Source organism: Pseudomonas sp. Pse79, assembly GCF_024519615.1.
Classification (GTDB): domain Bacteria; phylum Pseudomonadota; class Gammaproteobacteria; order Pseudomonadales; family Pseudomonadaceae; genus Aquipseudomonas; species Aquipseudomonas veronii.
The window spans coordinates 1-111719 of sequence record NZ_JALJRR010000008.1 but is presented as its reverse complement, the minus strand read 5'-3'; the positions used below and the strand labels follow the sequence as shown (position 1 = coordinate 111719).

Annotated in this window: 111 protein-coding genes, 1 tRNA gene and 2 pseudogenes (1 of these 114 running past the window's edge); 52 read left to right on the top strand and 62 right to left on the bottom strand. The window is 61.0% G+C overall.

What is annotated here, in order from left to right; all coding sequences use genetic code 11:
• The 23 genes from nuoN to NR164_RS12560 all read right to left on the bottom strand — a co-directional run.
• Positions 1-332: the beginning of an NADH-quinone oxidoreductase subunit NuoN gene (gene nuoN, locus NR164_RS12670; protein WP_017848066.1), read on the bottom strand. The gene continues 1132 nt to the left of window position 1, outside the view; the window shows 332 of its 1464 coding nt (coding positions 1-332); the start codon lies at positions 330-332; the stop codon falls past the left edge of the window.
• Positions 333-339: 7 nt separating this feature from the next.
• The gene (nuoM, locus tag NR164_RS12665) at positions 340-1872 is read right to left on the bottom strand and encodes an NADH-quinone oxidoreductase subunit M (protein ID WP_010566880.1); all 1533 of its coding nucleotides are present in this window, start codon (positions 1870-1872) and stop codon (positions 340-342) included.
• A 55-nt stretch (positions 1873-1927) separates the two neighbouring features.
• Positions 1928-3781, bottom strand: coding sequence for an NADH-quinone oxidoreductase subunit L (gene nuoL / locus NR164_RS12660; RefSeq protein WP_017848065.1), 1854 nt, complete (start codon positions 3779-3781; stop codon positions 1928-1930).
• Positions 3778-4086 carry an NADH-quinone oxidoreductase subunit NuoK gene (nuoK, locus tag NR164_RS12655; protein WP_026140165.1) on the bottom strand — a complete coding sequence of 103 codons (309 nt, stop codon included), beginning with the start codon at positions 4084-4086 and terminating at the stop codon, positions 3778-3780. The genes nuoL and nuoK overlap by 4 nt, the downstream gene beginning before the upstream one ends.
• Positions 4087-4088: 2 nt before the next feature.
• On the bottom strand, positions 4089-4592 hold the full coding sequence (nuoJ, locus tag NR164_RS12650; protein WP_017848063.1) for an NADH-quinone oxidoreductase subunit J: 504 nt from the start codon (positions 4590-4592) through the stop codon (positions 4089-4091).
• Between the two features lie 9 nt (positions 4593-4601).
• Positions 4602-5150 (bottom strand): NADH-quinone oxidoreductase subunit NuoI, encoded by a 549-nt coding sequence (gene nuoI / locus NR164_RS12645; protein ID WP_003174725.1) that lies wholly within the window; start codon positions 5148-5150, stop codon positions 4602-4604.
• 11 nt (positions 5151-5161) lie between these two features.
• Positions 5162-6169 (bottom strand): NADH-quinone oxidoreductase subunit NuoH, encoded by a 1008-nt coding sequence (nuoH, locus tag NR164_RS12640; protein WP_017848062.1) that lies wholly within the window; start codon positions 6167-6169, stop codon positions 5162-5164.
• On the bottom strand, positions 6166-8880 hold the full coding sequence (gene nuoG / locus NR164_RS12635; protein WP_017848061.1) for an NADH-quinone oxidoreductase subunit NuoG: 2715 nt from the start codon (positions 8878-8880) through the stop codon (positions 6166-6168). Before nuoG ends, nuoH begins: the two co-directional genes overlap by 4 nt.
• Before the next feature lie 135 nt (positions 8881-9015).
• Positions 9016-10371, bottom strand: coding sequence for an NADH-quinone oxidoreductase subunit NuoF (gene nuoF / locus NR164_RS12630; protein ID WP_017848060.1), 1356 nt, complete (start codon positions 10369-10371; stop codon positions 9016-9018).
• The gene (gene nuoE / locus NR164_RS12625) at positions 10368-10865 is read right to left on the bottom strand and encodes an NADH-quinone oxidoreductase subunit NuoE (RefSeq protein WP_017848059.1); all 498 of its coding nucleotides are present in this window, start codon (positions 10863-10865) and stop codon (positions 10368-10370) included. The genes nuoF and nuoE overlap by 4 nt, the downstream gene beginning before the upstream one ends.
• A 2-nt stretch (positions 10866-10867) precedes the next feature.
• The gene (gene nuoC, locus NR164_RS12620) at positions 10868-12652 is read right to left on the bottom strand and encodes an NADH-quinone oxidoreductase subunit C/D (RefSeq protein WP_017848058.1); all 1785 of its coding nucleotides are present in this window, start codon (positions 12650-12652) and stop codon (positions 10868-10870) included.
• A gap of 72 nt (positions 12653-12724) precedes the next feature.
• Complete coding sequence (locus tag NR164_RS12615; protein WP_003219572.1) at positions 12725-13399, bottom strand: NADH-quinone oxidoreductase subunit B family protein; 675 nt, start codon at positions 13397-13399, stop codon at positions 12725-12727.
• Positions 13400-13409: 10 nt separating this feature from the next.
• Complete coding sequence (locus NR164_RS12610) at positions 13410-13823, bottom strand: NADH-quinone oxidoreductase subunit A (RefSeq protein WP_003219575.1); 414 nt, start codon at positions 13821-13823, stop codon at positions 13410-13412.
• A gap of 657 nt (positions 13824-14480) precedes the next feature.
• Positions 14481-15806 (bottom strand): isocitrate lyase, encoded by a 1326-nt coding sequence (aceA, locus tag NR164_RS12605; RefSeq protein WP_024076175.1) that lies wholly within the window; start codon positions 15804-15806, stop codon positions 14481-14483.
• A 492-nt stretch (positions 15807-16298) separates the two neighbouring features.
• Positions 16299-17036, bottom strand: coding sequence for a secretin N-terminal domain-containing protein (locus NR164_RS12600; RefSeq protein ID WP_017848056.1), 738 nt, complete (start codon positions 17034-17036; stop codon positions 16299-16301).
• A gap of 301 nt (positions 17037-17337) precedes the next feature.
• Positions 17338-17760 (bottom strand): GNAT family N-acetyltransferase, encoded by a 423-nt coding sequence (locus NR164_RS12595; protein WP_017848055.1) that lies wholly within the window; start codon positions 17758-17760, stop codon positions 17338-17340.
• Positions 17753-18922 (bottom strand): cupin domain-containing protein, encoded by a 1170-nt coding sequence (locus NR164_RS12590; RefSeq protein WP_017848054.1) that lies wholly within the window; start codon positions 18920-18922, stop codon positions 17753-17755. The genes NR164_RS12595 and NR164_RS12590 overlap by 8 nt, the downstream gene beginning before the upstream one ends.
• An 84-nt stretch (positions 18923-19006) precedes the next feature.
• Positions 19007-20377: an adenylosuccinate lyase gene (purB, locus tag NR164_RS12585; protein WP_046382910.1), complete on the bottom strand. Its 1371-nt coding sequence runs from the start codon at positions 20375-20377 to the stop codon at positions 19007-19009.
• A 125-nt stretch (positions 20378-20502) separates the two neighbouring features.
• Positions 20503-21126 carry a high frequency lysogenization protein HflD gene (hflD, locus tag NR164_RS12580; protein ID WP_017848052.1) on the bottom strand — a complete coding sequence of 208 codons (624 nt, stop codon included), beginning with the start codon at positions 21124-21126 and terminating at the stop codon, positions 20503-20505.
• Complete coding sequence (mnmA, locus tag NR164_RS12575; protein ID WP_079444191.1) at positions 21123-22247, bottom strand: tRNA 2-thiouridine(34) synthase MnmA; 1125 nt, start codon at positions 22245-22247, stop codon at positions 21123-21125. The genes hflD and mnmA overlap by 4 nt, the downstream gene beginning before the upstream one ends.
• A gap of 59 nt (positions 22248-22306) precedes the next feature.
• On the bottom strand, positions 22307-22753 hold the full coding sequence (locus NR164_RS12570) for an NUDIX hydrolase (RefSeq protein ID WP_046382912.1): 447 nt from the start codon (positions 22751-22753) through the stop codon (positions 22307-22309).
• 67 nt (positions 22754-22820) lie between these two features.
• Complete coding sequence (locus NR164_RS12565; RefSeq protein WP_079444190.1) at positions 22821-23222, bottom strand: carbohydrate-binding module family 20 domain-containing protein; 402 nt, start codon at positions 23220-23222, stop codon at positions 22821-22823.
• Between the two features lie 385 nt (positions 23223-23607).
• Entirely contained in the window at positions 23608-25833 is a 2226-nt protein-coding gene (locus tag NR164_RS12560; RefSeq protein WP_017848049.1) for an NADP-dependent isocitrate dehydrogenase, read from the bottom strand.
• A gap of 505 nt (positions 25834-26338) precedes the next feature.
• On the opposite strand from NR164_RS12560, the gene icd reads away from it, so the two are divergent.
• Entirely contained in the window at positions 26339-27595 is a 1257-nt protein-coding gene (gene icd / locus NR164_RS12555) for an NADP-dependent isocitrate dehydrogenase (protein ID WP_026140163.1), read from the top strand.
• 78 nt (positions 27596-27673) lie between these two features.
• Here icd and cspD read toward each other — a convergent pair whose 3' ends face one another.
• Complete coding sequence (cspD, locus tag NR164_RS12550) at positions 27674-27952, bottom strand: cold shock domain-containing protein CspD (protein WP_201021178.1); 279 nt, start codon at positions 27950-27952, stop codon at positions 27674-27676.
• Between the two features lie 224 nt (positions 27953-28176).
• On the opposite strand from cspD, the gene clpS reads away from it, so the two are divergent.
• Together clpS and clpA are read left to right on the top strand one after the other, a co-directional pair.
• Entirely contained in the window at positions 28177-28545 is a 369-nt protein-coding gene (gene clpS / locus NR164_RS12545) for an ATP-dependent Clp protease adapter ClpS (protein WP_010567912.1), read from the top strand.
• 29 nt (positions 28546-28574) lie between these two features.
• A complete protein-coding gene (gene clpA / locus NR164_RS12540) occupies positions 28575-30845 on the top strand; it encodes an ATP-dependent Clp protease ATP-binding subunit ClpA (RefSeq protein ID WP_017848046.1) in 2271 nt (756 codons plus the stop codon).
• A 185-nt stretch (positions 30846-31030) separates the two neighbouring features.
• Here the strand turns inward: clpA and infA are convergent, their stop codons facing one another.
• The 3 genes from infA to aat form a co-directional block, all read right to left on the bottom strand.
• Positions 31031-31249, bottom strand: coding sequence for a translation initiation factor IF-1 (infA, locus tag NR164_RS12535; protein WP_002553999.1), 219 nt, complete (start codon positions 31247-31249; stop codon positions 31031-31033).
• 100 nt (positions 31250-31349) lie between these two features.
• On the bottom strand, positions 31350-32057 hold the full coding sequence (locus tag NR164_RS12530) for an arginyltransferase (protein WP_017848045.1): 708 nt from the start codon (positions 32055-32057) through the stop codon (positions 31350-31352).
• Between the two features lie 55 nt (positions 32058-32112).
• Positions 32113-32793 (bottom strand): leucyl/phenylalanyl-tRNA--protein transferase, encoded by a 681-nt coding sequence (aat, locus tag NR164_RS12525; protein ID WP_079444188.1) that lies wholly within the window; start codon positions 32791-32793, stop codon positions 32113-32115.
• A gap of 496 nt (positions 32794-33289) precedes the next feature.
• Here aat and ftsK point away from each other — a divergent pair, with 496 nt between their 5' ends.
• Genes ftsK through cysG form a run of 6 tightly spaced genes read left to right on the top strand, consistent with a single transcriptional unit; the run spans position 33290 to position 40789 of the window.
• Positions 33290-35695, top strand: a complete 2406-nt coding sequence (gene ftsK, locus NR164_RS12520) for a DNA translocase FtsK (RefSeq protein ID WP_017848043.1) — start codon at positions 33290-33292, stop codon at positions 35693-35695.
• Between the two features lie 54 nt (positions 35696-35749).
• The gene (gene lolA, locus NR164_RS12515; RefSeq protein ID WP_017848042.1) at positions 35750-36373 is read left to right on the top strand and encodes an outer membrane lipoprotein chaperone LolA; all 624 of its coding nucleotides are present in this window, start codon (positions 35750-35752) and stop codon (positions 36371-36373) included.
• A 27-nt stretch (positions 36374-36400) separates the two neighbouring features.
• The gene (locus tag NR164_RS12510) at positions 36401-37723 is read left to right on the top strand and encodes a replication-associated recombination protein A (protein ID WP_017848041.1); all 1323 of its coding nucleotides are present in this window, start codon (positions 36401-36403) and stop codon (positions 37721-37723) included.
• Positions 37723-38097 (top strand): fluoride efflux transporter CrcB, encoded by a 375-nt coding sequence (gene crcB / locus NR164_RS12505; protein ID WP_057004421.1) that lies wholly within the window; start codon positions 37723-37725, stop codon positions 38095-38097. Before NR164_RS12510 ends, crcB begins: the two co-directional genes overlap by 1 nt.
• Positions 38098-38113: 16 nt before the next feature.
• Positions 38114-39394 (top strand): serine--tRNA ligase, encoded by a 1281-nt coding sequence (gene serS, locus NR164_RS12500; protein ID WP_017848039.1) that lies wholly within the window; start codon positions 38114-38116, stop codon positions 39392-39394.
• Positions 39395-40789, top strand: a complete 1395-nt coding sequence (cysG, locus tag NR164_RS12495) for a siroheme synthase CysG (RefSeq protein WP_177031582.1) — start codon at positions 39395-39397, stop codon at positions 40787-40789. It abuts the gene before it with no gap.
• A gap of 106 nt (positions 40790-40895) precedes the next feature.
• Here the strand turns inward: cysG and NR164_RS12490 are convergent, their stop codons facing one another.
• From NR164_RS12490 to tusD, 6 genes are all read right to left on the bottom strand, one after another.
• A complete protein-coding gene (locus tag NR164_RS12490; protein ID WP_256822806.1) occupies positions 40896-41891 on the bottom strand; it encodes a glutathione S-transferase family protein in 996 nt (331 codons plus the stop codon).
• 88 nt (positions 41892-41979) lie between these two features.
• Positions 41980-42981: a glycosyl transferase family protein gene (locus tag NR164_RS12485; RefSeq protein WP_256822805.1), complete on the bottom strand. Its 1002-nt coding sequence runs from the start codon at positions 42979-42981 to the stop codon at positions 41980-41982.
• Positions 42978-43313 carry a TusE/DsrC/DsvC family sulfur relay protein gene (locus tag NR164_RS12480; RefSeq protein ID WP_017848035.1) on the bottom strand — a complete coding sequence of 112 codons (336 nt, stop codon included), beginning with the start codon at positions 43311-43313 and terminating at the stop codon, positions 42978-42980. The genes NR164_RS12485 and NR164_RS12480 overlap by 4 nt, the downstream gene beginning before the upstream one ends.
• The gene (tusB, locus tag NR164_RS12475) at positions 43310-43588 is read right to left on the bottom strand and encodes a sulfurtransferase complex subunit TusB (protein WP_017848034.1); all 279 of its coding nucleotides are present in this window, start codon (positions 43586-43588) and stop codon (positions 43310-43312) included. The genes NR164_RS12480 and tusB overlap by 4 nt, the downstream gene beginning before the upstream one ends.
• Entirely contained in the window at positions 43588-43938 is a 351-nt protein-coding gene (gene tusC, locus NR164_RS12470) for a sulfurtransferase complex subunit TusC (RefSeq protein WP_079444186.1), read from the bottom strand. Before tusC ends, tusB begins: the two co-directional genes overlap by 1 nt.
• A 1-nt stretch (position 43939) precedes the next feature.
• The gene (gene tusD / locus NR164_RS12465; protein WP_079444185.1) at positions 43940-44332 is read right to left on the bottom strand and encodes a sulfurtransferase complex subunit TusD; all 393 of its coding nucleotides are present in this window, start codon (positions 44330-44332) and stop codon (positions 43940-43942) included.
• Positions 44333-44490: 158 nt separating this feature from the next.
• On the opposite strand from tusD, the gene NR164_RS12460 reads away from it, so the two are divergent.
• A complete protein-coding gene (locus NR164_RS12460; protein ID WP_256822804.1) occupies positions 44491-45672 on the top strand; it encodes a CaiB/BaiF CoA-transferase family protein in 1182 nt (393 codons plus the stop codon).
• Between the two features lie 114 nt (positions 45673-45786).
• Here NR164_RS12460 and NR164_RS12455 read toward each other — a convergent pair whose 3' ends face one another.
• The gene (locus NR164_RS12455; protein ID WP_046385234.1) at positions 45787-46281 is read right to left on the bottom strand and encodes a SprT family zinc-dependent metalloprotease; all 495 of its coding nucleotides are present in this window, start codon (positions 46279-46281) and stop codon (positions 45787-45789) included.
• Positions 46282-46410: 129 nt separating this feature from the next.
• Complete coding sequence (locus NR164_RS12450; protein ID WP_256822803.1) at positions 46411-47013, bottom strand: Yip1 family protein; 603 nt, start codon at positions 47011-47013, stop codon at positions 46411-46413.
• Positions 47014-47316: 303 nt separating this feature from the next.
• Between NR164_RS12450 and ttcA the strand changes: the two genes are divergently transcribed.
• Positions 47317-48141, top strand: coding sequence for a tRNA 2-thiocytidine(32) synthetase TtcA (gene ttcA, locus NR164_RS12445; RefSeq protein ID WP_017848028.1), 825 nt, complete (start codon positions 47317-47319; stop codon positions 48139-48141).
• A 67-nt stretch (positions 48142-48208) separates the two neighbouring features.
• A complete protein-coding gene (locus NR164_RS12440; protein WP_017848027.1) occupies positions 48209-48880 on the top strand; it encodes a DNA-3-methyladenine glycosylase I in 672 nt (223 codons plus the stop codon).
• An 83-nt stretch (positions 48881-48963) separates the two neighbouring features.
• Here the strand turns inward: NR164_RS12440 and NR164_RS12435 are convergent, their stop codons facing one another.
• Genes NR164_RS12435 through arsC form a run of 3 tightly spaced genes read right to left on the bottom strand, consistent with a single transcriptional unit; the run spans position 48964 to position 50331 of the window.
• Complete coding sequence (locus NR164_RS12435) at positions 48964-49383, bottom strand: DUF2069 domain-containing protein (RefSeq protein WP_017848026.1); 420 nt, start codon at positions 49381-49383, stop codon at positions 48964-48966.
• Positions 49367-49981, bottom strand: coding sequence for an NAD(P)H:quinone oxidoreductase (gene wrbA / locus NR164_RS12430; protein ID WP_256822802.1), 615 nt, complete (start codon positions 49979-49981; stop codon positions 49367-49369). Before wrbA ends, NR164_RS12435 begins: the two co-directional genes overlap by 17 nt.
• Positions 49978-50331, bottom strand: coding sequence for an arsenate reductase (glutaredoxin) (gene arsC, locus NR164_RS12425; protein ID WP_256822801.1), 354 nt, complete (start codon positions 50329-50331; stop codon positions 49978-49980). Before arsC ends, wrbA begins: the two co-directional genes overlap by 4 nt.
• A gap of 115 nt (positions 50332-50446) precedes the next feature.
• On the opposite strand from arsC, the gene NR164_RS12420 reads away from it, so the two are divergent.
• Positions 50447-50908 carry a TlpA disulfide reductase family protein gene (locus NR164_RS12420; RefSeq protein ID WP_017848023.1) on the top strand — a complete coding sequence of 154 codons (462 nt, stop codon included), beginning with the start codon at positions 50447-50449 and terminating at the stop codon, positions 50906-50908.
• 115 nt (positions 50909-51023) lie between these two features.
• Here the strand turns inward: NR164_RS12420 and NR164_RS12415 are convergent, their stop codons facing one another.
• From NR164_RS12415 to NR164_RS12400, 4 genes are all read right to left on the bottom strand, one after another.
• Positions 51024-51428 (bottom strand): META domain-containing protein, encoded by a 405-nt coding sequence (locus tag NR164_RS12415; protein ID WP_017848022.1) that lies wholly within the window; start codon positions 51426-51428, stop codon positions 51024-51026.
• The gene (locus tag NR164_RS12410; RefSeq protein WP_169881558.1) at positions 51425-51865 is read right to left on the bottom strand and encodes a hypothetical protein; all 441 of its coding nucleotides are present in this window, start codon (positions 51863-51865) and stop codon (positions 51425-51427) included. The genes NR164_RS12415 and NR164_RS12410 overlap by 4 nt, the downstream gene beginning before the upstream one ends.
• Before the next feature lie 71 nt (positions 51866-51936).
• A complete protein-coding gene (locus NR164_RS12405) occupies positions 51937-52926 on the bottom strand; it encodes a 2-hydroxyacid dehydrogenase (protein WP_256822800.1) in 990 nt (329 codons plus the stop codon).
• A gap of 73 nt (positions 52927-52999) precedes the next feature.
• On the bottom strand, positions 53000-55753 hold the full coding sequence (locus NR164_RS12400; protein WP_046382920.1) for a response regulator: 2754 nt from the start codon (positions 55751-55753) through the stop codon (positions 53000-53002).
• Between the two features lie 204 nt (positions 55754-55957).
• Between NR164_RS12400 and NR164_RS12395 the strand changes: the two genes are divergently transcribed.
• Together NR164_RS12395 and NR164_RS12390 are read left to right on the top strand one after the other, a co-directional pair.
• Positions 55958-56686, top strand: coding sequence for a response regulator transcription factor (locus NR164_RS12395; RefSeq protein ID WP_256822799.1), 729 nt, complete (start codon positions 55958-55960; stop codon positions 56684-56686).
• A complete protein-coding gene (locus NR164_RS12390) occupies positions 56673-58043 on the top strand; it encodes a sensor histidine kinase (RefSeq protein ID WP_046382922.1) in 1371 nt (456 codons plus the stop codon). The genes NR164_RS12395 and NR164_RS12390 overlap by 14 nt, the downstream gene beginning before the upstream one ends.
• A 3-nt stretch (positions 58044-58046) precedes the next feature.
• Here the strand turns inward: NR164_RS12390 and NR164_RS12385 are convergent, their stop codons facing one another.
• Positions 58047-58562, bottom strand: coding sequence for a DUF2062 domain-containing protein (locus NR164_RS12385; RefSeq protein ID WP_017848016.1), 516 nt, complete (start codon positions 58560-58562; stop codon positions 58047-58049).
• 147 nt (positions 58563-58709) lie between these two features.
• Here NR164_RS12385 and NR164_RS12380 point away from each other — a divergent pair, with 147 nt between their 5' ends.
• From NR164_RS12380 to murB, 8 genes are all read left to right on the top strand, one after another.
• Complete coding sequence (locus NR164_RS12380) at positions 58710-60923, top strand: DNA internalization-related competence protein ComEC/Rec2 (protein WP_256822798.1); 2214 nt, start codon at positions 58710-58712, stop codon at positions 60921-60923.
• Positions 60924-61032: 109 nt separating this feature from the next.
• The gene (locus NR164_RS12375) at positions 61033-61668 is read left to right on the top strand and encodes a MotA/TolQ/ExbB proton channel family protein (protein ID WP_046382924.1); all 636 of its coding nucleotides are present in this window, start codon (positions 61033-61035) and stop codon (positions 61666-61668) included.
• Complete coding sequence (locus tag NR164_RS12370) at positions 61665-62093, top strand: biopolymer transporter ExbD (protein WP_046382925.1); 429 nt, start codon at positions 61665-61667, stop codon at positions 62091-62093. The genes NR164_RS12375 and NR164_RS12370 overlap by 4 nt, the downstream gene beginning before the upstream one ends.
• Positions 62093-63103 (top strand): tetraacyldisaccharide 4'-kinase, encoded by a 1011-nt coding sequence (lpxK, locus tag NR164_RS12365; RefSeq protein ID WP_256822797.1) that lies wholly within the window; start codon positions 62093-62095, stop codon positions 63101-63103. The genes NR164_RS12370 and lpxK overlap by 1 nt, the downstream gene beginning before the upstream one ends.
• A 23-nt stretch (positions 63104-63126) precedes the next feature.
• Positions 63127-63312 (top strand): Trm112 family protein, encoded by a 186-nt coding sequence (locus NR164_RS12360; protein ID WP_003174668.1) that lies wholly within the window; start codon positions 63127-63129, stop codon positions 63310-63312.
• Positions 63309-64073, top strand: coding sequence for a 3-deoxy-manno-octulosonate cytidylyltransferase (gene kdsB, locus NR164_RS12355; protein WP_017848011.1), 765 nt, complete (start codon positions 63309-63311; stop codon positions 64071-64073). Before NR164_RS12360 ends, kdsB begins: the two co-directional genes overlap by 4 nt.
• Positions 64073-64537: a low molecular weight protein-tyrosine-phosphatase gene (locus NR164_RS12350; RefSeq protein ID WP_017848010.1), complete on the top strand. Its 465-nt coding sequence runs from the start codon at positions 64073-64075 to the stop codon at positions 64535-64537. The genes kdsB and NR164_RS12350 overlap by 1 nt, the downstream gene beginning before the upstream one ends.
• A complete protein-coding gene (murB, locus tag NR164_RS12345; RefSeq protein WP_017848009.1) occupies positions 64534-65553 on the top strand; it encodes a UDP-N-acetylmuramate dehydrogenase in 1020 nt (339 codons plus the stop codon). The genes NR164_RS12350 and murB overlap by 4 nt, the downstream gene beginning before the upstream one ends.
• 74 nt (positions 65554-65627) lie before the next feature.
• On the opposite strand, the gene NR164_RS12340 is transcribed toward murB, so the two are convergent.
• Positions 65628-66299: a Bax inhibitor-1/YccA family protein gene (locus NR164_RS12340; RefSeq protein WP_057004407.1), complete on the bottom strand. Its 672-nt coding sequence runs from the start codon at positions 66297-66299 to the stop codon at positions 65628-65630.
• Positions 66300-66451: 152 nt separating this feature from the next.
• On the opposite strand from NR164_RS12340, the gene NR164_RS12335 reads away from it, so the two are divergent.
• A tRNA-Ser gene (locus NR164_RS12335) sits at positions 66452-66542 on the top strand.
• Between the two features lie 115 nt (positions 66543-66657).
• Here NR164_RS12335 and NR164_RS12330 read toward each other — a convergent pair.
• Positions 66658-66852: pseudogene (locus NR164_RS12330) on the bottom strand (integrase); the annotation flags it as partial.
• 103 nt (positions 66853-66955) lie between these two features.
• On the opposite strand from NR164_RS12330, the gene NR164_RS12325 reads away from it, so the two are divergent.
• The 4 genes from NR164_RS12325 to NR164_RS12310 all read left to right on the top strand — a co-directional run bounded on the left by NR164_RS12325 (position 66956) and on the right by NR164_RS12310 (position 68719).
• On the top strand, positions 66956-67453 hold the full coding sequence (locus tag NR164_RS12325; RefSeq protein WP_046485310.1) for a hypothetical protein: 498 nt from the start codon (positions 66956-66958) through the stop codon (positions 67451-67453).
• Between the two features lie 98 nt (positions 67454-67551).
• Entirely contained in the window at positions 67552-67860 is a 309-nt protein-coding gene (locus NR164_RS12320; RefSeq protein WP_256822796.1) for a putative quinol monooxygenase, read from the top strand.
• Positions 67861-67965: 105 nt separating this feature from the next.
• Complete coding sequence (locus NR164_RS12315) at positions 67966-68280, top strand: hypothetical protein (protein WP_256822795.1); 315 nt, start codon at positions 67966-67968, stop codon at positions 68278-68280.
• Positions 68281-68428: 148 nt separating this feature from the next.
• Positions 68429-68719 carry a hypothetical protein gene (locus NR164_RS12310; protein ID WP_152032032.1) on the top strand — a complete coding sequence of 97 codons (291 nt, stop codon included), beginning with the start codon at positions 68429-68431 and terminating at the stop codon, positions 68717-68719.
• 77 nt (positions 68720-68796) lie between these two features.
• Here the strand turns inward: NR164_RS12310 and NR164_RS12305 are convergent, their stop codons facing one another.
• Positions 68797-69201, bottom strand: a complete 405-nt coding sequence (locus NR164_RS12305) for a hypothetical protein (RefSeq protein WP_152032031.1) — start codon at positions 69199-69201, stop codon at positions 68797-68799.
• A 424-nt stretch (positions 69202-69625) separates the two neighbouring features.
• Here NR164_RS12305 and NR164_RS12300 point away from each other — a divergent pair.
• Positions 69626-69894, top strand: a pseudogene (locus NR164_RS12300) (IS5/IS1182 family transposase); the annotation flags it as partial.
• A gap of 207 nt (positions 69895-70101) precedes the next feature.
• Here the strand turns inward: NR164_RS12300 and NR164_RS12295 are convergent.
• Positions 70102-70392, bottom strand: a complete 291-nt coding sequence (locus NR164_RS12295; RefSeq protein WP_227778673.1) for a hypothetical protein — start codon at positions 70390-70392, stop codon at positions 70102-70104.
• 577 nt (positions 70393-70969) lie between these two features.
• Here NR164_RS12295 and NR164_RS12290 point away from each other — a divergent pair.
• On the top strand, positions 70970-71428 hold the full coding sequence (locus NR164_RS12290) for an anti-virulence regulator CigR family protein (protein WP_232565764.1): 459 nt from the start codon (positions 70970-70972) through the stop codon (positions 71426-71428).
• Positions 71429-72327: 899 nt separating this feature from the next.
• On the opposite strand, the gene NR164_RS12285 is transcribed toward NR164_RS12290, so the two are convergent.
• Entirely contained in the window at positions 72328-74931 is a 2604-nt protein-coding gene (locus NR164_RS12285; protein WP_256822794.1) for a cation-translocating P-type ATPase, read from the bottom strand.
• 684 nt (positions 74932-75615) lie between these two features.
• Between NR164_RS12285 and NR164_RS12280 the strand changes: the two genes are divergently transcribed.
• From NR164_RS12280 to NR164_RS12265, 4 genes are all read left to right on the top strand, one after another.
• Positions 75616-76941 carry an OprD family porin gene (locus NR164_RS12280; RefSeq protein WP_256822793.1) on the top strand — a complete coding sequence of 442 codons (1326 nt, stop codon included), beginning with the start codon at positions 75616-75618 and terminating at the stop codon, positions 76939-76941.
• A gap of 408 nt (positions 76942-77349) precedes the next feature.
• Positions 77350-78063, top strand: a complete 714-nt coding sequence (locus tag NR164_RS12275) for a hypothetical protein (RefSeq protein WP_017846714.1) — start codon at positions 77350-77352, stop codon at positions 78061-78063.
• A 127-nt stretch (positions 78064-78190) separates the two neighbouring features.
• The gene (locus tag NR164_RS12270) at positions 78191-78460 is read left to right on the top strand and encodes a hypothetical protein (protein WP_017846713.1); all 270 of its coding nucleotides are present in this window, start codon (positions 78191-78193) and stop codon (positions 78458-78460) included.
• Between the two features lie 138 nt (positions 78461-78598).
• Positions 78599-80716 carry a TonB-dependent receptor domain-containing protein gene (locus NR164_RS12265; RefSeq protein WP_256822792.1) on the top strand — a complete coding sequence of 706 codons (2118 nt, stop codon included), beginning with the start codon at positions 78599-78601 and terminating at the stop codon, positions 80714-80716.
• On the opposite strand, the gene NR164_RS12260 is transcribed toward NR164_RS12265, so the two are convergent.
• On the bottom strand, positions 80686-81015 hold the full coding sequence (locus NR164_RS12260) for a hypothetical protein (RefSeq protein WP_046383018.1): 330 nt from the start codon (positions 81013-81015) through the stop codon (positions 80686-80688). The genes NR164_RS12265 and NR164_RS12260 overlap by 31 nt on opposite strands.
• Positions 81016-81104: 89 nt before the next feature.
• On the bottom strand, positions 81105-82922 hold the full coding sequence (locus NR164_RS12255; RefSeq protein ID WP_256822791.1) for a sigma-54-dependent Fis family transcriptional regulator: 1818 nt from the start codon (positions 82920-82922) through the stop codon (positions 81105-81107).
• Between the two features lie 328 nt (positions 82923-83250).
• Between NR164_RS12255 and NR164_RS12250 the strand changes: the two genes are divergently transcribed.
• The 6 genes from NR164_RS12250 to NR164_RS12225 all read left to right on the top strand — a co-directional run bounded on the left by NR164_RS12250 (position 83251) and on the right by NR164_RS12225 (position 89311).
• Positions 83251-84345, top strand: coding sequence for an ABC transporter ATP-binding protein (locus NR164_RS12250; RefSeq protein WP_017846710.1), 1095 nt, complete (start codon positions 83251-83253; stop codon positions 84343-84345).
• Entirely contained in the window at positions 84345-85442 is a 1098-nt protein-coding gene (locus NR164_RS12245; RefSeq protein ID WP_046383020.1) for an ABC transporter ATP-binding protein, read from the top strand. The genes NR164_RS12250 and NR164_RS12245 overlap by 1 nt, the downstream gene beginning before the upstream one ends.
• Positions 85439-86305: a carbohydrate ABC transporter permease gene (locus tag NR164_RS12240; protein WP_005789024.1), complete on the top strand. Its 867-nt coding sequence runs from the start codon at positions 85439-85441 to the stop codon at positions 86303-86305. The genes NR164_RS12245 and NR164_RS12240 overlap by 4 nt, the downstream gene beginning before the upstream one ends.
• 10 nt (positions 86306-86315) lie before the next feature.
• Positions 86316-87116: a carbohydrate ABC transporter permease gene (locus NR164_RS12235; protein ID WP_017846707.1), complete on the top strand. Its 801-nt coding sequence runs from the start codon at positions 86316-86318 to the stop codon at positions 87114-87116.
• 10 nt (positions 87117-87126) lie between these two features.
• On the top strand, positions 87127-87399 hold the full coding sequence (locus tag NR164_RS12230) for a DUF2160 domain-containing protein (protein WP_010567825.1): 273 nt from the start codon (positions 87127-87129) through the stop codon (positions 87397-87399).
• A 169-nt stretch (positions 87400-87568) separates the two neighbouring features.
• Positions 87569-89311, top strand: a complete 1743-nt coding sequence (locus NR164_RS12225) for an ABC transporter substrate-binding protein (protein ID WP_256822790.1) — start codon at positions 87569-87571, stop codon at positions 89309-89311.
• Between the two features lie 120 nt (positions 89312-89431).
• Here NR164_RS12225 and potE read toward each other — a convergent pair whose 3' ends face one another.
• From potE to NR164_RS12210, 3 genes are all read right to left on the bottom strand, one after another.
• A complete protein-coding gene (potE, locus tag NR164_RS12220; RefSeq protein WP_256822789.1) occupies positions 89432-90760 on the bottom strand; it encodes a putrescine-ornithine antiporter in 1329 nt (442 codons plus the stop codon).
• A gap of 342 nt (positions 90761-91102) precedes the next feature.
• Positions 91103-91534 carry a hypothetical protein gene (locus NR164_RS12215; RefSeq protein WP_046383024.1) on the bottom strand — a complete coding sequence of 144 codons (432 nt, stop codon included), beginning with the start codon at positions 91532-91534 and terminating at the stop codon, positions 91103-91105.
• 147 nt (positions 91535-91681) lie between these two features.
• A complete protein-coding gene (locus NR164_RS12210; protein ID WP_046383025.1) occupies positions 91682-92830 on the bottom strand; it encodes an aldose epimerase family protein in 1149 nt (382 codons plus the stop codon).
• A 138-nt stretch (positions 92831-92968) separates the two neighbouring features.
• Between NR164_RS12210 and NR164_RS12205 the strand changes: the two genes are divergently transcribed.
• A complete protein-coding gene (locus NR164_RS12205; protein ID WP_017846701.1) occupies positions 92969-93736 on the top strand; it encodes an SDR family NAD(P)-dependent oxidoreductase in 768 nt (255 codons plus the stop codon).
• A gap of 6 nt (positions 93737-93742) precedes the next feature.
• Here NR164_RS12205 and NR164_RS12200 read toward each other — a convergent pair whose 3' ends face one another.
• Positions 93743-94345, bottom strand: coding sequence for a glutathione S-transferase family protein (locus NR164_RS12200; RefSeq protein ID WP_256822788.1), 603 nt, complete (start codon positions 94343-94345; stop codon positions 93743-93745).
• A gap of 114 nt (positions 94346-94459) precedes the next feature.
• Here NR164_RS12200 and NR164_RS12195 point away from each other — a divergent pair, with 114 nt between their 5' ends.
• Both NR164_RS12195 and yghU read left to right on the top strand, forming a co-directional pair.
• Positions 94460-95386 carry a LysR substrate-binding domain-containing protein gene (locus NR164_RS12195; RefSeq protein ID WP_256822787.1) on the top strand — a complete coding sequence of 309 codons (927 nt, stop codon included), beginning with the start codon at positions 94460-94462 and terminating at the stop codon, positions 95384-95386.
• A gap of 81 nt (positions 95387-95467) precedes the next feature.
• On the top strand, positions 95468-96304 hold the full coding sequence (gene yghU / locus NR164_RS12190; RefSeq protein ID WP_046383028.1) for a glutathione-dependent disulfide-bond oxidoreductase: 837 nt from the start codon (positions 95468-95470) through the stop codon (positions 96302-96304).
• A gap of 12 nt (positions 96305-96316) precedes the next feature.
• Here the strand turns inward: yghU and NR164_RS12185 are convergent, their stop codons facing one another.
• Positions 96317-97189 carry an undecaprenyl-diphosphate phosphatase gene (locus NR164_RS12185; RefSeq protein WP_017846697.1) on the bottom strand — a complete coding sequence of 291 codons (873 nt, stop codon included), beginning with the start codon at positions 97187-97189 and terminating at the stop codon, positions 96317-96319.
• 179 nt (positions 97190-97368) lie between these two features.
• On the opposite strand from NR164_RS12185, the gene NR164_RS12180 reads away from it, so the two are divergent.
• A complete protein-coding gene (locus NR164_RS12180; protein ID WP_026139989.1) occupies positions 97369-97875 on the top strand; it encodes a GNAT family N-acetyltransferase in 507 nt (168 codons plus the stop codon).
• Here NR164_RS12180 and NR164_RS12175 read toward each other — a convergent pair.
• Entirely contained in the window at positions 97872-98816 is a 945-nt protein-coding gene (locus tag NR164_RS12175) for a GlxA family transcriptional regulator (RefSeq protein ID WP_046383029.1), read from the bottom strand. The genes NR164_RS12180 and NR164_RS12175 overlap by 4 nt on opposite strands.
• A gap of 173 nt (positions 98817-98989) precedes the next feature.
• Between NR164_RS12175 and NR164_RS12170 the strand changes: the two genes are divergently transcribed.
• The 3 genes from NR164_RS12170 to NR164_RS12160 all read left to right on the top strand — a co-directional run bounded on the left by NR164_RS12170 (position 98990) and on the right by NR164_RS12160 (position 101505).
• Entirely contained in the window at positions 98990-99589 is a 600-nt protein-coding gene (locus NR164_RS12170; RefSeq protein ID WP_256822786.1) for a TetR/AcrR family transcriptional regulator, read from the top strand.
• Positions 99590-99615: 26 nt separating this feature from the next.
• Entirely contained in the window at positions 99616-100293 is a 678-nt protein-coding gene (locus tag NR164_RS12165) for a type 1 glutamine amidotransferase domain-containing protein (protein WP_177033859.1), read from the top strand.
• Positions 100294-100380: 87 nt separating this feature from the next.
• A complete protein-coding gene (locus NR164_RS12160; protein WP_017846692.1) occupies positions 100381-101505 on the top strand; it encodes an alkene reductase in 1125 nt (374 codons plus the stop codon).
• Between the two features lie 59 nt (positions 101506-101564).
• Here the strand turns inward: NR164_RS12160 and NR164_RS12155 are convergent, their stop codons facing one another.
• Together NR164_RS12155 and NR164_RS12150 are read right to left on the bottom strand one after the other, a co-directional pair.
• On the bottom strand, positions 101565-102563 hold the full coding sequence (locus NR164_RS12155) for an NAD(P)H-quinone oxidoreductase (protein ID WP_079444154.1): 999 nt from the start codon (positions 102561-102563) through the stop codon (positions 101565-101567).
• Positions 102560-103792 carry a YbfB/YjiJ family MFS transporter gene (locus NR164_RS12150; RefSeq protein WP_079444153.1) on the bottom strand — a complete coding sequence of 411 codons (1233 nt, stop codon included), beginning with the start codon at positions 103790-103792 and terminating at the stop codon, positions 102560-102562. Before NR164_RS12150 ends, NR164_RS12155 begins: the two co-directional genes overlap by 4 nt.
• 111 nt (positions 103793-103903) lie before the next feature.
• Here NR164_RS12150 and NR164_RS12145 point away from each other — a divergent pair, with 111 nt between their 5' ends.
• Together NR164_RS12145 and NR164_RS12140 are read left to right on the top strand one after the other, a co-directional pair.
• Positions 103904-104779, top strand: a complete 876-nt coding sequence (locus NR164_RS12145) for a LysR family transcriptional regulator (protein WP_017846689.1) — start codon at positions 103904-103906, stop codon at positions 104777-104779.
• 77 nt (positions 104780-104856) lie between these two features.
• Positions 104857-105243 (top strand): DoxX family protein, encoded by a 387-nt coding sequence (locus NR164_RS12140; protein ID WP_026139987.1) that lies wholly within the window; start codon positions 104857-104859, stop codon positions 105241-105243.
• 54 nt (positions 105244-105297) lie between these two features.
• On the opposite strand, the gene NR164_RS12135 is transcribed toward NR164_RS12140, so the two are convergent.
• From NR164_RS12135 to NR164_RS12120, 4 genes are all read right to left on the bottom strand, one after another.
• On the bottom strand, positions 105298-106116 hold the full coding sequence (locus NR164_RS12135; protein WP_046383035.1) for an alpha/beta fold hydrolase: 819 nt from the start codon (positions 106114-106116) through the stop codon (positions 105298-105300).
• A gap of 90 nt (positions 106117-106206) precedes the next feature.
• Entirely contained in the window at positions 106207-107598 is a 1392-nt protein-coding gene (locus tag NR164_RS12130; RefSeq protein ID WP_026139986.1) for an alginate export family protein, read from the bottom strand.
• 10 nt (positions 107599-107608) lie between these two features.
• Complete coding sequence (locus tag NR164_RS12125) at positions 107609-108505, bottom strand: glyoxalase (protein ID WP_079444150.1); 897 nt, start codon at positions 108503-108505, stop codon at positions 107609-107611.
• Between the two features lie 111 nt (positions 108506-108616).
• Positions 108617-108928 (bottom strand): hypothetical protein, encoded by a 312-nt coding sequence (locus tag NR164_RS12120; protein ID WP_046383038.1) that lies wholly within the window; start codon positions 108926-108928, stop codon positions 108617-108619.
• Between the two features lie 216 nt (positions 108929-109144).
• On the opposite strand from NR164_RS12120, the gene NR164_RS12115 reads away from it, so the two are divergent.
• From NR164_RS12115 to NR164_RS12105, 3 genes are read left to right on the top strand one after another with little or no spacing between them, the layout of a single operon-like run.
• Positions 109145-109789: a secretin and TonB N-terminal domain-containing protein gene (locus tag NR164_RS12115; RefSeq protein ID WP_046385246.1), complete on the top strand. Its 645-nt coding sequence runs from the start codon at positions 109145-109147 to the stop codon at positions 109787-109789.
• A complete protein-coding gene (locus NR164_RS12110; RefSeq protein WP_017846682.1) occupies positions 109786-110331 on the top strand; it encodes an RNA polymerase sigma factor in 546 nt (181 codons plus the stop codon). Before NR164_RS12115 ends, NR164_RS12110 begins: the two co-directional genes overlap by 4 nt.
• A 37-nt stretch (positions 110332-110368) precedes the next feature.
• The gene (locus tag NR164_RS12105; RefSeq protein WP_256822785.1) at positions 110369-111295 is read left to right on the top strand and encodes a FecR domain-containing protein; all 927 of its coding nucleotides are present in this window, start codon (positions 110369-110371) and stop codon (positions 111293-111295) included.
• Positions 111296-111719 lie beyond the last annotated feature (424 nt).

Genomic DNA, 111719 nt, shown 5'->3' with positions numbered 1-111719 from the left:
AGGTACAGCTCTTCGCGGTTGCCCGGGTAGCCGGTGCCGCCTTCGCCGAGGTAGGCGTGGGCGAGGGTGACGCAGGCCAGGGTGGCGACGAGGATCAACGCGATATACAGCAGCGCGAAGTCATCGATCATCATCAGCGGGGTCACCGCCAGGGGCGCGACCTTGAGTGCCGGGATGATCGACAGCAAGGCCAGGTTCAAACCCGCACAGGACAGCAGGAAGGTTTGCGCATGATTGCGACGCCAGGCGATCGACAGCATCACCACCACAATGGTGAGGCTGGTGATCAGCAGCGGCGCAAGCGCGATAAAGTGTTGGATCGTGAATTCCATAGCGCTCTTACCGGGCCGAAGCGAGTTGAGAGAAGGCGGTGCCGAACCACTGCTGCACGCCATGCATCGTTGCGGCAGAAGTGTCCAGGAACGGTTGTGGGTACACGCCGATGTAGATCAGCAGGACCGCCATACCGAGCACCATGATCAGTTCGCGAGCATCCATCCCGCGCAGGACGGTGTCGGACTTGGCCGGACCGAAGTATGCACGGTGGATCATGATCAGCGAGTAGACCGAACCGAATACCAGGCCGGAAGTAGCGATGGCGCTGATCCACGGTGTCTGCACGAAGGTCCCCATCAGGATCAGGAACTCGCCGATGAAGTTACCGGTGCCCGGCAAGCCCAGGGACGCGGCGGCAAAGAACAGGCTGATCGCCGGCAGGTAGGCGATGCGCGACCACACGCCACCCATCTCACGCATGTCACGGGTGTGCAGGCGCTCGTACAACTGACCACTGAGGATAAACAGTGCGGCGGCTGAAACACCGTGCGCCAACATCTGGATCACGGCGCCTTGCAACGCCACCTGGCTGCCGGAGTAGATACCGATCAGTACGAAACCCATGTGGGAAACGGACGAGAAGGCAACCAGACGCTTGATGTCGGTTTGCGCGAAGGCCAGGAACGCACCGTAGAAGATCCCGATCAGACCCAGGGTCATGGCGATCGGCGCGAACTCGGCCGAGGCATTCGGGAACAGCGGCAGGGCGAAACGCAGCAGGCCGTAGGCCGCCGTCTTCAGCAGGATACCGGCCAGGTCCACGGAACCGGCGGTCGGCGCCTGGGCGTGGGCATCCGGCAGCCAGGAGTGGAACGGCACCACCGGCAGCTTCACCGCGAAGGCGATGAAGAAGCCCAGCATCAGGATGTACTCGGTGGTCAGGGACATCTTGGTTTTCAACAGATCGGCGTAGTTGAAGGTAATCACGCCCGTGCTGTTGAAGTTGACCAAGACCAGACCGAGGATCGCCACCAACATGATCAGGCCGGAAGCCTGGGTGAAGATGAAGAACTTGGTCGCCGCGTAGATCCGGGTTTTCTTGCCGTCCGAAGAACTATGACCCCAGAGCGCGATGAGGAAGTACATCGGCACCAGCATCATTTCCCAGAAGAAGAAGAACATGAACAGGTCGAGGGCGAGGAACACGCCGACCACGCCGCCCAGGATCCACATCAGGTTCAGGTGGAAGAAGCCCACGTGACGCTGGATCTCTTTCCAGGAGCAGAGTACCGAGAGAACACCCAGCAGGCCGGTCAGCAGGATCATCAGCAACGACAGGCCGTCGAGGGCCAGGTGTACGTTGATGCCGAAGCGCTGGATCCAGACGTGCTTGAACTCAAGCGCCCAGGTCGGATCGGCGCCAGGCGCCGGAGCAAATGAATAGTCGCCATGGGCCCACAGCCAGAGGCCGAGCGCGAGTTCCAGGGACATGGTCAGCAACGCAATCCAGCGGGGGAGGGTGGCGCCGAAGCGTTCACCCATCCAGCAGAGCAGGCCGCCGATAAAGGGGATCAGGATTAGCCAGGGCAGAATCATGACGGGCTCGTTTCCTTTCGCAAGTTCGCAAAGTTCGCAATGTACTTAGACATGGTCAGACCGCTACCACAACGATGGCGCCGATCACCAGAACGGCACCGGCCGCCATGGAAGCTGCATACCAACGTAATTGGCCAGTCTCGCTGCGGCTCAGGGCGGTGTGGCTAGCCTTGGCGGCACGCGGGATCAAACCGATGGTCTGGTCGAGCGGGTCTTTGCGCAGTACGTGGCTGATCGCAAGGTAAGGCTTGACGAACAGTTTGTCGTAGATCCAGTCGAAGCCCCAGGCGGCGAACCACCAGGCCGAAAGGAAACGGCCGATGCCACTGTTGGCGACGGCAGTGACGAAGCGACGCTTGCCGAGGAACAGCAGGGCCGCCAGCAGGATACCCGCGATGGCAATGGCGCCCGAGGCGATTTCCAGGCTGTGCTGGGCCTCGCCGCCGGCATGGCCGACGCTTTCCGGCAGTACGCCGGCCAGTGGCGGGGTGATCATGGCGCCGATGAAGGTCGACAGGATGATCAGCACCGACAGTGGCAGCCAATGCGAGATGCCGTGGCCTGCGTGTGCTTCGGTCTTGGCTTCACCGTGGAAGGTGATGAAGATCAGGCGGAAGGTGTACAGCGAGGTCATGAACGCACCCACCAGGCCTGCGTAGAGTAGGTTCTGGTTACCGCTGGCAAAGGCTTCCCAGAGGATTTCGTCTTTCGAGTAGAAACCGGCGGTCACCAATGGCAGGGCTGCGAGTGCGGCACCACCGACGATGAAGCTGGCGTAGGCCAGTGGCAGTTTCTTCCACAGGCCGCCCATCTTGAAGATGTTCTGCTCGTGGTGGCAGGCGACGATCACCGCACCGGAGGCGAGGAACAGCAGGGCCTTGAAGAACGCGTGGGTCATCAGGTGGAAGATCGCCGCGTCCCAGGCGCCGACGCCCAGGGCCAGGAACATGTAGCCGATCTGGCTCATGGTCGAGTAGGCGAGGATACGCTTGATGTCGGTCTGCACCAGCGCGGCGAAGCCGGCCAGTACCAGGGTCACGCCGCCGACCACGCCCACCAGGTGCAGGACGTCCGGCGCCAGGGTGAACAGGCCGTGGGTACGGGCGATCAGGTAGACACCCGCGGTCACCATCGTTGCGGCGTGGATCAGTGCCGAAACAGGTGTCGGGCCGGCCATCGCATCCGCCAGCCAGGTTTGCAGTGGCAATTGCGCGGATTTACCGACAGCGCCGCCCAGCAGCATCAGGGTCGCCAGGGTGATCCAGAAGTCGCCGACCTGGAATTTCTGCGGTGCCAGCACCAGCAGTTCCTGGATGTTCAGCGTGCCTACCTGTTGGAACAGGATGAACAGGCCGATGGCCATGAACACGTCGCCGATCCGGGTCACGATAAAGGCCTTGAGTGCCGCGTTACCGTTGTTGCGGTTGCTGTAGTAGAAACCGATCAACAGGTACGAGCACAGGCCCACGCCTTCCCAGCCGAAGTACAGGAACAACAGGTTATCGCCCAGCACCAGGAACAGCATGCTGGCGATAAACAGGTTGGTGTACGCGAAGAAACGCGAGTAACCGGCTTCACCGCGCATGTACCAGGACGCGAACAGGTGGATCAGGAAACCTACACCCACCACCACGCCGAGCATGGTGATCGACAGGCCGTCGACGTAGAGGGCGAAGTTGGGCTTGAAGCCCTCCACCGACATCCACTGCCACAACACCAGGGTGTAGTGGCCGCCTTCCGGCGGCGCGACGTTGAATTGCCAGATGACGTAGGCGGCGACAATCGCCGACAGGCCGATGGAGCCTACGCCGACCAGGGCCGAGAGGTTTTCCGACCAGCGTCCGCGAGAGAACGACAGCAGCAGGAAACCGATCAGGGGAAATACGAAAGTCAGAAAGATCATGTTCATCCGCGCATCTCACTGGCAGCGTCGATATCAAGCGTGTGGAAGCGACGATACAGTTGCAGCAGGATCGCCAGGCCAATACTGGCCTCGGCGGCTGCCAGGCTGATCACCAGGATGAACATGACTTGTCCATCCGGCTGGCCCCAACGGCTACCTGCCACGATGAACGCCAGTGCCGCAGCGTTCATCATGACTTCCAGGCTCATCAACACGAACAAAATGTTACGGCGAACCATCAGGCCGACCAGGCCAAGGCAGAACAGGATGCCGGCGACCGCCAGACCATGCTCCAAAGGGATAGCAGGCATCATCATTGCTCCTTGGCTTCGTTACGGCCCAAGTGGAAGGCGGTGATGACTGCGGCGAGCAGCAGCATCGAAGCCAGTTCGACCACCAGCAGATACGGGCCGAACAGGCTGACGCCCACGGCCTTCGCGCCAACGGTGGTGTGGCCGATGGCCTGGCCGCTCTGGTGAGCGAACAGGACATACAGCAGTTCAGCCAGCAGCAGCGCGGCGAGGACCACCGGGCCGAGCCAGATGCCCGGCTTGAGCCAGACGCGTTCCTGGGCGACCGAGGCCGGCCCGAGGTTGAGCATCATCACCACAAACACGAACAGCACCATGATGGCGCCAGCGTAGGCGATCACTTCCAGTACACCGGCGAACGGTGCGCCGAGGCTGAAAAAGGTCATGGCCACGGCGATCAGCGAAATGATCAGGTAGAGCAGGGCGTGCACGGGGTTGGTGTTGGTGACCACGCGAAGCGTGGACACCACTGCAATACCCGATGCGAAATAGAAAGCGAATTCCATCTTTCTTCCTTAAGGCAGCAAGCTCTTCACGTTGATCGGCTCGGCTTCGTTTTGTGCGGCGCCTTTCGGCTTACCGGCAACGGCCATACCTGCAACACGATAGAAGTTGTAATCAGGGTTTTTACCGGGACCAGAGATCAGCAGATCTTCTTTCTCGTACACCAGGTCCTGACGTTTGAACTCGGCCATCTCGAAATCCGGTGTGAGCTGGATCGCGGTGGTCGGGCAAGCTTCCTCGCAGAGGCCGCAAAAAATGCAGCGCGAGAAGTTGATGCGGAAGAAGTCCGGGTACCAGCGACCGTCTTCGGTTTCAGCTTTCTGCAGGGAGATGCAACCCACCGGGCACGCCACGGCGCACAGGTTGCAGGCTACGCAACGCTCTTCGCCATCGGGGTCGCGGGTCAGTACGATGCGGCCGCGATAGCGCGGCGGCAGGTACACCGCTTCTTCCGGGTATTGCAGGGTGTCGCGTTTGCGAAAGCCGTGACCGAACACCATCACCAGGCTTCGCAACTGGGTACCGGTACCCTTAACGATGTCGCCAATATATTTGAACATGGGTCAAATCCTCACTGAACCGCGCCCGCGGGCGTGTTCAACAACACAACGGCAGCCGTCACCAGCAAATTGATCAGGGTCAGCGGCAGGCAGAAGCGCCAGCTGAAATCCATCACCTGGTCATACCGTGGACGCGGAATGGAAGCGCGCAGCAGGATAAACAGCATGATGAAGAACGCGGTCTTCAGTAAGAACCAGAAGATCGCCAGCTGCGGCAGGATGCCGAACGGACCGTGCCAGCCGCCGAAGAACAGCGTGACCAGCAGGGCCGAGATCAAGATGATGCCGATGTACTCACCGACGAAGAACATGCCCCATTTCATGCCGGCATATTCAATGTGGTAACCGTCGGCCAGTTCCTGTTCCGCTTCCGGTTGGTCGAACGGGTGACGGTGAGTCACGGCGACGCCAGCGATGAAGAACGTACAGAAGCCAAAGAACTGCGGAATGATGAACCACAGGTTCTGCGCCTGGTACTCGACGATGTCGCGCATGTTGAACGAGCCGACCTGCACCACGATGCCCATCAGCGCGAGGCCCATGAACACTTCGTAGGACACGGTCTGGGCCGAGGCCCGCAAGCTGCCCAGCAGGGCGAACTTGTTGTTACTGGCCCAGCCGGCGAACAGCACCGCGTAGACCGACAAGCCGGCCATGGCGAAGAAGAACAGCAAGCCGATGTTCAGGTCCGCCACGCCCCAGGTCGGGGTGATCGGGATGATCGAGAAGGCGATCAGCAAGGCGCTCATGGCCACGACCGGTGCCAGGGTGAAGATCACCTTGTCGGCAAACGGCGGGGTCCAGTCTTCCTTGAAGAACATTTTCAGCATGTCGGCAGCGATCTGGAACATGCCGAACGGGCCAACGCGGTTCGGACCGTAACGGTCCTGCCACCAGCCCAGCAGGCGACGTTCGACGAAGCTGAGCAGGGCGCCCGCCACGACCACGGCCAACAGGATCACGATGGCCTTGACGACCGCAATGATCACATCGATGACTTCAGGGGTGAACCAGGTCATTGCGCTGCCTCCTGCAGACCGTCAACGGTTTGGCCAAAGATCGACGGTGGAATACCGGCGATGCCTTTTGGCAGTGCAACCAGGCCGGCACCCAACTCGTCGTTGATGCGCAGCGGCAGACGCAGGGTCTTGCCAGCGACGTTCAGACTGAGCAGGGCACCATCGTTGACGCCGAGACGGTCGGCTTCGGACTTGGCCAGGGACACGTAGGCAGCCGGGATGCGTTCTTGAACCGGTGCGGCTTTGGACGAGGTCTCGTCGCTGCCGAACAGGTGGAAGAACGGCACAACCTGCCAGGTGCCCTGGGCCGGGTTGAACGGACGCGGTACGGCGGCGAACCAGTTCAACGCATCGCCCTGGGGTTCGATCAGGCGGGTGCCCGGGTCGCCAGCGCGGATGTGACCACCGACTTCGTCCTGGAACTTGTTCCAGGCCTGCGGCGAGTTCCAGCCCGGCGACCAGGCAAATGGCACCTGCTGACGCGGCTCGACCGAACCCGAGTAACCTTCCATGGAGAAGGCGAACGCGGTGTCGTTGTCTTGCGGAGTACGCGGTTCATGCACGCTGATGTCGGCCCGCATGGCGGTACGACCGGAGTAGCGCAGCGGCTCACGGGCGAGTTTCATGCCCTTGATGCGGAACGCGGCGGACGGTGCAGCGTCGACGATACGCGCCAGTTGCGGGGCGCTCGCCGCGACGGCTGCGGTGACGTGGTCGAGTTGGGTCCAGTCGATCGGCTGATTAAGCAGAGTCGAGCGCAGGGCATGCAGCCAGCGCCAGCCTTCGTGAACCAGGATGCTGGCGTCCATGTACTTCGGATCGAACACCTGGAAGAAGCGCTGGGCGCGGCCTTCCTGGCTGACCAGGGTGCCATCGCCTTCGGCGAAGGTCGCGGCCGGCAATACCAGGTCGGCACGCTCGCTGGTAGCGGTCTTCTGGTGGTCGGCGACGATCAGCACTTTGGCAGCGTTCAGCGCGGCGTCGACCTTGGCCGAATCCGTGCGGGTGTACAGGTCGTTTTCCAGCACTACCAGGGCGTCGGCTTTGCCGTCGATCACGGCTTGCAGGGCGCTGTCGACGGACTCGCCACCGAGCATGGCCAGGCCGAGGCTGTTGGCTTCCGGCACGATCAGGCTGATGGAACCGTTCTTCTCGCGCAGCTTCAAGGCCTTGGCGATGTTGGCTGCCGCTTCGATCAGCGCCTTGGAACCCAGCGAGGTGCCGGCGATGATCAGTGGGCGCTTGGCCGCCAGCAGGGCGTCGGCGATGCGTTGGGCAAGTGCCACGGCTTCAGCGTCCAGACCTTCGACGGCCGGCGCGCTGGCGTCAAGGGCGTGGGCCACGGCGAAACCGAGGCGGGCCAGGTCATCTGGCGCTGCGTGTACGCATTCTTCGGCGATGTCGTCGAGCTTGGTTTCGGCCAGGCTGGCGATAAACAGCGGGTTCAGCGCGTGCTGGCCGATGTTTTTCACCGCGGCGTCGAGCCAAGGCTGTACGCGCATGGCGTCGGCCATGGCTTCGGCCTTGCCTTTGACCGACTGGCGCAGCGACAGGGCCATACGTGCGGCGGTCTGGGTGAGGTCTTCACCGAGCACGAAGATCGCATCGTGGTCTTCGATGTCGCGCATGTTCGGCACTGGCAGCGGGCTGTCGTTCAGCACTTGCAGGACCAGGCGGATGCGCTCCAGTTCAGCGGCTTCGATACCGCAGTAGAAGTGTTCGGCGCCGACCAGTTCGCGCAACGCGTAGTTGCTTTCGAGGCTGGCACGCGGCGAACCGATGCCGACGATGTTGCGACCGCGCAGCAGGTCGGCGGCTTTATCCAGGGCTTCGTCGGTGTTCAGCTTCGCGCCGCCGGCCAGCAGTGGCTGGCGTGGGCGGTCTTCGCGGTTGACGTAGCCATAGCCGAAACGGCCACGGTCGCACAGGAAGTACTGGTTGACCGAACCGTTGAAGCGGTTTTCGATGCGACGCAGTTCGCCGTAGCGCTCGCCCGGGGAGATGTTGCAACCGCTGGAGCAGCCATGGCAGATGCTCGGGGCGAACTGCATGTCCCACTTGCGGTTGTAGCGCTCGGAGTGCGTCTTGTCGGTGAACACACCGGTCGGGCAGACCTCGGTGAGGTTGCCGGAGAATTCGCTTTCCAGTACGCCGTCTTCAACGCGACCGAAGTACACGTTGTCGTGGGCGCCGAAGACGCCGAGGTCGGTGCCGCCAGCGTAGTCTTTATAGAAGCGCACGCAGCGGTAGCAGGCGATGCAGCGGTTCATTTCGTGGGAAATGAACGGGCCCAGTTCCTGGTTCTGGTGGGTGCGCTTGGTGAAGCGATAGCGGCGCTCGTTGTGGCCGGTCATCACCGTCATGTCTTGCAGGTGGCAGTGGCCGCCTTCCTCACAGACCGGGCAGTCGTGAGGGTGGTTGGTCATCAGCCATTCGACGACACTGGCGCGGAACGCCTTGGATTCTTCATCGTCGATGGAGATCCAGGTGTTGTCGGTGGCTGGGGTCATGCAGGACATGACGATGCGACCACGGGTGTCGTTCTCGTCGGTGTACTGCTTGACCGCACACTGGCGACAGGCACCGACGCTACCAAGAGCGGGATGCCAGCAGAAATAAGGGATGTCGAGGCCTAGTGACAGACACGCCTGTAACAGGTTGTCTGCCCCATCGACTTCGAGCGCTTTGCCGTCTACGTGGATAGTGGCCATGGTTCAAAGATCTTCGTTGGCCCGTTGTCAGCGGGCGTGGCTAATGGAATCTTGTTATTCATGTGCATCAACACAGCCTTGACGGCGTCAGCACATGACGAGGCGAAGGGCACGGACCCTTCGCCTGTTTAAGCGTTACGCGCCGACTACGATCGGCCTCGCCAGAGGCGGGACGGCGGCGCTGGTAGGCGCGATGCCGGCTTCGAACTCCGAGCGGAAATATTTGATTGCGCTGCCCAATGGCTCCACGGCGCCCGGTGCGTGAGCACAGAAGGTCTTGCCTGGGCCGAGGAAACCGACCAGCCCCAGCAGGGTTTCGATGTCACCCTCGCGGCCTTCGCCTTTTTCCAGCGCCATCAGCAGCTTGACGCTCCACGGCAGACCGTCGCGGCACGGGGTGCAGAAACCGCAGGATTCGCGGGCGAAGAACTGCTCCATATTGCGCAGCAGCGAGACCATGTTCACGGTGTTGTCCACCGCCATCGCCAGGCCAGTACCCATCCGGGTGCCCACCTTGCCGATGCCGCCGGCATACATCTGTGCGTCGAGGTGCTCGGGGAGCAGGAAGCCGGTACCGGCGCCGCCTGGCTGCCAGGCCTTGAGGGTGTAGCCGTCGCGCATGCCGCCGGCGTAGTCCTCGAACAGCTCGCGCGCGGTCACGCCGAATGGCAGTTCCCACAGGCCAGGGTTCTTGACCTTGCCGGAGAAGCCCATGAGCTTGGTGCCCATGTCTTCACTGCCTTCGCGGGCCAACGATTTGTACCAGTCCACGCCGTCGGCAATGATCGCCGGCACGTTGCACAGGGTTTCGACGTTGTTCACGCAAGTCGGCTTGCCCCACACGCCGACGGCGGCAGGGAAGGGCGGCTTGGAGCGCGGGTTGGCGCGGCGGCCTTCGAGGGAGTTGATCAGTGCGGTTTCTTCACCGCAGATATAACGCCCGGCGCCGGTGTGTACGAACAGTTCGAAGTCGAAACCCGAACCGAGGATGTTCTTGCCCAGCAGGCCCGCAGCCTTGGCTTCTTGCACCGCACGGTTGAGGTGCTTGGCGGCGGTGGTGTATTCGCCACGCAGGAAGATGTAGCCACGGTAGGTTTTCAGCGCGCGGGCGCTGATCAGCATGCCTTCGATCAGCAGATGGGGCAGTTGCTCCATCAGCATGCGGTCTTTCCAGGTGTTTGGCTCCATTTCATCCGCGTTGCACAGCAGGTAGCGGATGTTGATGGATTCGTCTTTGGGCATCAGGCCCCACTTCACGCCAGTGGGGAAGCCTGCGCCGCCGCGGCCCTTGAGGCCGGCGTCCTTCACGGTCTGGACGATATCGTCCTGGGCCATGTCGGCGAAGGCTTTGCGCGCAGCGGCGTAACCGTTCTTGGCCTGGTACTCCTCGAGCCATACCGGCTCGGCATCGTCACGCAGGCGCCAGGTCAGCGGGTGAGTCTCGGGCGACCGCTTGATGCGGTTGGCCGGGCCGAAGGAAGTCAGGGTCATGGGTAGCCCTCGAGCAATTGGGTCACGCCAGCAGGCTGCACGTCACCGAATGTGTCGTCGTCGATCATCAACGCCGGCGCCTTGTCGCAGTTGCCCAGGCAGCACACCGGCAGCAGCGTGAAGCGGCCGTCCGGGGTGGTCTGGCCGAGGCCGATGCCAAGCTTGTTCTGGATCTCGCTGACCACCGACTCGTGACCACCGATGTAGCAGACCATGCTGTCGCATACGCGAATGATGTGGCGGCCCACGGGCTGGCGGAAGATCTGGCTGTAGAACGTGGCCACGCCTTCAACGTCGCTGGCGGGGATGCCGAGGATCTCGCCGATGGCGTAGAGGGCGCCGTCCGGCACCCAGCCACGTTCCTTCTGGACGATCTTCAAGGCTTCGATCGACGCCGCGCGCGGGTCTTCGTAGTGATGCAGCTCGTGCTCGATGGCCGAGCGCTCGGTTTCACTCAAGGTGAAACGGTCTGTCTGGATAAGCGTGTTATTCATGCTTAGCGGTCCACGTCGGCCATAACGAAATCGATACTACCCAGGTACGCAATCAAGTCCGCGACCATCTCGCCTTTGATCACCGAAGGGATCTGCTGCAAGTGCGGGAAGCTTGGAGTACGAATCCGGGTGCGGTAGCTCATGGTGCCGCCATCGCTCGTCAGGTAATAACTGTTGATACCCTTGGTCGCTTCGATCATCTGGAAGGATTCGTTGGCCGGCATCACCGGGCCCCACGAAACTTGCAGGAAGTGCGTGATCAGGGTTTCGATGTGCTGCAGCGTGCGCTCTTTCGGCGGCGGCGTGGTCAGCGGGTGATCCGCCTTGTACGGGCCGGCCGGCATGTTGCGCAGGCACTGGTCGATGATCTTGATGCTCTGGCGCATCTCTTCGACGCGGACCATGCAGCGGTCATAGGCATCGCCGTTCGCGGCCAGCGGTACTTCGAATTCGAAGTTCTCGTAGCCGGAGTACGGACGGGCCTTGCGCAGGTCGAAATCGCAACCGGTGGAACGCAGGCCAGCACCGGTGACGCCCCATTCCAGGGCCTCTTTGGTGTTGTAGGCGGCGACGCCGATGGTCCGACCCTTGAGGATGCTGTTGTCCAGGGCGGCCTTGGTGTATTCGTCGAGACGCTTGGGCAGCCAGTCGACGAATTCCTTGACCAGTTTTTCCCAGCCGCGCGGCAGGTCGTGGGCCACACCGCCGATGCGGTACCAGGCCGGGTGCAGGCGGAAACCGGTGATGGCTTCGATGACTTTGTAGGCGCGCTGACGGTCGGTGAAGGTGAAGAACACCGGAGTCATGGCGCCCACGTCCTGGATGTAGGTCCCCAGGAACAGCAGGTGGCTGGTGATCCGGAAGAACTCGGCCATCATGACGCGGATGGTGTCGACGCGGTCGGGCACCTTGATGCCGGCCAGCTTCTCGACCGAGAGCACGTAAGGCAGGTTGTTCATCACGCCGCCGAGGTAGTCGATACGGTCGGTGTACGGGATGAAGCTGTGCCAGGACTGGCGCTCGGCCATCTTCTCGGCACCACGGTGGTGGTAGCCGATGTCCGGCACGCAGTCGACGATTTCTTCGCCGTCCAACTGCAGGATGATACGGAAGGCACCGTGCGCCGAAGGGTGGTTCGGGCCCAGGTTGAGGAACATGTAGTCCTCGTTGGTGCCGGAACGCTTCATGCCCCAGTCTTCCGGACGGAAGCGTGCGGCTTCTTCTTCCAGTTGCTGTTTGGCCAGGGTCAGGCTGAACGGGTCGAATTCGGTGGCGCGGGCAGGGTAGTCCTTGCGCAGCGGGTGACCTTCCCAGGTCGGCGGCATCATGATGCGCGACAGGTGCGGGTGGCCCGGGAAGTCGATACCGAACATGTCCCAGACTTCACGCTCGTACCAGCTGGCGTTGGGCCAGATGCCGGTGACGGTCGGCACGCTCAGGTCGCTTTCGGAGAGGGCGACCTTGATCATCACGTCGCTGTTACGTTCGATCGACAGCAGGTGATAGAACACGGTGAAGTCGACGCCGCTCGGCAGCCCCTGGCGCTTGGTGCGCAGACGCTCGTCCACGCCATGCAGGTCATAGAGCATGACGTACGGCTTGGGCAGGTTGCGCAGGAAGGTCAGGACTTCGACGAGCTTGGCGCGCGCCACCCACAGCACCGGCATGCCGGTACGTGTGGCCTGGGCGGTGAAGGCGTCAGGGCCAAAACGGTTATTGAGTTCGACGACCACATCCTGGTCGTCTGCCTTATAAGGCGGGATGTACAGAGCACTGCCTGTAGTCATGGTTTTTTATCGCTTTCGGTCAACGTAAAGAATGAAGCCAGGTTTTCGTTCTATAAAAGAAGCGGCTCTGGATCAGACTTCGTCGGGGCTGCGCAGGTTGGTGACCTGAATACGCTGTTCGCGGCGCTGTTCCTTTTGTGACGGCATCTCAGCGCGGTAAACGCCTTGATCTCCGACAACCCAGGAAAGTGGGCGACGCTCCTTGCCAATCGATTCCTGCAACAGCATCAAGCCTTGCAGAAATGCTTCGGGGCGGGGCGGGCAGCCAGGCACGTAGACGTCCACGGGCAGGAACTTGTCCACCCCCTGAACAACGGAGTAGATGTCGTACATGCCACCGGAGTTGGCGCACGAACCCATGGAGATAACCCACTTCGGCTCGAGCATTTGCTCGTAGAGACGCTGAATGATCGGCGCCATCTTGATAAAGCAGGTACCGGCGATAACCATGAAATCCGCCTGACGCGGCGAGGCCCGGATCACTTCGGCGCCGAAGCGCGCGATGTCGTGGGGCGCCGTGAAGGCGGTGGTCATTTCCACGTAGCAGCAGGACAGACCGAAGTTGTACGGCCACAGGGAGTTTTTACGCCCCCAGTTGACCGCGCCGCTCAGCACGTCTTCCAGCTTGCCCATGTAGATGTTTTTGTGGACTTGGTCTTCTAACGGATCGGAAACGGTTTCCCGTTCGCCGATGGGGTACTGCTCGTTAGGAGCATCCGGGTCGATCCTGGTGAGATTGTATTGCATCGCCAAAGCCTCATTGTTTCAGCTTCGCTTGCCGCTTGCGACGAGCTTCCGGAGCCCAATCAAGGGCGCCCACTCGAAATAGGTAGACAAGGCCTGCCAACAGAATTGCTATGAAAACGAGGGCTTCGACGAATCCGGTCCAGCCGCTTTCGCGGACAGACACAGACCAGGCAAAGAGAAAGAGGGCTTCGATATCGAAGATCACGAAGAGCATCGCGACCAGATAGAATTTGGCTGAGAGCCGCAAGCGGGCGCCACCTGTGGGCAGCATGCCGGACTCGAACGGTTCGTTTTTGCTGCGGCCCCAGGCTTTTGACCCGAGTAGGCTGGAGACGCCGAGCATGAAGGCACAGAGGCCGACAACACCGAGGAGGAAAATGGCAAAGCCCCAGTTGTGGGCCATGAGTCCTGTCGCTTCGGTCATGCTGGTAATCCTTAGCAGAGAGCAAAGGTCTCTGAGCTCGAAAAAGTAACAATGCAGTGACGATATGTCGCAGCGCAATCAATCGCGGTGATTTTATGGCTAAACACCGGGCAAGTAAAATTCATATAGCGAAATTATTCGGTGGAATAAGCACATAGTACGCCTCCGTAGGGCTGCAGCCCTTGAGTTACGGGCATTAGCGGGCTTTTTATCAAATATGTTTTGTTTAACCTGTAACGACGCTTTCATGGTCCAAATGATAATGAATGTTATTTGGGTGGGCGTTAAGCGGGTGGTTGCGGTGTGGTGCAGGAAGTTGTCGTTACTTGCTTGATTACCGCTAGTTGCCGGAGCGCATCTTTTAACTGATTTATCTGAACCAAATACCGCTTTGGATCAATGTTTCACACAAATTCTTCTGGTTGGCCCATTCCTCAATGTGGGAGGGGGCTTGCCCCCGATGGCGGTGGATCAGCAGCAGAGGTATTGACTGGCACACCGTAATCGGGGGCAAGCCCCCTCCCACATGTTTGATCTTTGTGGTGTCAGGGGGATTTTCTTCGGGCAAAAAAACGCCCCGAACCAGTCGGGGCGTCAGGTCGTGCGGCATTGCGGTTAGCTGTTTACCGGGGTCGCAATGGCCGTTTGCTCAGTCACTCAGTGGAACTGTTCTTCTTCGGTCGAACCGGTCAGCGCGGTCACGGACGAGGTGCCGCCCTGGATCACGGTGGTCATGTCGTCGAAGTAGCCGGTGCCCACTTCCTGCTGGTGAGCCACGAAGGTGTAACCCTTGGCGGCGTCAGCGAATTCCTGCTCCTGCAGTTTCACGTAGGCGGTCATGTCGTTGCGGGCGTAGTCGTGCGCCAGGTTGAACATGCTGTGCCACATGTTGTGAATGCCGGCCAGGGTGATGAACTGGTGCTTGTAGCCCATGGCGGACAGTTCGCGCTGGAACTTGGCGATGGTCGCGTCGTCCAGGTTTTTCTTCCAGTTGAAGGAAGGCGAGCAGTTGTAGGACAGCAGTTGGTCCGGGTATTCCTTTTTGATCGCTTCGGCGAAACGACGGGCTTCTGCCAGGTCCGGCTTGGCGGTTTCGCACCAGATCAGGTCGGCGTAAGGCGCATAGGCCAGGCCGCGAGCGATGGCCTGGTCGAGACCGGCGCGCACTTTGTAGAAGCCTTCCTGGGTACGTTCGCCAGTGACGAACGGTTGGTCATACGGGTCGCAGTCCGACGTCAGCAAGTCGGCAGCGTTGGCGTCGGTACGGGCCAAGATGATGGTCGGTGTGCCGGCAACGTCAGCCGCCAGACGGGCAGCGGTCAGCTTCTGTACAGCTTCCTGGGTCGGTACCAGTACCTTGCCGCCCATGTGGCCGCATTTCTTCACCGAGGCCAGTTGGTCTTCGAAGTGAACGCCGGCGGCGCCTGCTTCGATCATGCTCTTCATCAGCTCGTAGGCGTTCAGCACGCCGCCGAAACCGGCTTCGGCGTCAGCCACGATCGGCGCGAAGTAGTCGATGTAGCCTTCGTCGCCTGGGCCTTTACCGGCTTTCCACTGGATCTGGTCGGCGCGACGGAACGAGTTGTTGATGCGCTTGACCACGGTCGGTACGGAGTCCACCGGGTACAGCGATTGGTCGGGGTACATGGATTCAGCGGAGTTGTTGTCCGCTGCCACTTGCCAGCCGGACAGGTAGATCGCCTGGATACCGGCTTTTACCTGTTGGACTGCCTGGCCACCGGTCAGGGCGCCCATGCAGTTGACGAAATCTTTGTCGGGACGGAAGGATGGCTTGGCGCCCTGGGTGACCAGGTTCCACAGCTTCTCGGCGCCGAGTTTTGCAAAAGTGTGCTCAGGTTGAACCGAGCCACGCAGGCGGACGACGTCAGCAGCGGAATAAGCGCGGGTCACGCCTTTCCAGCGTGGGTTTTCAGCCCAGTCTTTTTCAAGGGCTGCAATTTGCTGTTCGCGTGTCAGTGCCATGGAGATAAACCTCGTCGCATAGGTCTGGGTGGAAAATTCCGTTTGCCAGCCACGTATACAGTGCGTGGGCTTGGCTGCTCGCTGACCAGAAGCACAGGTGTTCAAGTCAAGTCTGGCGGGGAAGCGACGGGATGAACGAATGACGAGGGGGGAGTGGGGCAGGTAGGGGCAAACTGCGAACGGTCTTCGGGCGTCGTGGGCCTTGGGGCGATTCATCAGTGTGTAGCCGGGTTACCTGGTTAGCTTCCGTCCCTCGGGACAACTTCGTTCCAGTCGCAACCTCGTCAAACACACCTTGTGGGCGGTACAGACACGAATCGGCTCAGTTGGGTAGCTTAGAGCGACGATCCGAAGGCCCTTGCCAGGGCCTCTGATTAGCGGGAGCGAGGCCATCATGCCCATGCTTTTTTGGATCGTCAAATGTTTTGTAGTGCTTTTTTTCAGGCACTACATCTTTAGTCTTATACGACTCATCAGTCAGTTATCGGTGCTTCAGTTCAAGGTGTCGACTTTAACCCGTAAAGTCAGGTCGTCGCGGCCCTGGGTAGCGTAAGTGCGGGTCGTAGAGGATTTGTCGGCCTGGGTTTCGCGATTGATGCCGGCCAGCGGAATCCACTCGCCCAGGCGGCCGCTGACGGTTGTGTCGGTGCTTTGCACGTTCACTACATCGGGACGCTCCTGGCTCATGCGGTCACGGTTGGTGCTGATCGCCAGGTGTACGGTGTCGCCGGTCACGCTGGCGGTCACGTAGAAACCCTGGGTGACGTTGCGGTATTGGGTCTGGTTCTGCGGGCGGCCGTAGGCATCGGGCTGGGTGGTGGTCAGTGGCACGCTCTGGCCTACCTGGATCAGTGCGGGCACGCCTTCACTGGCCTGGATCTGCTGGATGCCGCCGTCGCGGCTGGCGGTGCCGTAGCTGATGATGCGGGTCTGGCTGTCGCCGCTGCTTTGCTGGTTGTTTTCGTTGGTGTCGACGGTGATCAGCAGGCGCTTGGCCGGTATGTCCAGTTGCGAGAGCAGGGTGCGCAGGTCCTGGATCCTGACGGGGTCGGCATTGACGATCAGTTGATTGCCGTAGGCGCTGACGGTGCCGTCCTTGCCGAGGAAGTTCTGCGCCACGGGCAGCAGGTCGGCGCTGGTACGGTGGCTCAAATTGACGACTTCGGTGTCGGCCGCCGCTGTGAAGCTGGCGGTCAGGAGGAGGGCGGTGAGCAGGGTGCGTAGGGACATGTCCGTTATCTCTGCGAGTCATAAGGCTTGATAGTGCCAGTTTGTCGGCCTGGCGGGTCGCAAGTTGAATCGTAGACGGCAAAACACCCTGGCATCGGTGGATGGCAGGGTGTTTTGGGGTGCTGCTGGTAATGCTATCGGGGGCAAGCCCCCTCCCACACTTGACGGCATTCCAAGGGATGCTCTCGGTCAAAATGTGGGAGGGGCAAGCCCCCTCCCACACTTGACGGCATTCCAAGGGATGCTCTCGGTCAAAATGTGGGAGGGGGCTTGCCCCCGATAGCAGCGACGCGGTCCCGGATCAGCCCTCGCGCACCATATCGACGTGCGGAATCCCGACTTCAAGGAATTCCTCGCTGACGATCTTGAAGCCCAGTCGCTCATAGAACGGCGCGGCATAAACCTGCGCACTGAGGAACTGTTTATTCTGGCCGCGCTTCTCGGCTTCGCCAATCACGGCTTCCATCAGCTTGTCGCCGACTTTAAGCCCGCGCCAGTCCTTGAGGACCGACACGCGGCCGATCTCGCCGCTGGGCAGCAGGCGCGCGGTACCAATCGGAAAGTCGCCCTCGAACGCGAGGAAATGCACGGCGTCCGCGTCGTCTGCGTCCCATTCCAGTTCGGGTGGGACCGATTGTTCGGCGATAAATACCGCTTCACGAATGCGCCGAATCTCGGCGATATCCTTATGCCAGTTCGCGACATTGACGTGAATCTTATTCATCGGCAAACCCCAGGCTTCCCTGCTTGACCAGCTCGCACAGCAGGTCGCGGGCATCGTCGTCCGCCAGCCATTCGCTCAGGTTGTCGATGTGCAGAGCGTCGGCTGCGCAGATCATTTTCAGCAGTTCGCGCAGTTTGCCCGGCAGGTAACGGCTCTGGCCGCTGGCGAACAGCAGCAGGTCGTCGTCGACTTCGGACCAGGCCATGCGCGCGCTTGGGTTGCGGATCAATACGCCGCCATCTTCCAGGCTGCCGACCACGTCTTCTTCCAGCAGCTCTTCCGGGCCGGCGACCAGTTCCGGGTAGCGCGGCTCGGTCATGAACTGGCCGAACCAGGTCAGCAGCATGCGCTCGTCGCTCATGTGCTCGGCCAGCAGGCTCTTGAGGCGGTCGAGGGCGTCGCTCTGGATCTGGTGTGGATCGCTGGCCGGTTGGATGTCGGCGTCGGTGTAACGCTCTTCGTCGGTCAGGTACTGGCTGAGGAAGTCGGTGAAGTGGGTCAGCACTTCGGCGGCGCTTGGTGCGCGGAAGCCGACCGAGTAGGTCATGCAGTCATCTTCGGCAATGCCATAGTGGGCCAGGCGTGGCGGCAGATAGAGCATGTCGCCCGGTTCCAGCACCCATTCGGCGATCTCTTCGAATTCGGCGAGGATGCGCAGGTCGGCGTGTTGCAGCATCGGGCTGTCAGAGCTGCACATCTGGCCGATCTTCCAGTTGCGCTTGCCATGGGCTTGCAGCAGGAACACGTCGTAGTTATCGAAGTGCGGACCCACGCTGCCACCGGGCGCGGCGAAGCTGATCATCACGTCGTCGATACGCCAGCTGGGCAGGAAGCGGAACTGTTCGAGCAGTTCGGCGACTTCCGGCACGAACTGGTCGACCGCCTGCACCAGCAGGGTCCACTCGCGCTCGGGCAGGGTGCTGAAGGTGTCTTCGGCGAACGGGCCGCGGCGCAGTTCCCACGGACGCTCGCCGTGTTCGATCACCAGGCGCGACTCGACTTCTTCTTCCAGGGCCAGGCCGGCCAGTTCATCGGCGTCGATCGGGCTTTCGAAATCAGGAATGGCCTGACGGATCAGCAGCGGTTTTTTCTGCCAGTAGTCGCGCAGGAATTCCCGTGCCGTGATGCCGCCCAGAAGTTGAAGAGGGATATCAGGATTCATGTGTAACCTATTGAAAAAAAGCACTTTTCAGACTGGAATAAAAACGCCCGGCGCGGCCGGGCGTCTCAAAGGGGCTTGCGATGATCAGATGCGTTTGGCTTGAGCCACGGCGTTGCCGATGTAGTTGGCCGGGGTGAGCAGTTTCAGCTCGGCCTTGGCGGCGGCGGGCATGTCCAGGCCGTCGATGAAAGTTTGCAGTGCTTCAGGGCTGATGCCTTTGCCGCGCGTCAACTCTTTGAGCTTCTCATACGGGTTTTCGATGTTGTAGCGGCGCATCACGGTCTGGATCGGTTCGGCCAGAACTTCCCAGCATGCATCCAGGTCAGCGGCGATTTTCTGCTCGTTGAGTTCCAGCTTGCTGATGCCTTTGAGGCTGGCTTCGTAGGCGATCACGCTGTGGGCAAAGCCCACGCCGAGGTTGCGCAGTACGGTGGAGTCGGTCAGGTCGCGCTGCCAGCGGGAGATCGGCAACTTGCTGGCCAGGTGCTGGAACAGGGCGTTGGCGATGCCGAGGTTGCCTTCGGAGTTTTCGAAGTCGATCGGGTTGACCTTGTGCGGCATGGTCGACGAACCGATTTCGCCGGCAATGGTGCGCTGTTTGAAGTAGCCCAGGGAGATGTAGCCCCAGACGTCACGGTCGAAGTCGATCAGGATGGTGTTGAAGCGCGCAATCGCGTCGAACAGCTCGGCGATGTAGTCGTGCGGTTCGATCTGCGTGGTGTACGGGTTGAAGCCCAGGCCCAGTTCGTCTTCGATGAAGGCGCGGGCGTTGGCTTCCCAGTCGATCTCCGGATAGGCCGACAGGTGGGCGTTGTAGTTGCCCACGGCGCCGTTGATCTTGCCCAGCAGCGGGACGGCCGCCACTTGAGCGATCTGGCGCTCCAGGCGATACACCACGTTGGCCAGTTCTTTGCCCAGGGTGGTCGGCGAGGCCGGTTGACCGTGGGTGCGCGACAGCATCGGCACAGCGGCGAAGCGGATCGCCAGTTCGCGGATGGCTTCGGCGGTCTGGCGCATCAGCGGCAGCATCACCTCATCACGGCCTTCGCGCAGCATCAGGGCGTGGGACAGGTTGTTGATGTCCTCGCTGGTGCAGGCGAAGTGGATGAATTCGCTGACGTTGGCCAGTTCCGGCAGCTTGGCCGCTTGCTCTTTGAGCAGGTATTCGATGGCTTTGACGTCGTGGTTGGTGGTGCGCTCGATCTCTTTGACACGCTCGGCGTGCTCCAGAGAGAAGTTTTCCGCCAGGGTGTTCAATACCGCGTTGGCTTCGGCGGAGAACGCCGGCACTTCACTGATGGCAGGGTGAGCGGCCAGGCGCTGGAGCCAGCGCACTTCAACCAGTACGCGGGCACGGATCAGGCCGTATTCACTGAAAATCGGGCGCAGGGCCTGGGTCTTGCCGGCGTAGCGGCCGTCAACAGGGGAAACCGCAGTGAGCGAAGAGAGCTGCATGGGGTGTTCTCGGACAGTCGGGCAACGAAATGGGGCGCGTATCATACATGAAAAAATCCGCCGGTCCGTTGCCAACTGACCGGCGTATTACGCGTAACGGCTTGAAAATAGCCCGTGGCTGCGACTTATTCGTTGCGCATCAACGGGTAAAGCTCTTTGAGCAATTTGCGACGGCTGATGACCAACTGCCAACGATGACCGCCCAGCTGGCGCCACAACCGCGCCGAGCGGATACCGGCCAGAAGCAGGGCGCGGATCTTCGAGGCGTTGTTCGGTTGTTGCAGGTTGCGCATGTCGCCATGCACCTGGATGCGCTGGCGCAATGTGCTCAAGGTGTCCTGGTACAGCGCGCCGCAGGCGGCGATGACGTTTTCGTGGGCCGGGCCGAAGTGTTCAACCTGGGACTGGATCTGCGGCAGGCGCTTGCCGATGGTCTCCAGCAGGTCGTCACGCTTGGCCAGTTGGCGCTCGAGGCCGAGCATCGACAGGGCGTAGCGCAGCGGTTCGCGCTGCAAGGTGCTCGGGTCGCGTTCCAGTGCGCCGACCAGCGCGCGGTAGCCTTCACGCAGCGCCAGGTCGTCACCGCCATAGACTTCCAGGGTGTCCTTGGGGTCGCGAACCAGCAGGCTGCCGAGCATGCAGGTCAGGCCGGCCTCGGTAACCTGGCCGGTCTTGGCGATCTTGTCCACCAGCACTGCGGCGAGGAAGACCCCGCCGAGTGCCGTCAGTTGCTCCTGGATCGGGCTCATGCCGGGTTGCTCCAGGGTTCGGCGACTTCAATCACGCCGCCCCCCAGGCACACCTCGCCATCGTAGAACACCACGGACTGGCCAGGCGTGACCGCGCGCTGCGGGTCATCGAAGGTGGCGCGGTAACCGTCGGCGGTTTTTTCCAGGGTGCAGGGCTGGTCGCTCTGGCGATAGCGCACCTTGGCGGTCAGGCGGCGCGGCGCGCTCAGGTCCACCGGGTTGACCCAGTAGATATCCGAAGCGAGCAGTGCGCGGGAGAACAACCATGGGTGGTCATTGCCCTGGCCCACGATCAGTTCGTTGTGCTCCAGGTCCTTGACCAGCACGTACCATGGCTCGTCGCCGGCGTCTTTCAAACCGCCGATGCCCAGGCCCTGGCGCTGGCCGATGGTGTGGTACATCAGGCCGTGATGGCGGCCGATGACCTCGCCTTCGGTGGTTTTGATCTCGCCCGGTTGCGCTGGCAGGTATTGCTTGAGGAAGTCGCTGAAGCGGCGCTCGCCGATAAAGCAGATCCCGGTGGAATCCTTCTTCTTGGCGGTGGCCAGGTCGTGCTGCTCGGCGATCCGGCGCACTTCGGGCTTTTCCAGTTCGCCGACCGGGAACAGGGTCTTGGCGATCTGTTCGCCGCCGACGGCGTGCAGGAAGTAGCTCTGGTCCTTGTTGGGGTCCAGGCCCTTGAGCAGTTCGGTGCGCCCGTCGATGTCACGACGGCGCACGTAGTGGCCGGTGGCAATCAGGTCGGCGCCGAGCATCATGGCGTAGTCGAGGAACGCCTTGAACTTGATCTCGCGGTTGCACAGGATGTCCGGGTTCGGCGTGCGGCCGGCCTTGTATTCGGCCAGGAAGTGCTCGAACACGTTGTCCCAGTACTCGGCGGCGAAGTTGGCGGTGTGCAGCTTGATGCCGATCTTGTCGCACACGGCCTGGGCATCCGCCAGGTCGTCCATGGCGGTGCAATATTCCGTTCCATCGTCTTCTTCCCAGTTCTTCATGAACAGGCCTTCCACCTCATAACCCTGCTCCATGAGCAGAACGGCGGAAACGGAAGAATCCACGCCGCCGGACATGCCGACGATGACGCGCTTCTTTTGTGTGTCAGAAGGGGCTGGATCACGCATAGGGTTTCAACGGGTGTCTTGAAAAAGGACGCGATTCTAACAGGCCCAAGCCTTCAAGGCTAAAGAGAAGGTCGGATCAATTCGAGACTGTGGCGAAAGCCGGCCAGATAATCATCGATACACCGGATGATCAGCTCACTGCGCCAGACGTCGCGCAGGCCCATCAGCTCGTCACGGCTCAGCCAGCGGGCGCGCACGATGCCGTCGTCAAGTTGATAGTCCGGGCGGTGTTTCAGCGCCTTGGCGGTGAAGCAGACCCGCTGGTAGGTCACGCCGTTGCTCGGCGCGGTGTACAGGTAGATGCCGACGATGCCGGTGGCTTCGACGTCCCAGCCGGTTTCTTCGAGGGTTTCACGCACGGCGGCTTCGGTCAGGGTTTCGTGCGGGTCGAGGTGGCCGGCGGGCTGGTTGAGCACGGCGCGGCCGCCCTTGAGTTCTTCGACCATCAGGAAGCGGCCGTTGTCTTCGACGATGGTGGCGACGGTGATGTGGGGTTGCCAGGTCATGAATGGCTCTCGAATGCAGGTGGGGGCTAAATCATCCTGCATGATACGCCGGACATGCCCGGGCTGCTCAGAACGTAGCGGTGGCCTGGGCTTGCGGGGAGAACTTCAATATCACTTCGTTATTCGGCCCAGCCTGCCATTTCTGTACATCCTGCGGGTTCTTTTCGTTGCGAATAATGCACTTCCATTCCACCTTTTCATCGAGCTGGACGCCCGAAAAACGCACCTGGCCGGTCCATGTCGGGTAGTTGGATGGGCTGAGTAAAACGGCGTTGGCGGGGTCCCATTTTCCGACTTCTGGGTGCGAGCCAACCACATAGACGCTATATCCTTGCGTTGTGACGCCGTTCTGGCAGGTAAAGCTCGCGTTGAGGAAGTATGTCATCTGGACGTTTTGGCCAGCGTTTGCCAGGGGCAGCAGCGCAAGCAAGAAAGCGCCCAGTGGCAATAGATAGTAGGTGCGCAACATTTGATGGTCTCCCGGTCTCGGCTCAGTCGTCACGGGATAAGGATGGTCTTCAGGGGGCTGGGGGGGGCACCTGTTAGAACTTACAGTTCATTAGAGTCTTTCGCGATTGTTCTGCCTTCGTGAGGGCCTGAAAAGTTGTCTTCGACGATGGTGTGGGGTTGCCAGGTCATTGGATGCCTCTCGATTCTGAGTGCGGTGCGGTCTTCAGGCAGGATTGCAGTCGGTGTGGGAGGGGGCTTGCTCCCGATGGCGGTGGGGCAGTCGACTTATTGATAGCTGACTCACTGCCATCGGGAGCAAGCTCCCTCCCACATTTGAATCCGGTTTATTCGCTGGAAACACAAACCCCGGCACGGGGCCGGGGTTTGTTTGCATCCTTACAACCTTACTTCAGCTTGGCAATTGCCGCGTTGAGGGTGTTGCTCGGGCGCATGACTTTGCTGGTCAGCTCCGGGTTCGGCGCGTAGTAGCCGCCGATGTCCACTGGCTTGCCCTGTACGGCGTTGAGCTCGGCAACGATGGTTGCCTCGTTCGCGGCGAGGGTCTTGGCCAGTTCGCCGAATTGCGCTTGCAGCGCGGTGTCTTCGGTCTGTGCGGCCAGGGCTTGGGCCCAGTACAGCGCCAGGTAGAAGTGGCTGCCGCGGTTGTCGATGTTGCCGACTTTGCGCGATGGCGACTTGTTGTTGTCGAGGAACTGGCCGGTGGCCTGGTCCAGGGTCTTGGACAGCACCAGGGCTTTCGGGTTGTTGTAAGTCACGCCCAAATGCTCAAGCGATGCGGCCAGGGCCAGGAACTCGCCGAGGGAATCCCAACGCAGGAAGTTTTCTTCCAGCAGTTGCTGCACGTGCTTGGGTGCCGAACCGCCAGCGCCGGTTTCGAACAGACCGCCACCGTTCATCAGCGGCACGATCGACAGCATCTTGGCGCTGGTGCCCAGTTCCATGATCGGGAACAGGTCGGTCAGGTAGTCGCGCAGTACGTTACCGGTCACCGAGATGGTGTCCAGGCCCTTGCGGGTGCGCTCCAGGGTGAACTTCATCGCGTCGACCGGCGACATGATGCGGATGTCCAGGCCGTCGGTGTTGTGGTCTTTCAGGTAGGTCTGGACTTTCTCGATCACCGCACCGTCGTGGGCGCGCTGTGGGTCCAGCCAGAAGATGGCCGGGGTGTTGCTGGCGCGGGCGCGGTTGACGGCGAGTTTGACCCAGTCCTGGATCGGCGCGTCTTTGGCCTGGCACATACGGAAGATGTCGCCGGCTTCGACGGCCTGTTCCATCAGCAGGTTGCCCTTGCTGTCGGTAACGCGGACGACGCCGTCAGCCTTGACCTGGAAGGTCTTGTCGTGAGAGCCGTACTCTTCGGCTTTCTGTGCCATCAGGCCAACGTTCGGCACGCTGCCCATGGTGGTCGGATCGAACGCGCCATTGGCCTTGCAGTCTTCGATGACGGCTTGGTAGATGGTGGCGTAGCAGCGATCCGGGATCACGGCCTTGGTGTCATGCAGCTGGCCGTCGGTGCCCCACATTTTGCCGGAGTCACGGATCATGGCCGGCATCGAGGCGTCGACGATCACGTCGCTCGGCACGTGCAGGTTGGTGATGCCTTTGTCGGAGTTGACCATCGCCAGGGAAGGGCGAGCGGCGTAGACCGCCTGGATATCCGCTTCGATCTGCGCTTGCTGCTCGGCCGGCAGGGCCTTGATGCGAGCGTACAGGTCGCCGATGCCGTTGTTCAGGTTGAAGCCGATCTGCTCCAGCACGGCGGCGTGCTTGGTCAGGGCGTCTTTATAGAACTCGGCAACGATCTGGCCGAACATGATCGGGTCGGAGACCTTCATCATGGTGGCTTTCAGGTGAACCGACAGCAGTACGCCTTGTTTCTTGGCGTCTTCGATTTCAGCGGCGATGAAGCTGCGCAGGGCGTTCTTGCTCAGCACGGAGCTGTCGATGATTTCGCCAGCTTGTACGGAAGTCTTTTCCTTCAGTACGGTCGCGGTGCCGTCTTTAGCGATCAGTTCGATTTTGACCGCGTCGGCTGCCTCGATCTGTACGGCTTTTTCGCTGCCGTAGAAGTCGCCGTGGCTCATGTAAGCGACGTGGGACTTGGAGTCGGCAGCCCAGGCGCCCATCTTGTGCGGGTGCTTGCGTGCGTAGTTCTTGACCGACAGCGGTGCGCGGCGGTCGGAGTTGCCTTCGCGCAGTACCGGGTTCACGGCGCTGCCCTTGATCTTGTCGTAACGTGCACGGGTTTCTTTTTCCGCGTCGGTGGTTACGGTTTCCGGGTAGTCCGGCAGGGCGTAGCCCTTGGCTTGCAGTTCTTTGATCGCCGCCTGCAGTTGAGGCGTCGAGGCGCTGATGTTAGGCAGCTTGATGATGTTGGCTTCAGGCGTAACGGCCAGGGCGCCCAGTTCGGCGAGGTGGTCCGGGACGGCTTTGGTGCCCAGTTGCTCGGGGAAGCTTGCGAGGATGCGCCCGGCGAGGGAGATGTCGCGGGTTTCCACGGCAATATCAGCGGAAGCGGTGAAGGCCTCTACGATAGGCAGCAGTGAATAGGTGGCGAGGGCTGGTGCTTCGTCGGTGAAGGTGTAGATGATCTTCGAGCGGGTGGGCATATTCGGATTAACTCTCTTCTTTGCTGAAAGCGTGCGCAGAAACTCGAGATGCGCCGGGTAGAGCGCGTTCGTTCAAAGTCATCCATGAGCGAAAGGTCGAGGTTTCTTCGCGGTGATGTTGGGTTGCATCAGTCGAGCGTCAAGCGGGTGGACTATTGTTTAGTCCGGCTTTTCTGGCGCTGGGCGCTGCTTTCTATTGAAGAAGCAGGCAGTCGGCCGTCGTGACTCTTTGGTCAGCGGCGGCATTATACATAGGTCGCTATGCTTACGCCGAGCCTTCATACAAAAGGTGGGTCGTCCATTGGTCTAAAGGTCGCAGGGACCAAGTTGCGCCTAAAGTCGCATGATGTGCTCAAGATTGGCGCTTTTCCCTTTGATTTCAAGCTTGTAGGCGACTAAATATGCTGTTTTCGATGCAAATGAGCGTGGCGTGAGGTTTAAGTCGTCATTTATCTGGAGTAGGCTCGAACGCAGCCAGATGTTCAATCCATAGATGGAGTTCAGCATGGGATACAAGAAGATTCAGGTTCCGGCAGTCGGCGACAAAATCACCGTCAATGCAGACCATTCTCTCAATGTTCCTGACCAACCGATCATCCCTTATATCGAAGGTGACGGTATCGGTGTCGACATCAGCCCAGTGATGATCAAGGTGGTCGACGCCGCTGTTGAAAAAGCTTACGGCGGCAAGCGCAAGATTTCGTGGATGGAAGTTTACGCCGGTGAGAAGGCGACCCAAGTCTATGACCAGGACACCTGGCTGCCCCAGGAAACCCTGGACGCGGTGCGCGATTACGTAGTCTCCATCAAAGGCCCGCTGACCACGCCGGTCGGTGGTGGCATCCGTTCGTTGAACGTGGCCCTGCGCCAACAACTCGACCTGTATGTGTGCCTGCGCCCGGTGCGCTGGTTCGAAGGCGTGCCGAGCCCGGTCAAAAAGCCTGGCGACGTGGACATGACCATCTTCCGCGAAAACTCCGAAGATATTTACGCCGGGATCGAGTGGAAAGCCGGTTCGCCGGAAGCGATCAAAGTGATCAAGTTCCTCAAGGAGGAAATGGGCGTCACCAAGATCCGCTTCGACCAGGATTGCGGTATCGGCATCAAGCCGGTGTCCAAAGAGGGCACCAAGCGCCTGGCGCGCAAGGCCCTGCAATATGTCGTGGATAACGACCGCGAGTCGCTGACCATCGTACACAAAGGCAACATCATGAAGTTCACCGAAGGTGCCTTCAAGGAATGGGCCTACGAAGTGGCGGCTGAAGAATTCGGCGCAACCCTGCTCGATGGCGGGCCGTGGATGCAGTTCAAGAACCCGAAGACCGGCAAGAATGTCGTGGTCAAGGATGCGATTGCCGATGCCATGCTGCAGCAGATCCTGCTGCGTCCGGCTGAATATGATGTGATTGCGACCCTCAACCTCAACGGTGACTACCTGTCTGACGCCCTGGCGGCGGAAGTCGGTGGTATCGGCATTGCGCCGGGCGCCAACCTGTCCGACACCGTGGCAATGTTTGAAGCCACCCACGGTACTGCGCCGAAATATGCCGGTAAGGACCAGGTCAACCCGGGTTCGCTGATCCTGTCGGCGGAAATGATGCTGCGCCACATGGGCTGGACCGAAGCGGCCGATCTGATCATCAAGGGCACCAATGGTGCTATCTCGGCCAAGACCGTGACCTATGACTTCGAGCGCCTGATGGAGGGCGCGAAGTTGGTGTCGTCGTCGGGCTTTGGCGATGCGCTGATCTCGCACATGTAAACACGCAGGCATAAAAACGGCCACTCCAATGGGTTGGGTGGCCGTTTTTTATTTGCATGCTTCTCGCTTGGCAGTGAATCAGGCCGTTAGCTTCTTTTCTTTTTGAGCGGCGGATACAACGGGTTTTGCAGGTGTAGTGATCGTGCTTGCACAGATGTTCACGGCGTGCAGCCCTTTCGGTCCTTGAATAATCTCAAAGCTCACAGCTTGGCCCGCTTTCAGCGTTTTGTAGCCATCCATATGGATCGCTGAATAATGCGCAAAAAGGTCCTCGGTCTTACCTTCTTCATTAATGAAGCCGTAACCCTTGGCATTGTTGAACCATTTGACCTTGCCACTGATCTTGACGCCAGACATACCCATATCCCTCTGCACCAGACTCCATCACTGGAGTATCATCCAGTTTATCCGTCCTAACCCGAATAAATAAGGTTGACTGCGCGGACCTTTTTTACCCACTGTGGGTTCTATTGGTTGTAACACCGATTTGCCGATAGTCAAGGTGACCGAACGGTCAGAGTTGAAATTCTGACAGGTCGCCCCCACCACTGTATTTGAACCACTGACGAACCTTTCTTTCCATGCATGCAATCAGCCAGATTCGACTAACATTCAATCAGGATCGACCGGATCACGAGCACGATGACGACGGTTCTGCAGGCATTGCTGTTCAGGAGGCCAAGCCTGCTCTACAGGCGCCGCCGATGTACAAGGTGGTTTTGTTCAACGATGACTACACACCGATGGATTTCGTGGTCGAAGTACTCGAGGTGTTTTTTAACCTGAACCGCGAGTTGGCGACCAAGGTAATGCTGGCCGTTCACACAGAAGGACGGGCAGTATGTGGAGTGTTTACCCGCGACATCGCCGAGACAAAGGCCATGCAGGTCAACCAGTACGCCAGGGAAAGCCAGCATCCGCTACTCTGTGAAATCGAGAAGGACGGTTAACGCCGACCACTTGGGTATGAGGTGAAGCTATGTTAAACCGCGAGCTCGAAGTCACCCTCAATCTTGCCTTCAAAGAGGCCCGTTCGAAGCGTCATGAATTCATGACCGTCGAGCACCTGCTGCTGGCACTTTTGGATAACGAAGCTGCCGCCACCGTTTTGCGTGCGTGCGGCGCCAACCTCGACAAACTCAAGCATGACCTGCAGGAGTTCATCGACTCCACGACGCCACTGATCCCCGTGCATGACGAGGACCGTGAAACCCAGCCGACCCTGGGCTTTCAGCGGGTATTGCAGCGTGCTGTTTTCCACGTACAGAGCTCCGGTAAGCGTGAAGTCACGGGCGCCAATGTGCTTGTCGCCATCTTCAGCGAACAGGAAAGCCAGGCAGTGTTCCTGCTCAAGCAGCAGAGCGTTGCCCGTATCGATGTCGTCAACTACATCGCCCACGGTATCTCCAAAGTGCCTGGGCACGGCGATCATTCCGAGGGTGAGCAGGAAATGCAGGACGACGAGGGCGGTGAGTCTTCTTCTTCGGGCAACCCATTGGATGCCTATGCCAGCAATCTCAATGAGCTGGCGCGCCAGGGGCGGATCGATCCGCTGGTGGGGCGCGAGGCTGAAGTTGAGCGCGTGGCGCAGATCCTCGCGCGTCGTCGCAAGAACAACCCGTTGCTGGTGGGTGAGGCGGGCGTGGGTAAAACCGCGATTGCCGAAGGCCTGGCCAAGCGTATCGTCGACAACCAGGTGCCGGACTTGCTGGCCAGCAGCGTCGTCTACTCCCTTGACCTCGGCGCGTTGCTCGCCGGGACCAAGTACCGCGGCGATTTCGAGAAGCGCTTCAAGGCGCTGCTCGGCGAGCTGAAAAAACGCCCGCAGGCGATCCTGTTCATCGATGAAATCCACACGATCATTGGGGCCGGTGCGGCCTCCGGTGGTGTGATGGATGCTTCCAACCTGCTCAAGCCATTGTTGTCGTCGGGTGATATCCGCTGCATCGGCTCGACCACGTTCCAGGAATTCCGCGGGATCTTCGAGAAAGACCGTGCCCTGGCGCGTCGCTTCCAGAAAGTCGACGTGTCCGAGCCTTCGGTTGAAGACACCATTGGCATCCTGCGTGGGCTCAAGGGGCGTTTCGAAGCGCACCATGGCATTGAGTACACCGATGAAGCGTTGCGGGCCGCTGCCGAGCTGGCGTCGCGCTACATCAACGATCGGCACATGCCGGACAAGGCCATCGACGTGATCGACGAGGCGGGTGCCTATCAGCGTCTGCAGCCGGTCGAGAAGCGTGTGAAGCGCATCGACGTGGCTCAGGTCGAGGATATCGTGGCCAAGATCGCGCGGATTCCGCCAAAACACGTCACCACCTCCGACAAAGAGCTGCTGCGTAACCTGGAGCGCGACCTCAAGCTCACCGTGTTTGGCCAGGATGCGGCCATCGACTCGCTGTCCACTGCGATCAAGTTGTCGCGGGCGGGCCTCAAGTCGCCGGACAAGCCCGTCGGTTCGTTCCTGTTCGCCGGCCCGACCGGCGTCGGCAAGACCGAAGCGGCCCGGCAGTTGGCCAAGGCCATGGGCATTGAGTTGGTGCGGTTCGACATGTCCGAATACATGGAGCGTCACACCGTGTCGCGCCTGATCGGTGCGCCTCCGGGCTATGTCGGTTTTGATCAGGGCGGCCTGTTGACCGAGGCGATCACCAAGCAGCCGCATTGCGTATTGCTGCTCGATGAAATCGAGAAGGCTCACCCGGAAGTCTTCAACCTGCTGCTGCAGGTCATGGACCACGGCACTCTGACCGACAACAACGGGCGCAAGGCGGATTTCCGCAACGTGATCGTGATCATGACCACCAACGCCGGTGCTGAAACTGCGGCGCGGGCGTCGATCGGCTTTACGCATCAGGATCACTCTTCCGATGCGATGGAAGTGATCAAGAAGAGCTTCACGCCGGAGTTCCGCAACCGCCTGGACACCATTATCCAGTTTGGTCGCCTCAGCCATGAGGTCATCAAAAACGTGGTGGACAAGTTCCTCACCGAGCTTCAAGCGCAGTTGGAAGACAAGCGCGTGCAGCTGGAAGTGACGGACGCGGCGCGCAATTGGCTGGCCGAAGGTGGTTACGACGCGGCAATGGGCGCTCGCCCGATGGCGCGTCTGATCCAGGACAAGATCAAGCGACCATTGGCCGAAGAGATCCTGTTCGGCGAGCTCTCCGACCATGGTGGCGTGGTGCATATCGACCTGAAGGACGGCGAGCTGACCTTCGAGTTCGAAACCACGGCCGAAATGGCCTGATCGTTCTGCAGCTACGCAAAAGGCGCCGAAAGGCGCCTTTTTGCTGTCTTGAAATGCAATTGCCAGAACAATGGCGATCCAATGTGGGAGGGAACAAGCTCCCTCCCACATTGGGTTTCGGCTGTCAGGTAAATGCTATACACACAAAAACGCCCGGCATAACCGGGCGTCTTGTATTGACTTGATTAGCGGGCGCGGTAAGTGATGCGCCCTTTGCTCAAGTCATAGGGCGTCAGCTCGACGCGCACTTTGTCACCGGTAAGAATACGAATGTAGTTCTTGCGCATCTTGCCGGAGATATGCGCGGTTACGACGTGCCCATTTTCCAACTCCACACGAAACATGGTGTTGGGCAGGGTGTCGACGACAGTGCCTTCCATTTCGAAGCTGTCTTCTTTCGACATGCAGTAAAGCCCTCGGTATCCAGTGAATGGCCCGGTGCAACTGCGCCAGGCAAAAGCGGCGTGCATTGTGCCCGAAAAAGGGTGTTTAAGCCAAGAGGTTCTAGTTAAGCGTGACCCATCTTTGATTAATCAGCAGTTCAATCGGCCGATATTGGGTCTTGTAGTTCATCTTTTTGCAGTTTTTGATCCAGTATCCAAGGTACACCGCCTCCAGTTCCAGGCGCCGGGCTTCGCTGATTTGCCAGAGGATCGCGAAGCGTCCCAGGCTGCGCCGCTCTTCGTCGGGTTCATAGAAGGTGTACACCGCCGACAGGCCGTTGGGCAGCAAATCGGTCACGGCGACGGCCAGCAGGCGCCCGTCGAGTCGGAATTCGTAGAAGCGTGAGAAAGGCAGTTCACGCACCAGGAAGGTGGAAAACTGGTCGCGACTGGGTGGGAACATGTCACCGTCGGCGTGGCGTTGTTCGATGTAGCGCTGGTAAAGATCGAAGTATTCTTCGCTGAACCTGGGGTTGGCCGCCGTGACCGTCAGGTCGGCGTTGCGCTTGAGGATGCGCTTCTGGTTGCGGTCCGGCACAAACTGCGCCACGGGAATGCGTGCCGGCACGCAGGCATTGCAGTTTTGGCAGTGCGGTCGGTACAGGTGATCGCCGCTGCGCCGAAAGCCCATTTCCGAAAGGTCGGCATACACATGCACGTCCATCGGCTGGCTGGGGTCGAGGAACAGCGTAGTGGCCTGTTCGTCGGGCAGATAGCTGCAAGAGTGGGCTTGAGTGGCATAAAACTTCAAGCGCGCCAGCTCGGTCATGATCAACCCTCGGATAAGCTTTGAAATAAGTGTAAGCCAGGTGCGAGGAAGTCGCCTAGGAAACCCACGGTCCAGCGTTGGGTTGGTCCAGATAGTCGCGCAGGAAGCCGGCGAACTCGCTGCGCGGTATGGCGCGGGCGCCCAGGCTGTGCAGGTGATCGTTGGGCATCTGGCAGTCGATCAGCACAAAACCCCATGCCAGCAGCTGCCGGGTCAGCGTGGCAAAGCCGAACTTCGAGGCGTTATCGGCGCGGCTGAACATGGATTCGCCAAAAAACAGCCGGCCCATCGCCAGCCCATACAGGCCGCCCACCAGTTCACCATTGTCCCAGACCTCGACCGAGTGCGCGTAACCCCGCGCGTGCAGCTCCTGGTAGGCGCTCTGGATGCCTTCGGTGATCCAGGTGCCATCTGCATAGGCGCGAGGCGCGGCGCAGGCCTGGATGACCGCAGCGAAGTCCTGGTCGAAGGTCACGCGATAGCGCTGCTGGCGCAATAATTTGCCCAGGCTGCGGGATACGTGCAGTTCGTCGGGGAAAATCACCGTGCGAGGGTCCGGCGACCACCAGAGAATCGGCTGGCCCTGCGAGAACCACGGAAAGCAGCCGTGGCGATAGGCCTGGATCAGTCGCTCGGCCGACAGGTCGCCACCGGCGGCGAGCAGGCCATTGGGTTCGCGCATGGCTTTGGCCAGCGGCGGGAAGGTCAGGGTGTCGCGTTGTAACCAGGTCAGCATGGCATCCAGGCTTACGGAAGGGGAGGGGAGTGGCAGGCGTCGGGCCTGCCCGGAGGGTTGATTATTGTCGACCCGGCGTCAGGGGGCCAGCCCGAATCGGGCATTGCTGTGGATTAGCATGAGCGGGTGTTTCTGCAACTCTCTCGCAGAGACGTGGTCGTATTCGGGGCTGCCCCATGCAGGCCAATTGCCAAGCTTGCCTGGATTGCTAAAAACAGCGCATAAGCCTTTGTCAGCAAAGACAATGCATGCTCAAATTGAACAGTGTGTGACACTTGAATTGTCCAGGCTGCCGCGCAAGGGGCAAGGGCGTGGCATCGCGGACACAAACCCGTACAATGCGGGCATTCTGGCGTTATCGCCGTTTCACTCGTCAATCGCTCGGTGTTAAAGGTAGATTTAACGGCGTTCGTTTATTTTTCGGCTGCTCGGATTGGGCGGCAGTGTGCAGTCATTCAACAGATGGACGCGCTAAAGGCGCAGGAAAAGACCCGTTTTGAAGAAATCCACCGCGACACAAAAAACAGTCGTGCCGGCCTGGCGTCAGCACCTGCATTATCGGCTCAAGGAAGGTGCGCTGATCGCCATCGGCGCGCTGTGCCTGTTCCTGATGATGGCCTTGCTCACCTATGGCAAGGACGATCCGGGCTGGAGCCACAACAGCAAGATCGATGACGTGCAGAACTTCGGTGGCCCCGCCGGTTCCTACAGCGCCGATATCCTGTTCATGGTGCTGGGTTATTTCGCGTACATCTTCCCGTTGCTGCTGGCGATCAAGACCTGGCAGATCTTCCGCCAGCGTCATGAGCCGTGGCAGTGGAGTGGCTGGCTGTTTTCCTGGCGCCTGATCGGCCTGGTGTTCCTGGTGCTGTCCGGCGCGGCGCTGGCGCATATCCATTTCCATGCGCCGACCGGCCTGCCGGCGGGTGCTGGCGGCGCGCTGGGTGAGAGCCTCGGCGACCTGGCCCGCAAGACCCTGAATATCCAGGGCAGCACCCTGATGTTTATCGCGCTGTTCCTGTTCGGCCTCACCGTGTTCACCGACCTGTCGTGGTTCAAGGTGATGGACGTGACCGGCAAAATCACCCTCGACCTGCTGGAGCTGTTCCAGGGCGCCGCCAACCGCTGGTGGGCGGCCCGGGTGGAGCGCAAGCGCATGGTGGCCCAATTGCGCGAGGTGGACACCCGCGTCAACGAGGTCGTGGCCCCGAGCACGCCGGACCGGCGTGAACAGGCCAAGGTCAAGGAACGCCTGATCGAACGCGAACAAGCCCTGAGCAAGCACATGTCGGAGCGCGAGAAACAGGTGCCGCCGGTGATTGCCCCGGCACCGCCCAAGGCTCCCGAGCCGAGCCATCGCGTGCAGAAAGAAAAACAGGCGCCGTTGTTTGTCGACAGCGCGGTCGAAGGCACGCTGCCGCCGATCTCGATTCTCGACCCGGCCGAGAAGAAACAGCTCAACTATTCCCCGGAGTCCCTGGCGGCCGTCGGCCATCTGCTGGAAATCAAACTCAAGGAATTCGGCGTCGAAGTCTCGGTGGACTCGATCCACCCCGGCCCGGTGATTACCCGTTACGAAATCCAGCCAGCGGCCGGGGTCAAGGTCAGCCGAATCTCCAACCTGGCCAAAGACCTCGCCCGCTCCCTGGCCGTGACCAGCGTGCGGGTGGTGGAAGTGATCCCCGGCAAAACCACCGTGGGCATCGAGATTCCCAACGAAGACCGCCAGATCGTGCGCTTCTCCGAGGTGCTGTCGACCCCGGAATACGACAACTTCAAATCGCCGGTCACCCTGGCCCTGGGCCATGACATCGGCGGCAAGCCGGTAATCACCGACCTGGCGAAAATGCCTCACCTGCTGGTGGCCGGTACCACCGGTTCGGGTAAGTCGGTGGGGGTCAACGCGATGATCCTGTCGATCCTGTTCAAGTCCGGCCCGGAAGACGCCAAGCTGATCATGATCGACCCGAAGATGCTCGAATTGTCGATCTACGAAGGCATTCCGCACTTGCTCTGCCCGGTGGTCACCGACATGAAGGACGCCGCCAACGCCCTGCGGTGGAGCGTTGCCGAGATGGAGCGGCGCTACAAGCTGATGGCGAAGATGGGCGTGCGCAACCTGTCGGGCTTCAATGCCAAGGTCAAGGAAGCCCAGGACGCCGGCACGCCGCTGACCGACCCGCTGTACAAGCGCGAAAGCATCCACGACGAAGCGCCATTGCTGACCAAGTTGCCGACCATCGTCGTGGTGGTCGACGAATTTGCCGACATGATGATGATCGTCGGCAAGAAGGTTGAAGAGTTGATCGCACGTATCGCACAGAAGGCGCGTGCTGCCGGTATCCACTTGATCCTCGCGACCCAGCGGCCGTCGGTGGATGTGATCACCGGTCTGATCAAGGCCAACATCCCGACGCGCATGGCGTTCCAGGTGTCGAGCAAGATCGACTCGCGGACCATCATCGACCAGGGCGGCGCCGAACAATTGCTGGGCCACGGTGACATGCTCTACATGCCGCCGGGCACCAGCCTGCCGATTCGCGTGCATGGTGCGTTCGTTTCCGACGATGAAGTGCATCGCGTGGTGGAAGCCTGGAAACTGCGCGGTGCGCCGGAATACAACGACGACATCCTCGCCGGTGTTGAAGAAGCCGGCAGCGGCTTCGACGGCGGCAGCAGCGGTGGCGACGATGATGCCGAAACCGACGCGCTGTACGACGAAGCGGTGGCCTTCGTGTTGGAAAGCCGTCGCGCCTCGATCTCCGCCGTGCAGCGCAAGCTGAAAATCGGCTACAACCGCGCCGCCCGCATGATCGAAGCCATGGAAAATGCCGGCGTCGTCACCGCAATGAACACCAACGGCTCGCGCGAAGTCATCGCCCCCGGGCAGATGCGCGACTGATCACGCGCCGCGTGGCAGCACGCGGCGCGCCCTAACGACTCAATGAGGACTCCCATGCGTCTTATCCGCATGCTGTTGTTGCCGGCACTGGCCCTGACTGCTGTTTCGGCTCACGCTGATCCGGCCTCCGTCGCCAGCCTGACCAACCTGCTGGACAAATCCAAGACCCTGACCGCGCGCTTCTCCCAGCTGACCCTGGATGCCGGCGGCACCCAGTTGCAGGAAACCGCCGGTGAAATGGCCGTGCAGCGCCCTGGGCTGTTTTACTGGCACACGGAAGGGAAGGCCGAGCAGACCATCGTTTCCGATGGCCAGAAAGTCACGCTGTGGGACCCGGACCTGGAACAGGCGACCATCAAAAAGCTCGATCCGCGCTTGAACCAGACCCCGGCGCTGTTGCTGTCGGGCGATGTGTCGAAGATCAACGACAGCTTCGAGATCACCTCCAAGCAAACCAGCAACGTGATCGAATTCACCCTCAAGCCGAAATCCAAGGACACGCTGTTCGACAGCCTGCACCTTTCGTTCGGTAACGGCGTGATCAATAACATGCGCCTGATCGACAGCGTCGGCCAGCGCACCGATATCCTGTTCACCGGGGTCAAGGCCAACGTGCCGGTGCCCGCGTCCACGTTCAAGTTCGACATCCCCAAGGGTGCCGACGTGATCCAGGAATAACCTGCCTAGAGGTTTCAAACGCTGCCCATGGACCTGTTTCGAAGTGACCCGATCGCTCAACCCCTGGCCGCACGCTTGCGTTCGACCAACCTGGATGAGTACGTCGGTCAGGAACACCTGCTCGCTCGCGGCAAGCCTTTGCGCGAAGCCCTGGAGCAGGGTGCGCTGCACTCGATGATTTTCTGGGGGCCGCCGGGGGTGGGTAAAACCACGCTGGCGCGGCTGTTGGCGAAAGTCTCGGATGCCCACTTCGAAACGGTCTCGGCGGTGCTGGCTGGGGTCAAAGAGATCCGCCAGGCCGTGGAAGTGGCCAAGCAGCAGGCCGGGCAATACGGCAAGCGCACCATCTTGTTCGTCGACGAAGTGCATCGCTTCAACAAGTCGCAGCAGGACGCGTTCTTGCCGTATGTCGAAGACGGCACGCTGATTTTTATCGGTGCAACCACCGAGAACCCGTCCTTCGAATTGAACAACGCCTTGCTCTCGCGGGCGCGGGTGTATGTGCTCAAGAGCCTGGATGAAGCGGCGATGCAAAAGCTGCTGCAGCGCGCCTTGAGCGAAGACAAGGGCTTGGGCAAGCGCCAGTTGAGCCTCAGCGATGAAGGCTTCAAGATCCTGTTCAGCGCCGCCGACGGCGATGGGCGGCGCTTTCTGAACCTGCTGGAGAACGCCTCCGACCTGGCCGAGGACGGCAGCGAGATTGGCGTCGAACTCCTGCAAAGCCTGCTCGGCGACACGCGCCGGCGTTTCGACAAGGGTGGCGAAGCGTTCTACGATCAGATTTCGGCGCTGCACAAATCGGTGCGCGGCTCCAACCCCGACGGCGCGTTGTACTGGTTCGCGCGCATGATCGACGGTGGCTGCGACCCGCTCTACCTCGCGCGCCGCGTGGTGCGTATGGCCAGCGAAGACATCGGCAACGCCGACCCGCGCGCCTTGAGCCTGTGCCTCGCTGCGTGGGAAGTGCAGGAGCGCCTGGGCAGCCCCGAAGGCGAGCTGGCGGTGGCCCAGGCCATTACCTACCTGGCCTGCGCGCCGAAAAGCAACGCGGTGTACATGGGCTTCAAATCGGCACTGCGCGCTGCGGCCGAACATGGCTCCCTCGAAGTGCCGCTGCACCTGCGCAATGCGCCGACCAAATTGATGAAACAACTGGGTTACGGCGATGAATACCGCTACGCCCACGATGAGCCGGACGCCTATGCCGCCGGCGAAGATTACTTCCCTGACGCGCTCGAGCCGCAGCCGTTCTACCAGCCGGTGCCCCGTGGCCTGGAGCTGAAGATCGGTGAAAAGCTCAATCACCTCGCTCAACTCGACCGTCTCAGCCCCAAACAGCGGAGAAAGTAGTGCTCAAGACGATTCTTGCCGTGTCCGTTGCCGGCATCGCTGGTACATTATTGCGTTTCGCCACTGGTAATTGGGTTAACGCCAACTGGCCGAGGTATTTTTATACGGCGACTCTGGCGGTCAACCTGGTCGGCTGCCTGATCATCGGGCTGTTGTACGGTTGGTTCCTGTTGCGCCCGGAAGTGCCGATTGAAATTCGTGCCGGCTTGATTGTCGGCTTTGTAGGCGGTCTGACGACCTTTTCATCCTTTTCACTGGATACGGTGCGCCTGCTGGAAAGCGGGCAGGCCCTGGTCGCCTTCGGGTACCTGGGCATCAGCGTGTTCGGCGGGCTGCTCGCCACCTGGGCCGGCCTGTCCTTGACCAAACTTTGATAAACGAGAGACCGACATGCTCGATTCCAAACTGTTACGTAGCAACCTTCAGGACGTAGCGGACCGCCTGGCATCCCGTGGCTTTGCCTTGGATGTTGCGCGCATCGAAGCGCTGGAAGAACAGCGCAAGACCGTCCAGACCCGCACCGAAGCACTGCAGGCTGAGCGTAATGCGCGTTCCAAGTCCATCGGGCAAGCCAAGCAGCGCGGTGAAGACATCGCGCCGTTGATGGCGGATGTCGAGCGCATGGGCACCGAGCTGTCCGACGGCAAACTCGAACTGGACAAGATCCAGGGCGAGCTGGATTCGATCCTGCTGGGCATTCCGAACCTGCCGCACGAGTCGGTGCCGGTCGGTGCGGACGAAGACGGCAACGTCGAAGTGCGCCGCTGGGGCACGCCAAAGGCCTTTGATTTCGCGATCAAGGACCACGTCGCCCTGGGCGAACTGAACGGCGGCCTGGATTTCGAAACCGCCGCCAAGCTATCCGGTGCGCGCTTTGCCTTGCTGCGTGGCCCGATTGCCCGCCTGCATCGCGCCCTGGCGCAGTTCATGATCAACCTGCACACCGGCGAGCACGGCTACGAAGAGGCCTACACCCCGTATCTGGTTCAGGCGCCGGCCCTGCAGGGCACCGGCCAGTTGCCGAAGTTCGAGGAAGACCTGTTCAAGATCAGCCGCGATGGCGAAGCCGACCTGTACCTGATCCCGACCGCCGAAGTGTCGCTGACCAACATCGTCGCCGGCGAGATCCTCGACGCCAAGCACCTGCCGCTCAAGCTCGTCGCCCACACGCCGTGCTTTCGCAGTGAAGCCGGTGCATCGGGGCGCGACACCCGCGGCATGATCCGCCAGCACCAGTTCGACAAAGTCGAGATGGTGCAGGTTGTCGAGCCGTCGACCTCCATGGAAGCCCTCGAAGGCCTGACCGCCAACGCCGAACGCGTGCTGCAACTGTTGGAGCTGCCGTACCGCGTGCTGGCGCTGTGTACCGGCGACATGGGGTTCAGCGCCGTGAAGACCTACGACCTCGAAGTGTGGGTGCCGAGCCAGGATAAATACCGCGAGATCTCGTCGTGCTCCAACTGCGGTGATTTCCAGGCCCGTCGCATGCAGGCGCGTTTCCGCAACCCGGAAACCGGCAAGCCGGAACTGGTGCATACCCTCAACGGTTCGGGCCTGGCCGTAGGCCGTACCCTGGTGGCCGTGCTCGAAAACTACCAGCAGGCCGACGGTTCGATCCGTGTGCCGGATGTGCTCAAGCCGTACATGGCGGGCATCGAGGTCATCGGCTAAATGGAATTTCTGCCGCTGTTTCATAACCTGCGCGGCAGTCGTGTGTTGGTCGTCGGTGGCGGGGAGATTGCCTTGCGCAAGTCCCGCCTGCTGGCCGACGCCGGCGCGCTGCTGCGGGTGGTTGCTCCCCAGATCGAAGACCAGTTGCGTGAACTGGTGCTGGGCAGTGGCGGGGAACTGATCGTGCGCGGTTATCAGGAGACCGACCTTGACGGTTGCACCCTGATCATCGCCGCAACGGACGACGAACCACTGAACGCGCAAGTGTCCAGTGATGCCAAGCGCCGTTGCGTACCGGTCAACGTGGTGGATGCGCCAGCCCTGTGCAGCGTGATCTTCCCGGCGATTGTCGACCGTTCGCCCTTGGTGATCGCGGTGTCCAGCGGCGGCGATGCGCCGGTATTGGCGCGCTTGATCCGGGCCAAGCTGGAAACCTGGATTCCGTCCACGTATGGCCAGTTGGCCGGGCTGGCGGCGCGCTTTCGGGCCCAGGTCAAGCGTTTGTACCCGGACGTGCAGCAGCGCCGTGCGTTCTGGGAAGAAGTCTTCCAGGGCCCGATTGCCGACCGGCAACTGGCCGGGCAGGGCGATGAAGCCGAGCGTTTGCTGATCGAAAAGGTCAACGGCGCGCCGCCTTATGCCCCGGGCGAAGTCTACCTGGTGGGCGCCGGCCCCGGCGATCCGGACCTGTTGACCTTCCGCGCCTTGCGTTTGATGCAGCAAGCCGATGTGGTGCTCTACGACCGTCTGGTGGCCCCAGCGATTCTTGAGCTGTGCCGTCGTGATGCCGAGCGCGTCTACGTGGGCAAGCGTCGCGCCGATCACGCCGTGCCCCAGGACCAGATCAACCAGCAATTGGTCGACCTGGCCAAGCAAGGCAAGCGCGTGCTGCGCCTCAAGGGCGGCGATCCATTCATCTTTGGCCGTGGCGGCGAAGAGATCGAAGAGCTGGCGGCCCATGGCATTCCGTTCCAGGTGGTGCCGGGGATCACGGCGGCCAGCGGCTGCGCGGCGTATGCCGGGATTCCGCTGACCCACCGTGACTATGCGCAATCGGTACGCTTTATCACCGGTCACCTGAAGAACGGCACCTCGGACCTGCCTTGGGGTGATCTGGTGGGCCCGTCGCAGACCCTGGTGTTCTATATGGGCTTGATCGGTTTGCCGATCATCTGCGAACAGCTGATCAAGCATGGACGTTCGGCGGACACGCCAGCGGCGTTGATCCAGCAGGGCACCACGTCCAACCAGCGCGTGTTCACCGGCACCCTGGCCGACCTGCCGCGCCTGGTGGCGGAGCATGAAGTGCATGCGCCGACGCTGGTGATCGTGGGTGAAGTGGTGGTGCTGCGCGAGAAGCTCAAATGGTTTGAAGGCGCCCAGGCCCAGGTCTGAGCCTGAATGCATCGGGGGCAAGCCCCCTCCCACATTTTGGAATGCATTCCAATGTGGGAGGGGGCTTGCCCCCGATGAGGCCATTAGATCCAACCCATCCTCTGGATCAGCGCCAGACGCCCTTAGCGCTCAACCGCCCGCGATCATGCTCGGCATCAAACACCTGCAACGGCCCCTTGGGCACAATCCCCGTCGGATTGATGGTGCGGTGGCTGGCATAGTAATGCCCCTTGATGTGCGCAAAGTCCACCGTCTCGGCCACTCCCGGCCATTGATAGATTTCCCGCAACCAATTCGACAGATTCGGATAATCGGCAATCCGCCGCAGGTTGCATTTGAAGTGGCTGTAATACACCGCATCAAATCGAATCAGCGTGGTAAACAGCCGTACATCCGCCTCGGTCAGGTACTCACCGGCCAGGTAGCGATGCTCGCCCAGGTGCTGTTCCAAGTGGTCCAGTTCGGCAAACACATCATCGAACGCACGCTCATAGGCCTGCTGCGAGGTGGCGAAGCCTGCGCGGTACACGCCGTTGTTCACGGCGGGGTAGATGCGTTCGTTCAGCGCATCGATGCGCGGGCGCAGAGCCTCGGGGTAGAAGTCCAGGGTGTTGCCGGTCAGCCCGTTGAACGCGCTGTTGAACATGCGGATGATCTCCGCTGATTCATTGCTGACGATGCGCTTGAGTTGTTTGTCCCACAGCACCGGCACCGTGACGCGCCCGGTGTAATCGACCGTGTCGGCGGTGTAGCGCTGGTGCATGAACGCGAAGCCATCCAGCGAGTCGCCGCTGGAGCCGCGGGCCTTGTCGAAGGTCCAGCCGTTTTCCAGCATCAGCCAGCTGACCACGGACACGTCGATCAGACCTTCCAGCCCCTTGAGTTTGCGCAGGATCAGCGTGCGATGGGCCCACGGGCAGGCGAGCGACACATACAGGTGGTAACGACCGGCTTCGGCCTTGAAGCCACCTTCGCCGCTGGGGCCGGGCTGGCCGTCAGCGGTCACCCAGTGGCGGCGTTGTGCCTGTTCCCGCTGGAACGCGCCATCCGCGCTACTTTCGTACCACTGGTCGTGCCAGCGTCCTTCAATCAGCAAACCCATGACTGGCTCCTTGGCTAATAAGCGTTGGAGTCCAGTCTAAAGGGATGAGTTCGAACTAAAAGCGCAAAGATTGCGGGGGAATGATCGATTAAATCGATTTATCCCGTGCGTCCCAGTATTGCTGGGCCAATTCGAACGCTTGCTCCTGCGGATGACCGAGGCCGCGCAAGGCCAGGGCCATGGTGGCGATCAAGGCGAGTTGCGGGTAGCTGTCCTCGACCTCGCCGCGCCACAGCGCTTTCAACTGTTCGGGCTCCAGGCTGGCCGGTTTGACATGGCGCTGGGCGGCGAGGGCGGGCCATTCTTCGTCCCAGCTTTCGCCACCGGTGCTGCCGTAGAGGTGGCTGATCGTGTCGGGGTTGATCTCGATTTCGCCGCCATCGCCCTTGACCACAATCACCGTGTCGCCGAGCAGGCCGCTGGCATCGCGGTGTACGCCCTGGTAGCCGGGATGGAAGATGCTTTGCAGGCCGCAGCGTGCATTCAGCGGGTTGAGCAGGCGTGCCAGGGAGTGGATCGGCGAGCGCAGGCCCAGGGTGTTGCGCAGGTCGATCATGCGTTGCAGTTGCGGGGCCCAGTCGCCCAGCGGGATGAATGCCAGGTTGCCGTGCTCGAAGGCCGTCTCGACCTGCTGCCAATTGCGGCACAGCGGGATCTGTAGACCTTCCAGCAATTGCTCGGTGTACAGCCGGCCGGCCGTGTGGGCGCCGCCGCCATGCATGAGGATGCGTACACCGTTCTGCGCCAGGCACTTGGCGGCCAGCAGGAACCACGGCAGGTGGCGCTTTTTGCCGGCATAGGTCGGCCAGTCGATATCCACCTTCAGCGCCGGGGCGTGAAGGCGCTCGCGCACCGCTTCGGTGAAACCGGCGAGTTCTTCCGGGCTTTCCTCTTTGTGGCGCAGCAGCATGAGGAAGGCACCGAGCTGGGTGTCTTCGACTTTTTCGTCAAGCAGCATGCCCATGGCTTCGCGGGCTTCTTCGCGGGTCAGGTTGCGCGCACCGCGCTTGCCTTTGCCCAGGATACGCACGAACGGCGCAAACGGGTGCTCGGCAGGGGTTTCGAGGGTCAGCGGAGCAAAGTCGGTCATAAGCAATTCGTCGGTCTGGGCAGGCCGGCCAGCTTGGCGGCGAGTTTGGCGGGAGTGCCGTTGAACAGTTTGTTGAGGTGCAGGCTGTTGCCCTTGTCCGCGCCCAGCTTCAAGGCGGTGTACTTGATCAGCGGGCGTGTGGCGGGGGACAGCTGGAACTCTTGATAAAACTGGCGCAGCAGCTCGAGGATTTCCCAATGCGCCGGGGTCAGCTCGAGGGCTTCGGCGGCGGCGAGGGCGTTGGCCACGTCGGCCGACCACTCGTTCAGGTCGACGAGGTAGCCGTCCTTGTCCAGTTCGAGGGTGCGCGCGCCCACGGTCAGGGTGTTCATAGCCAGGTGTTGACCTTGTCGTAGTCGATCGACAGCTGCACGAAACCTGGGTAATCCACGCAGTCGGCCCAGTCGGGCAGCGGCAGGTTGCGCGCCAGGCTGTCTTCGGCCAGCACAAAGACCTTCACGCCTTTGGTCAGCAGCGCCGGGTGACGCAGCCCGTAGGCGCCGTCGCCACAGAGCAGGATCGCATCGTCGCTGCCACAGACGCGCAGGCAGCTGTCGAGGCGGCTATCGGTAAACGGGGAGTGGGACACCACATGTAAAGTCGACATCAGAGGGTTATCACCTGGTCGTAACGGTCAATCAACTGGGAAATCTGTTCGTCGTTCAGCGCCTGTGCATTGACCGGGTGCGTCAGCCCGCGCGCAGCCAGGCTGTGGCCGCAGGCAAACACCTCGTCGATACCGAACAGCCCCAGTGCCTGCAGGTTGGCGCCGAGGTCTTTTTGCTGCACGGCCTTGGCGTCCTGGTGCGGCGCCAGTTGGAACACGCCGTCATCCAGGAACAACAGGCCGATGGGCAGATCGAACGCGCCGCCGGCCAATACGATATCCAGGGCTTCCCGCGCGCTCGGCCCGGACCACGGTGCCTGGCGGCTGATCACCAGCAAGGATTTGGACATGTCACGGCCCTCCAAAACAGATCAGGCGGTCGGCGGCCTGGGTCGCGTCGTGCAATTGCCCAAGGCCCGACAGCTCCCATGGCGCCTCCAGGTTCACCGCGCTGCGCTGGTAACGCGTGGCTTCTTCGCTGTCGAGCACGCCACGGCGGAGGGCGGCGGCGATGCACACCACGGCGTCCAACTGATGCGCGCTGACAAACTCACGCCATTGGCGAGCGATGTCTTGCTCATCCTGTGGCGCAACGATGGTGTTGGAGGCACTGTAGACGCCGTCCTGATAAAAAAACAGGCGCACAATCTCGTGCCCGCCGGCCAGCGCCGCCTGGGCGAACAGCAAGGCGCGACGCGAGGAGGGCGCATGGGCGGCGGAAAACAGTGCTATCGCAAATTTCATGGAACCCCCTGCAAGCAAACGTGGGCCAATGATAAGGCCGCCGCCGGGAAAAAGCCCGCCGTGATCAAAACGGTCACTGCCGATGATCGTTCTGACGATTGCCGTCGGCGCTGAAGGCTGACTACGCTGTCGCCAGTCGAATCGGAAACGGAGTCTCCATGTCAGGTCCTTTGGCGTCCCTTAAAGTACTGGATTTTTCCACCTTGCTGCCCGGCCCGTTTGCGTCGCTGATGCTGGCGGACATGGGCGCCGAGGTGCTGCGCATCGAATCGCCCACGCGCATGGACCTGCTGCGCGTGCTGCCGCCCCACGATCAGGGCACCTCGGCCAGCCATGCTTACCTCAATCGCAATAAGCGCAGCCTCGCCCTGGATCTGAAGCAGGCCGAGGCGCTGGAGATTGTGCGCGAACTGGTCAAGGGCTACGACATCGTGCTCGAACAGTTTCGCCCCGGGGTGATGGAGCGCCTGGGCCTGGGGTATGCGGCGTTGAAGGCGATCAACCCGCGGCTGATTTATGTGTCGATCACCGGGTACGGTCAGACCGGCCCCTACAAGGACCGCGCCGGGCACGACATCAACTACCTGGCGTTGGCCGGAGTGGCCAGCCATACCGGGCGGCGGGACAGCGGGCCGCTGCCGTTGGGCGTGCAATTGGCGGATGTCGCCGGTGGCTCGCTGCACGCGGTGGTGGGCCTGCTCGCGGCGGTGATTGCGCGGCAACAGAGCGGCGTTGGCCAATACCTGGATGTGAGCATGACCGACTGCTCGTTCAGCTTGAATGCCATGGCCGGCGCTGGCTACCTGGCCTGTGGCGTGGAGCCGGGGTGGGAGACCCATGTGCTCAATGGCGGCAGTTTCTACGATTATTACCGTTCCCGCGATGGGCGCTGGATGTCGGTCGGCAGTCTGGAACCGGCATTCATGCAGCAATTGTGCGCCGCGTTGGGGCGACCGGAACTGGCGGCACAAGGTTTGTCGCCCGAGCCTGAGCGGCAAAAGGCGCTCAAGCAGGCGCTGCAGGTTGAGTTCGAGAAGCGCAGCTTCGAGGAATTGTGCGAGTTGTTTGCCGGGGTCGATGCGTGCGTCGAACCGGTGCTGAGCCTGAGCGAAGCCGTGGAGCATCCGCAGTTGAAGGCGCGGGAACTGGTCACCCAGGTGCCGCGGCCCGACGGCTCGACCCAGGCGCAGATGGCTTGCCCGCTGAAGTTCTCCGAAGGGTTGCCAGCCCCCCGGCATATCGGGGCCGCGGTGGGCGCGCACAGTGATGAAGTGCTGATGGAGTTGGGCTTGAGCTCACAGCGCATCAGCGCGTTGCGTGCTGCCAAGGTGATTGTGTAGTGACTGGGCGGGCCTCATCGGGGGCAAGCCCCCTCCCACAATTAGCTCTGTGAACAGGGTCAAAATGTGGGAGGGGGCTTGCCCCCGATGAGGCCCTCACACACACCGCATATTTCACTCGACGCGAGTTTCCCCGGTAAACACCAACGTCTGCCGACAGCGCCTGCACAGATAACGCCGCCCCTGCCTCACCAGTCCATGGCGCTGTGACGAAAACGGGAAGTCGCTGTTGGCACACGGGCAGCGGTAGATATAGCGGGTCACCTGGCGGCGCTTGATCTCATAGGTGTGGCAACGGTCTGGCGGCAGTTCATACACGCCGCGCATGATCAGTTGCCATTCCTCGCCATGGGGCTGGATGCGCTCGCCAAACAATTGGTGGGCGATCAGGTGCGCCACTTCATGGGCCACGGTCTGTTTCAGGAAGTGTTGGCTGTTTTCGCGGTACAACTGTGGGTTGAAGCGCAGCAGGTTTTCGTGCAAATGCGCGACACCGGCTTTCTGGCCCCGCAACTTGAGGCTGACCTGGGGGCGTTTGAAGCTTCGTTTGAAAAAGGATTCGGCTAGCAGGAAACAATCTTCGACGCGGGTATTGAGTTGCTCGGGCATGCTGTACATCTCTCCAGAGGTGGCCAGTATGCCGCAAAGGCGGGTGTTTCCGAATCGGTCAGGCGCCGAATGGTCATGCATGACGCACAAAGCCACCTTGCGGTGGCCTTGCCTGCTGGGTGAAACCGCTTAGTTGGTATAGATCGGGCCAACGCCCAGGCCCCAGACGATCACGGTGAACGCCATGATTGCCACCAGCACGACCAGGCCCACGGCCAGCACCGAGCTGGAAAACAGAAAGCCTTCGTCCGGATCGATGCTCATGAACGTCGGCAACCCCACATACAGCAGGTACACCGTGTAACAGATCGCCGCCGTGCCGACGACCATCCCCAGCCACATGTGCGGGTAGAGCGCCGCCAGCCCGCCGATGAACAACGGTGTCGCGGTGTAGGTGGCAAAGGCGACACAACGCGCCATGCTGGGGCTGGCGTCGTAGGTGCGCGCCATCCAGTGAATGAAGGCGCCCATGACCGCTACGCCGCCGAGCATCGCCAGGTACGACATGATGGTCATCCACAAGGCGCTTTCCTGGGTCAGCATGACCGGGGAGCGACTGCCGATGACCCAGCCGACCTGGGTGGTGCCGATAAAGGCTGATACGGCGGGGATCGCCGCGAGAATCAAGGTGTGAGTGAGGTACATGTGGCTGACGCTTTCTTCTTTATCGCCACGAATTTCCCGCCATTCCTGGTCGGGATGGGTAAAAAGCCCCACGACGTGATGGATCATGCCAGTCACTCCTGTCGTTATTACCATCGCCCCCCATCGGAGCGCCCACGGGCCAGATGGCCTGAAAGGTCTGGATAGTTATGTGCGACCTCAAGTCGCAGTATAGGAAGTGATGACCGGAAAAACCGTAGGGCTTTAGAGCAAATTGCGCTGTAAACAGTGGGCTTAATCGCGGCGCGGTCTGTCGTTGGCAATGCACTCAAGTGGGGGAGGAGGTTTGCTCCCTCCCACATTGGAACTTGGTCAACCTTACCGGTAAAATACCGCGCTTTTCGTCACACACCTCTAGCGGATCCAAGCGCCATGGGCACTCTTACGGTCAACCAGAACAAACTGCAAAAACGCCTGCGTCGCCTGGCCGGTGAAGCGGTCGCCGATTTCAACATGATCGAGGACGGCGACAAGGTCATGGTCTGCCTCTCCGGCGGCAAAGACAGCTACACCATGCTCGACGTGCTGCTGCACCTGCAAAAGGTTGCGCCGATCAAGTTCGAGATCGTTGCCGTCAACATGGACCAGAAACAACCGGGCTTCCCCGAAGACGTGCTGCCGGCCTACCTCAAGACACTGGGCATCGAGTACCACATCGTCGAAAAAGACACCTATTCGGTGGTCAAGGAACTGATCCCGGAGGGCAAGACCACCTGCTCGCTGTGTTCGCGCCTGCGCCGTGGCACGCTCTACACGTTTGCCGATGAGATCGGTGCGACCAAGATGGCCCTGGGGCATCACCGCGACGATATCGTCGAGACATTCTTCCTCAACATGTTCTTCAACGGCTCCCTCAAGGCCATGCCGCCCAAGCTGCGCGCCGATGATGGACGCAACGTGGTGATTCGCCCGCTGGCGTATTGCAACGAGAAGGACATCCAGGCCTACTCCGACTTCAAGCAATTCCCGATCATCCCGTGCAACCTGTGCGGCTCCCAGGAAAACCTGCAGCGCCAGGTGGTCAAGGAGATGCTCCAGGACTGGGAACGCAAGACCCCAGGGCGTACCGAGAGTATCTTCCGCAGCTTGCAGAACGTGATCCCGTCGCAGTTGGCCGACCGTAACCTGTTCGACTTCACCAGCCTGCGTATCGACGAGAACGCCGCTTCGCGCTTCGTCAACGTGGTGAACCTCTGACGTTTCTCAACGCTCTGAACGACGGCGCTCACAGGCGCCGTTTTCATTTCAATCCCCAGGAGAGGGCATGCGCGATTACAAGTGGCTGCACGAATATTGTCTGAACCGCTTCGGTTCGGCGGCCGAACTGGAAGCCCGTCTGCCTGTGCCCAAGACGCCGGCGCAATTACGCCAGATCAGTGATGATCGCTACCTGTCGACCCTGGCGCTGCGGGTTTTCCGCGCCGGGCTCAAGCACAGCGTGGTGGATGCCAAATGGCCTGCATTCGAGCAGGTGTTCTTTGGCTTCGACCCGGAAAAAGTCGTGCTGATGGGCGCCGAGCACCTGGAGCGCTTGATGCAGGACACGCGCATCATCCGCCACCTGGGCAAGCTCAAGAGTGTGCCGCGCAACGCGCAGATGATCCTGGATATCGCCCAGGAGAAGGGTAGTTTCGGCGCGTTTATCGCCGACTGGCCGGTGACCGATATCGTCGGTTTGTGGAAATACCTGAGCAAGCACGGCCACCAGTTGGGCGGGCTGTCGGCGCCGCGCTTCCTGCGCATGGTGGGCAAGGATACGTTCGTGCCGAGCGATGACGTGGTCGCGGCCCTGCACGCGCAGAAGATCGTCGACAAGGCCCCCACCAGCCTGCGCGATCTGGCGACGGTGCAGGGGGCGTTCAACCAGTGGCATGCCGAGAGCGGGCGGCCGATGTGTCAGTTGTCGATGATGCTGGCGTATACGGTCAATCATTGAGACCGAGGTGATGCCATCGTGGGCAAGCCCACTCCCACAGGAAACTGCATTTCAACTGTGGGCTTGTCCGCGATGATGGCGGGTCAGGCCGGCTGACCCTCGCCGGCCAAGCGCCGATCCAACTGGAACCGCCAGCGCACATACAGCAACGCCGTACAGAACAGCGCCAGGCTCGCCAGCATTTCCAGCACGCCGAACCACTGGCGGTTCGGGTCATACGCCGCCAGTGCGCCCTTGATGAAATACAGGTTCACCACAAAGCACATCCATGAATGCCCGCGTGCGCTGCCGATCAGTATCCCCGGCGCCAGCACCAGCAGCGGCACCAGTTCGATCAGCAGGATCACCCACGGCCGTGCGCCGTGCAGGTCGGCGACGAACAGGTAATACACGCAGAGCAAGCCCACCAGGCCGAAAAACGCCAGCAGGCTCAGGGCGCGTGCGACTTTGACCCGCGGCTCCAGCCACGCCTGGGGTGGCAGGATCTTAGGTTTTTTGGCCACGGTCGTTCTCCAGCAACGCAGCGGTTTTCGCCAGGCGCAGGCCGAGGGCCTTGCACAGGGCGATTTCATGTTGATCCAGCAGGCGCTTGCCGTCGGGGCCAGCATGGTGGCTGGCGCCATAAGGCGTACCGCCACCCTGGGTGTCGAGCAGCGCTTGTTCGCTGTAGGGCAGGCCGGTGATCAGCATGCCGTGGTGCAGCAGCGGCAGCAGCATCGACATCAGCGTGGTCTCCTGGCCGCCGTGCAGGCTGGCGGTGGAGGTGAACACCCCGGCCGGTTTGCCGACCAGGGCGCCAGTCAGCCACAGGTTACTGGTGCCGTCGATAAAGTACTTCAATGGCGCGGCCATATTGCCGAAGCGGGTCGGGCTGCCCAGGGCCAGGCCTGAACAGTTCTTCAGATCATCCAGGCTGGCGTACAGCGCGCCTTCGGCCGGAATGCTCGGCGCTACGGCTTCGCACTCGCTGGAGATCGCCGGTACGGTGCGCAGGCGCGCTTCCATCCCGCCTTGTTCGATGCCTCGGGCAATGTGCCGGGCCATTTCGCTGACCGAGCCGTTGCGGCTGTAATACAACACCAGCACATACGGCGCACTCACGGCAGGATCTCCAGCACGCTCTCCGGTGGGCGGCCGATGATGGCTTTGTCGGGGGTTTCGAGGATCGGACGTTCCATCAACTTGGGGTGCTCGGCGATGGCGGCGATCAGCTGTGTTTCGCTGAGCGTCGCGTCTGCCAGGTTGAGGATTTTGTATTCCTCTTCGCCGGTGCGCAGCAATTGGCGTGCGCTGATCCCCAGTTTGCCCAGCAGGGTCTTCAGTTGCGCGGCATTCAGCGGGGTTTCCAGGTAGCGCACCACCGTCGGCGCGAGGCCGCGTGCTTCCAGCAGTTCGAGCGCTCCGCGGGATTTCGAGCAGCGCGGGTTGTGATAAAGCGTCAGATCGGTCATGTGCGGGTCGCATCTTGCGTAAGGTGGCGGGTATTCTACCTGCGCTGCGCCCGGTCCTTAAACCGTAAGAGGCGATCCGTCGCAGCCAACGTTCATTTTTGCGAAGGATTACCCCATGACAAGGCGACTGATCGGTGCATTGGCGATCATCACAACCCTGCTGCTCAGCGGCTGCGGTAATGACTACGGCGTTGACCAATATGGCCAGAAAGTGGCGGCCGAACGCCTGGACAAGCAATGGCTGGTGGTCAACTACTGGGCGGAATGGTGTGGCCCGTGCCGCACGGAAATCCCGGAGCTCAATGCCTTGGCTGAACAGCTCAAAGGGCAGAACGTCGGCGTGTTCGGGGTCAATTTCGACAATGTGCAGGGCGCGGAACTGAAGGAAGCCAGTGACAAGCTGGGCATCAAGTTCACCGTGCTGGCGCAGAACCCGGACGGGATCTTTGATATTCCACGCAGCGAAGCGTTGCCGGTGACTTACATTATCGACGACAAGGGCAAGGTGCGTGAGCAGTTGATGGGCGAACAGACGGCACAAGGCGTGCTGGCCAAGCTCAAGGCCCTGCGCGGTTGAACATGTGGGAGGGGGCTTGCTCCCGATGGCGGTGTGTCAGCCAACATATTCGGTACTGACATAGCGCAATCGGGAGCAAGCCCCCTCCCACAGTTAGATCCCATTGAGCCTGCTATCAGCCTTCTTCCAGCCACAGGCGAATAGGCTTGCCTTCGGCCGGCCAGAAGCGGGTCTGCTCGATCGGCGAGATGTCCCAGCGCTCAACGCCTTGCAGGGCCTGGAAGAAGCGGTGTTCCTGCTCCATCAGGGCGTCGCCGCAGAGTTTGCGCGTACTGCCGATCTTGCCGAAGCTGAGTTTGTCGCCCTCCACGGTGTACGGCGCGAACCAGTGGTTGCACCCGCCGTTGCCGTAGGCGCGCCCATCGGCGCCCAAGGTGACACTCAGGTGCGCGTAATCCATCAGCGGCCGCTCACCGATCCATTCCACCACGTAGCTGTGATCCCGCTCGAGCTTTGCCGCATCGCCAGCGCAGCCCATCAGGCTCGCGCCGACGGCGGCCAGCAGAAGCAGGCCTTTCATTGCGCGGCCTTCTGGCATTTCGGGCAGCGGTGCTTGGCGCCTTCGCTGGCCCAGCCCAACTCGGCAATGCGCGCATTGGCGGCCGGTTGCAGCGGTTCCTTGGTCAGCTTGGTCTCCACCGCGAATTCAAACTCCAGCACGGCCTCGCAGCTGTCGCAGTTGACGTTCCAGGTGTGAATCTCCAGCTCGCCGAACTTCGGCCCTTGGGCCATGGCGACCCACTGACCCGCCGGGCGGATGGAGTAGCGCGCGTCGCCTTCGACGGTGAGGCGCATCGACAGGGTTTTACTGCCGCGCAGGGTGACGATCAGTACGTCGCCATGCTTGATCGAACCACCGTTGCCGGTGACCTGATAGCGGCCCGGCACCAGGGCGCGGCATTCGATCAGGGTGTGTTGCGGGCTCAGCAAGCTGAAGCGGAAATCGTGTTCGGCCATGGTTCCTCCAAATAGGCGCGGCATCCTAGCACGCGCGCCTGCGGATCATGCGCCTGGTATGTGACCGCTGATCATCCGTCGACACGATTCTGCGCCCGGCCATCGGCCCAGGCCGCAATGTTGGCCAGGGTGGTCTCGGCGATCGCCGCCAGGGCCTCGCGGGTGAGAAATGCCTGGTGCGCGGTGATGATCACGTTGGGGAACGTCAGCAGGCGCGCGAGCACGTCGTCCTGCAGGGGCAGGTCGGAGCGGTCCTCGAAAAACAGCTGGGCTTCTTCTTCATACACATCCAGCCCCAGGTAGCCGAGTTGGCCGTCCTTGAGCGCTTCGATCAGCGCGGGGGTGTCCACCAGGCCACCGCGCCCGGTGTTGATCAGCATCGCGCCGGGCTGCATCTGCGCCAGGGAGCGGGCGTTGATCAGGTGCTTGCTGTCGGTGGTGAGCGGGCAGTGCAGGCTGATGATCTGCGCTTCGGCCAGCAGCTCGGGCAGGCTCACATAGCGCGCACCGAGCGCTTGGACCAGCGGGTTGGGGAACGGGTCGTAGGCCAGCAGGTGGCAGCCGAAACCGGCCATGATCTTGGCGAAGGTGGCGCCGATCTGCCCGGTGCCGACCACGCCGACGGTCTTGCCGACAAGGTCGAAGCCGGTCAGGCCATGCAGGCTGAAATCGCCCTCGCGGGTGCGGTTGTAGGCACGGTGCAGGCGCCGGTTCAGGGCGAGAATCAGCGCCACGGCGTGTTCGGCGACGGCATGGGGCGAGTAGGCGGGCACACGCACGATGGTCAGGCCCAGGCGCTTGGCGGCGGCGAGGTCGACATGGTTGTAACCGGCCGAGCGCAGCGCGATCAAGCGGGTGCCGCCCGTGGCCAGGTGCTCCAGCACGGGCGCGCTGAGGTCATCGTTGATAAACGCGCAGACCACTTCGTGGCGTTCGGCCAGGGCCACGGTGTCGAGGGTGAGCCGGGCGGGCTGGAATTGCAGTTCCACGCCGGGCGGCAGCGGCACGCCGAGAAAACTGTCGCGGTCGTAGGTCTGGCTGCTGAAAAGAATGACGCGCATGAAATAGCTCCCTGCAATGTACGTTTTGGTAACGCGGACCCTGTGGGAACGGGCCCGGCGTTGTAAAAAAATCTCAGGCGCTGACCCGCGCTTCACTGGCCAACCGGGCAATGGCCATGTCCAGCTCGTCCAGCGCGGCCATGGCCTTGGCGTCGTCCTGCTTGAGCAGGGTTTCGGCGCGTTGGCAGGCGGCGCGCAGTTGCGGTACGCCGCAGTAGCGGGTGGCGCCATGCAGGCGATGGACGCGTTCGATCAAGGCATGGTTGTCATTGGCCTCCCGGGCGAGGGTAATGGCCAGGCGGTCGGCTTCGAGGGAGGCGAGCAACATGGCGAGCATGTCCGCCGCCAGGTCCGCCTTGCCCGCGGCCAGCCGCAGTCCTTCCTCGTGGTCCAGCACCAGCAATCGCACGCCTGGGCCGAGGCCTTCGGTCGGGCGCTCCGGCCCTTGGTTGCGCAGGGCCAGGCCGGTCCATTTCAGCACCACCTGGGCCAATTGCCGCTCGCTGATGGGTTTGGTCAGGTAGTCGTCCATGCCGCTTTGCAGCAGCGCACGCTTTTCGTTGGCCATGGCGTGGGCGGTGAGGGCCACCACTGGCAGCGGTGTGCCGTGGCGCTCGCTTTCCCACTGGCGAATCGCCTCGGTGCTTTGACGACCGTCCATGCCGGGCATCTGCACGTCCATCAGCACCAGGTCGAAGGTTTCCTGCTGGACGGCATTGATGGCCGCATAGCCGCTTTCCACGGCCTGGACCTTGGCGCCCATGTCTTCCAGCAGGGTTTGCACCAGCAACAGGTTCGCCGGGTTGTCATCCACGCAGAGCACCCGCGGCGCGCGGCTGGACAACGGTTCACCCGGTTCGCAGCGCGTGGGGCGCGGGCTGATCAGGTCGGTCAGGGCGCGGCGCAGCTTGCGCGTACACGCGGGCTTGGCCTGCAACTGGCTGTTGGGGTTGGGCACCGACGGGCTGAACAGCATTTGCTCGGTGGTCGGGCACAGCACCAGCACCTTGCAGCCCAGGTGTTCGAGGTCCCACAGATGCTGGTTGAGGCGCTCGGGCGGGAGGTCATTGGCGGTGACGCCGAGTACCGCCAGGTCGATCGCCTGTTCGGTCTGATGCGCGCCGGTGATGCCGTTGGTCAGGCTTTCCAGGGTATTGAACGGCGTGACATCCAGGCCACAGTCTTCGAGCTGGTGTTGCAAAGCCTGGCGCGCCAGTTCGTGGTTTTCCAGCACGGCCACGCGGCGGCCGAGCAGCGGCGCGCAGGGCAGGTCTTCGACGTCGTCGCGGGTCTTGGGCAGGTTCAGGCTGATCCAGAATTCCGAGCCTTCGCCCGGTGTGCTGTCGACGCCGATTTCGCCGCCCATCTGCTCGATCAAGCGCTTGGAAATCACCAGGCCCAGGCCGGTGCCGCCCGGTTGGCGCGACAGCGAGTTGTCGGCCTGGCTGAACGCCTGGAACAGCGCACGCACGTCCTGGTTGGACAGGCCGATGCCGGTGTCCTGCACGCTGATGCGCAGTTGCACACTGTCTTCCTGTTCATCCTCGATCATCGCCCGGGCCACGATGGTGCCTTCGCGGGTGAACTTGATCGCATTGCTGATCAGGTTGGTCAGGATCTGCTTGAGGCGCAGCGGGTCACCCACCAATGCCAGCGGCGTGTCGCGGTACACCAGGCTCACCAGTTCCAGCTGTTTGGCATGGGCGGCGGGGGCGAGGATGGTCAGGGTGTCTTGCAGCAGGTCACGCAGGTTGAAGGGCACGCTGTCGAGTACCAGCTTGCCGGCTTCGATTTTCGAGAAATCGAGGATCTCGTTGATGATGCCCAGCAGGTTATCGGCGGACTTTTCGATGGTGCCCAGGTAATCCAGCTGGCGCGGTGTCAGCTCGCTTTTTTGCAGCAGATGGGTGAAACCGAGGATGCCGTTGAGCGGGGTGCGGATTTCGTGGCTCATATTCGCCAGGAACTCCGACTTGATGCGACTGGCCTCCAGGGCTTCCTTGCGCGCCAGGTCCAGCTCGATGTTCTGGATCTCGATGGTTTCCAGGTTCTGGCGCACGTCTTCGGTGGCCTGGTCGATGCTGTGCTGCAGTTCTTCCCGGGCGTTCTGCAGGGTCTCGGCCATGCGGTTGATGCCTGAGGCAAGTTGGTCCAGCTCCTGGCTGCCCAGCGCCGGCAAGCGGGTTTCCAGGTTGCCGTCCTTGAGTTGGGCCACGGCTTGCTTGATCTGGCCGATCGGCGAATTGATGGTGCGGCTGATGCGCAGGGCCAAGGTCGCCGTGCAGATCAGGCCGATGGCGATCAGCAGCAGGCTGGCGAACAGGCTGCGATAACCGCGCAGCAACATGCCGTTGTGGGACAGTTCCACCTCGACCCAGCCAAGCAAGCGGTCGGATTCATCGGGAATCAACTCGCCGGCAAGGTTGCGATGACGGCCAAACACCGGCAGCAGATAGCGCGTGGCGTCGTTACCGGTGCGCTGCAACAGGTGCGAGCTGTTACCCACCGGCGGCTGGTTGAGCATGGTCGGGCCGGCGTGGGCCATCGACGAGCGGTCCGGCGCAAGGAAGGAAACGGCGCGCACGTCCTGTTGTTCCAGGGATTGGGTGGCGATGCGTTCGAGCAGGTCGGCGTTCTTGCTGCTCAGCGCCGGAGCCACCAGTGGGGCCAACTGCTCGGCGATCATTTCGCCACGTTGCAGCAACTGGGATTGCAACTCCGAGAGCTGCATCCAGGTGAAATAGCCGCCCAACAACAAGGCCATCAGACTGGTCGGTAATAAGGTCAGCAACAGTACGCGGCCTTTTATCCCCATTCTTCTAAGCACGCCACTCTCCTGCTACCACGTTGTGATCGATCGCCCGTGCAGGCATCCGGCCCGCACCCCTGCGCAGTGTAGCCATTTGCGCGGCGTGGAATCTTGCAAATTAATGACAGCAGGCAATCTTCGGGCCATTTGGCGCGACGTGGCGATTGCCTGGCGCGGAGGAATCTTGAATAATCAGTGATTGAGAATTACTTGCAGGCGCTAATGAATCCCGTGGAAGTTGGTCTACCCAGTATCCTGACCATCGAAGATGACCCCGTGCTGGGCGCCTATGTCCACGAGCATCTGGGGCGCTGTGGCTTTCAGGTCACGTGGTGCCGGAACGGCCAGCAAGGCCTGCAGATGGCCCGCGAGCACGTCTTCGACGTGGTGTTGATGGATATTCTGCTGTCGGGGCTGGACGGGCTGTCGATCCTCACGCATCTGCGCCAGAGCCATGCGGTCCCGGTGATCCTGGTGTCGGCCCTGGGCGCCGAAGCCGATCGCGTGAACGGCTTTCGCCTGGGTGCGGACGATTACCTGCCCAAGCCGTTCAGCATGATCGAGTTGCGCGTGCGTATTGAAGCCATCCTGCGCCGGGTGGCCCTGGATCGCCGTCCGCCGCTGAGTTTGCCGCCCGTGCGCGACGACGCCCGGAGCCTGCGCTTTGACGATGAACTGTCCGACGTCTTCTACCAGCAGCAGTGGGCCGGGCTGACCCGCAGCGAGTACCGCCTGCTGCAGACCTTGCACAACAACGGCGAGGAAGTGCTGAGCAAAGCCTTCCTTTATCAGCACGTGCTGCAGCGCGGTTATGCGCCCCATGACCGCAGCCTCGATATGCATATCAGCCAGATTCGCCGCAAACTCAAGAGCATCGGCTATAGCGAGCGTGAAGTGCGTACCGTCTGGGGTAAGGGCTATGTGTTGAGCGGTCACGATGACGGCCTTTGAGGGGGGCTTGAAACGTCTGCCGGGCAGGCACTCGTTATTCTGGAAGTTGGCCTGCCTGCTGATTGCTTTCTGCTTGTTGATGATCTGGCTCAGTTGGTCCTGGGGCCGGTACATGGAGCAGCAGAACGCTTATCTGTCCGACACCTCCCGCGAGATTCTCAGCGGTTATGCGGCGGGAGCGGAGTTGGCCTGGAGTACCCAGGGCGCTGACGGTGTGGACGCCTGGTTGCAACTGATGGCTGCGCGTGAGCGCACCTGGATCGGCGTGATCGGCAACGACCTGCAATCCCTCGCCAGCACGCCGTTGACCGACAAGGAAAGCCAGCGCCTGACTTTTCTGCGCGGCCTGGACTGGCCGGTCAGCCGCCACGCCAAAGGCCTGCCATGGTTGAAAATCCCGTTTCCCCTGGACCCCAGTGTCGGCTCGCTGGTGATCGAGTTGCCCCAGCGCTTTATGCCGGGGCGCTACCAACTGTTCTGGCGGGTGGTGACCAATGGCGTGATTCCCGGTCTGTTTACCCTGTTGTTGTGCATCGGCCTGTACCGGCTGCTGATCATGCCGCTCAATCAACTGCGCGAGCAGGCCAACGCCTGGCGTGCCGATCAATTGAACACGCGGCTGTCCCACGATGCCACCAGCCGCCAGGATGAATTGGGCGAGCTGGGGCGGGCGTTTGACCATATGTCCGAGCGGTTGCAGGGCACGGTGGTATTGCAGCAACAGCTGTTGCGGGACATGTCCCATGAACTGCGCACCCCCCTCAGCCGTTTGCGCGTGGCCTGTGACAGCGAGCAGGATCTGGCGCAACTGCGTGAACGGCTGGGGCGGGAGATCGACGTCATGCAGCGTCTGGTCGAGGACAGCCTGCAATTGGCCTGGTTGGACACCGAGCGGACGCCGCTGCCTGTCGAAGACATTCAGGTTCAGGCGTTGTGGGACATGCTCAAGGACAACGCCTGTTTCGAAAGCGATTGGCCAGCCTCGCGGCTGCCATGCCGGCTGGGGCCGGATTGTTGGGTACGCGGCAATCTGAACGCCCTGGCCCAGGCGCTGGAAAATATCCTGCGCAACGCCATACGGCATTCACCTGCGGGCGGTGTCGTCAGCCTCGATGGGCGCCGTGATGGCGCATATTGGCACCTATGGCTGGAGGATCAGGGCGGGGGTATTGATGAACGCGATCTGGAACGGATCTTCGCGCCGTTCATCCGCCTGGACGGCTCACGGCCTGGCGACGGTGGCTTCGGGCTGGGGTTGAGCATCGCGCGCAATGCGGTGCAACGTCAGGACGGCAGCTTGTGGGCGGAGAATACCGGCCAGGGCTTGCGTGTGCATCTGCGTTTGTGCGCAGCCTAGGGCTCAAGCGCGACGCAGTTTGCGTTTATTCCATTGGTGCGCGACCCACCAGCGCCAGTAACCCATGGTCAGGCAATAGGCCAGCGCGCCCAACACCACACCGAGTACCAGCGAGCCGAGCAGGAACGGCTGCCACAGCGTGCTCAACTGACCGCTGATCCACTCCCACGTCAGGTCGTCGGGCAGGCTGCGCGCCGGCACGTTCATCAGCCAGGCGCCGGTCATGTAGGTACACAGGAACACCACTGGCATGGTGATCGGGTTAGTCAGCCACACCAGGCTGATGGCAATCGGCATATTGCCCCGCACCGTGATCGCCAGCACCGCCGCCAAGAGCATCTGCAAGGGGATCGGGATAAACGCCGCGAACAGGCCTACCGCCATGGCGCGGGCTACCGAGTGCCGATTCAGATGCCAGAGGTTCGGGTCATGCAGCAAGGTGCCCAGAAACTGTAATGACTTGTGTTCCCTGATACTGGTGGGGTCGGGCATGTACCGTTTGAATAAGCGCCGGGGCATAAGGGGTCCAGATCAAGTCGAGGGGCAAGTATGCGCGCATTCTATAAACAGAAAATTCAGACTTTGTGACAAAACATCATAGGCTGCGGCCGGGGGCCAGCTAAGACTGAATGGATCACGTCAAAGGAATGATCCATGAGGACAGGGATGTTCGCGCTTGCACTCGGGCTGCTTGCGCTGCGATTTCTACCCGCACTGCCGCCTGCCGGGATGCTGTTGGCCCTGGCAGTGGTGGCGTTGATGTCGCTGCCGTTTCGTACTTATCCGCTGGCGTTTTTCCTGTTCGGCTTGTGTTGGGCATGTGTGAGCGCGCAGTGGGCGCTGGATGACCGCTTGCGTCCGATGCTCGACGGCCAGACGCGTTGGCTGGAGGGGCGTGTGAGCGGGTTGCCGCAGCAGACTGACAGCGGCGTGCGTTTCGAACTGAGCGACAGCCGGTCGCGCAACGCCCGCTTGCCCGCGCGCATTCGGCTGTACTGGCACGGTGGCCCACCGGTACGCAGCGGTGAGCGTTGGCGCCTCGCGGTGACGCTTAAACGTCCGTCGGGCCTGCTCAACTTCCATGGCGTCGACCATGAAGCCTGGCTGCTCGCCCAGCGCATCGGCGCCACCGGCTCGGTAAAGGACGGCGAACGCCTGGCGCCGGCCCGCAATGCTTGGCGCGACGCGGTCCGTCAGCGCTTGATGGCGGTGGACGCCCAAGGGCGCGAGGCGGGGCTGGCGGCCCTGGTGCTGGGAGACGGCTCCGGGCTGACGGCCGACGACTGGCGTGTCTTGCAGGACACCGGCACGGTGCATTTGCTGGTCATTTCCGGCCAGCACATTGGCCTGTTGGCGGGGTTGATCTACGCGCTCGTCGCCGCTCTGGCGCGCTACGGCTGCTGGCCGCGCACCTGGCCGTGGCTGCCGTGGGCATGTGGCCTGGCGTTTACCGCGGCGTTGGGGTACGGCCTGCTGGCGGGGTTCGGCGTGCCGGTGCAGCGCGCCTGTGTAATGGTGGGGCTGGTGTTGCTGTGGCGTTTGCGTTTCCGTCATCTGGGCATCTGGTGGCCGCTGTTGCTGGCGTTCAATGGTGTGCTCGTCCTTGAACCCTTGGCCAGCTTGCAGCCGGGGTTCTGGTTGTCCTTTGCGGCCGTGGCGGTACTGGGGCTGACGTTCGGCGGTCGGTTAGGACGCTGGAGTGCTTGGCAGGCATGGACCCGTCCGCAATGGTTGATAGCCATCGGTCTTTTCCCGGTGTTACTGGTGCTGGGTTTGCCCATCAGCCTCAGTGCGCCGCTGGCCAATCTATTTGCGGTGCCGTGGATCAGCCTGGTGGTGTTGCCCCTGGCCCTGCTCGGGACGGCATTGCTGGCGGTGCCGTTCGTGGGCGCGGGCTTGTTGTGGCTGGCGGGTGGGGCGCTGGACGGCTTGTTCAACGCCCTGGCGCTGCTGGCGGGGCAATTGCCCGCGTGGATACCGGCCGAGGTGCCCATGGGCTATTGGCTGGTTAGCCTGGTCGGTGCAGTGTTGCTGTTGCTGCCCAAGGGTGTGCCGTTTCGGTTGCTCGGCTGGCCGATGCTGTTGTTGGCGGTGTTCCCGCCGCGCGAGCCGGTGCCCCACGGGCAGGTGGACGTACTGCAGCTGGATGTCGGGCAGGGGCTGGCGTTGATCCTGCGCACCCGCCATCACACCTTGCTCTACGATGCCGGCCCGCGCTCCGGGGCGGTCGATCTCGGCGCGCGGGTGGTGTTGCCGTCGCTGAAGAGGCTCGGGGTAGACGCTCTGGACATGATGTTACTGAGCCATGCCGATGCCGATCATGCCGGCGGTGCGGCGGCTGTCGCCCGTGGACTGCCGATCAAACGGGTCGTCGGTGGTGAAACCGAAGGGTTGCCGGCGCTTCTCGACACTCAGCCTTGTATCAGCGGTGAACAATGGGCGTGGGACGGCGTGTCCTTTGAATTGTGGCAATGGCCAGACGCAGTTGATGGCAACCCGAAATCCTGTGTATTGCACGTACAGGCCAATGGCGAGCGCCTGCTGCTCACCGGCGATATCGATCGCGCCGCAGAGCAGGCGTTTCTGGCCTCGGCCCTGGCGGTGCCGACCGATTGGCTGCAAGCCCCTCACCATGGTAGCCGCAGTTCGTCATCCTGGCCGTTTCTGCAGCGGCTGGCGCCGAAGTCGGTGCTGATTTCCCGAGGGCGCGGCAATGCGTTCGGTCATCCTCATCCACAGGTGGTGGAGCGCTATCAAGCGTTGGGAGCGCAGGTGTATGACAGCGCCGAACAGGGCGCGGTACGTTTGCGATTGGGCGCCTTCGCGCCACCGATTGTTGCGCGCAGTCAACGCCGCTTCTGGCGAGAAGCGCTACCGTAACCGCACGTTACCAATGGCCGAAGCCTGTGATCGGCGGGTCGTGGGTCGACGAGCCCCGCTGCCTGACCTATATGGTAAAGTGGCGCACTTTTTCGAGGGGACATTCACTGTGTGGGAATTGGTCAAATCCGGCGGCTGGATGATGTTGCCGATCATCTTGAGCTCCATCGCCGCACTCGGCATCGTTGCCGAACGCCTGTGGACCTTGCGCGCCAGCCGTGTCACACCCGAGCATCTGCTGGGGCAGGTCTGGGGCTGGATCAAGAACAAGCAGCTCGACAAGCAGAAACTCAAGGAACTGCGTGCCAATTCACCCCTGGGTGAAATCCTCGCGGCCGGGCTGGCCAACTCCAAGCATGGTCGCGAGATCATGAAAGAGTGCATCGAAGAGGCCGCCGCGCGGGTCATCCATGAGCTGGAGCGTTATATCAACGCCCTCGGCACCATCGCCGCCATGGCACCGTTGCTCGGCCTGCTGGGCACGGTACTGGGCATGATCGATATTTTCAGCTCGTTCATGGGCTCGGGCATGAGCACCAACGCCGCGGTGCTGGCCGGTGGTATCTCCAAGGCCCTGATCACCACGGCAGCGGGCCTGATGGTCGGTATTCCCTCGGTGTTCTTCCACCGTTTCCTGCAACGCCGGATCGATGAGTTGGTGGTCGGCATGGAGCAGGAAGCCATCAAACTGGTGGAAGTGGTGCAGGGCGACCGTGACGTGGACTTGGTCGGGGACAAAGCGTGAAATTTCGCCGCAAGCAACGGGAAAATGTTGATATCAACCTCGCGTCGCTGATCGACGTGGTGTTTATCCTGCTGCTGTTTTTTGTCGTGACCACCACCTTTACGCGGCAGACCCAGCTGCGGGTCGATTTGCCGGAAGCGGTCAGCGGCTCGCCGGCCGAGGACCAGGAAGTCAAGCAACTGGATATCGCCATCAGTGCCGACGGCGTGTTTTCGGTGAATAACCAGTTGCTCGAGAAGAACGACCTCAACAGCCTGATGGAAGCCCTGCAGAAAGAGTCCGGTGGCGATACCAAGATGCCGCTGTCGATCAGTGCTGATGGCAAGACCCAGCACCAGGCTGTCATTACCGCGATGGACGCTGCCGGCAAGCTGGGGTTCAGCCACTTGCGCATGAGCACCGTCGAGGCGGTGAGCCAACCCTGATGGCCATGTCCGATCGCTTGCTCAAGGCCTGGTACGAAGGCCATCCGGCGCTGACGTTGCTGCGGCCGCTGGAGTCGCTGTATCGCGCGGTGGTGCAGCGCAAGCGCGCGCGCTTCCTGGCGGGCGAGGGCGAGATCTACCAATCGCCGGTGCCGGTGGTGGTGGTCGGCAATATCACCGTGGGCGGGACTGGCAAGACGCCGTTGATCCTGTGGGTGATCGAGCATTGTCAGCGCAGAGGTTTGCGTGTGGGCGTGGTCAGTCGCGGGTATGGCGCGAAGCCACCGCAGTTGCCGTGGCGGGTCGAGGCCGGCCACGCTGCTGAAGTGGCTGGCGATGAACCCTTGCTGATCGTGCAGCGCTGCGGCGTCCCCTTGATGATCGACCCCGATCGCAGCCGCGCAGTGAAGACGCTGCTGGCCAGCGAAACCCTGGACCTGATCCTCTCCGACGACGGCCTGCAGCATTACCGCCTGGCTCGCGACCTTGAGCTGGTGCTGATCGACGCCGCCCGGGGCCTGGGCAATCGCCGCTGCCTGCCTGCCGGGCCGTTGCGCGAACCGGCGGAGCGCCTGAAGAGCGTGGATGCGCTGCTCTATAATGGCGCCGCGGCCGATCGCGAAGATGGTTTCGCCTTTCGTCTGCTGCCCACGGCGTTGGTCAACTTGCAAACCGGCGAACGCCAGCCGGTCGATTACTTCCCGGCGGGCCAGCAGGTGCATGCGGTCGCCGGTATCGGCAACCCGCAACGTTTCTTCAACACCCTTGAAACGCTACACTGGCAACCGATACCCCATGCTTTTGCTGACCATGCGTCCTACAGCGCGGAAGTCTTGAATTTCACGCCATCATTGCCGCTGGTCATGACCGAGAAGGACGCGGTGAAGTGCCGCGCCTTTGCCCAGTCCGACTGGTGGTACCTTGCGGTGGATGCGGTGCCGTCGCCAGCGTTTGTCGCCTGGTTCGACATGCAACTGATGCGTCTGTTGCCCGCCCGTCTCTTGCCTTAAACGCTTCATTCCAGGAAACACTCATGGACACCAAACTGCTCGACATCCTCGCTTGCCCGATCTGCAAAGGCCCACTCAAGCTCAGCGCGGACAAGACCGAACTGATCAGCAAAGGCGCCGGCCTGGCTTACCCGATCCGTGATGGCATCCCGGTGATGCTGGAAAGCGAAGCCCGCACGCTGACCACCGACGAGCGCCTGGATAAATGACTACAGCCTTTACCGTTGTCATTCCATCGCGCTACGCCTCGACCCGCTTGCCGGGTAAACCGCTGCAACTGATCGGCAACAAGCCGATGATTCAGCTGGTGTGGGAACAGGCCTGCAAAAGCAGCGCCGAACGCGTGGTGGTGGCCACCGATGATCCGCGCATTATCGATGCGTGCAAAACCTTCGGTGCCGAAGCGGTACTGACCCGCGAAGACCATAATTCCGGCACCGACCGCCTGGCCGAAGTGGCCACACAACTTGGCCTGGCGCCTGATGCCATCGTGGTCAATGTGCAAGGTGACGAGCCGTTGATCCCGCCGCGCGTGATCGACCAGGTGGCCGCGAACCTGGCGGCCCATGGCGAAGCGCGCATGGCGACCCTGGCCGAGCCCATCGAAGACATTGAAACGCTGTTCAACCCGAACGTGGTCAAAGTGGTCAGCGACATCAACGGCCTGGCGCTGACATTCAGCCGCTCGACGTTGCCCTGGGCGCGGGATGCTTTTGCCAGGCATCCTGACCGGTTGCCAGAAGGCGTGCCGTACCGCCGTCACATCGGTATCTATGCCTACCGTGCCGGTTTCCTGCATGACTTCGTCAGTTGGGGCCCGTGCTGGCTGGAAAACACCGAATCCCTGGAACAACTGCGTGCCCTGTGGCACGGCGTGCGTATCCATGTCGGCGATGCTCTGGAAGCACCGCCTGCGGGTGTTGACACCCACGAAGACCTCGAGCGCGTCCGCCGCCTGCTGGGGGCCTGATGGAGGTTCTGTTTGTCTGCCTGGGCAACATCTGCCGCTCGCCCACCGCTGAAGGCGTATTGCGCCATAAATTGCGCGAAGCGGGTTTGGCTGGCCAGGTCGACGTAGCGTCCGCCGGCACGGGGGAATGGCATATCGGCAACCCACCGGACTCACGCAGCCAACAGGCAGCGCGGCAGCGCGGTTACGATCTGTCGGCCCAGCGTGCGCAGCAGGTCTCCCGCGCCGACTTTGCGCGTTACGACCTGATCCTGGCCATGGACCACAGCAACCTGCGTAACCTCAAAGCGATGCAGCCGGGGCAGGGCAAGGCCGAGCTCGACCTGTTCCTGCGCCGCTACGACTCTGAAGTGGACGAGGTGCCAGACCCTTACTACGAAGGCGAACAAGGCTTTGAGCGGGTCCTGGACCTGATTGAACGAGCCTGTGATTTATTGGTGATCGAATTGAAGGGGCGGTTATGACCTTGCAAGTGCTTGCGCAGGTATCGCTCAAGCCATTCAACAGCTTCGGCATCGACGTGCGTGCCCAGCTCTTCGCCGAGGCCCACAGCGACGCGGATGTTCGCGAGGCCCTGGCCTATGCCGCCGCCCAGGCAGTACCGCTGCTGGTGATCGGTGGTGGCAGCAACCTGCTGCTGACCCGGGATATTCCGGCCTTGGTATTGCGCATGGCGACCCAGGGTATTCGGGTGCTACAGGATGACGGCCAGCATGTGGTGGTCGAGGCCGAAGCGGGCGAAGCCTGGCACCCGTTCGTACTGTGGACCCTGGAACATGGCTTCTGCGGCCTCGAAAACCTCAGCCTGATCCCCGGCACCGTGGGCGCCGCACCGATGCAAAACATCGGCGCCTACGGTGTGGAGATCAAGGATGTGTTCGCCGGCTTGACGGCCCTGGATCGCCAGACCGGCGAGTTACGTGATTTCAGCCTGGAAGAATGCAACTTCGCCTACCGGGACAGCCTGTTCAAACACGAAACCGGACGGTGGCTGATCCTGCGGGTGCGGTTTGCCCTGAGCCGCGTCAGCCACCTCAAGCTCGACTACGGCCCCGTGCAACAGCGCCTGGCCGGGCAGGGGATTACCGACGCCACCCCGAGCGATGTCAGCCGGGCGATCTGCGGCATCCGTCGGGAAAAACTGCCGGACCCCGCAGAACTGGGCAATGCCGGCAGCTTCTTCAAAAACCCATTGGTGTCCCAGGCGCTGGCCGCCGAGCTGCAGGGCTTGTATCCGGACTTGGTGGCCTATCCCCAGGCCGACGGGCAGATGAAACTCGCTGCCGGCTGGTTGATCGACAAGGCCGGTTGGAAGGGCTTTCGTGATGGAGATGCCGGCGTGCATAAGATGCAGGCATTGGTGCTGGTCAACTACGGCGGCGCCACCGGGCATGACATTGCCAACCTGGCGCTACGTATCCAGCAGGATATTGCCCAGCGTTTCAAGGTCGATCTGGAGATGGAGCCCAACCAGTACTGAGCCCTGAACAAAGCGCCCTGAAACAAAAATGCCCCGTATCTTGCGATACGGGGCATTTTTTGTACTGCTGGCAATCAGTCGTCGCGGCTCATGATGCCGAAGATCTGCAACAGGCTGATGAACAGGTTGTAGATCGACACATACAGGCTGATGGTCGCCATGATGTAGTTGCGCTCACCGCCGTGGATGATGGCGCTGGTCTGGAACAGGATGCACACGGAGGAGAACAGCACAAAACCTGCGCTGATCGCCAACTGCAGACCGCTGATCTGGAAGAACATGCCAGCGACCACTGCCCCCAGCAACACGAAGAAGCCGGCGGTGATGAAGCCACCCAGGAAACTCATGTCCTTGCGGGTGATCAGCACATACGCCGACAAACCACCAAACACCAGGGCTGTCATGGCAAACGCCGAGCTGACCACTTCCGCGCCGCCGGCCATGCCGAGGTAACGGTTAAGGATCGGGCCGAGGATAAAGCCCATGAAACCGGTCAAGGCAAACGCCGACACCAGTCCCCAGGCCGAGTCACGCAGCTTGTTGGTCAGGAAGAACAGACCGTAGAAGCCGATCAACACGACAAAGACATTCGGGTAGCCGACGTGCATCTGCTGCGCCATGAACGCCATTACGCCGCTGAATGCGAGGGTAAGGGCGAGCAAGCCATAGGTGTTGCGCAAGACGCGGCTGACTTCAAGCTGCTCAGCCTGCGCGTTACCATTCACTGCGTAATTCTGTTCGCGCATGGCGACACTCCTTCGGTTTTGAAACGTTCAGTCGCAAAGATCATAACAGACGCTCTGTAACAAGCGATGGCGAGAGTTTGACAGTGTGTTTCATTCGGGTATTATGGCGCCCGCTGAGACAGGATGGGCTGCTATAATCCTGTGATGCAAAAGGGAAATTGGCAGAGTGGTTGAATGCACCGGTCTTGAAAACCGGCGAACGTTAATAGCGTTCCCAGGGTTCGAATCCCTGGTTTCCCGCCAAGATTTACACGAAAGCCCCGCTGATGCGGGGCTTTTGCGTTTCTGGGGTTTGGACACTTCCGATCTTAATTTGCTCGGCGTTCCAGAACTATTATGGAAGCGTTCCATAACTTTTCTATTTTGACGGCTTCGCGGTGGCGCCGAGTCTCCTATAAACGCGCTTTGTGATTTCCTGATTGCTATGCCCCAATAGCAGGCTCGCATCGCCGATATCCACAATTTCAGACGCCGCCTTGGGTCGGATATCTCGGAATTGAAACCCGCCGATCTTTGCAGCGAGCATCGGATCTCCTTGTTCGATAGCTTTCTCGCAAGCCATCTCTCAGCAGGTGAGATCGTAGAAAAATGGCGCTTCCGCTAGCGCCCGCTACGATCTTGTTGTGGCAATAAGCCATATAGGGGAGGAAGTGGGCATGAAACGGTTTATGATTTTTTCAGTGATAGCAGTGCTGGCAGGATGCTCAGGGAAAATTGTCACGTATGAGCAATCTGACTGCAAGAATGGTTGTGAGGGGGTTCCTTTTTTTCGGCTAGTTCAGGTAAAGGAGCATTACATTCAGGACAAAATCCTGAATAAAGAAGGTGAGATGCTACGTTACGCCGGCGGCGACGAAAACACTGGCTGCTTTGCGGTCCAAGTCACTGAAACGAAGCTAATCCCGGCGGCCCAGGAAAGCTATATCCGTTACGAGGCTGGATGGCTCGAAACCTCTAAATTCTCGGTAGACCTAAACGATAACGGTAGCTTGGCAAAGGTGGGCGCCGATTCGACACCCGGACTGAAGATGGCAGTGGACGCGGTGTCCACATTAGCAACCGCCTATGGGACGGTGAAGTCCACCGATAAGTCTAAATCAAAAATTCAACTACCTTACTGCAACGCTGGCAGAGTTCCCGTGACCGGAGCCTAGTTGAACCAGTTAGGCCCAGCTCATCGCTGGGCTTTTTGCATCTGTACTTGGTTGTAGCGTACTGTGTTTTCCCCTCTTTAGTATGCGGCGTGTTACCTATGTCTGATGAAGTTCGGCTTGTCGTCATCATCAATACCCAGCCAGGTCGAGGCTCGGACCAGCTCGCGGCTTTTGAAAAACTCGCTCCTTTGGTCAGGGCTGAGCAAGGGTGCATTCAATATGATATCCACCCTGTAGTCGGAAACAGCGATAGCTTTGTATTGATCGAGAAGTGGGCATCAAAAGAAGCGCTTGATGCCCATGATCTCGCTCCGCATATGCTTGAGGCAGCCAAGTACAACCCGACGTTCCGTGCGGGGCCGGCTACAGTGCTGTTTTTGGAATCGGCGGTGCTTTCATCGCACTGAAGAAGGGCTGAACTCACAACAGAAGAGCCCAGCCCCACGCAGGGCTCTTTGCATCTGGCTTTCCCAGTGCTATTTTTCCGAATTAACCCCCACACGGAGAGTGCAATGACCCGATACTTCAAAAGTCTAGACAATGGCAAGGTTGAAGAAGTCGATGCGTTTCAGGTTCTGGCAATATTGTTCCTAGGCCCACTCTATCTTTGCTTCGCCGGCCTTTGGCGCCATTTATTAATCTGGGGTATTGCTATAGGGTTGGGGCTGTTTGCAGGCCCGCCATGGGCAGCTATACCTATTGCTGGACTGCCAATCATCTACTGTTTTTTGATACGTAGAATTGTGGCAGATGAGTATTTGAAGAAGGGCTGGGTAGAGGTGGCTGATCCAAAGCTTGCACTCGATAAAGAAGTTCCAGACGCTTAGTCTCTTGCAGATTAGTTGCTTTGAGCCCAGCCTCGCGCTGGGCTTTTTGCTTTCTGCGGTCAGGTGCTACAGTCCCGCCAAACCAAAGAGGGAACGACATGCGAAGTGTTGTAGCGGGACTGGTGGTTATTCTGCTGGCTGGGTGTTCGTGATCGGTGCGCTTCTGATCGTGACCGGTGTACTGGTACTAACGTTAATCGAGAGCAAAAAAGCGAGAGCAGAGGTCGCAGCGACCCTCGGTTCGAGCGTGGTTCGTCAGAACGCCCTAAGCCAGGAGCACCGCGCCGAAATTGAGGAAATCAATAAACAGAATCTGCTCAAAATGGCTGCGGTATCCAAGGATCATCATTACGAGATGGAGAATCTATGGATCATTCTTTCCATCGCTGAGCAGGATCTCGACGCGGCTCTGAAGGTCGCCTCTAAGGCTACACAGTAAGACATACAAATGCAGAGCCAGATCGACCATACCAATGCGTTGATGGCTTCTCGTGCCTGACCACCCCTCTTTTTTATCTATACGGTTGTTGAAAACCGAGATTGCGAAGAAAGAGAGCGTACGTCTAAAACCTCCCCACCCACAGCCTCTGCTATCATTGTGGCGCGAATCGCTCCTGAATCAGGAAGGCTCAAGTTTCTTAAATTTTCAGCGAACTGATTGGAAATTTCTACTACGCCGGATTTATAAATTGTGGCAACAAGCTGGTTATTCTTTACAACAGTTTGAACTGCATTCTCGGGTGAGTTATCAGCAACAAGGCGACCTTCGCCTCGTCCTACCGCTTCCGCTTTACGAAGATCTTCAGCCACATTCTCTAAGGTATGAGCGAAATTAGCAGGCAGTTTCACTTGCGGCAGATTCAGGTCTGCAATGCTGCGCGACATGTTTGTCGTTAAACGTATGCCTTTGGAAATATCCATAAAATAAATCTCCTTCTGTTTAAACAAGGTCTACCGCTGGCAAGTTACGCCAAAGCCAAACTGTGTAATGAGGACTCGATATACGAAGCTTCAGTAGCCGACAAAACGTTGTAGCCGCTGTCACCGGTAATAGTAGCCATACTTATCTCCATAAGGAATATGAATGCCCGGTTGTAAGCGCTGTTCGAAATAAGAGCCTATACGCATACAAATCCTAGCATATGGCTGACATCATCGTGAAGCTCTTCCTCCGCACCTCACGTTGAAATTTGATGAGGAGAAAATTTGCAAGTTCTGCTGGCTGTACAAGATCTATTTTTTCAAACGGAGGATCTGTTAACACCCTTTAAAATCAATTAGGAAACTCTGAAGAAGACTTCCAGATTTGGCAAAAATACCCAACTGCCACCCGTCGAGTTTTCCGATGAAGCAGACGACCTTCGCGGATGCGCGAGTACGCCGGCAAACGTAAGCAGACCCGCCGCGAGCGCTTCCTGATTGAGATGGATCGGGTTATGCCCTGGAAGGGTTTGATTGCCTTGATCGAGCCGCATTATCCAAGGGTGACGGTGGTCGTCCGGCCTATCCGTTGCTGGCCATGTTGCGGGGTCATCTGATGCAGAGCTGACTCGGCTACAGCAATGCAATGATGGAAGGGCACTGTACGAGACTACTATTCTGCGCCAGTTTTCGCAGGCGAAGGTGTTCACCTACTAATTAAGAGGACATCAGGCCTTGGCTTTGCAGGGCTGGGTAGATGACTTGGCCGGACGCATACCATCAATCGTCATGCTTGCGGCTCCAGGGGAGGGAGAAGCCAGAAGCGCAGCACAAGCAAGGGCGCGCGATCAGCCTTCGAGTCCCGCAATCCTCGCGTGACCCGAAGGGTGTTAAGCGCGCTTAGATGCGAATGATCTGGGTGATGTGCGGCTTACCTTTGAGGGGGGCGTAGATTTCTACGATTGCTGCCCAGATTGCTGGCGAACCAGGCTGCTGTGCTTTTGCGTGATAGCGATAGTTTGTGCCGGCGACGACCTGGGTTGCAACCGTCTCAGGGGTGTATTGCACCCCCACAAAGCCTTCCAAGGCTTCTTTGAATACAGCATGGTCCTTTGGAGTCAGTTCGTGGTAAGCAGTCCATCCGCCAACACCAACGTAGTTTTCTTGAGCTGACATACTATAAATCTCCATATTTAAGTTCCTACTCGTTTGGCTTTTCGGAGTTCGCCCCGTCTATTGAATGGTTTCCGGAATCCATTTCCTGAGGGTGCTCCTGGGCAACGACTGTTGGTCGCAAAACAGATTCCTGGGAAGGCACCAATGCTTAACGCTTTGGTCGGGCAGGGTCAGCCATAGGCGCGCGTGCATGCCTGAGCATTTGGCTATGGAGGATGGGGTGGCGGTCACCCGCTTCAGATCCTCTTCCCTGATAGAAACAATTCACCAATGAGTGATGATTGCCAGACGTCCACGTCTTGTCCAAGGTGGCTCTGCGCATGAGGCATGCCGCTTGATGGCTTTAAGCTATCAAATACAAGGGGAATGTATGTACGTGTTTGGCAGTGCTGGGTGTAAGGCATCGACGATTGGTGAAATCGAAAGCAGCACCTGATTCCGCAGTTTTTTAACCTGGAGGGGGCCTAATCGGCGGTTATCGTTGGGCGCCACGCTCCGTTAACGGATGCAGCGAGTGGGATGGGTATTACGGAACTAAAACCTTCAATACCGTCTACATTTCAGGGAGCATTCCCTTCCGGAGAAGACCGTCATGTTTAGATCACGCACGCTTGTAGCTGCTATCTGCCTTACTTTGGCCGTTGGCTCGGTGGCTGCACTCGCAGACCCTGGCAATGGGAAAGGTCAAGGCAATGGAAAAGGCAACTCACAAGGTGGTCAAGGTCATGGCAACCAGGGTAATAAGGGGAAAGGTTCCAGCGGAGACGACTGGTCTCGCGGGCCAAGCATTGACCGGAGCAGCGTATTGGGAGTGCTCGGCGGCTACCGTGACTACTGGAGCCCAGGCCCTTCACTGCCACCCGGAATACAAAAGAACCTCGCCAGAGGGAAGCCTCTTCCTCCAGGCATCGCCAAGAAGCTTGATGGTCGATTGCTGGGCAGACTTCCACATTACGACGGCTACGAATGGCAGCAGGCAGGCACGGACTTGATACTGGTCGCAATTGCTTCCGGCATAATCTACGAAGTCCTCAACGGCGCCTTCGATTAAGGCGATAACGCTTCGACGATCTATGCCAAACGCCCGCCGCCACGCGGGCGTTATTGTATCCGCGCTAAACGCGACCATGAGCAATCGCAAGGTCGGCTGCCTCAGGGGCTGATCGTAGGCTTGCTTCACGGCTACGCCAATGCACAAACACACCAAATCCATGACAGCCAAACAATCCGGCGGGTGCAATCGAACGTGCCTATCGGGAAAGATCAAGGCACATCACAACCATTCCGATTTCGGCCATGTCGGTACTGAAAAGGGATTTCGCCCAGCGCCCTGAACAATTTAGGGCCAAAGGAAAAATGCCCAGAAGAGTTGGGTGTCAGCCTGCGCCAAAAAAGCAAAGCCCCGGAGGTTCGCGGCTCCAGGGCTTCTATTTTCGCCTCCATCCCTAAACGGCTGGCGAACGTGGTCGCAGATTATCAGCGGTCCCCGGATGTTTCACTACGACTATTGGCGATAGTGTTCGATCGGCAGCACGCGGGGGAGGGCGGAATGATTTCTGCAACCTTATGCGCCCCATGATCGGCGCGGGCTCCAACGCATTCAAAAGTGCCTTGGTGCGGTAATTATTAGAGTCTAACGTATTGTTTTAAAAAGTTACTTTGGATTCCTGGAAGCCGGTGAACGTTACTGGCGATTCCAGGGTTCGAATCCTGACGTACACCTTTTATGAAGGCGTTGACCCGAGTAAGAGGTTCGCCAACGTGACGAGTCCACTCGCCGCGTTACCCGATAATGTTCGAGGGGCGGAGCACCCGATGTTGCGCTGCTGATCCGGTTTGCTTTTCCAAAGCTGGGAGCCAATCTAAGCGATTAACTGCTGAACAAACCTCGCCTGGGTTGCTACACGTGCAGCCTCTGGCGAACTCGAGGATCAGCACGAAAGGCTTCGCTCAGTCGCTATGCTCGCTCCTCATTCGTATTAGCCATTTCACGACTTCGAACCACATTACGCTCAGCGCGACGATGCCAAATGCGAAAAGTAGCAGTACTGGCGCGGGTGTCACGAATGAGAACAGCTGGGTAACCGGCGGAAAAAACAGCGCTATCGCCAACATGGCCAACGTTGCGAAAGCGATCCAACTGAGCTGGGTGCCAAACGCGCCAGGCCCCACCCAGCGCGTGCGGCCCCATGACTTATTGGTATGGATCAGGGCGAGGTTGGCCAGCGCCAGGACGACGAAGGTCAGTGTTCTCGCAAGCTCATCTTGCTCAGACGCTACCGGCGCAAAGAACCTCATACCCGCATACGTCGCGAGAAGCAGTATCAGTAAGCCAATGCCCTGGCAGAGGCCGCGTATCATCACTGCGCTGTCGAACAACTGTTGCTCCTTTCGACGTGGAGGAGCCTTCATCGCATCCGGCTCAAGCGGTTCGGCCTCGAACACGACCGAGCAGGCGGGGTCGATGATCAGTTGCAAGAACAAAATGTGCGCCGGCATCAGCACCATCGGCCAGCCGAAAAGCACTGGAAGCATCGATAGGCCGACGATCGGCACGTGTACGGCCACCACAAACACAATCGCCTTGCGCAAGTTGGCGAAAATGCGGCGGCCATAGCGCACGGCGGTCACCAACGACTCGAAATCATCATTGAGCAAAACCAGCGCGGCCGCCTCGCGTGCGACCTCGGTGCCACGCGCACCCATCGCAACGCCAATATCGGCTGCCTTCAGTGCAGGCGCGTCGTTGACACCGTCGCCGGTCATGGCGACGACATCACCCTGTGCACGGAACGCGCGTACCAGGCGCAGTTTCTGCTCTGGCTGAACACGGCAGAAGATCTGCGTCGTGATCAGTCGTGCGGCCAGCTCAGAATCGTTCAGTGTGGACAGTTCGGTTCCAGTGATCACCGGCGCATCGGTGCCCAGCCCGGCCTGCCTGGCGACCGACATCGCTGTGGCCGGGTGGTCGCCCGTCATCATCACCACACGGATGCCTGCGGCTCGGCACTCGGCAATAGCCTGCGGCACATCTGGACGAATCGGATCTTCGAGCCCGACCAATCCTAGAAACCTGAAGTCGAAGTCGTGCTGTAAACCGGGCAATACCTCGGCGGCGAAGGTCGCCTGTGCGACGCCGAGAACGCGAAGCCCGTCTGCCGCCATCGCCAGCACCTGAGCCGCAATGCGCGCGCTGCGAACGGGATCCATATGGCACAAATCGACGATTGCCTCGGGCGCTCCCTTTGCGGCAATGAGTCGCTCTCGTTGATTCGGTGATTGCCAGACCCGCGACATTGCCAGCATCTGGGGTGACAAGGGATAGTCGTCGATCAGCGTCCAGTCGGCGTGAAGGTGCTCGGTGAGCGCCAGCAGGCTCTGCCCGGTCTCGCCGATGGCCGACTCCATCGGGTCGAAAGCATGGCGGTGGCTGGCGAGAACCGCGTACTCAAGCACACCATGGAGTGCCTCCTGCAAAGGCATGCCGCCGTCAGTACCGTCCCTGGCGACTTCATACTCAGCCTCCTCGGACCAAAGGCGCCTGACCGTCATTCTGTTAGCCGTCAGCGTACCGGTCTTGTCGACGCATAAGACGGTGGTCGCACCGAGCAATTCGACGGCAGGGATGCTACGCGCTAACACCTTCTCACGGGCGAGTCGCCAGGCGCCGAGGCCTAGAAAGAGCGTCAGTACAACCGGCAATTCCTCCGGTAGGATTGCCATCGCCAGCGTCAGGCCCGCCAGCATCCCATGCAGCCAGTCACCGCGCAGCAGCCCGAAAGCGATAGCGAGCGCCGCCGCCAGCGCCAGGCCTATGACAGCGACCCGCTTGACCACACGACGCGTTTGCTGTTGTGTCGGGGTGGGTTCCACCTCGATGTCTGCCAGTGACTGGCCAATCCGGCCCAGCGCGCTGCGCTCGCCGGTGGCGGTGACACGTCCCTGGGCGGTGCCGCACGTGACCAATGTGCCTGAAAATGCCTGCGCTAGGGCCGCATCCGTTGGCGGCGGCGCTGGATCACCAAGTGTATGAGACTGCGGCGCGACCAGCTTGCTGACTGGCATGGATTCTCCGGTCAGCAAGGACTCATCAATTGATAGGTTGGCGCATGTTGTCAGTTGCAGGTCAGCGGGTACGCGATCGCCTTCAGCCAGCATTACAACATCGCCAACGACCAGGTCCCGCGCGGGAACGCTGCACTCTTTACCTTCCCTTAGCACTTTAGCCCTTGGGCTGGAGAGGTCCCGCAATGCATTCAGGGAGCGTTCACTGCGCCGCTGTTGGACAAAGCTGATGCTCATCACGACGAAGACAAAGCCCAGCAACATCAGGGCTTCCTGGACATCGCCCAGCACCATGTACAAAGCGCCGCACGCGACCAGCAGGAGAAACATCGGCTCGAAGGCCACGTCACACATCAGGCGCAAGGCGCTGCGTCGGCGGGAGGCGGGGAGTTCGTTCGGCCCGTCCTGCGCCAGACGTTGCTGCACCTGCGCCTCGCACAAACCCTCAAGCGGCGTCTGCGAACCTGAATGAGGTAGCTCAGCGTTCACAGCGCGGCCGTTATGAGTGGGTGATCGTGACTCGAATCAAGGGGGGGCAATGGGGCAATGTGTGTCATCAGGTTCTGTACCCCCATGGCGCTGCGATACCTGCAGGCTGGCTCTATAGCAATGTGATGTCCTGTCTCGAGGCTTGTAGTCGTATCGACCTCGAGGCATGCGTCTAAGACCATCATGTAATCCGTCCTACAGGTACGCTAGCACAACGTTGCTTTAAATATTGCGGCATTCGCCGCTCTCGATAAGGGAGCCCCAAGAACGCCGGAATCAGTTCTGCCCTTTGCGGATCTCCAGGCTCAGAGCGTGCCGTGTTCATCGTGCAGTTGGGACTTTAGATGTATGCGAAACATCGATGTCCAGCTCATTTCACGCATCCGGCTTTCTTGTATAAACCTGAATTGTTACAGAAATGGAAAATTACTTTCACGGGAAACGAGGTCATTCCATCGGCGGGAAAGTGTTATAAGTTTTTCACCTTAGGCTCTGCCCTGTACTAAAAATAAACCGTTATAAAACGGTACCTTGCGCTGCGCAGTCAATGCGTTGCGACTTAGAAACCTTCTCATCTGCCATCGACTTATGACTCTTCGCTTTTGACCGCCTGACTTCAGGGGAGACCCTGCTGACTGTGCGTTGAGAGACGAGGCAGCTCTATTAAAAACAGGGGAACAAACAATGTCTTTTAAGTGGAATTTGGTGGCGCTGACGGTCTCGCTGGGTGCTAGTCAACTAGCGTCAGCCGCGGGTGTGGAGGACCAAGCGACTGCCAAGGGGTTTGTTGAAGGCAGTAGTTTGAACCTGCTGCTTCGTAACTTTTATTTTGATCGTGACGGTAAGAATTCGGCGGGCGACAAACAGGACTGGTTGCAGGTGATACAAGGCAACTTCTCCTCCGGTTTCACCCAAGGCACCATCGGTTTTGGTGTAGATGCTTACGGATACTGGGGCGTGAAGCTGGACGGTGGCAAAGGCAATGCAGGCTCTGGCAACTTGCCGGTCGACAGCAACGGCCGGCCGGAGAATGACTTCAGCAGTGCAGGCGCGTCGATCAAGGCACGGTTCTCCAAGACTGAACTGCATTATGGCAACTTGCAGCCCAACAACCCGGTCCTGGCCACGGCGGGTACTCGCGCCACGCCTCAAACAGCGACTGGCTTCAACCTGTTGAGCAGCGAAATTGAAGGGTTGAACTTCGACGCCGGGCACTTCACCAGCAGTAACGGTCCGACCACGACCAACAATAGCCACGAATTGTATGCCGGTTATGCCAACATACCGGCCAAGAGCATTGACTACCTCGGTGGCAAGTACACGCTGACCGATAACTTGTCCATGAGCGTGTTTGCCTCGGACCTCAAGGACGTCTGGCATCAATACTACGGTAATGCCAACTACACGATTCCGTTCACTGCCGATCAATCATTGAACCTGGACTTCAACATCTACCGCACCACCGATTCCGGCCAGTCCAAAGCCGGCTCCATCAACAACACCACTTGGTCGTTGGCGGCGGCGTATTCGTTCCTGAGTGCTCATACCGTCACACTGGCGTTCCAGAAGGTTCACGGCGACACGCCGTTCGACTATGTGGCCGTGGGTAATAACAAGTCGGGTGATCTGGCCGACTCCATCTTCCTGGCCAACTCGGTTCAATATTCTGACTTTAACGGCCCAGGCGAAAAGTCCTGGCAGGCCCGTTATGACTTGAACATGGCGACTTATGGCGTGCCAGGGCTGAGTTTTATGACGCGCTACCTCAACGGTGACAATATCGACGGCACGCACATGCAGGTCGGCAGCGCCTACCGTGCCTATGGTTATGGTGCTGACGGCAAGCACCATGAAACCAACTTTGAAGCCAAATACGTGGTGCAGAGCGGCCCGGTCAAAGACTTGTCGATGCGCGTGCGTCAAGCCTGGCACCGCGGTAACGCTGATCAGGCGGAAGGGGATTACAACGAAACCCGTCTGATCGTGGATTACCCAATCTCGATTTTCTAAGCGGACGATCACCGGTCAAGCCCGGAAGACGCAACGCATTGACGGCCAGTTTCAGCTCTGCTGAAGCTGGCGTTTTTGTTTGTATAACGCGTTCTTTGTCGGCGGGAGGCTATGTCCGACGCTTGCCCTACAAGGTTGAGGTTCCCGTTTTGGCAGCCTGAACCTGCGGATCGTTACGCGCTTGTGCTGATTCGGGTGCCGACCGGCCCTGAGGTCGCTTTGTTGCGAAACCCACTGACATGCGCTGGGCATTTCTCATGACCTTCCGGATGTTCTGTTGCCCAATCCTGCACTTTTTCGGATTTTTCGGATCTATCTCTATCCCAGCCATACTCATACTGCGTGTGGACATAAGAACTAGACCTGGTGCCGATGGATCATACGTTCCCGCCTCTTACCTGCCGATGGATGAACCGCCCGCGCTGGCTCGTCCTCGTGTTTCTGCTCTGCACCACCGCCTGCAGCCAGCAACAGGGGCGCGATATCGCCAGGCAATTCAGCAATGGCAAGCCTGATGAGTTTCTCCAGACCAGCGTCGACCGCATGGCCACCCTCGGCATGCGCGATAACCTGCAAAGCCTGTATTTGCTGATGAACAAGCTGTACCTGCGCAACCCCAACCAGTGGCGGCAGTCGGGTTACCTGGACGCGGTGAGCGCGGCGCGGGAAATCCGTTCGGCCATCGAAAACCGTCAACCGCTGCCCGCCCTGGGGGATCGTCGCGATCTGGCGGCCCTGAGTTACTCCTTGAGCCCCGAGTTTCGCGGCGATCGGGTCGGGGCGTTTATCTATGCGATTGGCAGCATGCTGGTGACTGCACATGGCGGGCGCACCCGGTTCTATATCTCTGACACGATCAACCCGCAATTCGTCAGCAACGCGGCGCGCAATATCGAAAAGGCCACCTGGCTGCTCAGTCAGCGTCAGGATGCCAATGGCGTGCTGCTGCTGTTTTCCAACGAGATCTCGGAGGAGGGCAGCAACCTCAGTTTCGCCGTCGAGTTCGGCAAGATCGTCGCGCGGCTCGACCTGCTGACCCAGATGCTCGATGAGCGCTATCGACGCATTGGCGTCAATTACGCGCAAAGCCTGTTGCTGATGAATTTTCTGCCGGTGCAGTGAGCGTTAGGGCCGTTGAGTGCGGTGTTTCCGTTTCCTCTGTAGGAAGTGCCCTATCTTGCACTGCACTGCTTGAAACGCCCATCTGTCGGCAATAGCCTCGGACTTTTCTTAAATATGAGGCCCTACCTTGGGTAAGCGAAAAACGGTTTGGCCCACGGATCGCGAAATCCGCCTGCGATTTATCCTGTTTGCGGTGATTGACGCCGCGAGTGCGCAAGGCGTCTCTGCCGAGCTGTTGTTACCGGCACACAAACTGCTGCAGGAGTCGCCGACTGAGGCGCAATTTCGCGACGCCCTCAACAGCATTCTGACGACCGACGAAATGTACGGGTTCCGCTTTCCGGCGGGGTCGGAGGCGGATGACTTCATGCGCGCGCTGGCGTCCGCCGCGGGCTAGGAGACAGGTAGTTTTTTCAGGGGCCGGGAAGGCTCTGCGCCGTGAATAAGGCGTGACCTGGCGAGCGTCCCGGTCTTCCCATCACAGTTCGCGTGCCAGGCCTGGCCTTCACGCCCCCGCATTCCAAGGACCCGCCCCATGTTGCTGCGCCAACCCCCGCTGCTTTTTGCTGCCCTGACCCTCAGTTCCCTTGTGCAGGCCGAAGACCTGCAACTGGCGCCGGTCGAAGTCACCACCAGCGAAGCCAGCGCGGCTGAAGTGGCGCAGGCGCAGCTCAAGCGCGTGCCCGGCGGCACCAATTACATCGACATGGGCAGCGTGCAACAGGGGCGGGTGAGCACCAACGAGGACGTGTTCAAGTATCAGGCCGGGGTGTACGCCAAGGCGGCGAATAATGAAGGCGTCAAACTCTCGATCCGTGGCTCGGGCCTCAACCGCAGCCCCGGCGCCCATGCTTCCGGGTTGTACGAGACGCTCGACGGCTTGCCGCTGACGGGCCCCGGCGGTACGCCCTATGAACTCAAGGACCCCTTGTGGCAAAGCCGCGTCGAGGTGCTGCGCGGTGCCAACGGTTTTGACCGGGGCGCGCTGGCCCTGGGTGGGGCGGTCAATTACGTGACCCACACCGGCTACGACGCGCCCAAGCTGCAAGTGCGCTACGAAGCGGGCAGCCGTGGCTACGCCCAGCGCGAGATCAGTTCGGGCCAGGTGCTGGGGGATGCCGACTATTACATCAGCCTCACCGATTCCGAATCCGACGGCTATCAGCAGCAGAGCGCCGGCACGGGCAAGGGCGTCGCGGCCAACTTCGGCTACCGTTTCAACCCGAACCTGGAGACGCGCTTTTACTTTCGCTACCGCGAAACCACCAACGACACGCCAGGCAAGCTCACGCGCTACCAGATCAGCCATGATCCGCGTGCCGCCAACAGCCTCAACGCCGCCCGCGATTCAAAACGCCTGCAACCGGGCTCCACCTGGATCGCCAACAAGACCACGTTGCAGCTCGACGACAACGCACGGCTCGAAGTCGGCCTGGCCTATCACGACTACCCGATGGACCTGCGCGAGGGCACCAATCGCCTGAAAGTCGCCTACACCGATATCAGCGGCACGCTGAACTACATTCGCCAGGACACCCTGTTCGGTCACGACAGTAAAACCACGATCGGCCTGCGCACCACCCAGGCGATGCCCAACAATGGCGCGTCGGAATACGTGCGAATTCCTGTCGGTAATACCGCAGGCTATGCCCCCGGCACCAAGACCCGCGACTACAGCTACCTGGGTTCCGACACCGTGCTGCATATCGGCAACGACCTGGAACTGGTCCCGGACCTGTGGCTGACCACCGGCCTGGCCGCGATCTACACCCGCCGCGAAACCCAGGTGACCTATCCCGACGGCCAGGCGCCGCTCAGTCAACATGACTGGGACTATGCGCCGCGCATCGGCCTGCGCTATGACTTCACCCCGCAATTGCAGGTGTACGGCAACCTGAGCCGCTCGGTCGAGCCGCCGCATGCCTGGTCGATGATCTGGGGTTCCAACAAATACTTCGGGCCGGGCAGCGGCCCGGCCACCGGCCTGCAACGCGAAGGCGTGAGTTTGAAAAACCAGACCGCCACCACCCTGGAAGTCGGCGGCCGTGGTGACGCGTGGTTCGGCCAATGGGACCTGGCACTGTACCGCTCGGAAGTGCGCCACGAGTTGCTCACCGTTGAAACCCAGGCCCAGACCCCCACCACCAACGCGATCCTCGCCGAGGCCAACGCCAGCCCCACGGTTCACCAAGGTGTCGAACTGAGCCTGCTCAGCCCGCTGTGGGACGGCGGCGGCAGCGGTAAGCTCGCCCTGCGCCAGGCCTACACCTTCAGCGACTTCCACTACCGCAACGACGACCGCTTCGGCGACAACACCTTGCCGGGCATTCCCAAGCACTACTACCAGGCACAGTTGCGCTACAGCCATCCGACCGGTTTCTACACCAGCCTCAACACCGAGCATTCCTCGCGGGTGGCGGTGGATTACGCCAATTCCTACTACGCGGCGGCCTATACCTTACTCGGCGCCACGTTCGGCTACGACGCCCCGCAGCAGGACTGGCAAGCCTGGGTCGACCTGCGCAACCTGACCAACCGCCGCTATGCCAACACCGTCACCCCGGGTTATGACGACAATGGCCTGGACGCCGCCCGCTCCACGCCCGGGGACGGTCGGGGCATCTACACCGGCGTGTCGTGGAGCTGGCGCTGAGACACCGACAACAGGCGTTCGACTTGCGCGTGCTCCCACGTACTCATCAATGCCACTGGGTTGGTGCCATAGCGTTGCCAGCTGTCCAATGAGCCATGCCGCCCGTCGGGTGAGCGGCAGTGCTGGCACCCCACCAGCACCGCACCTTGGGTCAGCAGCACCATCCGCCAGCCGTCGGTTTCCACGCTCACCGTGTCATCCGCTGCCGCGCAGGCGCTGATGACCCGCGTTTCCAGGGCCATATCCTTGAGCACTTGATAAGCCTCCCGTGCAGAAACGGTGGCGGCGGTTGCGGTCATCGGCGGTGTCCTCGTGATGGAGCGGCGCAGTGTCGCGTGCGGGCGAGGCGGTTTCAAGCCTGAGGGCAGCGTCGCTTGCTGCCCGGGTTTCAGTCATTGCCTTGGCGCAGGCGCTTGTACAGGGTGTTGCGGCTCACGCCGAGTTCCCGCGCCAGGTGGGAAATATTCCCGCCTGCCGCTTTCAAGCGCCGCGTCAGGTCAATGCTGTCCTCCAGAGGCGCGCTGTCGGGCAGCGGCGCCGTCACGTTCAGATCGACGAAGAAGTCGTCCGGCAGATGCTCCGGGCGGATCGGCTGCTCCTCGGCCATGGCCAACGCCACCTGCAACACACTGCTGACCTGGCGCAAATTGCCCGGCCACGGGTGCTGCTCGAACAACGCCAGCACCTCGGCGCTCAGCCCGGCCCATTGCTTCGGTTCGCGGTGTTGCTGCCACAGTTGTTGGAACAACGCCTGCTTGTCAGTGCGCTCGCGCAGTGGTGGCAACTCCAGGGTCAGCCCGCCAATGCGGTAGTACAAATCCTCACGGAAGCGCCCGGCTTGCACCTGCTCGCGTAGCACATGGTTGGTGGCGGAGATGATGCGCAAATCCACCGGGAACAACTCGCTGCTGCCCACCGGTTGCACGCAGCGTTCCTGTAAGACCCGCAGCAAGCGGGCCTGGGTCGGCAGTGGCATATCACCGATCTCGTCGAGAAACAGCGTGCCCTTGTCGGCCTTGCGGATCAGGCCGACGCTGCCTTTTTGATTGGCGCCGGTGAAGGCGCCTTTTTCGTAGCCGAACAGTTCCGATTCCACCAGCTCAGCGGGAATCGCCGCACAGTTCACCGCGATAAATGCCTGTTGGCTGCGCGAACTGGCCTGGTGCAGGGCTTTGACGAATACCTCTTTGCCCACGCCGGTTTCACCGTGGATCAGCAGCGGAATGTCCTTTTCCAGCAGGCGTTCGGCCTGGCGCACGGCTTTTTCCACGCGCACATCGCCAAAATGCAGGGTCTTGAGGCTGATCGGTGCGGCTTGCGGCGGCGCCGGTTCGCTGAAAACCCGCGCGTGTACCGGCATCTGCTTGGGCCGCTTCAATAAACACTGGAAACGATTGCGGCCGGCCGCCTGCAAGGAGAACGGCAAACCCTCCGGCTGATTCAGTAACTCCAGCATCGACACCTTGAACAAGCGGTCGATCATCACCCGCGACAGGCTGATGCCCAGCAGGTTGTCGGCGCGGCGGTTGGCCGATAACACCTGGCCGCTTTCATCAAAGATCAGCAAGCCCGCCCATTGGCTGTCGAGGTTGTTCAGCCCGGTGTTGAAGGTCAGCTGGAAATGCTCGCCGCGAAACAGGTTGAGGATCAGCCGGTTTTCCACGGTCTGGCTCATCATCTTGACCATGCCCAGGGTGTGGGAGGGCGGCAGGTAGCTGTCGCTGGACACGTCCAGCACTGCGATGATTTCGCGCTGGGCGTCGAAGATCGGCGCCGCCGAACCGGTCATGAAGCGGTTGGCCTTGAGGAAGTGTTCATCGTGTTCGATATGCACCGCCTGGGCACAGGCCAGCGCGGTGCCGATGGCATTGGTGCCGCTGGAACGCTCCATCCAACTGGCGCCGGGGCTGAAACCACGGGCCAACTTGGGGTCGATAAAGCGCTGGGTGCCCCACGACGTCAAAACCTGGCCCTGGTTGTCGGCCAGCATGATCAGGCAGTTGGAGTTGCTCAGGATGTTCTCGTAGTAAGGCAACACTTCCTGGTGGGTGGTCTGCACCAGGGAATGCTGGCTCTCCAGCAATTGGCTGATGCCCTCGGCGGGCAGTTGGTCAAAGCTGGGTGGGCTCTGGTGGTCCAGGCCGAATGCGCGGCAGCGGCGCCAGGACTCCTGGATGAGGGTGTCGTGAGTCAGCGGTTCGGCCATGGAGACCTTCTTTTTATTGTTTTTGGGTCTTGCGCAATCTAACGGATGTCACCCGGTCAATGTGGGAGGGGGCAAGTCGAATCGTCGCACCGCCCCTCCCACATGTGTTCTGCGTTGTTCAGTCAATCGGGTTCAAACAGTGTTGTTCAGAACTGTTCATTGTCAACCCGCGGAGTGTTCAGTTGTTCAGTCCGAATTGTTCATTTTTGTTCGCTCCCGAACCTCGCTTTCAGGGCATTTCCTTGTGGATCAAGCACCTGCTGCGGTTGGCACGAAACTCGCTGTGACCACTGGCCAGATTCATTCCAATAATAAAAAAGGGCGTGTCATGTCATTGACCCTGGAACATGTCTCCCGCGTCATCGAAGGCCAGACCTGGATCGACGACGCCAACCTGCGTTTCGAGGCCGGCTCCTTCAATGTGCTGCTCGGTCGCACCCTGTCCGGCAAGACCAGCCTGATGCGCCTGATGGCCGGCCTGGACAAGCCCGACAGCGGTCGCATCCTGATGAACGGCGTGGATGTCACCGCTAAACCGGTGCGCCTGCGCAACGTGTCGATGGTGTATCAACAGTTCATCAACTACCCGACCATGACCGTGTTCGAGAACATCGCCTCGCCGTTGCGCCAGGCCGGTGTGTCCAACGAGCTGATCCAGAGCAAGGTGCTGGAAACCGCGAAGATGCTGCGCATCGAGAAGTTCCTCAAGCGCCACCCGCTGGAGCTGTCCGGCGGCCAGCAGCAACGCACGGCGATGGCCCGCGCGTTGGTGAAGGATGCCGAACTGATCCTGTTCGATGAGCCGTTGGTGAATCTGGACTACAAACTGCGCGAAGAGCTGCGTCAGGAAATGCGCGAGCTGTTCAAGGCCCGCCACACCATTGCGATTTACGCCACCACCGAGCCCAACGAAGCGCTGGCACTCGGCGGCACCACCACCATCCTCCACGAAGGCCGGGTGATCCAGAGCGGCAAGGCGGCCGAGGTCTATCACCAGCCGCAGACCGTATTGGCCGCCGAGTTGTTTTCCGAACCGCCGATCAACCTGATGCCGGGCAGCATCCGCGGCAATGAAGTGAGCTTCGCCAATTTCGTACACTTCCCACTCAATGTTGACCTGCGTCCCATCGGCGAGGGCGAGTTCCGCTTTGGCGTGCGCCCCAGCCATATCAGCCTGGTGCCCAGCAACGACGACGACCTCGAACTGGCGGTGACCGTGGAAGTCGCCGAGATCAGCGGCTCGGAAACCTTCCTGCATGTGCGCAGCGAGCATTTCCTGCTGGTGCTGCACTTGCCGGGGGTGCATGAGTACGACGTCGACGCGCCGATCCGTGTGTATATCCCCACCCATAAACTGTTTGTGTTCGATGGCCAGGGCCGCTTGGTCCAGGCCCCCGGACGCCGTGTCGCGAGGGTTGCCTGATGGCTGAGATCCATTTGCAGAACCTGGCGCACAGCTACAGCCCTACGCCGACAGGTCCCGAGGACTACGCCATTCGGGAAATGAACCACGTATGGGAGCAGGGCGGCGCCTACGCCTTGCTCGGGCCTTCGGGCTGCGGCAAATCAACCCTGCTCAATATCATCTCCGGCCTGCTCAGCCCGTCCGAAGGGCACGTGCTGTTCGACCATAAAGTGGTCAACGAGCTGACCCCGGAAAAACGCAACATCGCCCAGGTGTTCCAGTTCCCGGTGGTGTACGACACCATGACGGTGTTCGACAACCTGGCTTTCCCGTTGCGTAACCAGGGCATGGCCGAGGCGAAAATTCACAGCAAGGTGCAGGAAATTGCCGAAGTCCTCGACCTGCAAAGCCTGCTGAGCAAAAAGGCACGCAACCTCACCGCCGACGAAAAACAGAAAGTCTCCATGGGCCGGGGCCTGGTGCGCGACGACGTCTCGGCGATCCTGTTCGATGAACCGCTGACGGTGATCGACCCGCACCTCAAATGGAAACTGCGACGCAAGCTCAAGCAGATCCACGAGCAGTTCAATATCACCATGGTCTATGTGACCCACGACCAGTTGGAAGCCTCGACCTTCGCCGACAAGATCGCGGTGATGTACGGCGGGCAAATTGTGCAATTCGGCACGCCGCGGGAGTTGTTCGAGCGGCCGAGCCATACGTTTGTCGGCTATTTCATCGGCAGCCCTGGGATGAATCTGATCGAAGTGCAGGCTGAGGCCGGCGGAGTGCGCTTTGCCGACACCCATCTGCGGTTGTCCGAGGCCGTGCAGCAACGCCTCGCCGACACGCCCTACACGACCTTGCAGGTGGGCATCCGCCCGGAATTCATTCATGTGTGGGATGAGCATAACCCCGACGCACTGCAAGCCGACGTCACCCATATTGAAGACCTCGGCACCTACAAGATCCTGACCCTGAGCCTGGACGGCGCCACCCTGAAAGTGCGCCTGGCCGAAGACAAACCGGTGCCCGAAGGCACCGCCTCTATCAGCTTCCCCGCGCAGTGGCTGATGCTCTACGCCGACGATTACCTGCTGGAGGTGCGGCCATGAACAAGGTGCAGAACAACAAGGCCTGGTGGTTAGTGTTGCCGGTGTTCCTGCTGGTGGCATTCAGTGCGGTGATCCCGATGATGACGGTGGTCAACTACTCGGTGCAGGACATTTTCGACCAGTCCAGCCGCTATTTCGTCGGCGCCGACTGGTACAAACAGGTGCTGCTCGACCCGCGTCTGCACGACTCGCTGCTGCGCCAGTTCATCTACTCGGCGTGCGTGCTGCTGATCGAAATCCCGCTGGGCATCGCCATCGCCCTGACCATGCCCACCAAGGGCCGCTGGTCGTCGCTGGTGCTGATCATCCTCGCCATTCCGTTGCTGATTCCGTGGAACGTGGTGGGCACCATCTGGCAGATTTTCGGCCGCGCCGATATCGGGTTGCTCGGTTCCACCCTCAATGCGATGGGCATCAGCTACAACTATGCGGCCAACACCATGGACGCCTGGGTCACGGTGCTGGTGATGGATGTCTGGCACTGGACCTCCCTGGTGGCGCTGCTGTGCTACTCGGGGCTGCGCGCTATTCCAGATGTGTACTACCAGGCGGCGCGTATCGATCGGGCGTCGGCCTGGGCGGTTTTCCGACATATCCAGCTGCCGAAGATGAAAAGTGTGCTGCTGATCGCGGTGATGCTGCGCTTCATGGACAGTTTCATGATCTACACCGAGCCCTTCGTACTGACCGGTGGCGGGCCGGGTAACGCCACCACGTTCCTCAGCCAGACGCTGACCCAGATGGCTGTCGGCCAATTCGACCTGGGCCCGGCCGCGGCGTTTTCCCTGGTGTACTTCCTGATCATCCTGTTGGTGTCCTGGCTGTTCTACACCGCCATGACCCATTCCGACGCCAACCGCTGAGGCCACCAACATGAGCAAGCGCAAAGTCATACCGCTGCTGATCTACATCCTGTTCCTGCTGGTGCCGATCTACTGGCTGCTGAACATGTCCTTCAAAAGTAATACCGAAATCCTCGGTGGGCTGACGCTGTTTCCGCAGGATTTCACCCTGGCCAACTACAAGGTGATCTTCACTGACCCGAGTTGGTACACCGGCTATCTCAACTCGCTGTACTACGTGAGCCTGAACACGCTGATCTCCTTGAGCGTGGCGCTGCCGGCGGCGTATGCGTTCTCGCGCTATCGCTTCCTGGGCGACAAGCACCTGTTTTTCTGGCTGCTGACCAACCGCATGGCGCCGCCGGCGGTGTTTCTGTTGCCGTTTTTCCAGCTGTATTCGTCCATCGGCCTGTTCGACACGCATATCGCGGTGGCCCTGGCGCACTGCCTGTTCAACGTGCCATTGGCGGTGTGGATTCTTGAAGGCTTCATGTCGGGTGTGCCCAAGGAAATCGACGAAACCGCCTACATCGACGGCTACTCCTTCCCCAAGTTCTTTGTGAAGATTTTTATCCCATTGATCGGCTCCGGTATCGGCGTGACGGCGTTTTTCTGCTTCATGTTTTCCTGGGTCGAACTGCTGCTGGCGCGCACCCTGACTTCGGTCAACGCCAAGCCCATCGCCGCGGTGATGACCCGCACCGTCTCGGCGTCGGGGATCGACTGGGGCGTACTGGCGGCGGCGGGGGTGTTGACCATCCTGCCCGGCATGCTGGTGATCTGGTTTGTACGCAACCACGTGGCCAAGGGCTTTGCCCTCGGCCGGGTCTGAGGAGTCGATGATGGAATGGATGGCCTGGACCACCCCCACTGCGCTGTTCTTTGGCGGTATCGCCCTGATTCTGGCGGGCATGACCACTTGGGAATTGCGCGCGCCGAGTATCCCTCGGCGCGGGTTTCTGCCGATCAGCACCACCCGTGGTGATCGTTTGTTTATCGGTCTTCTCGGTAGCGCCTACCTGCACCTGCTGGTGATCGGCGTAACCGACTGGAGCATCTGGGTGGCGTCCGCGCTCTCCCTTGTATGGCTGTTGTGTGTGATGCGTTGGGGCTAGTGCGGATGCCTCTATTCCCTGTAGGAGCGAGCTTGCTCGCGAAATTCGTCAACGATAACGCGGCGTTTCTGGGCGTGCGCGGTGTCTGGGCGTTTTTCGCGAGCAAGCTCGCTCCTACAAGGGGTGTGTGGCGTTTGTAGTCCCTTTTGAAATCAACCAGGAGGTCTCTATGTTCGATAAAAACAATAAGCTGCGACATAGCATTTCATTGGCCGCCGTACTGGCCCTCAGCGGTTTGAGTGCCACGGCCTGGGCCGATGCGTATGAAGATGCGGCGAAAAAATGGATCGGCAGCGAGTTCAAGCCGTCGACCCTCACGGCCGACCAGCAGCTCGAGGAACTCAAGTGGTTCATCAAGGCCGCCGAACCGTTCCGTGGGATGAAGATCAACGTGGTGTCGGAAACCCTCACCACCCATGAGTACGAATCCAAGGTGCTGGCCAAGGCCTTCAGTGAAATCACCGGTATCAAGCTGACCCACGACCTGCTGCAGGAAGGCGATGTGGTAGAAAAGCTGCAAACCCAGATGCAGTCCGACAAGAACATCTATGACGGCTGGGTCAACGATTCCGACCTGATCGGTACGCACTTTCGCTACGGCAAAACCGAATCCATCACCGACCTGATGGCCAACGAAGGCAAGGACTTCACCTCGCCGACCCTGGATATCAAGGACTTTATCGGTATCTCCTTCACCACCGCGCCGGACGGCAAGATCTACCAGTTACCCGACCAGCAATTCGCCAACCTGTACTGGTTCCGCGCTGACTGGTTCGAGCGGCCGGAGCTGAAAGCCAAGTTCAAGGAAAAATACGGCTACGACCTCGGCGTGCCGGTGAACTGGTCGGCCTATGAAGACATCGCCAAGTTCTTCAGCGAGGACGTCAAGCAAATCGACGGCAAGCGCATCTATGGGCACATGGACTACGGCAAGAAAGACCCGTCCCTCGGCTGGCGCTTCACCGATGCCTGGTTCTCCATGGCTGGTGGCGGCGACAAGGGTTTGCCCAACGGTTTGCCGGTGGACGAGTGGGGCATTCGCGTCGAGGACTGCCACCCGGTGGGCTCCAGCGTCACCCGGGGCGGCGACACCAACGGCCCGGCCGCCGTGTTCGCCACGCAGAAATACGTGGACTGGATGAAAGCCTACGCACCGCCGGAAGCGGCCGGCATGACCTTCTCCGAATCCGGCCCGGTGCCGTCCCAGGGCAACATCGCCCAGCAGATCTTCTGGTACACCGCGTTCACGGCCGACATGACCAAGCCGGGCCTGCCCGTGGTCAACGCCGACGGCACGCCGAAATGGCGTATGGCGCCGTCGCCCGTCGGGCCTTATTGGGAAAAGGGCATGAAGAAGGGTTATCAGGACGTGGGTTCCTGGACCTTCCTCAAGTCGACGCCTGAGAAGCAGAAACTTGCGGCCTGGCTGTACGCGCAGTTCGTCACCTCGAAAACCGTGTCACTGAAGAAAACCATCGTCGGCCTGACGCCGATCCGTGAGTCGGACATCAATTCCCAGGCCATGACCGACCTGGCGCCGAAGCTTGGCGGCCTGGTGGAGTTCTACCGCAGCCCGGCCCGGGTCGAGTGGACCCCGACCGGCACCAACGTGCCGGACTATCCACGCCTGGCGCAACTGTGGTGGAGCAACATTGCGGCGGCGGCCAGCGGCGAGAAAACCCCGCAACAGGCGCTCGACAACCTGGCCAAGGAGCAAGACGCGATCATGACGCGCCTGGAGCGCTCCAAAGTGCAACCGGTGTGCGGTCCGAAAATGAACCCGGAACGTGACGCCCAATACTGGTTCGACCAGCCCGGCGCGCCGAAGCCGAAACTGGCCAACGAGAAACCCAAAGGCGAAACCGTGGCCTACGGCGACCTGCTCAAGCAGTGGGAGGCGGCGCGTAAATAATCAGTTCAGGCAAACGCGGTAAACACTGTAGGAGGGGGCTTGCCCCCGATAGCGGTGGTTCAGTCAATGCATGTATCGACTGGCGCAATCGGGGGCAAACCCCCTCCCACATTTTGATCTTCATCTGCCAGGGGAGTCTGCCGGTTCCCCGACAAACCGTTTGGCCAGAAAGCCATACAACAGATACCCGAACGCCAGCACCAGCATCGCGCCAAATACCGCCTCTTCACCGCAGGCATAAATCGCATACAGCGAATACCCCACGGCCACCAGCACCACCAGCGTATTGCGCGCCTGCACCGTCGCGCTGGCGTGTGCCTTGTACATCATCACCAGCAGGCCGGTGAGGGCGGTCACGTAGGGCAGCAGGTTGGTCACCACCGCCAGGTTCACCAGTTTGCTGAACTGCGCGCTGGCGCTGGGCGAGATGGTCGACAAGGCAATCAGGCTTTGCAGCGCGGCACACGCCAGCAGCCCCAGCACCGGTGCATTCGCGGCGCTGATGCGGCTGAAAAACCGCGGAAACAGGCGTTGGTCCGCCGACATCTTGGCCGTTTGCGCCAGGGTGAATTGCCAGCCCAGTAACGAGCCGATACAGGCCACCACCGCCAACGCCATGATCAGCTTGCCGACCCAGGGGCTGAACATCTGTGCGTAAACCAGTGCGAACGGTGCGGAGGACGCCGCCAGTTCGGCATTGGGCACGATGCCCTGGATCACCGCAGTCGACAGCACGTACACCACCGCCACCCCAAGCGTGCCGAGCAGGCAGGCCAGGGGCACGGTGCGGTTGGGGTTCTCCACCGCGTCGTAGCCCTGGGCGGCCGACTCCATGCCAAGAAACGCCCACAGGGTCAGAGGAATACTCGCACTGACGGCGTCCCACAGGTGCCGTTGGTGTGGGTTCCAGGCGGCCGTGAACACCTCGGGCTTGAAATAGAACCAACCGATCACGCAGAGCCCCGCCACTGGAATGATCACGCCCCATACCGTGACCACTCCGATGCGCCCGGTGATGCGCGGGCCGCCGAAGTTGGCCACGGTGGTCAGCCAGATCAGCGCCAGGCTGCCGACGAACAACGGTCCCGGCCCGCTGCCCAGCCACGGAATGAATGACGACAAATAACCCACCGCCGAAATCGCAATCGCCACATTGGCAATGATCAGCGACAGAAAATACAGAAACGAACACAGGAAAAACCCCGACTTGCCGTGGGCCTCCTCGGTATACGCCGACATCCCGCCGCTGCGGGTACAGAACAGCCCGCATTGAGCGAAGCCGTAGGCGATCGCCATCGAACCGAGCGCAGTGACGACCCACGACAGCAGCGAAATCGCGCCCAGTTGCGCCATGCTGGCCGGCAACATGATGATCCCCGAGCCCATCATGTTGATCGCTACCAGGGTGGTCAGGCCCAACAGGCTCATCTTCTTGCTTGGTGCGGCCATCCAGAACTCCTTGTGATCAACGCAAAACCTGAGCTGTGCTTTCGCTGCGCCAACCCTGCGCGGCGGCAGTCGGGCGACATCGTCACGCGCAGGATGCCCGTCTCGGTGCGACGGTGTTCGGCTTTGGTGGTGAAGGCGCGTTATTCGATCAAGCGGCTATTCATCGTGGGCCATGCTGATCCCACTGATGAAACTTGCGCAAGGAAAAAGCCGAAATAGGCAGGATTGGCGTAGGGACAGCGGCGTCCCTGGGTAGGACGCTCGCTACTGTGCTCACTCAACGGTTCGATTTATCACCCCGACGCCTGAGCCGCACATTCAAGGGCGGCTCAAAGGGAGGGATCAGGCCATGGCCTGCGGTTGGATGCGCAGTTCGCCCTCGACATCCTTGGCCAACCCACTGGCCAGAAACAACGGGGCGAGGCGCTTGTGCAGCTGTGGCTCGACAAACTCCTTCACCGTCGGCAATGCCAGCACACCACTGAGCGGCAACTCCGCCTTGGTGTACGACAGCCACGCCTTTTTCAACATCAACAGCACATCGCTGCCGGCCGTCGAGGCAAAGCGGCGGTGGGTGGGTTTGGTGTCGAGGTTGAAGGTGTGCTGGAACTCATAGCCGGTTTCCTCCCCGCCAGCGGCAGCACAGCGCACGCAGGTGCAGGGGCCGTCGCCGAATGCGTTGCGCAGGTAGGCGTTGAAGTCCACCACGGGTTTGAGTGACAGACGCTTATCCACCTCGAACAGGTCCCCGGTCATTTTTTCGTCAGTGTTCAACGTCCAATTCCTTGCTGGTAGGCGGCTTTTCAAAGCGCGGCACAATAGCAGCCAAGCACGGTTTTGGGGACTATTTGCATCACATTAGCGCCGGACGCCGGCTTGCCGGCGACAGCGTTTCGGTCGCCGGCAAGCCCGCCGCCATCCTCAATCGGCGGAAAACTTGAAGAGGGTGCGCTGGGTGTAGGTCTGCCCGGGGTCCAAGCGTGTCGAGGCAAACGTCGGTTGGTTCGGCGCATCGGGAAAGTGCTGGGTCTCCAGTGTGAAACCGCTCCAATGCAGGTAGGTTTTGCCTGCCTTGCCCTTCACCGAGCCATCGAGGAAGTTGCTGGTATAGAACTGCACCCCAGGTTCCGTGGTGTAGAGCTGCAAACGGCGGCCGGAGGCGGGGTCGTACACGTCGGCGGCGAGTTGCTTGATGTCGCCTTGGGTATCCAGCGCCCAGTTGAAGTCAAACCCGCCCTGTTTCGGCTCGGCGAATTTGAGTTGCGGATGCGCGTCCTTGATGTGCTGGCCGATGGCGGTGGGCTGGAGAAAGTCCATCGGCGTGCCCTTGACCGGTGCCACTTCACCGGTGGGAATCAAGGTGGCATTCACCGGCGTGTAGTGGCTGGCGTGCAAGGTCGCCACCTGCTTGAGGATGTCGCCGTTGCCCGCGCCAGCGAGGTTGAAATAGCTGTGGTTGGTGAGGTTGAGCACCGTCGGTTTGTCGGTGGTGGCCTTGTAGTCGATGTGCAATTCGTTGTTGTCGTTGAGCCGATAGGTGACTTCGGTGGTCAGGTTGCCGGGAAAGCCCATCTCGCCGTCCTTGGACAGGTAGGTCAGGGTCACGCCGACCGAATCCTTGTCCTTGACGGGCTTGGCTTGCCACACGCGCTTGTCGAAGCCCTGGGCGCCGCCATGCAGCGAATTGGGACCGTCGTTGAGCGGCACCTGATAACGCTTGCCGTCGAGCTCGAACGCACCGCCGGCCAGGCGATTGCCGAAGCGGCCAATGGTCGCGCCAAAAAACGCCGTCCCGCGCTGATAGCCCTGCACATCATCGAAGCCGAGCACCACGTCCTCGACCTTGCCGTGCTTGTCCGGCACTTTCAGCGCCTGCAACACGCCGCCATAGGTGATGACCGTGGCTTGCATGCCATGGCTGTTGCGCAATATGTACTGCTCGACAGCGGTGCCGTCGTTGGTTTTTCCGAAGGGTTTGTGTTCACTGGACAGACCGGCGGCCTGCGCGCCACCGCTGGCGATCAGCATGGACAAGGCGAGGCCGGACAACAGGTATCGAGGGTGCTTCATGGTCGAACTTCCTTTTGTTGTTTTGAGTGGAATAGTTCTACTAATGTGCGATATTTTGTCGGTGAGGCCGCAAATTTATAGCCTTAAACGCCGATTTCGTAAAATAAAATAAGACTAATTGATCGAGGCAACCTTGATATGAGTACTGAACAGGCCGTTTATCCCGACCTCAAGGGCAAGACCGTATTGATTTCCGGAGGCGCTTCGGGGATCGGCGAATTCATGGTGCGAGCCTTCGCCGGGCAGGGGGCCAAGGTGGCGTTCGTCGACCGCGCGCAAGGCCAGGGCGAGCGCCTGGCCGCGTTGTTGAGTGCCCAGGGGCACACCGTCGAGTTCGGTCACTGCGATATCACCGACGAGATTGCCTACAAGGCCGCGATTGCGCGCTTCGAATACGCCCTGGGGCCGATCACCGTGTTGGTGAACAATGCCGCCAACGACGTGCGTCATACCCTGGAGGAAGTTGATTCGGAGACGTTCGACAAGCTGATCGCGGTCAACCTCAAGCACGCCTTTTTTGCTGCCAAGGCTGTGGTGCCGATGATGAAACGTGCGGGTGGCGGTTCGATCATCAACCTGGGCTCCGTTGGCTGGATGATGGCCTCCGCTGGCTACCCGGTGTACGCCGCCAGCAAGGCCGCCGCCCATGGCATGACGCGGGCGCTGGCGCGTGAGCTGGGCCCGGACCGTATCCGCGTCAATACGCTGGTGCCGGGCTGGGTGATGACCGAAAAACAATTGACGATGTGGGTCGACGACGCCGCCAAGGAACTGATCAGCCGCAGCCAGTGCCTGCCTGGCAGCGTATTGCCGGAACACATCGCCAGCATGGCGCTGTTTCTCGCCTCGCAGGCGTCAGCGATGTGTTCGGCGCAGAACTTCATTGTCGATGGCGGTTGGGTGTAGCTCCGGTCACTCGATGGGGTAGCGCTTGAAGGCCGGGTGCTGCTCCAGGCGTTCGGCGTGGCGTTGCACATGGGGGAACGCATCCGCCTTGACCACCGAGGCCACGGTGAACTGGCTGAAGGACCAGGCGACCGCCACCGTCAGCGAGGCTTGGGTCAGCGCTTCGCTGTCGGCCTGGCTCAGGTGTTTGTCCAGCAGCGTATACGCGGCCAGCAATTGCCCGCTGACGCGGTCGAGCCACGGCGCATGCTGCTTCTCGGCCGGCCGCAGGTTGTGTTCATAGACGATCTGCACGCTTTTCTCACAGGCCGCCAGGGCCAGCCCGAGCAACTGCAGGTCCTTGGCGCGTGCCGCAGGGGGCTGCGCCAGCAACTTTCTGTCAGCTGGCGCGAGGGTTTCGAGGTAATCCAGGATCAGGCTGGAGTCCATCAACACGGTCCCATCGTCCAGCACCAGGGTGGGCGCCTTGACCACGGGGTTGATCCGCGCGAATGCGTTGTAGGTGCTGAACACGGACAAGGGCTCATGCACAAAATCCACCCCGTACAGTTCCAGGGAAATGGCCACGCGGCGTACATAAGGCGAGTCCAGCATGCCGACCAGTTTCATAAAGCCTCCTTGGTAATGGGTAGTTGGCAGGATTGGTTAATTTAGGTAACTTTAAAGCGGCTGTAGGTCCTGTAATATCGATTATTTTTACCGTAAAAGGTTAGCTGAGCTTACATGAACGCATTTCCTCCCTTGACCTGCCTGCGCAGCTTCGAAGCCACCTCGCGATTGGGCAGCGTGACCTTGGCGGCCAGGGAACTGCACGTTACCCACTCAGCCATCAGCCAGCAGATCAAGGTGCTGGAAGAGCTCGTCGGTCTGGCCCTGTTCGTGCGCGAAGGTCGCGGCCTGCGGGTGAGCGAAGACGGGCGCCTGTACGCCTTGCAGATTCGCAAGGCGCTGGGAGATATCGCCGAAGCCACGCGCTTGATCCAGGCCCAACCCAAGACCGATGAACTGGTGGTCGCGGTGCTGCCCTCGTTCGGCTGCTCCTGGCTGGTCCCACGCCTGCCGACGTTCCAGGCGTTGTACCCGCATATCCGCATTCGCTTGCAAGCCAGTCTGAGCATTTCCAACCTGCATCAGGAATCGGTCGATATCGGCATCCGCATGGGCGAGGGCGATTGGGACGGCGTGGAGCAGCGGCTGTTGTTTCACGATGAAGTGATCGCCGTGGCCGCGCCTCATTTCAATCACGGGCAGTTGCCGCAGACACCACAGCAGATCGTCGACAGCCCGATCATCCATAGCACCGAGTCCTGGCTGCCATGGTGCGAGGCGGCGGGCGTCGAGATGTCCGGCGAGCGCGCCGGCTTATGCAGCAATGACTCCAACCTGATCCTGGAGGCGGTGCGCCTGGGGCAGGGCATCGCCCTGGAGCGGCGCAGCCTGGTGCAGGACGCCATCGCCCGTGGCGAACTGGTGCGGCTCGGCAATATCAGTGTGCCCTACGCGTATCCCTACTGGCTGGTCTGGCCGCCCCGCGAAGGTTCGCACACCAAGCAGCAGGCGTTTTCCCAGTGGTTGTTCAAGGAAGTGGACAGCTACCTGGGGCAATTGAAAGGCGTTACCGATAAGTGTCCACCCAGCGCTCAAGGATGAAGGCTGGGTTGTGACGCAACCCCAACCTTTGGTTTAGTCTGGGTCGATTCGTTGACCTCAAGCACATCAGGAGTCGTGAGCATGACCGAATACGTACCCCCCAAGGTCTGGACCTGGGACACCGAAAGTGGCGGCACATTCGCCAGTATCAACCGGCCCATCGCCGGGGCGACCCACGACAAGGTACTGCCGGTCGGCAAGCACCCGCTGCAGCTGTACTCGCTGGCCACGCCCAATGGGCAGAAAGTCACGATCCTGCTCGAAGAGCTGCTGGCCCTCGGGCATACCGGCGCGGAATACGACGCCTGGCTGATCAAGATCGGCGACGGCGACCAGTTCGGCAGCGGCTTTGTCGCGGTGAACCCGAACTCGAAAATCCCCGCCTTGCTCGACCGCAGCGGCGCCACGCCGATTCGCGTATTCGAGTCCGGCGCGATCCTGCAGTACCTGGCGGAGAAATTCGGGGCGTTCTTCCCGACCGAACCTGCGGCCCGCGCCGAGTGCCTGTCGTGGCTGTTCTGGCAGATGGGCAGCGCGCCGTACCTGGGCGGTGGTTTCGGGCATTTCTACGCCTATGCGCCGAGCAAGATGGAGTACCCGATCAACCGCTTTGCCATGGAAACCAAGCGCCAACTGGATGTGCTCGACAAGCGCCTGGCCGTGAGCGAGTACATTGCCGGTGACGACTACACCATCGCCGACATCGCCATCTGGCCCTGGTACGGTGGCCTGGTCAAAGGCCGCCTGTATGACGCGGCGCAGTTCCTTTCGGTGCAGGATTACAAACATGTGCTGCGCTGGGCTGATGCAATCGAGGCGCGCCCGGCGGTGCAGCGTGGACGGCGGGTCAACCGGGTGTCCGGGCCGCTCGAAGAGCAACTGCCGGAGCGGCACGATGCGCGCGATTTCGAGCGCTGAGGTCGATGAGGCTCAGCTCAACAACCCGGTGCTGACCGCCACGATCAGGAAGATCCCCAGCAGCGCGCGGTAGATCACGAACGGCCAGGTGGAGAACCGCTCCAGGAACTTCATCAGGCCCCAGATCGCGAAGAACGCCGAGACGCTGGCGACTACCAGGCCAAACAGCAAGTGCGGCCAGGCATGCACCGGCATATCGGCGTGCAGCAGCACCCACAGCTCCTTCAAACCGGCGAGGGCGATCGCCGGCAGGCCCAGCAGAAAGGAGAAACGCGCAGCCTCTTCACGCTTGAAATTGAGGAACAGCGCGGCGGTCAGCGTGGAACCGGAACGCGAGACCCCGGGAATCAAGGCGCCAATCTGTGCGATACCGACGATCAACGCATCGCGCAGGCGCATTTCGCTCACCTCCCGCGTGTGCCGCGCACGCAGTTCGGCGGCCGCCAGCAACACTGCCATCACCACGCAAGCGATGCCGATCACCATCAGCCCGCGCAGCGGCGAGTTACAGGCATTCAAGGTCGACGACAACGCCAGGCCGGCAATGCAGATCGGAATGGTCGCCAGCACAATCGCCACCGCCAGCTTGAACCACTGATTGTTGTAGTCACCCTGGCGCACCGCGCCAATGCTGCCGGTGACCACCTGGCGCACATCGCGCCAGAAGTAACTGACCACCGCCGCCAGCGCCGCCAGTTGCATCGCCGCCGAAAACGCCGAGCCCGGGTCTTGCCAGCCGAGCAGGGCGGGGACCACACGCATATGGGCGGTGGACGACACCGGCAACAATTCGGTAATGCCCTGGATCACGCCCAGGATGAAAATCTGCAGGTAATCCAGGGAGGCGAAGCCCACATCCAGGCCGGCGGAACAGACGTTGGTCAAAGTACATGTCCTTGAGAAAAAAGAGGCAGCCGGCGAAGTTTATTCGAAATGTTTCGAAGGTTCGGGCGAGGCGGCAGCTATCTGCAATCGATTCAGCAAGTAGAAAGGTTCATGCCGCTATTGGACTGGGGCAGCGTTTTGTGAACAATGGCGCCCTGCGTTTTTTCACCGAGAGCCTCATGCCTGAAACCACCGTCGAATTGATCCAGACCGGCCCGGAAGCGTCCGAGCTGATCCGCAATCTGTACCAGTACTACGCCTATGAGTCCTCGGACTGGGAGCAGGAAGATGTCGAGGCGGACGGCCGTTTCTACATCCATGACGAACACCTGAACCGCTATTGGCACGACCCGCAGTGGAGCGCCAACCTGCTGCTGGTCGACGGTTATATCGCTGGCTTCCTGCTGATCGAAGGCAGTGAATTGCCGGGCATCGATGCCCTGGAACTGGCCGACCTGTTCATCCTCAAGCGCTATCGGCGCAAGGGCATCGGCAGCGCGATCGCCACCCAGGTGCTATGCAGCGGCGCGGCCAACTGGCTGGTGCGTTTCTATGACCAGGATGAAGTGTCCCAGGCGTTCTGGCGCACCGTGCTGGATAACCTGCCACGCCCGGTGCAGACCCTCGAGCTGGACGATGATCCGCAACTGACCAGTTACCTGATCACGCGGGCGTCGTTGCACTAAACGCTGCGCTCGCTGAAAAAAGCCTGCTGCATGGCCTGAGGCGGCTGCCCGAAGGCACGCAGAAACGCCTGGCGCATGCGCTCGCGGTCGCCGAAGCCGGTTTCGCGGGCGACCACCTCGACCGGGTGGCGGCTGGTTTCCATCATCGCCCGCGCCGCTTCCACCCGCAGGGATTCGATGGCCTTGGCCGGTGTCTGCCCGGTTTCTTCGCGAAACACCCGGCTGAACTGGCGCGGGCTGAGCCGGGCGACATCGGCCAGGGCTTCCACCGACAGGTCGTGGGTCAGGTTCTCGCGGGCATAGGCCAGGGCCAGTTGGATGCGGTCGGACTTGGGGTCCAATTCCAGCAACGCCGATAACTGCGACTGTTCGCTGCCCCGACGCTGGGCAATCACCAGCTTGCGCGCGATACGCCGGGCGAGGTCGCTGCCCAGGTCGTTCTCCACCATCGCCAGCGCCAGGTCGACCCCGGCGCTCATGCCGGCGCCGGTCCAGATCTGGCCGTCGACGATGAACAGTTTGTCTTCTTCCAACTGAATATCCGGGTAGCGCTTGCGAAACGCCGGAGCGTGAATCCAGTGAGTGGTGGTGCGCTTGCCCGCCAATAACCCGGCCTCGGCCAGCACGAAGATGCCCATGCACAGCGAGGCGACACGCCGCGATTGAGCGGACGCGGCCTTGACCAGCGCCAGCAGGTTGGCCTCCGGCAGGCGAAATTCCAGGTAACCGCTGACGATCAGGGTGTCATAGCCCTGCGGCCGGATCGGCGTGGTGTTCACCGAGAACCCCTGGGACGTCATCACCGCGCCGCCGCTTTCCGACACCAGGTGAAACTCGTAGGCCGGCTCGCCGCGCAGCAGGTTCGCGCACTCGAACACCGAGCCCAGGCTGAGGCTCAGGGACTGGAAGTTCGGGTAAACCATCAGCGCAACGCTATGCATCGCCATACTCCAACGCGGGCGGGAGGGGCGATTGTCGGCGCGTGCCAGGAAAACGGCAACCGGGTTCGGCGCATGTCCGCAATCCTTGCGGATATGACATTGTGGGCGCCCGCCCCGGCTCCTAACATTCACCCCATGCACTAGACGACTGGTCTAATCGGACGGAGTGAAGCATGCACAGCGCCAGCAAACGTCCACGGCAGACCATTCTCGACGCGGCGCAATCGATTGTCGGCGCCAAAGGGTTTTCTGCGGTGGGGTTGAACGAAATCCTGCAAGCCGCCGATGTGCCCAAAGGTTCGTTCTATCACTACTTCCACTCCAAAGATGCATTCGGTGTGGTATTGCTCGACCACTACTTCGATCACTACGTAGAAGGCATGACGCAACTGTTCGAGCAGCCCGGGTTGTCCCCGCGCGCCAAGTTGATGCGCTACTGGCAAGGCTGGATCGACAACCAGACCGGCTGCACCGACGCGGGCAAATGCCTTGCCGTCAAACTCGGTGCGGAAGTGTCAGACCTTTCAGAACCCATGCGCTTGGCCCTGGATCGCGGCACATCGAGGACCATCACCTTGCTTGCCGGCGCGATCGGGTGCGGCGTCGAAGACGGTTCGCTGACCGTGGCGCAAGCCCCGCAAAGCCTGGCCCGGAGCCTGTATGCGTTGTGGCTGGGGAGCAGCGTCATGAGCAAGATCACCCGTACATCCGCGCCGTTTGATCAGGCGCTGCTGCTGACCCGCCAGCTGTTGGGTTGCCCTGACACACACTGACCTTAACCCTATCGAGGCACTGGAACATGAAAGTATTAATGGTACTGACCTCTCACGACCAGCTGGGCGATACCGGGCGCAAGACCGGTTTCTGGCTCGAAGAATTTGCCGCACCGTACTACGTGTTCAAGGACGCCGGCGCCGATGTGGTGCTGGCGTCCCCGGCCGGCGGCCAGCCGCCATTGGACCCGGTGAGCGATCAAGCGGATGCGCAGACCGAACAGACCCGCCGCTTTGCCGCCGACCCGGCCGCGCAGCAGGCCCTGGCCAACACCGTCAAGCTGGACACGATCAACACCGCCGACTTCGACACCGTGTTCTATCCAGGTGGTCACGGCCCACTGTGGGACCTGGCGGAGTCGCCGGTGTCCATCGCCCTGATCGAGGCGTTCGAGCGGGCCGGCAAGCCCATCGGTTTTGTCTGCCACGCACCGGGTGCCTTGCGCCACGTCAAGGCGGTCAATGGCGCGCCGCTGGTCAAGGGCCGTCGTGTTACCGGCTTCTCCAACGCGGAAGAAGCCGCGGTCGGCCTGACCGATGTGGTGCCGTTCCTGATCGAAAACGATTTCAAGGCACTGGGCGGCAAGTATGAGAAGGGCGCCGATTGGCAATCCTTTGTGCTTGAAGACGGTTTGCTGGTCACCGGGCAGAACCCTGCCAGTTCCAGCGCTGTTGCCAAGGCCCTGCTGAAGCTCACCGCATAAGTTAATCAACGGTTTTAAACCTGCATGGATTGGCGGCTCTCAAGAGCCGCCAACGGTTTCGCTCGTCCTGAATTTGGAATCTTTCAAATGACCCACAGTGTTTTAAGTACCCCGATAAAACTCGGGCATCACACCTTGGCCAACCGCGTCGTCCTGCCACCGCTGACGCGTCAACGCAGCGCGCAACCCGGCGATGTCGCCACCGAGCTGATGGCCGAGTATTACCGTCAACGCGCCTCGGCCGGTTTCATGGTCAGCGAGGGCACCCAGATCGAGCCGCGTGGCCAGGGTTACGCCTGGACGCCGGGCATCTACACCCCGGCGCAGATCGACGGTTGGCGCACCGTCACCGACGCGGTGCATGCCGAAGGCGGGGTGATCTTCGCCCAGCTCTGGCATGTGGGCCGGGTGTCCCACAATGCGTTGCAGCCTGACGGCGCCGCGCCCGTCGCACCGTCCGCGCTCCAGGCCGAACAGGCGAAGGCGTTCATCGCCACCGGGCCTGGCCAGGGTGAACTGGTCCAACCGCCCGTGCCCCGTGCCTTGACCACCCTTGAGGTCAAGGCATTGGTCGGGCACTACGCACAGGCGGCACGCAATGCGTTGGACGCCGGGTTTGACGGGGTGGAGATCCATGCGGCCAACGGTTACCTGGTCAACCAGTTCATCTCGGCCCACGCCAACCAGCGCGACGACGAGTACGGTGGTTCGCTGCACAACCGTCTGCGTTTTTTGCGGGAGATTGTCGAGGCTGTGAGCCAGGTGGTCGGCCCGCAACGCCTGGGCGTGCGCTTTTCGCCGTTGTTCAGCGGCACCGATCAGGACCGCGTGTACATCGGCCTGGTGGAAGACGACCCGCACCACACCTACCTGGAAGCGATCAAGGTGCTGCAAGCGGCGGGCATCGCCTATGTCTCGATTGCCGAAGCCGACTGGGACAACGCTCCCGACCTGCCCGACACGTTCCGTCAGGCCGTGCGTGACACCTTCACCGGGCGGATTATCTACGCCGGGCGTTACACCGCCGAGCGCGGTGCGCGGTTGGTCGACGCGGGGTTGGCCGACCTGATTGCGTTCGGGCGGCCCTTCATTGCCAACCCGGACTTACCGCAACGGCTCTTCAATGGCTGGCCGTTGAATCCGCTGCGGGCGGAGGGGATGTATGGTGGCAATGAAGTGGGCTATATCGATTACCCGGTGCATGCCCAATAGGTCATTTCTCGTGCGAGCTGTCGGGCCCTGCCAAGGCCCGACAGTGACTGCATCAGGCGTCACGCCACCTGCAACACAATCTTGCCGATATGATCCCCACCTTCCATCCGGGCATGGGCCTGGGCGGCGTCGGTGTAGGCGTAGACCTTGTCGATGATCGGCAGGCAACGCCCGGCGGCCAGCATAGGCCATACCTGTTCGCGCAGCTGTTCGGCGATCACGGCCTTTTCCTCGCGGGTGCGGGGGCGCAACAGTGAACCGGTTATCACCGCGCGTTTGCCGAGGATGGTCAGCAGGTCGACGTCATGCGCCTTGCCGCCGCCGAGAAAGCCGAGCATGACCAGGTGACCGTCCATGGCCAGGGCCTTGAGGTTATTGTTCAGGTACGAGGCCCCCATGATGTCGAGGATTACATCAACCCCCTGATCGGCGGTCTTCTGCGCGATGACGTCGGCGAAGTCCTGCTCGCGGTAGTTGATCGGTTCGGCGCCCAGCTTGGCGATGGCGGCGCATTTGTCGGCGCTGCCGGCGGTGGCGAAGGCCTCGATACCGAATTCGCGGCAGAGCATCAGCGCGGTGGTGCCGATGCCACTGGTGCCGCCGTGGATCAACACGCGCTGGCCTTTATGCGCGCCGGCGAGGCCGAACAGGTTGGACCATACCGTGAAGAACGTTTCCGGCACGGCGGCGGCTTGAATCCAGTCCATGCCCTCGGGGATCGGCAACGCCTGGCTGGCGGGCACCGCGCAAAACTGCGCATAGCCGCCGCCATTGGTCAGGGCGCACACCTTGTCGCCAATGGCGTATGCGCTGACGCCGTCGCCGAGCGCCACCACTTCACCGGCCACTTCCAGCCCCGGAATCAGGCTCATGCCGGGTTTCAGCGGGTATTTACCGGCGCGTTGCAAGGCGTCCGGGCGATTGACCCCGGCCGCCTGCACACGGATCAGGATCTCGCCGGGGCCCGCCACCGGTATGGCGACCCGCCGCGGTTGCAGGACGTCGGGGCCGCCGGGCTGGGTGATTTCGATCAGGGTCATTTCGTGCGGGAGCGTCATTCGAGAGTTCCTGTGGCGATGAGCGTATGGGTTGGGACCGCCTCTGACGGGCGGCGGTTCAGCAGGATCATGCCCAGTTCCAGCAGCAGCGCGACCACGATGGCCCCGGCCGCGATCATGAACAACAGGGCATGCTGGCCGCCGCTGCCGTTGAACAGCGCCGAGTAGGCAAAGCCTGCCAGCGCCTGGAACGTGGCGAAAGATACCGTAGCGCGGCTCCAGGCGAGCTGTTGATGGTGATGGTTGGGCACCAGCTCATGAACCCGCGCCAATGCCAGCGGCACGATACCCGGCGGGAACGAACCGAGGATCACCGCCAGCAGCGCCAACGCGGTGAACGAACTGGAGACCGGCAGCAGGCCGATCGTAATCGCCTGCACCGCCAGCACCAGGCGGATGCTCAGGCGCGCACCGAGCTTGTCGGCGAGAAATCCATACGTGACCGGGCCGACAATCGCCCCCAGGCCGTACATTACCCAGATCATCGCCCCGACGTGCGGCCCGGCCCCCAGGCCACGGGCGACGTAGTCCACCAGGAACACCATGGCCGGCACCAGCCCGGCGGCCATGAACGCGTATTGCCCAAACAGCAGGTATACGCCCGGCGGGGTCGCGACGGATGCGTTGGCTTGCGGTGCCGCTTCATGCAGGGTGCCCGAAGGCCAGCCGAACCAGCTCGCTGCCGTCAATACCAGCGCCAACAGGCCCAGGCCGAACCACGTCTGTTGCAAACCCAGGCTCAACAACGGCGGCACAATCGTCCCGGAGCCTGCAATGCCCAGGCCGATGCCGAGGAAGATCGCGCCGCTGGCCAGGCCCCGACGCGCCGCGGGTACGTGGGGCAACACCGTCGCCGCCACCAGCACCATGATCGCGCCCCCGGCGATGCCCGACAGCAGGCGCCAGGCGAAGAACCAGAGCAACGACAAGGGAAAGCCACAGGCAAAGAACGCCAGGGTCACGGCCACCATCATCAGCCGCAAGGCGGCCGTGTTCGAGGTGCGCCGGGCGAGGGGCCGTCCGATCAGGGCGCCGACCAGGTAGCCCACCAGGTTGGCGGCGCCGAGGTACACCACGTCACTGGCGGCAAACCAGTGAGCCTGGATCAGCGAGGGGATCAGCGGGGTATAGGCGAAGCGCGCCAGGCCGATGCTGACCAGGCTGGCGCACAGGCCGGCGAAGATCGGTAACCACAGTGCGCGGCGGGGCGGGGTGTGAGTGTCGGGCATGACGGCGGTCCTGAGGGTTTTCTCTGGCGCTCAGCATAGCCCCGTTGCATGATGCAATAACGCTGCGAGTATGCGGCGCATCGATGCATATATGCAGCATAAGGAGAGGGCATGAATTGGGACGATGCACGGGTCTTCCTGGCGGTGTGCCGCGAGTCGACCTTACGTGGCGCGGCGCGGGTGCTGGGGGTTGACCAGGCCACCGTCGGCCGACGGATCAACGCGCTGGAAAAGTCCTTGAGCGCCACTCTGTTCCTGCGCACTTCCGAAGGCTACGCGCTGACCGCCGTCGGCGAAGCCGCCCTGCGCAGCGTGGAAAAAATGGAGCGCTCGGCCCTCGAGCTGGAGCGCCAGATACAAGGCTTGGACGAACGCCTGACCGGCACCGTGCGGGTCAGTACCACCGACTCGTTGGCCATCGATTTCCTGATCCCGGCGATTGCCCGCTTGCACGAGCAGCACCCCGACGTGCGCGTGCATCTGGACGCGTCCACCCAGTTTCTCAGCCTGGCCAAGCGCGAAACCGACATCGCCGTGCGTAACATGCGCCCGGACAGCCCTGACCTGATCGCGCGGCGTATCGCACGTTGGCCGGTTGGGTTGTTTGCCTCCCAGGCTTATATCGATCGCCACGGCGCACCGGAGCCCGGCAGCCTGTTCGAAGGCCATGATCTGGTGGTGTACCACGCCTATCTGCAGAGCCAGAAGGACATGACCCTGGTCTGCGAACCCCTGGGCCGCGGCCGCATCGCGGCCACCCTGAGCTCCGGCCTGCTGGTGCGCCGTTCCATTGCCGCCGGCATCGGTATCGGTGAGATGCCGGTGTGTACCGGCGAACGCGACGGGCTGGTGCGTCTCTGGCCGGAGCGCACTCGGCCGATGCCTTACGACGTCTGGCTGGTGACCCACGCCGACCTGCGCCACACCGCGCGGGTGCGGGTGGTGATCGATGAAATCGTCGCGGGGTTTGCCGGCACCGGGGAGTGAGGTCAGCACACGCTTGCAAGCTCGCCGGTGTCTTTGCGCACACAATCGGCGGCAGTCATCTCACGGACAGCTCGCTTATGAACGAATCAAGAAATCAGGATGTGGGTCTGCTGTTTCTGCGGGTCAGCGGCGCGCTGTTCCTGTGTTGGGTGCATGGCATGCCCAAACTGCTCAATTACAGCGAGCAATTGAAACTGATCGAAGACCCGTTTCACCTCGGCGCCCACGTCACGTTGCTGCTGGCGATTGGCGCCGAAGTGCTGTGCCCGCTGTTGATCATTGCCGGGGTGCTGGTGCGCCTGGCCTGCCTGCCGATCCTCGCGGTGCTGTTGATCGCGATGCTGGTGGTGCACCCGGAGTGGACGTTGCTGGAAGGGCAGTTCGGCTGGCTGCTGTTGATCATTTTCACCAGCGTGCTGATCGCCGGGCCGGGTCGCTTCACCCTCGGTCAGCGTTTTGCCTGAGCAAAAAAAGGCCGGGCAAGCCCGGCCAAATAAGGAGAGCGGGATCTAAGCGGTTCAGCGGTTCAGGAACGCCAGCAGGTCTTCGTTCAATGCCTGGGCGTGGGTCACTGCAAACCCGTGCGGCGCGTCTTTGTAGACCTTCAGCTCGGCACCCTTGATCATCTCGGCCGCTACCTTGCCGGTGGTTTCGAACGGTACGATCTGGTCGCCATCGCCGTGGATCACCAGGGTCGGCACGTCGATCTTGGCCATGTCCGGGCGGAAGTCGGTCTCGGAGAAGGCGGTGACGCAATCCACGGTCGACTTGAGCGATGCCAGCAGGGCGATCTGCAGGGTTTGCGTCAGTACGCCGTCGGAGACTTTCTGACCTTTGTTGATGCCGAAGAACGGCAGGTTGAAATCAGCAATGAACTGCGCCCGATCCTTCAGCAGGCCGGCCTTGATACCGTCGAACACATCGGTGGGCACACCCTGCGGGTAGTCCGGTTTCTGACCGAACAGCGGCGTCACCGCGCCCAGCAGCACCAGGCCGGCGACACGGGCACTGCCGTGGCGGGCGATGTAACGTGCGACGTCGCCGCCACCCATGGAAAAGCCGACCAGGGTTACGTCCTTGAGGTCCAGGTGTTCGATCAGTTGGGCGATATCGTCGGCAAAGGTGTTGTAGTCGTTACCGCTCCACGGCTGATCCGAGCGCCCGAAACCCCGGCGGTCAAACGCGATGGTGCGAAAGCCGCGGCTGCTCAGGTATTCCATCTGGTATTCCCACATGTCGGCATCCAGCGGCCAGCCATGGCTGAATAACACGGGTTTACCGCTGCCCCAGTCCTTGAAGTAGATCTGGGTACCGTCTTTGGCAACGAATGTGCTCATGGAAAACTCCTTGGTTGAGGAACGAAAAACGTCAGGATCACTATTGCCCCAAACCGGGCAACGGGCTTGTATGGGTGTGCTTGCTTGGGTTCACCAACTGAACTTGAGCTCTACCCCCAAATAGTTACTGTCGTCGCCTCCGGCATCGCGCAAGGTCCGGCCGACTGCGTAATGCACCGCTTCAACCGCGCCGCTGAGGTTTGGCGTAAACACATAGTCGGTACGCAGTTGAGCGTAAGCGCCGGTCCAGCGATCACCCTGGCCTGCGGTGCCGGCGACCGGCAAGTTCGGCTGGGTGTAGACCGCGTCGCTGGTGGTCTGCCGCCAGAGCAGGCCGACGGCGGTCTGCACGCTCAGCTTGTCGACAGGCTGAACGGTGATCGAGGGCTTGACGTGAATCAGGTTGCTGTAGCCCGTATAGCCCGCCAGGGAAAAATAGTAGCCATTGGGAAACAGCGGGTTGAAAGTGCCGAGGGTGCCGTCGCCGGCTTTACGGTCGCCCGAGGCAATATCCAATTGCAGGCCGATGCGCGGTTTCCACGCCAGGCTATCGAAGGTGTATCCGGTGCGGCTGCCGCCGGCCCAGGCGCGAATGTCCTTGTGGCCTACCGAGCCGCTTTGCAGCATGGCTTCGATGTCCCAGTCGAAACCCTGGGCCGCCCCGCCCAGGCGTGCGTCGACGAAATGCCGGGTTTCATCGCCGTCCGCATCCAGATAGTGCGCGGCGCTGCGCTCATACACGCCGTAGTAGGCTGACAGTTCATTCTTGCCGCCTACCAGTCGCTCGACCCGCAGCATATGAAAGCGCGCATCGCTGTTGGATGTGTCGTCGAAGTGCCGCCCGTCCTGATACTGCACCGGCTGGCTGGCGATGCCGATAAAGCGCCACTGACGGGTCTCCCAGTCGGCCCACAGCGCATCAAAGGATTGCCGCACATTCGGGCCGTCCCGCGACGAGATGAAACGCTGCAAGTCAAAGGCAAAGTCCTGGCGGCCGATACGGCTCTTGAAGGTGCCGGCGTCGAAGGTGTTGATGTATTCGGCGAAGGCCAGGCGCAGGTCCACGCGGTTCTGATCGGCGCCGCCGATCGTGGTCTTGTCGTAGGCCCGCACATCTTCGAGTTGGGTGAACACACGCCAGTTTTCATTCAAGTGCAGGTCAGCATGGACCTGGAAGCGTTGGAGCAAGTAGCTATCACGGGCCACATTGTGTACGCCAAAACCGCTGGCATCGTTCATCTCGAAGCGCTCGCGCAATGTTGCGCCGAGGGACAGGTAGGTGAATGGGTTGGCGCTGGACAGCGGGAGGTACTTCAAGCTGTCCAGTGGCTGCGTGCGCAGCGCCGGATCGCTGAGTACGGACCAGTCTTCCTGCCAGCGGTTGGTCTTGATCGCCGGTCGCGTGGCCAACTCGTCTGCATGGCCACTGCTGGCGAGCAGCGGCCACAGCACAGCCAGGCCCCAGCCGGTGCGTCGAGTCATTGGCATGGGCTCAGTGCACCGTATTGAGCTGGTGAATTTCCGCGATATAGCCGCCCGGGAATTCAACCAGCGCGCTGCGCCGGTTTTTACTGGTGAAGGCCGGCACCAGCACTTTGGCACCCGAGCCGGTGGCTTTACCGAGCGTGGCGGTCAGGTCCGTCACTTGGTAGCCGGTGGTTTCATGCCCAAACGGGTAGGGCAGTTGGCCGTTAGTGACCAGCACCGTCATGCGTCCGAACGGCGATTCGATCTCGACGCGCCGGTAGGTGCCGCTGACCTGGCCCACATCGACCGCGGATGCGTGCTTGTCATCGGCCAGCACCTTGCCATGGGAGAAGCCCAGGAACGACCGGATGAACGTGTCGGCGCGATCGGCGGAGAGGTAAACGCGGTTTTCCGGTAGGGTCTGGAACGCCGCGTAGTCTGGGGTCTTGGTGTGCCAGTAGAGCTGCATGTTCACACCACCTGGCCATTGGATCACCGCGTCCCGGCCAATCGGGTCGGGAAAGTCGCTGACGATCACCGCCGCACCGTTGTCCCGGGCGGCTTTGAGCGCTGCGTCCATGTCCTTGACCAGATAGCCGTTGCGCTCCTGGCCGAACGGATGCGGGATGGGGGTGGTGAAGCCAAACAGCGACACCGTGCCTACAGGCGTCTGCAGCAACTGCGAGGTGGTGCTGCTGGGCACCGGCAGCACATTCACCACCACCTGGGGCGTGCTCCTGCCGCCGAAAGTGGCGAGGAAGCTCTGGGTGAAACGGTCCACATCGGCCGGGGCGACATACACATGGCTCGTGTCATATTGCGGTGCCACGGCGACCGCTGGCGTCGCCGCAAAGGCGCAGTTCATCATGGCGCCGGTCAACAGCGTCAATGCCAGCGATACCGTTCTCACTTTTTTGTACATGCCTACTCTCCCGCCTTTTTGGAAAGTCAGGAGATTAGGGGGTAGGGCAGCCAAGCGAATTGTATGGGCGTGCTCGGTTGAGCGGTTCAGCCTTGATGGCCTGTCAGAGGTTCAAGGCCGTTGCGGTTTGACCGACGTCCCGAACGTATTGCCCATGCGAATGCTGGTCGCCGCCGGGGTGGACAGTCCCACCTGATTCGGCGGCCGCTTCTGCACCGGTACGTTCTGCGCCTCGCGGTTTTTCTGCGCCGCCTTGGCCGCGTCCGCGTTGTTGCCCATCTGCTGGCCCAGGCAGCCATAGTCGGGAGCCTTATAGCCATCCACCGTCACCTCGGTGCAGCCTTTGGCGGCGGTTTCGGCGTGGGCGAGCAGGGGCAGCGCGGTACACAGCAACAAGCTGGCGAGGGTGGGGAGTCGCTTCATGGGGCCTCCTGGCGGGCCTGGGGAATTGGGCCGATAAGGCTTGAAAGTGTAGTGCAGCGGGTTTCCCATCACCGTGATGTTTTTTTTGCTATCACCGTAACATCAGGTTCATAAACTGGCCTCAGGATGACGGTTTTCAAGGACACGTCGGCCGTGCAGCGATGCAGAGCGGGGGGGGAACAGTGGGGCTTGCGGCGCGCCATCGGTGCCCTGGCCTTGCTGTTGCTGCTGGCGCTGGGTACCCCTGCGAGGGCAGAGCCGCCGCTGTTGATACTGGACCTGCCGGCACAAGATCTGGAACACGCACTGCAAGCGTACAGCCGCGCCACCGGCATGGCGGTGCTGGTCGACCGTGAACTGACGCGGGGCCGGCGCTCCATCAGCGTGCGCGGGCGCTTCACGGCGCAGGAGGCTTTGGCGATGTTGCTGACGGGGAGTGGCCTGATGGCGCGCTATGCACGCAGTGACGCGTTCACCTTGCAACTGCCCGAGGTCAGCCAACCCCCTGCCACCCGTGGTGCATCGGCACGCAACGCAGCACGGATCAACAACAGCTATGCCGCGGCGTTGCAACAGGCGATCGAAACCAGCCTGTGCCGTTCGCCGTTGACCCACCCCGGCAGCTTCAGAGCGCTGGTGCAGGTCTGGGTCAGCCCTCAGGGGTTGATCGAATACAGCCGGTTGGTCAGTTCCACCGGCGATGAACAACGCGATGAAGCCCTGGTGCGCAGCCTGGGCGCTGCCCGGGTCGAACGCCCGGCGCCGAGCTCGCTGCGCCAGCCGGTGACTTTACTTTTGATGCCCGACACAACAGGAACGCGCATGGAATGCACAGCAGGGAAAGGAGCCTGGGGCGGATGAAAGATTCCGGGCACAGCACGATGGTCAGCCTGTTCCTGGCGTCCTACGAGGAGTTCAAGGTGCGTCTGCGCAAGCGCCTGGGCTCGGAGGACCTGGCCAACGATGTGCTGCACGAAACCTACCTGCGCGTCGATCGCATGGACATGCCGCCGAACCTGGCGCAGCCCAATGCCTACCTGTACCGCATGGCCTTGAACATCGCCGCCGATCGCCGCGAAGCCGACGCCCGGCTGTTGACCGGCAGCGAAGTCGAAGAGCTGCTGCAAAGCGCCGACGAAGCCCAGGACCCCTCGCGGGTAGTGGGCGGGCAGAAAGAAATCCAGTCCCTGGTCAAGGCGCTCTACGAACTGCCGGCGCGCCGTCGCAAGATCCTCATCGCCGCGCGCCTGGAAGAAGCGCCGCACCTGGAAATCTCCCAACGTTTCGGCATTTCCACGCGCATGGTCGAAAAGGAAATCAAGGCCGCCCTGGGCCACTGTGCCAAGCGCCTGGAAAGAAAAGTGATCCAGCGGTTCGGTCCCGGGGCCGGAAAACCGTCTTAGTGTTGAGTCCCTGATAAATCCGTGAGTATTTGCGCGCTTGAACATTTTTAGCCTCTCCACCGCCCGGGCAACCCCCGCCAGCCCATTGCACGATGAAGCCCGCGACTGGCTGCTTCTGCTGACCTCGGGCCGGGTCACCGTAGCCGATGCCAAGGCCCTGAAAGCGTGGTGCGCCCAGAGCCCGGAGCATGCCCAGGCGTTCGAGCAGGCCAAGACGTTATGGCGGCAAGTGGGCACGGCGGTTGAACAGGCGCAGCCCCCGCGCCATTTTGGCCGGCGAGCCTTCCTCGGCGGCGCGATAGCGGCGTCGGCGGCGTTGGTGATGGTGGGCGTCGGCGCCCCGGGTGGGCTGGCCGGCTTGACCGCGGACTATCGCACCGCGGTCGGCGAGCAGCGCCAGGTACTGTTGAGCGACGGCGTGAGCCTGGAACTCAATACCCAGACGCGCATCAGCCGGGTGGGGCAGGGGATCGAATTACTCGAAGGCGAAGTCGAAGTGCTCGCCCATGTGGCCCAGCCGCTCAAGGTCCAGGCCGGCGCCGGCTGGGTCAGTGCGGCGCAGGCGCGGTTCAATGTGCGGCATACCGATCGCAACGTGTGCGTCACCTGTATCGAAGGGTGGCTGTCGGTGGATGTCGCCGGACGCACTGTACACATGGAGAGTGGCCGGCAACTCACCTATGGCGCCGCCGGGATCGGCGCGGTGGAGACGGTGGACGCCCAGGCGGTGGTGGCTTGGCGCGAGCAGGTGCTGGTGTTCAACAACGCGACGCTGGCGACGGTGGTGGACGAGATCAATCGCTACCGGCCGGGGATGCTGGTGTTATTGAACAAACAACTGGGCCAGCGCCGGGTGCAGGCGCGGTTCAGTTTGCAGCAGTTGGCGGGGGTGGCGTTGTTGATTCGTGATGCGTATGGGGCGAAGTGTACGGAATTGCCGGGGGGGGTGGTGTTGTTGAGTTAGGTTGACCGGGCATTTTTTTTGGATTGGATATGAGTACATATCCGTTGCTGCGGTCACGGCGGCTTATGGTTCCGGTCCGTACAAAAAGCCCCAAAGTAACCAAAGGGCTCTTGCCCCACCACTCGGTGCCTCGCCTAAGATCAAAAGCCAAAGCGAGGCGGCCTTATAGCTGACCTGATCCTGGAAGCCGAACCGGGTCAAAAATGTGGGAGGGGGCTTGCCCCCGATAGCAATATGTCAGCCACTACATGCATGACTGACCCACCGCTATCGGGGGCAAGCCCCCTCCCACATTTGGATCTCATAGATCAGATAGACCTTGCTCTGCTCTTGATCTGCTCTTGATCTTGATCTTAGGCGCCCCGTAAAACCACTCGGTGCCTCGCCTAAGATCAAAAGCCAAAGCGAGGCGGCCTTATAGCTG

Bases quoted from the DNA above. Each gene is read 5' to 3' on its own strand.
- nuoM (WP_010566880.1), bottom strand. From the start codon at position 1,872: ATGATTCTGCCCTGGCTAATCCTGATCCCCTTTATCGGCGGCCTGCTC.
- nuoL (WP_017848065.1), bottom strand. From the start codon at position 3,781: ATGAACATGATCTTTCTGACTTTCGTATTTCCCCTGATCGGTTTCCTG.
- nuoK (WP_026140165.1), bottom strand. From the start codon at position 4,086: ATGCCTGCTATCCCTTTGGAGCATGGTCTGGCGGTCGCCGGCATCCTG.
- nuoJ (WP_017848063.1), bottom strand. From the start codon at position 4,592: ATGGAATTCGCTTTCTATTTCGCATCGGGTATTGCAGTGGTGTCCACG.
- nuoI (WP_003174725.1), bottom strand. From the start codon at position 5,150: ATGTTCAAATATATTGGCGACATCGTTAAGGGTACCGGTACCCAGTTG.
- nuoH (WP_017848062.1), bottom strand. From the start codon at position 6,169: ATGACCTGGTTCACCCCTGAAGTCATCGATGTGATCATTGCGGTCGTC.
- nuoG (WP_017848061.1), bottom strand. From the start codon at position 8,880: ATGGCCACTATCCACGTAGACGGCAAAGCGCTCGAAGTCGATGGGGCA.
- nuoF (WP_017848060.1), bottom strand. From the start codon at position 10,371: ATGACCCTGACTTCCTTCGGCCCGGCCAACCGCATCAAGCGGTCGCCC.
- nuoE (WP_017848059.1), bottom strand. From the start codon at position 10,865: ATGAATAACACGCTTATCCAGACAGACCGTTTCACCTTGAGTGAAACC.
- nuoC (WP_017848058.1), bottom strand. From the start codon at position 12,652: ATGACTACAGGCAGTGCTCTGTACATCCCGCCTTATAAGGCAGACGAC.
- NR164_RS12615 (WP_003219572.1), bottom strand. From the start codon at position 13,399: ATGCAATACAATCTCACCAGGATCGACCCGGATGCTCCTAACGAGCAG.
- NR164_RS12610 (WP_003219575.1), bottom strand. From the start codon at position 13,823: ATGACCGAAGCGACAGGACTCATGGCCCACAACTGGGGCTTTGCCATT.
- aceA (WP_024076175.1), bottom strand. From the start codon at position 15,806: ATGGCACTGACACGCGAACAGCAAATTGCAGCCCTTGAAAAAGACTGG.
- NR164_RS12600 (WP_017848056.1), bottom strand. From the start codon at position 17,036: ATGTCCCTACGCACCCTGCTCACCGCCCTCCTCCTGACCGCCAGCTTC.
- NR164_RS12595 (WP_017848055.1), bottom strand. From the start codon at position 17,760: ATGAATAAGATTCACGTCAATGTCGCGAACTGGCATAAGGATATCGCC.
- NR164_RS12590 (WP_017848054.1), bottom strand. From the start codon at position 18,922: ATGAATCCTGATATCCCTCTTCAACTTCTGGGCGGCATCACGGCACGG.
- purB (WP_046382910.1), bottom strand. From the start codon at position 20,377: ATGCAGCTCTCTTCGCTCACTGCGGTTTCCCCTGTTGACGGCCGCTAC.
- hflD (WP_017848052.1), bottom strand. From the start codon at position 21,126: ATGAGCCCGATCCAGGAGCAACTGACGGCACTCGGCGGGGTCTTCCTC.
- mnmA (WP_079444191.1), bottom strand. From the start codon at position 22,247: ATGCGTGATCCAGCCCCTTCTGACACACAAAAGAAGCGCGTCATCGTC.
- NR164_RS12570 (WP_046382912.1), bottom strand. From the start codon at position 22,753: ATGACCTGGCAACCCCACATCACCGTCGCCACCATCGTCGAAGACAAC.
- NR164_RS12565 (WP_079444190.1), bottom strand. From the start codon at position 23,222: ATGTTGCGCACCTACTATCTATTGCCACTGGGCGCTTTCTTGCTTGCG.
- NR164_RS12560 (WP_017848049.1), bottom strand. From the start codon at position 25,833: ATGCCCACCCGCTCGAAGATCATCTACACCTTCACCGACGAAGCACCA.
- icd (WP_026140163.1), top strand. From the start codon at position 26,339: ATGGGATACAAGAAGATTCAGGTTCCGGCAGTCGGCGACAAAATCACC.
- cspD (WP_201021178.1), bottom strand. From the start codon at position 27,952: ATGTCTGGCGTCAAGATCAGTGGCAAGGTCAAATGGTTCAACAATGCC.
- clpS (WP_010567912.1), top strand. From the start codon at position 28,177: ATGCATGCAATCAGCCAGATTCGACTAACATTCAATCAGGATCGACCG.
- clpA (WP_017848046.1), top strand. From the start codon at position 28,575: ATGTTAAACCGCGAGCTCGAAGTCACCCTCAATCTTGCCTTCAAAGAG.
- infA (WP_002553999.1), bottom strand. From the start codon at position 31,249: ATGTCGAAAGAAGACAGCTTCGAAATGGAAGGCACTGTCGTCGACACC.
- NR164_RS12530 (WP_017848045.1), bottom strand. From the start codon at position 32,057: ATGACCGAGCTGGCGCGCTTGAAGTTTTATGCCACTCAAGCCCACTCT.
- aat (WP_079444188.1), bottom strand. From the start codon at position 32,793: ATGCTGACCTGGTTACAACGCGACACCCTGACCTTCCCGCCGCTGGCC.
- lolA (WP_017848042.1), top strand. From the start codon at position 35,750: ATGCGTCTTATCCGCATGCTGTTGTTGCCGGCACTGGCCCTGACTGCT.
- NR164_RS12510 (WP_017848041.1), top strand. From the start codon at position 36,401: ATGGACCTGTTTCGAAGTGACCCGATCGCTCAACCCCTGGCCGCACGC.
- serS (WP_017848039.1), top strand. From the start codon at position 38,114: ATGCTCGATTCCAAACTGTTACGTAGCAACCTTCAGGACGTAGCGGAC.
- cysG (WP_177031582.1), top strand. From the start codon at position 39,395: ATGGAATTTCTGCCGCTGTTTCATAACCTGCGCGGCAGTCGTGTGTTG.
- NR164_RS12490 (WP_256822806.1), bottom strand. From the start codon at position 41,891: ATGGGTTTGCTGATTGAAGGACGCTGGCACGACCAGTGGTACGAAAGT.
- NR164_RS12485 (WP_256822805.1), bottom strand. From the start codon at position 42,981: ATGACCGACTTTGCTCCGCTGACCCTCGAAACCCCTGCCGAGCACCCG.
- NR164_RS12480 (WP_017848035.1), bottom strand. From the start codon at position 43,313: ATGAACACCCTGACCGTGGGCGCGCGCACCCTCGAACTGGACAAGGAC.
- tusB (WP_017848034.1), bottom strand. From the start codon at position 43,588: ATGTCGACTTTACATGTGGTGTCCCACTCCCCGTTTACCGATAGCCGC.
- tusC (WP_079444186.1), bottom strand. From the start codon at position 43,938: ATGTCCAAATCCTTGCTGGTGATCAGCCGCCAGGCACCGTGGTCCGGG.
- tusD (WP_079444185.1), bottom strand. From the start codon at position 44,332: ATGAAATTTGCGATAGCACTGTTTTCCGCCGCCCATGCGCCCTCCTCG.
- NR164_RS12460 (WP_256822804.1), top strand. From the start codon at position 44,491: ATGTCAGGTCCTTTGGCGTCCCTTAAAGTACTGGATTTTTCCACCTTG.
- NR164_RS12455 (WP_046385234.1), bottom strand. From the start codon at position 46,281: ATGCCCGAGCAACTCAATACCCGCGTCGAAGATTGTTTCCTGCTAGCC.
- NR164_RS12450 (WP_256822803.1), bottom strand. From the start codon at position 47,013: ATGATCCATCACGTCGTGGGGCTTTTTACCCATCCCGACCAGGAATGG.
- ttcA (WP_017848028.1), top strand. From the start codon at position 47,317: ATGGGCACTCTTACGGTCAACCAGAACAAACTGCAAAAACGCCTGCGT.
- NR164_RS12440 (WP_017848027.1), top strand. From the start codon at position 48,209: ATGCGCGATTACAAGTGGCTGCACGAATATTGTCTGAACCGCTTCGGT.
- arsC (WP_256822801.1), bottom strand. From the start codon at position 50,331: ATGACCGATCTGACGCTTTATCACAACCCGCGCTGCTCGAAATCCCGC.
- NR164_RS12420 (WP_017848023.1), top strand. From the start codon at position 50,447: ATGACAAGGCGACTGATCGGTGCATTGGCGATCATCACAACCCTGCTG.
- NR164_RS12415 (WP_017848022.1), bottom strand. From the start codon at position 51,428: ATGAAAGGCCTGCTTCTGCTGGCCGCCGTCGGCGCGAGCCTGATGGGC.
- NR164_RS12410 (WP_169881558.1), bottom strand. From the start codon at position 51,865: ATGGCCGAACACGATTTCCGCTTCAGCTTGCTGAGCCCGCAACACACC.
- NR164_RS12405 (WP_256822800.1), bottom strand. From the start codon at position 52,926: ATGCGCGTCATTCTTTTCAGCAGCCAGACCTACGACCGCGACAGTTTT.
- NR164_RS12395 (WP_256822799.1), top strand. From the start codon at position 55,958: ATGAATCCCGTGGAAGTTGGTCTACCCAGTATCCTGACCATCGAAGAT.
- NR164_RS12390 (WP_046382922.1), top strand. From the start codon at position 56,673: ATGACGGCCTTTGAGGGGGGCTTGAAACGTCTGCCGGGCAGGCACTCG.
- NR164_RS12385 (WP_017848016.1), bottom strand. From the start codon at position 58,562: ATGCCCCGGCGCTTATTCAAACGGTACATGCCCGACCCCACCAGTATC.
- NR164_RS12380 (WP_256822798.1), top strand. From the start codon at position 58,710: ATGTTCGCGCTTGCACTCGGGCTGCTTGCGCTGCGATTTCTACCCGCA.
- lpxK (WP_256822797.1), top strand. From the start codon at position 62,093: ATGGCCATGTCCGATCGCTTGCTCAAGGCCTGGTACGAAGGCCATCCG.
- NR164_RS12360 (WP_003174668.1), top strand. From the start codon at position 63,127: ATGGACACCAAACTGCTCGACATCCTCGCTTGCCCGATCTGCAAAGGC.
- kdsB (WP_017848011.1), top strand. From the start codon at position 63,309: ATGACTACAGCCTTTACCGTTGTCATTCCATCGCGCTACGCCTCGACC.
- NR164_RS12350 (WP_017848010.1), top strand. From the start codon at position 64,073: ATGGAGGTTCTGTTTGTCTGCCTGGGCAACATCTGCCGCTCGCCCACC.
- murB (WP_017848009.1), top strand. From the start codon at position 64,534: ATGACCTTGCAAGTGCTTGCGCAGGTATCGCTCAAGCCATTCAACAGC.
- NR164_RS12340 (WP_057004407.1), bottom strand. From the start codon at position 66,299: ATGCGCGAACAGAATTACGCAGTGAATGGTAACGCGCAGGCTGAGCAG.
- NR164_RS12325 (WP_046485310.1), top strand. From the start codon at position 66,956: ATGAAACGGTTTATGATTTTTTCAGTGATAGCAGTGCTGGCAGGATGC.
- NR164_RS12320 (WP_256822796.1), top strand. From the start codon at position 67,552: ATGTCTGATGAAGTTCGGCTTGTCGTCATCATCAATACCCAGCCAGGT.
- NR164_RS12315 (WP_256822795.1), top strand. From the start codon at position 67,966: ATGACCCGATACTTCAAAAGTCTAGACAATGGCAAGGTTGAAGAAGTC.
- NR164_RS12305 (WP_152032031.1), bottom strand. From the start codon at position 69,201: ATGGATATTTCCAAAGGCATACGTTTAACGACAAACATGTCGCGCAGC.
- NR164_RS12295 (WP_227778673.1), bottom strand. From the start codon at position 70,392: ATGGAGATTTATAGTATGTCAGCTCAAGAAAACTACGTTGGTGTTGGC.
- NR164_RS12290 (WP_232565764.1), top strand. From the start codon at position 70,970: ATGTTTAGATCACGCACGCTTGTAGCTGCTATCTGCCTTACTTTGGCC.
- NR164_RS12280 (WP_256822793.1), top strand. From the start codon at position 75,616: ATGTCTTTTAAGTGGAATTTGGTGGCGCTGACGGTCTCGCTGGGTGCT.
- NR164_RS12275 (WP_017846714.1), top strand. From the start codon at position 77,350: ATGAACCGCCCGCGCTGGCTCGTCCTCGTGTTTCTGCTCTGCACCACC.
- NR164_RS12265 (WP_256822792.1), top strand. From the start codon at position 78,599: ATGTTGCTGCGCCAACCCCCGCTGCTTTTTGCTGCCCTGACCCTCAGT.
- NR164_RS12260 (WP_046383018.1), bottom strand. From the start codon at position 81,015: ATGACCGCAACCGCCGCCACCGTTTCTGCACGGGAGGCTTATCAAGTG.
- NR164_RS12255 (WP_256822791.1), bottom strand. From the start codon at position 82,922: ATGGCCGAACCGCTGACTCACGACACCCTCATCCAGGAGTCCTGGCGC.
- NR164_RS12250 (WP_017846710.1), top strand. From the start codon at position 83,251: ATGTCATTGACCCTGGAACATGTCTCCCGCGTCATCGAAGGCCAGACC.
- NR164_RS12245 (WP_046383020.1), top strand. From the start codon at position 84,345: ATGGCTGAGATCCATTTGCAGAACCTGGCGCACAGCTACAGCCCTACG.
- NR164_RS12240 (WP_005789024.1), top strand. From the start codon at position 85,439: ATGAACAAGGTGCAGAACAACAAGGCCTGGTGGTTAGTGTTGCCGGTG.
- NR164_RS12235 (WP_017846707.1), top strand. From the start codon at position 86,316: ATGAGCAAGCGCAAAGTCATACCGCTGCTGATCTACATCCTGTTCCTG.
- NR164_RS12230 (WP_010567825.1), top strand. From the start codon at position 87,127: ATGGAATGGATGGCCTGGACCACCCCCACTGCGCTGTTCTTTGGCGGT.
- NR164_RS12225 (WP_256822790.1), top strand. From the start codon at position 87,569: ATGTTCGATAAAAACAATAAGCTGCGACATAGCATTTCATTGGCCGCC.
- potE (WP_256822789.1), bottom strand. From the start codon at position 90,760: ATGGCCGCACCAAGCAAGAAGATGAGCCTGTTGGGCCTGACCACCCTG.
- NR164_RS12210 (WP_046383025.1), bottom strand. From the start codon at position 92,830: ATGAAGCACCCTCGATACCTGTTGTCCGGCCTCGCCTTGTCCATGCTG.
- NR164_RS12205 (WP_017846701.1), top strand. From the start codon at position 92,969: ATGAGTACTGAACAGGCCGTTTATCCCGACCTCAAGGGCAAGACCGTA.
- NR164_RS12200 (WP_256822788.1), bottom strand. From the start codon at position 94,345: ATGAAACTGGTCGGCATGCTGGACTCGCCTTATGTACGCCGCGTGGCC.
- NR164_RS12195 (WP_256822787.1), top strand. From the start codon at position 94,460: ATGAACGCATTTCCTCCCTTGACCTGCCTGCGCAGCTTCGAAGCCACC.
- yghU (WP_046383028.1), top strand. From the start codon at position 95,468: ATGACCGAATACGTACCCCCCAAGGTCTGGACCTGGGACACCGAAAGT.
- NR164_RS12180 (WP_026139989.1), top strand. From the start codon at position 97,369: ATGCCTGAAACCACCGTCGAATTGATCCAGACCGGCCCGGAAGCGTCC.
- NR164_RS12175 (WP_046383029.1), bottom strand. From the start codon at position 98,816: ATGCATAGCGTTGCGCTGATGGTTTACCCGAACTTCCAGTCCCTGAGC.
- NR164_RS12170 (WP_256822786.1), top strand. From the start codon at position 98,990: ATGCACAGCGCCAGCAAACGTCCACGGCAGACCATTCTCGACGCGGCG.
- NR164_RS12165 (WP_177033859.1), top strand. From the start codon at position 99,616: ATGAAAGTATTAATGGTACTGACCTCTCACGACCAGCTGGGCGATACC.
- NR164_RS12160 (WP_017846692.1), top strand. From the start codon at position 100,381: ATGACCCACAGTGTTTTAAGTACCCCGATAAAACTCGGGCATCACACC.
- NR164_RS12155 (WP_079444154.1), bottom strand. From the start codon at position 102,563: ATGACGCTCCCGCACGAAATGACCCTGATCGAAATCACCCAGCCCGGC.
- NR164_RS12150 (WP_079444153.1), bottom strand. From the start codon at position 103,792: ATGCCCGACACTCACACCCCGCCCCGCCGCGCACTGTGGTTACCGATC.
- NR164_RS12145 (WP_017846689.1), top strand. From the start codon at position 103,904: ATGAATTGGGACGATGCACGGGTCTTCCTGGCGGTGTGCCGCGAGTCG.
- NR164_RS12140 (WP_026139987.1), top strand. From the start codon at position 104,857: ATGAACGAATCAAGAAATCAGGATGTGGGTCTGCTGTTTCTGCGGGTC.
- NR164_RS12135 (WP_046383035.1), bottom strand. From the start codon at position 106,116: ATGAGCACATTCGTTGCCAAAGACGGTACCCAGATCTACTTCAAGGAC.
- NR164_RS12130 (WP_026139986.1), bottom strand. From the start codon at position 107,598: ATGACTCGACGCACCGGCTGGGGCCTGGCTGTGCTGTGGCCGCTGCTC.
- NR164_RS12125 (WP_079444150.1), bottom strand. From the start codon at position 108,505: ATGTACAAAAAAGTGAGAACGGTATCGCTGGCATTGACGCTGTTGACC.
- NR164_RS12120 (WP_046383038.1), bottom strand. From the start codon at position 108,928: ATGAAGCGACTCCCCACCCTCGCCAGCTTGTTGCTGTGTACCGCGCTG.
- NR164_RS12110 (WP_017846682.1), top strand. From the start codon at position 109,786: ATGAAAGATTCCGGGCACAGCACGATGGTCAGCCTGTTCCTGGCGTCC.